The following is a 115343-nucleotide window of genomic DNA, read 5'->3' as shown; positions in this document are numbered from 1 at the left end:
TGCCCACCGACACGAGCGCCAGCCGTGGGGCCACGGCACGTATCAGGTCCGGGTCCTGGTAGGCGGAGCCGTGGTGGGCGACCTTGAGGACGTCCACGGCTGTCAGCCCGGCGGCAGCGGGTGATCTCAGCAGTGCCCGCTGTGCCGGAGGCTCGAGATCGCCCAGCATCAGCAAGGTCGTCCCGGCCGACCGTACGAGCATGGTCACGCTGGCGTCGTTCGGTCCCTCCGGCGCGGGTGCCGTCGGCCTGCCCGGTATGCGCGGGCCGTCCGGTGGCGGCCAGAGCACCCGCCAGGCCAGGTCGCCCGTGCGCCGCTCCTCACCCGCCGCGGCCCGCGTCACCGGGACACGACGGGCCGCCGCCAGCCGGCGGACGAACTCGGCCTGGTCCACAGGTTCCCCGAACCCTGTCGTCTCGATCGCGCCCACCGCACGTCCCCGCAGCACACCCGGCAGCCCCGCCACATGATCGGCATGGAAGTGGGTCAGGACGACCAAGGGGATCCGCGTGATGCCGAGGGCGCTCAGACAGCGGTCGACGAGCGCCGGATCGGGTCCGGCGTCCACGACCACGCCCGTCCCCTCGCCCGCCGCGAGCACCGTCGCGTCGCCCTGCCCGACATCGCACATCGCGAACCGCCAACCCGGCGGTGGCCAGCCGGTGATCACCCTGGTCAGAGGCGGCGGCTGCACCACGACGAGCAGGAACGCCACGCAACACACACCGCAGAGCCAGGGGTGCCGCACCGCCCACCGCCCGCCGGCGGCCAGGGCGACCGTCACCAGGACGAGGAGGAGCGCACCCGTCCAGCTTCCCGGCCAGTCCACTCCGGCACCCGGCAGCGCGGCCCCCGTCCGCGCGATGCCGGCGATCCAGCCCGCGGGCCAACTCGCGCACCACGCGAACGCCTCGGCGACGGGCATCGCCACCGGTGCGGCCGCCAGCGCCGCGAACCCCAGTACCGTGGCCGGCGCCACCGCGAACTCCGCCAGCAGATTGCACGGCACCGCCACCAGGCTCACCTGGGCCGACAGCACCGCGACGACCGGCGCGCACACCGCCTGAGCGGCGCCGGCCGCGGCCAGTGCCTCGGCCACGCGCGGCCGCACCCGGCGCCGTCGGAGTGCGGTGCTCCACCGCGGGGCGAGGGTGAGCAGGGCACCGGTCGCCAGCACCGAGAGCAGGAAGCCGTAACTGCGGGCCAGCCACGGGTCGTAGAGCACGAGCAGCAGAACCGCCGTGGCCAGCGCGGGGATCAGGGATCTGCGGCGCCCGGTCGCGATGGCCAGCAGCGCGACCGACCCGCACGCCGCGGCCCGGACCACGCTCGGATCCGGCCGGCACACGATCACGAAGGCGAGGATCATCCCGCCTCCGGCCAGCGCGGTCGCCCGCAGGGGAATGCCGAGCCAGGATGCGAGGCCACGACGCTCCGCCCGCTGGGCGAGTCCGGGAGGCCCGAGGAACAGCGCAAGCATGATCGTGAAGTTGGCTCCGCTGACGGCCATGAGATGGGTGAGGTCGGTCGCCTTGAACGCCTCGTCCAGTTCGGCCGGCACCCGCGAGGTGTCCCCCACGACGAGCCCCGGCAGCAAGGCCCGCGCGTCCGTTCCCAGCCCGTCCGTCGCCTCCCGCAGCCCGCTGCGCAAACGCCCCGCGAACCGCTGTGTCGCGGAGGGTTCGCCCATCACGTCCGGCGGCCCTTCGCCGCTCACCCGCAGCACCGCCGCGATCCGGTCCCCACCGGCCGACGCCGGCGCGACCCGCGCGAAGACGCGCACACGGGTGGAGGGCAGGAGGGACAACCAGGCCCGGCGCCCGTACGACGTCGCATCAGCGATCACCAGGACCGGCGTACGCGTCCCGAGGACCGTCCCGTCCGTTTTCCTCACACGCCGGACCTCCGCCTCGAGCAGGACGGCAGCCGGGGCCGCGTGGTCGCCCCTGATCCGAGGGCGGCTGAGCCGCGGGTCGGCGGTGAGCTCGACGTCGGCCGTCACATGTGCGTACTGGCGGGCGAGCCCGGGAACGGGACCGCGCCGCAGGTCAGCCCCGTGCAGCCCGGCGGAGGCTGCGGACGCTGCGACGCAGAGGAGGACGGCGGCGACGGAGACGCGCTGCCAGGCCTTCCGGCTGTGCCCGCTCCGCCCGCCGTGCCCGCTGTGCCCGCTGTGCCCGCTGTGCCCGCTGTGCCCACGCTCCTCGCTCTGTTCGCCCCGTTCCTTCTGCCTGCTCTTCTCCCTCTGCCCGCTCCGCCCGCCCTCCTCGCTCTCCCGGACCCGCCCTCGCCGGGCCGCCCGCAGCAGGACGCAGCCGATGACCAGGCAGACCGTCATCACACCCACGACCCACTCGGCCGAGGCGTCGAGCATCAGCGCCGCCGTACCCCAGGCGGCCAGCGCGGGTGGCACCAGACGCAGATCCGCAGGTCCCTCCTGCCGGGGATGCGCAGCGCCGAGCCGACTCCCGGCGGCGGCGTGCACGGGGGCCCGGTCAGCGGAGTTCACCGGCGCGCTCATGGCCGTACGAGATCGCGCAGATCGGCGAAGCGGCGGTCTCCGATGCCGTTGACCTCGCGGAGTTCGTCGACCGAGCGGAAGCCGCCGTGCTGGGCGCGGTAGTCGATGATGTGCTGGGCCAGCACTGGGCCGACGCCGGGGAGTGTGTCGAGTTGGTCGGCGGTGGCCGTGTTGAGGGAAACCGGAGCCGCAGGAGCAGCGCCTGCTGTGCCTCCTCCCGTACCGGCCGCAGATCCTCCCGTACCGGCCGCGAGGCCTCCCGTGCCCGTCATGGCACCCGCTGCGGGCCCGGGAGCTCCGACGACCACCTGCTCCCCGTCGACGAGCAGCCGGGCCCGGTTGAGCCCTTCGACGCTCACGCCCGGACGTACCCCGCCGGCCGCGCGCAGCGCGTCGGCGACGCGGGACCCCGCGGGCAGCCGCCGGACTCCGGGGCTGCGCACCTTCCCGCCGACGTCCACCACGATGGCGGGCAGCGCGGCGGGCGCCGACGGCCCGGCCGATGCACCGAAGGTCAAGGCGTCCGGGACGTCCCGCTCGCTGTGGACTGCCGGCCGCACGACCTCGGGTGCGTCGACCGGCTGTGTCCTGCCCGCCCAGAAGTGCTGCCCGGCGAGGACCGCCGCGCCGCCCAGGACCACGCCGAGCGCGACGACGCTTCTCCGTTCGAGACCGCACCGCGCCTGCAACCACATCGGCATCCGCTCCCGCAGCGCCGGCCCGATCCGCTCCCGCCAGGCGGTGCCGTGTCCCCCGCGCACCGGAAGGTCGTCCTCAGCCTCCTCGACGACCCCGGCACCCGTACTCGCCGTCGGCCCACTCGGCATCCCGGGACCCGCCGACGCCTCGGGCCAGGCCGACGCCCCGGTCCCTGTCGACGCCTCGGGCCCGGCGGACGCCCCGGACTCCCCCGGCGGTCCGTTCCCCGACTCCCGCCGCTCCCGGAGCCGTTCGGCGAACAGGGCTTCCGCACGCCTGCGGAGAAGCTCTGCCGATGCCTGCCGTCGCGCCGCTCGGCTCCGGGGACGGGCTGGGCGGGCCGGTCCCCGGGCGCGGCTGGGGTGATGGCGTACGCGGCCGTCGGAGTGCGGGGAACGGCCGGGGCCGCTCGTGGCGGACGCTGCCGGTGAACGGTGTGAACGTGATCGAAGTGCCATGCGGCGAGGATCGGGCACTCCCGCCCTCTTGCGATGATCTTGCTCGATTCCCGTGGATCACCTGCCGGTTGTGGACAACTCCATCACCCACAGCACCCACAGCACCCACAGCACCCACACGGGCATCTGCCGCACCTCGCCGAGACGACACCTCACCGTGGCGAGACCACAGCCCCCAGCAGTCCCGGCCCCGTGTGCGCCCCGATCACCGCGCCGACCTCGCTCACATGCAGCTCGGTCAGTCCGGGCACCCGCTCCCGCAGCCGGTCCGCGAGCGACTGGGCGCGCTCGGGCGCGGCCAGGTGATGGACGGCGATGTCCACGGGCCCGCTCCCGGCGCGAGCGGCGACGATCTCCTCCAGCCGGGCGATCGCCCGGGACGCCGTACGCACCTTCTCCAGCAGCTCGATGCGGCCGTCGTCGAGTTGCAGCAGCGGCTTGACGGCGAGCGCGGAGCCGAGCAGGGCCTGTGCGGCTCCGATCCGGCCACCCCGGCGCAGATAGTCGAGGGTGTCGACGTAGAAGTGGGCGGACGTGCCCGCCGCCCGTTTCTCCGCCGCGGTGACCGCCTCGTCGGCCGTGCCTCCCGCCTCCGCGGTCTCCGCCGCGGCCAGCGCGCAGAACCCGAGTGCCATGGCGACCATCCCGGTGTCGACCACGCGCACGGGCACGGGCGCCTCGCGGGCCGCCAGCACGGCCGCGTCGTACGTGCCCGAGAACTCGGCGGACAGATGCAGGGAGACGATGCTCGATGCGCCCGACTCGGCGATCTGACGGTAGGTCTTCGCGAACTGCTCGGGGCTGGGGCGGGACGTGGTGACGGGCTGCCGCTTCTGGAGGGCCTGTGCCAGCGAGCGCGCCGAGATCTCGGTGCCCTCCTCCAGCGCCCGGTCGCCGAGCACCACGGTCAACGGCACCGCGGTGATGCCGTGGCGCTGCATCGTCCGCTGCGGCAGATAGGCCGTTGAATCGGTGACGATCGCGACATGGCGGGACATGAGCTGGAGGTTACCTGCCGGGACGCATGGAAGGCAGCCCGGGCCCTCCCACCTGCGGTCGGACGGTCGGTATCAAGTCGTGTCCCCGATGGTCGGAATCAAGTCGCGCTCCCGACAGTCGAAATCAGTCGTGCTCCCGACGACCGGAAGCACATCGTGCCTCCGTCAGAGCGGGATCGAGTCATGCCCCCGACGGCCGGAATCACGTCGTGCTCTCGGGGCGGGGCTTCTTCTGCCAGGGGTAGGTGGTCCGGGGGCCCGGCGGGTTGATCGCGGGCCGCGTCGGCTCCTCCGCCGTACGGGCCTCGGGGGTCTCGGGCCAGGTCTGCCCACCGGAGGCGGCGGCCTCGGGCGCCGGGGCCTCGGGCCACGGAGGCGGATCCACCGGGGCGGCGCCCCGGGCGTCCGTCGGGGAGGCAGGACCGGACGTCCAGTGCCGCAGCGCACCCGTCTCGACGTCGATCTGCGCACTGAGCGTGTCCAGGTCGTCGTCCGCGAAGCGCCGGGCCCGGTCGTGCGCCGCCCAGCGCAGGTCGTCCGCCGACTTGGTGATCCGCTCGGTGCGCTCGCGCAGGACGGGCAGCCGCTCGGTGAGCTTGGCGCGATCCGGCCCGGACTCCAGGCGCCTCAACTCGGCGTCCAGTTCGTGCCCGTGGGCGCTGAGCCGGGCGAAAAGGGCCAGCGTCTCCTTCAGGGACTCGTCCTCCGCCGCCACGCCCGCTTCCAGCGCGTCCTGGGTGGCCCGCATCGTGGTGCGCAGCCTGAGCCGGAGCTCGGCCAGCTCGCCCACGGGTCCGGGCTGGGCGAGGCTCTTGGCGCGCAGTGTGGTGTCCTCGACCGTCCGACGGGCCTGCGAGATCGTCCGGTCGACGCCCCGCTTGGCGGCTCCGACGACCTTGACGGTGGCGTACGCGCCCAGCGCCAGGAACAGCACGAAGATCAGGGCCATGACGGCGATGACGGTCTCCACGAGGCTCCTCCTCCGACACCCGGCGCACGACACATCCTGCGGCTCCGGCGGTGCCGCTCTTCCACGGTAAACGCAACGGGCAGGTCCGGAGTTCCAACAGGAACCCGGACCTGCCCGCTGGAAATCCCCTAGGGGATCCCCGAATGCCCTACGCCGGCACTCCGGAACCTACGCCGGCACGATGTTCACCAGCTTCGGCGCCCGCACGATGACCTTGCGGATGCCGGCGCCGCCCAGCGCGGCGACGACCTTCTCGTCGGCCAGCGCCACCTTCTCCAGCTCCTCGTCGGAGATGGCCGGCGACACCTCCAGCCGGGCCTTGACCTTGCCCTTCACCTGCACCACGCACGTCACCGTCTCGTCCACGACGTACGCGGGGTCGGCGACCGGGAAGTCCTGGTGGACGACCGAGTCCGTGTGACCCAGCTTGCGCCACAGCTCCTCGGCGACGTGCGGGGCCAGCGGCGCGACCAGCAGCACCAGAGCCTCGGCGACCGACCGGGACACCGGGCCGCCGGCCTTCGTCAGGTGGTTGTTCAGCTCGGTGACCTTGGCGATGGCGGTGTTGAACCGCATGCCCTCCAGGTCCTGGCGCATCCCGTCGACGGCCTTGTGCAGCGCCCGCAGGGTGTCCTCGTCGGGCTCCGCGTCGGTCACGGTGACCTCGCCGGTCGCCTCGTCGACGACGTTGCGCCACAGCCGCTGCAGCAGCCGGAACTGGCCCACCACCGCGCGCGTGTCCCACGGCCGCGACACGTCCAGGGGACCCATCGCCATCTCGTACAGGCGCAGCGTGTCCGCCCCGTACTCGGCGCAGATCTCGTCCGGGGTGACGGCGTTCTTCAGGGACTTGCCCATCTTGCCCAGCAGGCGGGAGACCTTCTCGCCCTGGTACCAGTACGCGCCGTCGCGCTCCTCCACCTCGGCGGCGGGGACGGCGATGCCCCGGCTGTCGCGGTAGACGTACGCCTGGATCATGCCCTGGTTGTACAGCTTGTGGAACGGCTCGGCCGACGAGATGTGCCCCAGGTCGAACAGCACCTTGGACCAGAAGCGCGCGTACAGCAGGTGCAGCACGGCGTGCTCCTGCCCGCCGATGTACAGGTCGACGCCGCCGTGCGGCTGGCCCGCGCGCGGGCCCATCCAGTACTGCTCGATCTCCGGGTCGACCAGCTTCTCGCTGTTGTGCGGGTCCAGGTAGCGCAGTTCGTACCAGCAGGAACCGGCCCAGTTGGGCATGGTGTTGGTCTCGCGGCGGTACTTCTTCGGGCCGTCGCCCAGGTCCAGCGTGACGTTGACCCAGTCCTCGTTGCGGGACAGCGGCGTCTCGGGCTCGGTGTCGGCGTCGTCCGGGTCGAAGGTGCGCGGCGAGTAGTCCTCGACCTCGGGCAGCTCCAGCGGCAGCATCGACTCGGGCAGCGCGTGGGCGATGCCGTCCTCGTCGTAGACGATCGGGAAGGGCTCGCCCCAGTAGCGCTGGCGGCTGAACAGCCAGTCACGCAGCCGGTAGTTGACGGTGCCCTCGCCGATGCCCTGGCGCTCCAGCCACTCGGTGATGCGCGCCTTGGCGTCGACGACGCCCAGCCCGTCCAGGGTGATGTCGTCACCGGCGGAGTTCACGATCTTCGCGTCGTACGAGGCGAAGGCGTCGTCCCAGGTGGTCGTGTCGGTGCCGCGGCCGTCGCTCGGCTCGACGACGCAGCGCATCGGCAGCTCGAAGGCGCGCGCGAAGGCGAAGTCACGCGTGTCGTGCGCCGGGACGGCCATGATGGCGCCGGTGCCGTAGCCCATCAGTACGTAGTCGGCGATGAAGACGGGGATGCGCTCGCCGTTGACCGGGTTGGTCGCGAAGGCGCCCGTGAAGACACCGGTCTTGTCCTTGGCCTCGGCCTGCCGCTCGACGTCGGACTTGGACGCGGCCTGCGCGCGGTACGCGGCGACGGCCTCGGCCGGGGTGGCGTGCCCGCCGGTCCACGCCTCGCGGGTGTCCTCCGGCCAGGCGGCCGGGGTGAACTTCTCGACCAGCGGGTGCTCGGGCGCCAGCACCATGTAGGTGGCGCCGAACAGGGTGTCCTGGCGCGTGGTGAAGATCGTGATCGCTTCGCCGTCGATCGGGAAGTCGACGCGGGCGCCCTCGGAGCGGCCGATCCAGTTGCGCTGCTGCAGCTTGATGGCCTCGGGCCAGTCCAGCCCGTCCAGGTCCTCCAGCAGCCGGTCGGCGTAGGCGGTGATGCGCATGTTCCACTGGCGCAGCTTGGCCTTGAAGACGGGGAAGTTGCCGCGCTCGGAGCGCCCGTCGGCGGTGACCTCCTCGTTGGCCAGCACGGTGCCCAGGCCGGGGCACCAGTTGACGGGCGCGTCGGAGGCGTACGCCAGGCGGTACTGGCCCAGGACGTCGGCGCGCTCGGCGGCGGTCAGCGCACCCCAGGAACGGCCGCCGGGAACCGCGCGCTCACCGCTCTCGAACTGGGCCACCAGCTCCGAGATCGGCCGGGCCTTGCGGGCCTCCTCGTCGTACCAGGAGTTGAAGATCTGCAGGAAGATCCACTGGGTCCACTTGTAGTACTCCGGGTCGATCGTGGCGAACGACCGGCGCTTGTCGTGGCCCAGACCCAGCCGGCGCAGCTGGCTCCGCATGTTCTCCATGTTGGCCTCGGTGGACACGCGCGGGTGCGTGCCGGTCTGCACCGCGTACTGCTCGGCGGGCAGGCCGAAGGCGTCGAAACCCAGGGTGTGCAGGACGTTGTGGCCGGTCATCCGCTGGAACCGGGCGAAGACGTCGGTGGCGATGTAGCCCAGGGGGTGACCGACGTGCAGACCCGCACCGGAGGGGTACGGGAACATGTCCATGACGAACTTCTTGGGCTTGGCGGCCAGCTCGGGGTCGCCCGCCAGGTCACCGGTGGGGTTCGGAGCCTCGTACGTACCCTCGGCGTCCCAGAAGTCCTGCCAGCGTGCCTCGATCTCCGCGGCCATGGCGGCCGTGTAGCGGTGCGGCGCGGCCACCTCGGCGGCGGCAGCGGGGTTCGTCTCGCTCATGATCCTCAAAGCTCCATCGATCGTCATCTGCCAGCGGCTGCGATTCCAAGAAACGAAAAATCCCCTCGCACAGGAGGGGACGCCGCGCTGACTCCGGCCACTCGGTTCTCCCGTGGCCGGGACTTATCAGCGCGGCTCGCTAAGCAGAAGGCGTACGGCACGCATGGCGCCAGGGTACCGCAGCCCCTGCGAACACCGCGACGAGCGTCCACGGACGCCTTGCCGCCGGTCTCCGCACCGGTCCCCGCACTGGTTGTCACACGGGTCGCCGCACGGAAGAACCGGCCGGAGAACTTGACAAAGATTCAAATTTTACTTCGCGTAACACCCGCTAAGGGGCATCACAGCTACCGCATCACCACTTGATAACAACGCAATAACTGAAACTCCCTACCGGCCGGTTAGGCACCACTTAGAGTGCGGCGGCGGGACCGCTTTCCCGAACTGTTCGGAGTTCTCCCCCATGAACCCTCGTCGCAGTAACAGCTCGCTTCCCCGGCCCGGCCGATCCGTCTACGGGGCGGTGACGTCCGCCGCCCTGCTGCTGATCCCCGTGATCGTGCTGCTGGGAGGTGACGGAGTCCGGGACTTCCTCGACTTCGGCGCCGGCGTGCTCTCGCTGGTCTCCCTCTCCTGCTCGGTCGTCTGGGGCCTGGTCGCGAGCGACCGGCTGTTCCTCAACGCACGGCAGCGCATCGTGGCGCAGGCCGTGCACCGCACGACCGCCATCGCCTCGGTGGCCTTCCTGCTGCTGCACGTCACGGTGAAGCTGGCGCTGGACCACACGACGTTCCTCGCCGCGCTGATCCCCTTCAGCCTCGGGGTGACGGGCACCGCCGGGCTCATCGGCTTCGGTTCGCTGGCCGCCCTGCTGATGATCACGACCGCCGTCACCGGCGCGCTCCGCAGCGCCTTCGCCTCGCCGGCCCCGGTCGCGGCGCGCTGGCGGGCGTTCCACATGCTGGCCTATCCGGCCTGGTGCTTCGCGCTCGTCCACGGACTCTACGCGGGTCGAGAGGCGAAGCCGGTGTTCGTGACGCTGTACTGCCTGTGCCTGGCCGGCGTCGCGGGCGCCCTCGCCCTGCGGTCGGCCCCGCGCCCCTTCAAGCGCAAGGTCGCCGACCGGATCATGGCGGTGCTCGGCACGGGATCACGGCCGGGCCGCGAGGACCTGGACGCGAGCCGCGCGCGGGTGGCCGGGTCCGGCTCCGCTCCGGCGGACGCCCTGCCGGGAGCGGGCTCCCGCGCGCGGGCCGGCGGCGCACCGCTGCCCGGTTACGGCGCACGCGGCGATTCCTTCGTAGGGGACCTGGGGGACCCGGGAGTCCTGGGAGACCCGGCGATCCCCTCGCAGCGGACGCCGTCCCCGGGACGCCACGGATCCGGCCGACGCGCCGACGCCCCCGGCTTCGCCGCCGCCTACCGCGCCGTATCGGCCTCCCCGCGCGTGGGGGACCCGTCGGCATCCGGCCCGGTTCCGTCCGCGCAGTTCCCGGCGGACACGCAGCCCGCCCAGGCCATGCCGTACGCCGACGAAGCCTCCACAGGCACCCGCTGGCCCGTCCCCTCCCCGCCGCCGGTCGGTGAGGCACCCCCGTCGGCGTACGACCCGATGTACGACACCCCCTACGCGGGCGCCTCCTATCAGGGACTCGCCGAAACTCCCTACGAAACGGCTGAGACGAACGCCCCCTACGGCACGTACAACACGAACGACACGTACGACAGCGGTCCCCCAACCGAAACGCTGCCCGGCGTCTCCTACGAGGCGCCGAGCTCCGGCGAACCCTGGAACACGCCTTCCGGAGGCTATAAGTGAACGAGGCCCTTCCCGACGTCCCCGAAGTCCGCGTGGTGGGGCTCCCCCAGCTCACCTCGGGCTTCGACCTCGTCGAGAGGCTCGATCTCCCCATGCACCTGAAGGTGCACGGTCCGCTGGAACCGATGGGCGGCGAGCAGCTCGCCCAGCTCGCCGAGCGGATCAACCTCAAGGGCCGGGGCGGCGCGGGCTTCCCGTTCCACAGGAAACTGCGGTCGGTCGCCGAGTCGGCGATCAAGCGCGGCATCCGGCCCGTGGTCGTCGTCAACGGCAGCGAGGACGAACCGGCCTGCCGCAAGGACACGGTGCTGATCAACCGTGCCCCCCACCTCATCCTGGACGGTGCCCTGCTGGTCGCGGAGGCCCTGGGCGCCCGCCAGCTGGTCGTCGGCGTGACCCGTGAGTCCACCCAGCGCTCGATGGAGGCGGCCCTCGCCGAGCGCGGCCTCGGCAACCGGCGGGGCGCGGCGATCCGCGCGCGCGTGCAGCGCAACCCGGTACGGATGGTCACCGGGGCGGCCGCCTCGCTGATCCGCTCCATCGACGGCGGCCCGGCGATCCCGCCCGGCCGCAAGACCAGCGCGTCCCAGAGCGGCGTCGGGGGCGCACCCACCCTCCTGTCGAACGCCGAGACGTTCGCCCAGCTGGCCGTCGCCGCCCGCATCGGAGCCGAGCGCTACGGCAACACCGGCCTGTACGACGAGCCGGGCACCGTACTGCTCACGGTCTCCGGCGCGGTCTCCCGCCCCATGGTGATCGAGGCCCCCACGGGCGTCCCGCTGCGTTACGTGCTGCAACTGGCCGGCGCGCCGCCGGTGCCGCAGGGTGTGCTGACCGGCGGCTACCACGGCAAGTGGATCGACGCGGCGACGGTGGACGAGGCGATCGTCTCGCGCAACTCGCTGGACGCGGTGGGCGGTTCGCTCGGCGCGGGCGCGATCCTCCCGATCAGCCAGGAGACCTGTCCGCTGGGCGAGGCGCTGCAGGTGGCGAAGTGGCTGGCGGAGGAGAGCGCGGGCCAGTGCGGCCCCTGCTACCTGGGACTGCCGGCCGCCGCACGCGGCATGGAGGACATCCTGAACGGCGGTGGACCGGCGGCCCTGGAGGCGCTCAAGCAGGTCGCCAAGAACGTGAAGCGGCGCGGGGCGTGCTCGCACCCGGACGGCTCGGCGATGTTCCTGGAGTCGACGATCAAGGCGTTCACGGACGACCTGGCCGTCCATGTCCTGGGCAACGGCTGCGGCCGGCCGGTGGAGGGCGTGCTGCCCCTGTTCGAGGGCGGCAGGGCGCCGACGGGCATCCCGGGCGGCGGCGGTCAGGAGGAGACCGGTCCCAGCCGGCAGAAGATCCACGTCGACTGGACGCTGTGCCGCGGGCACGGCCTCTGCGCGGACCTCCTCCCGGAGGTCTTCGAGCTGGGCGCGGACGGTTTCCCGACGGTCGCCCAGGCACCGGTGCCGCGCTACGCGGAGGCGAAGGCCCTGCGGGCGGTGCGCCGCTGCCCGGCGCTGGCCCTGCGCGTCGAGGAGGACACCCGTTCCTCCGCTCCGTCCCGCAGCAACCTTCCGGTCCTCTCCCAGGTCCGTGGCCGTCGGGCCCTCGGCAGCGGCCGCTGAGCACCCCCGGCCCCGCGGAGCGGGGACCGATGGCACACAACAAAGATCCCGTCCGATCGTTGCGATCGGACGGGATCTCATCTGTGGAGCTAAGGAGAATTGAACTCCTGACCTCCTGCATGCCATGCAGGCGCTCTACCAACTGAGCTATAGCCCCTTGCGGTGTTCTGCGTTCCGCCCGGTTTCCCCGGCGGCGACGCCAACATTACACGGTCACCGGGGTGTACTACCAAATCGTTTCCGCTCTGTGCCGATTTGCCCGGAACGTCAGCACCGGGCGACCGGGTCAGGCCGTCACGAACGAGTAGAACCGCTTGAGCGTGCAGTGCTCCTCCAGGAGCCGGCCGTAGATCGGCTCGCCCTCCAGCTCACGGTACGTCTCGATCGGGTCGCCTTTTATGATCAGCGCCCGGGCGCATTCCTCGCACCAGTACTGGTAGTCCTGGTGCACGGGCTCCATGTCGCGGACGATCGGCGTACCGCTGCCGCACCAGTCGCACTTCCTCCTGTGTGCACCCATCGATCAGCTCCAGATGTGGCCGCACGTCGTGCACACGAAAGAGATTCCCCCGTTGTCCCCGAGAACTTGGGCGACCTGGAGGGACCCGCAGGAAGGGCAGTCGAGGAGGGTGGCCGTCCCCGGTGTCACCACCGGTGCGAGAAGACGCTGGGCCTCCTCGCGGATGCTCCCGGGCATCGCCTCTCCCTCCCGTCGGGCCGCGCCCCCTTCCGGCCGTTTGATTCTGCCACGGCCGGACCAATACGGTCAGCGACGCCTTCGTACCAGTCCGGACACGGCATACGGCGATACCGCTCCGACCTGCGCGCACATACACGAGAGAAGGACGCCCGCACAGGTATACGAACCACGGAGCCGAGCGACTCAACCAGGGCACACGAAAAATCCCGCTCCCCTGGGGGGAACGGGATCCTCGTCACCGATCTGTCGATCTGTGGAGCTAAGGAGAATTGAACTCCTGACCTCCTGCATGCCATGCAGGCGCTCTACCAACTGAGCTATAGCCCCTTGCGTTCTTCCCGCTCGGCGGGGCGAACAAGAAGAACTTTAGCCTGCGACCTGCCGGAAAGTGAAATCCGGGTCCCGGCGGGCGCCCGGAGGCGGACCTCCGGCCGTCCCCGCGGCCCGCCCGGTGTCAGTCGTCGTCGCCCAGCACCGGCTCCGGGAGGGTGCCGGCGTTGTGCTCCAGCAGGCGCCAGCCGCGGGCGCCCTCGCCGAGGACGGACCAGCAGCAGTTGGAGAGGCCACCGAGGCTCTCCCAGTGACGGGAGTCGAGGCCCAGGAGGCGCCCGATGGTCGTGCGGATGGTGCCGCCGTGACTGACCACGACGAGAGTGCCGTCCGAGGGCAGCTTCTCGGCGTGCCGCAGCACCACGGGGGCGGCCCGGTCGGCGACCTCGGTCTCCAGTTCGCCCCCGCCGCGGCGGACCGGCTCACCCCGCTTCCAGGCGGCGTACTCGTCGCCGTAGCGCGCGATGATCTCGTCGTGCGTCAGCCCCTGCCAGACGCCCGCGTAGGTCTCGCGCAGGCCCTCGTCGTGCGTGACCTCCAGGCCGGTGAGCGCGGCGAGCTCGGCGGCCGTGGCGGCGGCGCGCCGCAGGTCCGAGGCGACGATGACGTCCGGCTTCAGGGAGGCGAGCAGCCGGGCGGCGCGCCGGGCCTGGGCGACGCCGGTCTCGGTGAGGTCGATGTCCGTGGTGCCCTGGAAGCGGCGCTCCACGTTCCAGGCGGTCTGGCCGTGCCGCCAGAGAATGACACGCCGGCCGCGCGAGGCGCGGCCGGCCGTGTCTATGCCGGGGGCGGCGCTCACCGCGGCTCCCCGCCGAGCTCGGCCGCCTCCTCGGCGGCCTGCAGCCGGGCGTGCTCCTCGCCCTTGCCGCGGGTGGCCTGCGCGTCGGCGGGCAGATCCAGCTCGGGGCAGTCCTTCCACAGCCGCTCGAGGGCGTAGAAGACACGCTCCTCGCTGTGCTGGACGTGCACCACGATGTCGACGTAGTCGAGCAGGACCCAGCGGGCCTCGCGGTCGCCCTCGCGGCGCACGGGCTTGGCGCCGAGCTCCTTGTTCAGCCGCTCCTCGATCTCGTCGACGATGGACTTGACCTGGCGGTCGTTGGGCGCGGACGCGAGCAGGAAGGCGTCCGTGATGGACAGGACGTCGCTGACGTCGTACGCGATGATGTCGTGCGCGAGCTTGTCGGCGGCCGCCTGGGCGGCGGTGTGGATGAGCTCGAGAGAGCGGTCAGTGGCGGTCACTACGTGGCTTTCGGTCGGCGGTCGGTTACGCCCTCACGGGCTACCTCAAGGGTCTCACGGACCGCCGGGACCACCCCAGGGATCGGCTCCCGTCCAGGGGATCATGCCGTGGAACAGGGGCTGCACCCGTACGGGGCCGCCCCGGAGCGCCCGTACGGGAGCGCTCCGGGGGCCGCCGATCACCCGCGGAAACCGGTCTTCCTCGGCAACCGGCCGTCCTCAGGAACCGGTCACCTCGTAGTCCTGGCCGAGGACGACCGAGACGTCGGCGTTGGACGTGGTGCTGCCCTTGGTCACGCTGCTGGTCGGCAGGCCCAGGGTCTTGGCGACCTCGACGGCCTCCTCCTTGCTCGCGGCGTCGGCGTACGTGACCCGGGAGGCGGCCTCGGCGGCGGAGGCGGTGCCCGCGTCGAGGAAGGTGTAGCCGCCGTTGAGCAGGACCACGCGGGCCTGTTCGGTGGCGTTCTTCTCGCCGGTGGCGTTCCTGATGCCGACCCGGACGGCGTCGCCCGCCTCGGGGCTCTTCGCGGTACCGCCGAGCAGCTTCTCGACCACGCTGCCGGAGGCCTCGGCGTCGAGCGTGCCGTCCTCCTGGACCGGCAGCAGGGCGGTCTCGTAGTCGCCGCCCTTGGCCCGGTCGGCGAGCTTGGCCAGGAAGGTCCCGAGGTCGCTGTCGGTCAGCGGCGGGTCGAGGATCTGCGCCAGCGTCTGCACGGTGACCGTGGCGGCCTCCGCGTCCGAGGACAGCTTGCGCAGGACGCCCTGCATCACCTGGCCGAACCGCTCCAGCTGCGCGTTCTCCGACTCGCCGGACGCCCGGTAGGTGGCGTACGCGACGGCCATCTTGCCGCTGAGGGTCTGGCCCTTGCCCTTGTTGACCAGCGGTGTTGCGCCCTTGTCCTTGGCGTCCGGGTCGGGCACGTCCGTGTTCGTGTCGACGTCGATGTTGCCGACGAGTTCGACGAGGTTGTTCAGGTACGGCGTGTCGAGGCGCCAGGTGCCCTCGATGTCGGTGCCGAGGACGGTGTGCAGCGCGTCACGGGTGCCGGAGGCCCCGTCGTCGTCGACGGACTTGGCGAGGGTGGTGGTGCTGCCCTCGTCGTCCGTCAGGGCGAGGGAGTCGGGCAGCAGGACGGTGGCGCCCCGCTCAGTGGTGGTGTTGTTCACGAGCAGTGCGGTGGAGGTGCCGCCCCCGGCGGTGTCGTGCAGATGGACGACGAGCACGTCGCGCTTCTGGGCGGCCGCCGAGGTCGTGGTGCCGTCCTTCCCCTCCGTGCCCGAGCCGGGCAGCTTGCCCGCGAACCAGAGGTAGCCGACGCCTCCGACCGCGACCAGGGCGAGGACCACCGCGAGGGCGATGAGCCGGAAGCGGGCCCGGCGCTTGGCCTCCTCACGGCGCTCGGTGCGGTTCTCGGTGAACTTCAGCCAGTCGATGACGTCCTCGGACTCGCCGTCGGGCTCCTCGACGAAGGCGAACTGCTCGGTGTGGTAGTCGCCCTCGCCGCCGCCCCCGTCCGGTCCTCCGGGCCGGTCGCCGTCGCCAGGTCTGTGGCCGGGTCCCGGACCGTCCTCCTGCCCGGTGTCCGCGGGCCCCGCCTGGTGCGGGATGTACGCGGTCTGCCCGGCGGTGTGGGGCTGCGGGGCGGCGGTGTACGTCTGCTGTCCGGGGCCCTGCCCGTAGGGGTCGTACCCGTCGTATCCGGCCCCGGCCGGTCCGCCCGCGGCGCCTCCCTGGCCGGTCCCGTACGGGTCGTGGAAGGCGGCCTGCGACGACGGGGCCTGCGCCGTGTCGTAGGGGGGCACGGGCTGCTGCCGGCCCGTGTCGTACGGCGCGGCGGGCTGCTGTGCGGCGGTCGCGTACGGGTCGTAGCCGTAGCCCTGGGGCTGCTGCGGGGGCTGCGCGCCGTAGGGGTCGTACCCCTGGGGGGCGGGCCGGTCGGGCACCTGCCGGTACACAGGCTGCCCGAACTCGTCGTAGCCGACGAGCTCGTACGGGGCGTCCCCGTAGCCGGCGTCGTATCGGTCGTTCACTGGTGCCCCTCTCGGCTCACTCGCCGCGGTACAGCTCACGCTTGTCGATGTAGCGCACCACACCGTCCGGCACCAGATACCAGACGGGGTCGCCCTTCGCGACTCTCGCACGGCAGTCCGTGGACGAGATGGCCAGGGCCGGGACCTCGACCAGCGAGACGCCTCCGGCGGGCAGACCCGGGTCGGCCAGGGTGTGGCCGGGGCGGGTGACGCCGACGAAGTGCGCGAGCGAGAACAACTCGTCCGTGTCCCGCCAGGTGAGGATCTGGGACAGCGCGTCGGCGCCGGTGATGAAGAAGAGGTCCGTGTCGGGGTTGAGCGCACACAGCTCGCGCAGGGTGTCCGTGGTGTACGTGGGTCCGCCGCGGTCGATGTCGATGCGGCTGACGGAGAACTGCGGGTTCTCGGCGGTCGCGATGACCGTCATCAGATAGCGGTCCTCGGCCGGGGAGACATGGCGGTGCGACTTCTGCCACGGCTGGCCGGTCGGCACGAACACGACCTCGTCGAGGTTGAACTGGGTGGCGGCCTCCTGGGCCGCGACGAGGTGACCGTTGTGGATCGGGTCAAACGTTCCGCCCATGACACCGAGACGGCGCCGGCGGCCCGGGTTCGCGGGGCCGGTGCCGGAACCGTGTCCGGGGCGGTCCGCCCGGCCGCTCGCCGTGATGTGCCGCGGGCCGGTAGGCATTTCCTGCTCTCCCATGCGTGCAGACCCTACCGGCCCGGCCGAAGCGCCCCGGTCGAACGTCTATTTGCGAGGATTCAGCGGTCCCGGTTGAACCGGGTGGTGATGAACAGCAGCACCATCAGGACGGCGAAGGCGCCGATGCCGGTGAGGTAGGGGCTGAGGCTCTCGTGGTTGCCGCCGTGATGCTCCTCGCCCTCGGCGGCGAGGGTGACCAACTGGGCAGCGGTGGCGTGGAAGCTCATCGTCGGCTGAACCTATCCGGGTGTGGGATCGGGGACTCGGTGCCCATCGTAAGCGGGCGCCTGCGCAGCGCTCACGCCGACTCCACCCTTGTGGCGGACGCGCCCTCAGTCGTCGTCACCGCGGTAGCCCCGCAGCAGCAGCCAGGCACCCAGCACACAGCCGACCAGCATCACGATCAGCACGACACGGAACAGGTGGCTGCTCACACCCTGCTCTCCGGCGGCGGCCGCGGCCTGGGGAAGCCAGGTGGCGAGGGTGTGCTCCATGGGATCGCTCCTTACGTGTGCTGCCCTGCCACCGTAACTCCGCCTAGGCTGAGAACCGCTTCGGGGGGCACACCGGGCCATCAGACACATGGGGGAACCACATGTCCGACGACAGCCACGAGCACAACGGGCGGGGCCAGGTGCCCAGCCGGCACCGCAGGCGCTTCGAGGGCATCTCCTCGCGCGCGTACGAGCATCCCGCGGACCGCTCGGCCCTGGTGGCCCTGCGCAAGCTCAGCGGCTTCGACACGGTCTTCAAGGCGCTCAGCGGTCTGCTGCCCGAGCGCAGTCTGCGCCTGCTGTTCCTGTCCGACTCCGTACGGGTCTCGGACGCGCAGTTCGCGCACCTCAACGACATGCTGCGGGACGCCTGCTACATCCTGGACCTGCAGAAGGTCCCGCCGATGTACGTCACCCAGGACCCGCAGCCGAACGCGATGTGCATCGGCCTGGACGAGCCGATCATCGTCGTCACCACGGGTCTCGTCGAGCTGCTCGACGAGGAGGAGATGCGGGCCGTCGTCGGCCACGAGGTGGGCCACGCGCTGTCCGGCCACTCCGTCTACCGCACGGTCCTGCTCTTCCTGACCAGCCTGGCCGTCCGGGTGGCGTGGATCCCGCTGGGCAATCTCGCGATCATGGCGATCGTGACCGCGCTGCGCGAGTGGTTCCGCAAGTCGGAGCTGTCGGCCGACCGGGCGGGTCTGCTGGTCGGGCAGGACCTCCAGGCCTCGATGCGCGGCCTGATGAAGATCGCGGGCGGCAACCACCTGCACGAGATGAACGTGGACGCGTTCCTCGCGCAGGCCGAGGAGTACGAGGCCGGGGGCGATCTGCGCGACTCCGTGCTGAAGATCATGAACGTGCTGCCCCGCTCCCACCCCTTCACCGCCGTGCGCGCGGCCGAACTGAAGAAGTGGGCCTCCTCCCGCGACTTCCAGCGGATCATGGACGGCCACTACCCGCGGCGCAGCGAGGACAAGGACACCTCGGTGACCGACTCCTTCCGGCAGTCGGCGGCCAGCTACGCCAGCGACGTCAGGAACTCCAAGGATCCGCTGATGAAGCTGGTCAGCGATATCGCGGGCGGGGCGGGCGACCTCGGCGGCCGGGTGCGGCGCGGCTTCGGCGGCTTCACCGGCGGCGGCAACGGTGGCGGCGCGTCCAAGGACCGGCCGCAGGGCGAGCGCCCCGGCGAGGAGTGACGCTTCCGGCCGCCGGCGTCACACCTTCGGCTGCGCGCTCTGTGCCAGCGAGCCGCACACGGCCGTGACGCCGCCCGTCGCGTACGGGTCCGTGCCGGCCGGGCCGCCCGCCGTCGCCGTCTGTCCCGCGAGCAGCGGGCGCAGGTGGCCCGCCGAGTCCTCGGCGCACGCGAGCGGCCCGGCCTGGACGGCCGAGACGACGGTCTCGGCCTGGTGCCTGCGCAGATCGTCGCGGTCGAAGCGGAAGTGCAGCTCACGCCGGACGGTGAACAGCGAGGCCGCGGCCTCCTCGCCCGCGCCGGCCGGCCGCAGCGCGTAGACGTAGGTGTGGTCGGCGACGACCTCGAGGGTGTCGGCGTCGTGCTCGGCGGCCTGCAGGGTGCCGTGGACGCGGATCCTGGAGTCGGCGAGTTCGGCGCGGGAGGAGTCGAAGCGGACCAGCCAGCCGGTGGGCGCGTGCTGCCCGTCGGCGGCGGGGTGGTCGAAGCTCTGGTCGAACTGGTCCAGCAGGTCCGGGTCGAGCAGGATGCGCGCGGGCCGTACGGTCGCGCCGCTGAGCACCTCGGGATCGAGCGCGGAGGCGACGAGGTAGTCCTTCGCCGTCGCCAGGGCGGTGACGACCTGGCTGTCCGAGAAGTTCGCCGTACGCCGGGTGGCGGGCATGGTGATGCCCTCGGCGCCGATGCGGAAATGCGCGGCGGGACTCTGTTCGTACAGCTGCTCGACGTCCGTGGAGCCCGGCACCGCCGCCTGGGGGGCGAGCGGGACGACGCTCATCCGCAGGGGCTCGGTGGGGCCGGCGGCCGGCGTCTCGTACGGGTGCCGCAGCCCCATGTAGACCGCGGTGCCGAAGGCGAGGGCGATCAGCACCACGAGGACCAGCGCCTGCCGGGACAGCCCGCGGCGCAGCGGGGCGCGACGGCGCACCGCGGGGGCGTGGTCGCCCAGGCGTTCCCGGGCGGAGAACTCCTGGAGCCGGGCAGCGCGGATGAACGACTCGTCGAAGACGACCGACCTGTACTCGTCCTCACCACCGGGAGCGCCCTCGGGTGTCCCCTCAGGTGGGTCTCCTGGTCCGCCCATACTCTCAGAGTAGGTCTCGCGGGGCTCCGGTAAACGCCCTGTCACGACAACTTCTGACAGGCGCTCACCAGGTGCGCGAGCGGCCGTGTGCGTCTCTCAGGGCGTACGGGGCACCGCCGGCACCGGCGGCTGGGAGTAGTCGGCCGAGGCGGACGGGGCCGTGTCGACGCCTTGTTCGAGACCGGTGGAGGCAGGGGGCGGGACCTGGTCCTCGTGGCTGCCCGAGGACGCGCCCCGGTACACCGCGCTGAAGGCGAGGGCGACCATGCCGATGCCCATCACGAGGGCGAGCACCCAGGCCACGGGCCGGTGCCAGCGGGTCTGCCTGCCGTAGGTGCCCGGAGCTCCGTAGCGGCCCTCCAGGAGCTCTGTGTCGTCGAGGTCGTCCGGGTCCCTGTCCGGGCCGTAGCCCGTGTCGTCAGGCCGGAAACCGTCGTCGTACCGCTCGTCGTCACCGCGCGGGTGTCTCGTGTGCGTGCGGCGCGCCTCGGCCTCCTGGGCGTCGGCGCGGGCCTGGGCGGCGGCCAGGAGTCTTTCGACGGCGGTCGGTTCGTGCACCACCGCGGCCCGTACGAAGTCCTCGTCGAAGACCACGGAGGCGAACTCTTCGTCCATACCCCCGCGGTCGCGGTCGTCGTCGGGCTCCCAGCCGTCCGGGAACGGCGTGCCCCCCACGTCCTCCGGCACGGATCCAGAGTAGACCTGGGGGGTCAATTTGGGCAGACGGTAAGGAAATTCATCGACTGTGCGATTCAGATCACAGAAACGGGACCGCACCCCCCGGACACCCCCGTGCGCCGGGCGCGCACAACGGTGCCGCGTGCGCGCCCGGCGCACGCGGCGACCGGACCGCTAGCGCCGCACGTGACCGTCGCCGGTCACGATGAACTTGGTGCTCGTCAGCTCCGGCAGCCCCATCGGGCCCCGGGCGTGCAGCTTCTGCGTGGAGATGCCGATCTCGGCGCCGAAGCCGAACTGGCCGCCGTCCGTGAAGCGGGTGGAGGCGTTCACCGCGACCGTCGTGGAGTCCACCAGCTGGGTGAAGCGGCGGGCGGCCTGCTGGGAGGTCGTCACGATGGCCTCGGTGTGGCCGGAGCTCCACAGCCGGATGTGCTCCACGGCCTTGTCGAGCGAGTCGACGACGGCGGCGGCGATGTCGTACGAGAGGTACTCGGTCTCCCAGTCCTCGGGGGTCGCCTCGACGACGGTCGCCCGGGTGTCCTTGGCGTGGGCCAGCACCCGCTCGTCGGCGTGCACGGTCACCCCGGCGTCGGCCAGCGCGTCCAGGGCCCGCGGCAGGAACTCGGCGGCGATGTCCTGGTGGACCAGGAGCGTCTCGGCGGCGTTGCACACGCTCACCCGGTGGGCCTTGGAGTTGACCAGGATCTCGACCGCCATGTCGAGGTCGGCCTGGGCGTCCACGTAGACGTGGCAGTTGCCGGTGCCGGTCTCGATGACCGGGACGGTGGACTCCTGGACGACGGTACGGATCAGGGAGGCGCCGCCGCGCGGGATCAGCACGTCGACGAGGCCGCGGGCGCGCATCAGCTCCCGTACGGACTCCCGGCTCTCGCCCGGGACGAGCTGCACGGCGTCGGCGGGCAGCCCGGCCCCGCCGACGGCGTCGCGGATCACCCGGACCAGCGCGGTGTTCGACTCGTACGCGGACGACGAGCCGCGCAGCAGGACCGCGTTGCCGGACTTCAGGCAGAGGGCGGCGGCGTCCACGGTCACGTTCGGCCGGGCCTCGTAGATGATGCCGACGACGCCGAGCGGGACGCGGACCTGGCGCAGGTCGATGCCGTTGGGGAGGGTGGAGCCGCGGACGACCTCGCCGACCGGGTCCGGGAGCGCCACGACGTCCCGTACGTCGGCGGCGATGGCGCGCACCCGCTGCGGCGTCAGGGTGAGCCGGTCGATGATCGCCTCACTGGTGCCGGCCTCGCGGGCCCGCTCGATGTCCTTGGCGTTGGCCTCGACGATCTCACTCGTACGGACCTCCAGAGCGTCCGCGATCGCGAGCAGCGCGTCGTCCTTGACGGCCCGCGGCAGCGGCGCGATCTGCGCGGCTGCGGCCTTGGCCCGGTAGGCGGCCTGGGTGACCGGGGACATGGAGTCGTACGGCGAGAGCGTGGTCATGAGGGAAGGGTAGTGCGCCGGGAGGGACCGTCCATGAGGCATCCCACTGCGCGAGACACGGCGCGGAACACGGTGCGGGGAGCAGCCCGGGGCACGGCGCGAAGACGGTCACGCGGGCCGGTCAAAAGGGATGAACCCCTACCGGTGCCGCCGGGAGCGGTCCGCAGCCCTCCGCGACGCGCTGGTGGTAGGTCTCGCGGTCGATGACCTCCAGGCCGACGATCTCCCAGGGCGGGAGCTGGGCGCTCTGCCGGTGCTCGCCCCACAGGCGCAGGGCGACGGCGGCCGCGTCGTGCAGGTCGCGGGCCTCCTCCCAGTAGCGGATCTCCGCGTGGTCGTTGGCATAGCGGCTGGTCAGCAGAAAGGGGTGGTCGTGGGCGAGCTGTTCGAGGCCGCGCCGCACCTCCTTCAAGGGGGCCTCGCCGCCCGAGACGCTGAGCGTCACATGCCACAGCCGGGAGGCCTCTTCCGGCTTCTCCCGCCCGGGCCCGGCCGCGGAGCGTTCCTCGAACGCCGCTCCGGCCGCGACGCTGGTGAGGGCGCGCTCCTCGCCGGCCGTACAGGAACCGCCACCGTTGCGGGACACCGCCGCCCCATGGCGTACTCGTCTCACGACGGCCTCCCTTTCGCGATGGTCGTACGGAATCTCCTTGCCACAAAGTTGAGCAGGCCGCACGGCTTCGCGGGGCGGTTTTACGGAACGTCCACCGCCGGGGGCCCGGGAATCGTATGTTTGCGGGCCCGAACAGTCATGGATTGAGCAGAACCAGGTCGTCCCGGTGTACGACCTCTCGTTCGTAGGCGGGGCCGAGCTCGCGTGCCAGTTCCCGCGTCGAGCGGCCGATCAGCCGGGGGATCTCCGTGGCGTCGAAGTTCACGAGCCCCCGCGCCACCGCGCGGCCCTCTCCGTCGCGCAGTTCCACGGGGTCGCCCGCGGTGAAGGCGCCGTCGACCGACGCGATGCCCGCCGGCAGCAGCGACTTGCGGCCCTGGACGACCGCGCGCACGGCCCCGTCGTCGAGGGTGAGCGAGCCCTGCGGGGTGGAGGCGTGCTGGAGCCACAGCAGCCGGTCGGCGGAGCGCTTGCCCGTGGGGTGGAAGTACGTGCCGGTGTCGCCGCCGGTGAGGGCGTCCGCCGCGTGGACCGCGCTGGTCAGCACCACGGGGATGCCCGCGGCCGCGGCGATCCCGGCCGCCTCGACCTTGGTGACCATGCCACCGGTGCCGACGCCGGCCTTGCCCGCGCTGCCGATCTCGACGTGCGCGAGGTCCTCGGGGCCGCGCACCTCGGCGATGCGCGAGGTGCCGGGCCTGCTGGGGTCTCCGTCGTACACGCCGTCCACGTCGGACAGCAGGACCAGCAGGTCGGCGTGGACCAGGTGGGCGACGAGCGCGGCGAGCCGGTCGTTGTCGCCGAAGCGGATCTCGTCCGTGGCGACGGTGTCGTTCTCGTTGACGACCGGCAGGGCACCCATCGCGAGGAGCTTGTCGAGGGTGCGCGAGGCGTTGCGGTGGTGGGCGCGGCGGCTCATGTCGTCGGAGGTGAGGAGCACCTGGCCGACGCGGACGCCGTAGCGGGCGAGGGAGGCGGTGTAGCGGGCCACCAGGAGGCCCTGGCCGACGCTCGCGGCCGCCTGCTGCCGGGCGAGGTCCCGGGGGCGCTTGCGCAGGCCGAGCGGCGCGAGTCCGGCGGCGATGGCGCCGGAGGAGACGAGCACGATCTCCTTCGCCCCTCCGTCGCGGACCTTGGCGAGGACGTCCACGAGGGCGTCCACCCGGTCCGCGTCGAGCCCTCCGGAGGCCGTGGTCAGGGACGAGGAGCCGACCTTGACGACGATCCTGTTCGCTTCCGCAACAGCTTGCCTTGCCGCTGACACGCGTGTCCCCGCTTTTCCCGTTCCGACCTGTCCCCTGTGCAATCTACGTCAGCACGGGCACCCGGTGCCGTGGCATTTCGCTGGGTGGACGGCTGCGTCACCTGCCGTACGGTTCGTACGCGCGCGCGGTCGCGCATTCCGCCATCCCGGCCGGGCACCGCGGCATCGCGCTCGCGCGGCCGGGCATGACGCTCAGGTGCTCCGCCGTCACCACCGCGACCGGTGTTACGTCTGAGAAAATCCTTTATCTGCTGAATAAACCCGCAGAAGATTGCTCGACGAGCGCCGAAGGTCATACGGTCGGGGATCGGCCTTCCTTGTCCAGGTGCCCCGGGTTGGAAGGCGCCGGGGGCGCGCACACGGAGGCGGGCCGCCCCCACTGCCTTTGCTCCACTTCCCCCCATCCAACCCCTCCGCAGGAGCCCCGCCCGTGCCCTCCGCAGGCCTCCCATACCGCCGCGTCGCGCAGCTTTCCGTGCTGCTGGCGATGTTCGCGTTCTATACGGCTCAGATCATCTCCGCGCTGCTGCCCAACGTCCCCGTGTTCGTCGCCGCGAGCGCCGCGGGCCTCGTCCTGGACACGCTGCTGCAGTACCGGAGCCCCGGTCTCCTCGTCATCCTGAGCAAGGTCCGTTTCGACACGATGGTCCGCCAGCTGCTGCGCGACATGCTGGTCCTCGTGGGGCTGCTGCGGATCGACGGTGTCGACCCGCTGGGCGAGCAGGCACCGCTGCTGGTCGGCCTGTGCGCCCTCTACGCGCTGCACTTCCTCTGCCAGGGCGTGAGCGTACTGGTGCGCCGCACCCGCACGCTGCCGATCGTCACGCGGAACATCGACGCGTCGGCGCTGCGCCTGACCGCCGCCCCGCCGCGCCTGCTGTCCCGCCGCCAGGCCCACCGCCTGCTCACCTTCTCGCTGCCCGCCACGGCCGGCCTGCTGGCCACCGCGGCCACCGGGGACGTGCTCTGGGGTGCCCTCGGCCTCGGCCTGGCCCTGGCGCTGATGCTCGGCGGTACGGCGTACCTGGCCGACTGGCTGCGGGCGAAGAAGCGGCCGAAGAACGAGCAGCAGGTCATCGAGTGGCTGGACCAGTGGCTGGCCGAGTACAGGCCCACCGTCGCGATGTACTTCTCGGGCGGCACCACGTCGGCGTACCAGGCCAACATGTGGCTCTCCTCGCTCTCCCAGCTCGACGGCAGGCCACTGATCGTGCTGCGCGAGCGCTTCATGGTGCAGAAGATCGACGCCACCGACGTGCCGATCATCTGCTTCCCCAAGGTCGCCACGATGTTCTCGCTGGAGAACTCGACGCTGAAGATGATGCTGCACCCGGCGAACGCCGCGAAGACCTCCCAGGTGCTGCGCATCCCCACGATCAAGCACGCGTTCATCAACCACGGCGAGAGCGACAAGCTGTCCTCCTGCAACCCCTACGCGAAGGCGTACGACGAGGTGTGGGTCGCCGGACCCGCGGCGCGCGAGCGGTACGCGCTCGCCGAGGTCGGCGTCGAGGACAAGGACATCGTCGAGGTCGGCCGCCCGCAGCTGGCCCCGATCCGCCCCTGGTCCGGCGCGCCGACGGGCACGTACACGACCGTCCTGTACGCCCCCACGTGGGAGGGCTGGGACGGCAACCCGGGCAACACCTCGGTGGTCCTGGCCGGCGAGAACATCGTGCGCGGGCTGCTCGCGGACGACGGCGTACGGCTGCTGTACAAGCCGCACCCGATGACCGGTTCCGTCGACCCGCGCGCGGGTGCCGCCAACGAGCGGATCAAGGCGATGATCCGCGAGGCCAACACCCGGCGCTCGGGTGCCCGCCCGGGCCCGGAGGCCGCCGCCGAGCTGGCCCGCCGCACCGCCGAGCTGGACGAGCTCACCTCGACGTCCTTCCGCGCCAGCGCGGACGAGGTGGAGCGGATGATGCTGCAGGGCGCGCCGAGCGGGAACCGGGAGGCGGCCATCGCGGAGGCCACGGCCGCCTGGGAGAAGGCGTACTGGGCGTCCTTCCCGGAGTGGGAGCACCAGATCATCACGGACGCGCGGCCCACGATCTTCACCTGCTTCAACCAGGCCGACCTGCTGATCAGCGATGTCTCGTCGGTGGTGTCCGACTGGCTGTCCAGCGAGAAGCCGTACGCGGTGGCGAACACCTCGGGCATGGACGAGGAGGCGTTCCGGACGGGCTTCCCGACCGTGTCGGCGGGCTTCGTCCTCACCCCGTCGGCCGAGGGCGTGCCGGCTCTGCTGGAGTCGGTCCGCCACCCGGAGAAGGACCGGCTCGCCGCGGCCCGCGCGGAGCTGAAGGTGCACCTGCTGGGCCCGTCCGACCCGCCGTCGCCGGTCCGCTTCGACAACGCGGTGCGGGCGCTGTGCGCGAAGGCCGACGAGCGGCGCGTCCGGATGCGGTCCCGGATGGCCTCCGAGGTCCCGGTCCGGCTCGAGGACAAGCTCGAGGACATGGCGGAGCCCGAGGCGCGCGACGACGCGGCGGACACCGATCCGACCGCCTCGGACACGGTCACCACGGCGTAGCGCGCCCGTACGGCACACGCGACCGGCCCCGGAGGCATGTCCTCCGGGGCCGGTCGCGCGTTCACCCGGACACCGGGGTCCGAGATGGCGCGGGAACCCTACCGCGGGTGCCGCAGCCGCCAGCCGGACCAGGCCGACTCGATCATCTCGTCCACCCCGTACCGCGCGGACCAGCCCAGCTCCGCACGGATGCGGTCGGCCGCGGCCACCACCCGGGCCGGGTCGCCGGGGCGGCGCGGGAAGGTCCCGGGGCGTACGTCCTGATGGCCGGTGATCTTGCAGATGCGGTCGATCATCTCGCTGACCGACACGCCCTCCCCGCGTCCGATGTTGAGGGTCAGCGCGGTGCCCTCGGGGTCGTCCGCGAGCCTGCGGGCGGCGGCGAGGTGGGCCGAGGCGATGTCCTCGACGTGGATGAAGTCGCGGACGCAGGTGCCGTCGGGCGTCGGGTAGTCGTCGCCGAAGACGCGCGGCGCCTCACCGGCCTCCAGCCGCTCGAAGACCATCGGCACGAGGTTGAAGACACCGCGGTCGGCCAGCTCCGCGCTCGCGGCGCCGGCGACGTTGAAGTAGCGCAGCGAGACACTGCCGATGCCGTGCGCCCGGCCGGCCGCCCGGACCAGCCACTCCCCGACGAGCTTGGTCTCGCCGTACGGGTTCATCGGCGCGCAGGGCGTCTCCTCGGTGACGAGATCGACGTCCGGCATGCCGTAGACGGCCGCGGAGGAGGAGAAGACGAACCGCTTCACCCCGGCGTCGGCCATGGCCGCGAGCACGGTCTCGAGCCCGGTGACGTTCTCCCGGTAGTAGTGCAGCGGCTGCTCGACGGACTCGGCCACCTGCTTCTTGGCCGCGATGTGCACCACGCCCGTCACCGCGTGCTCCCGGATGGCGGCGTCCAGGGCCGCGCGGTCGAGCACCGTGCCGACGACCAGCGGCACACCCTCCGGCACGCTGTCGGCGTCACCGGTCGACAGGTCGTCGAAGACCACGACCCGCTCACCGGCGGCCGTCATGGCGCGGACGACATGTGCGCCGATGTACCCGGCGCCTCCTGTGATCAGCCAGCTCATTGCCTCATCCCTTTCACTCGGCCGTCAGCTTCCCTCGGCCGTCAGCCGAGACGGTCCACGGCCTCGAAGACACGCGCACAGTTGGCCATGTCCCGGCGGGCGAAGAACTCGTCCACGCGATCGCTGTACGGGCTCTCGACCCTGAACTTCCGGTCGATCGCCGCGATGATCTCGTCGACGGCGTCCTCCACGGTCCGGCACACGGGCCCGAACCCGTCGTCGGTCAGATCGAAGTAGCCCCGCCGGTAGTGGCGGCCGTAGAAATCGTCCTCGTCGAAGGGGACGTAGACGACCGGCTTGCCCATGTAGGCCACGTCGAAGAAGACGGAGGAGTAGTCGGTGACGAGGAGCGAGCACTCCTTCATCGCCTGCTGGACACCGCGCTTCTTCGGGTCCGCGACACTGATGGACGGGTGGTCGACCCTGAAGTGGGACAGGTACGGGCGGATCTCGTAGTGCGGGAAGAACTCCAGGCGCACGCCGGACCGGCTCAGCGCGTCCCTCAGCCGCTCGTTCTCCAGGAGCCGTGAGAAGAAGCGGAAGTACTCCGACGCGGCGAACTGCACCTTCGGCCGGCGGCTGCGGTTGTACGAGGGCACCACGATGTCCCGCCGCCAGGTGGGCATCAGCAGGACGGTCGGCTCCGCCTCGACCGGCTGCAGCTTGTCGAAGCGGGGGAAGCCCAGCGCCTGGACCTCGTCGCGGCTGTACCCCATCTCCGACGCGATGTAGTCGGCCTCGTGCTCGGAGACCGCGACGAACAGATCCACGCTGGTGGACTGCCGGTGCGCGGACTGCGAGACGTCGTTGTACGTGACGCCGTGCTGCAGGAAGACCCGGCGGTAGCGCAGCAGGTCCCCGAACCGGCGCAGGTAGTCGACCTTGCTGACACCGGGAGGCGCGAGGTAGGCCTCCAGGTCGTACGGGGAGATCAGCCGGGTGGCGTTGAGCAGGTACAGCTTGTGCTTCAGCGATCCCAGGTCGATGACGTTGCCGAGGCCCGCGATCTTCTCGCGGTCGGCGGAGTCCCGGGTGATGACGTAGTACGCGTTGCGCTTGGGGTGGTTCTCCCGCATGTAGCGGAAGAAGTGGTGCCCGTTGTCCTGCGCGGTGTCCTGCCGCTCGCCGACGATCCAGATGTCACGGCGGGACAGTACGGGGCGGGTGAGCCAGTAGAGCAGCCTCAGGCGCCAGCCCGGCCGGCGCTTCAGCACCGCGGCCGTCTCCCCGGCGAACCTCCGGGCGGCGGCGGCGAACCGGGCCTTCCCCTTGCCGGAGGTCACCCGCAGGCCGACCCTGCCGTCGTCGGACACCGTCGCCTGGTAGCGGAATCCGCTCACCCGGTCCGGGGCCTTGAAGCGGTGCAGCGCGGGCCTGGCCGTCACCGGGATGTCGATGTGGCCGCGTTCGCCGTGCACCCGCACCGCGAGGGCGCACTCGCCCGCGAGGACGCCGCCGAGGTCGTCGGCGTGGAGGTCGGCGCGCCAGCCGGAGTGCAGGTCCCGCTGCCTGCGCACGTGCCAGCGGTCACGGCGGTAGATCTGCCGGACCGCCACGGAGCGCTCCTGGCCGGAGGGGGAGGTGAGCACCAGCTCCAGCCGGTTCTCCAGCTCCCGGTCCAGGTCGACCCCGCCGAGGACCAGGAACCCCTCGACGCGGAGGGCCCCGTCCACGGGCCGCACCGACTCCGCCATGGCCGAACGGTTCTCGACGCGCAGCAGCGTGGAGACCTCGACGTCTCCCACCGCTCTCCGGTAGAGGAGCGGTCCGTCGACGACCAGTTCGGGGAGGTACTCCGGCGGTTCCGTGGAGGAGCGGAACAGCTCGGCGTTGCCGGCCTTCACCGCGTGGTGGAGCAGCAGCGGCTTGTCGGCGGGCGCGTGCTCCCGCACCACGTCGTCCGGTATCTCGCGGTACAGCTCCCTGACCCGCGGATAGAGGTCCGTGAGCTCGTCGCGCCCCAGGATCCTGGGCAGGTCGCGCAGATAGGCGTCGAAGCTGCCCGCGGCGAAGCCGCGGACCAGGGCCTTCTCCTCCTCGCCGGCGGACGCGAAGTCGCCGGCCAGGGCGAGGTCGAGCTCCAGCATGCGGCGCGTCGCCGACAGCCGGTCCCCCACCGCCGTGCCGTCCTCGCCGGCGCCGGGGACGCCGTGGACGACGGAGTCGGCGAGTGCGATCCGGCGCGCCCGTACGAGCGCGGTGACGACCTCCCGGATGCCCGTGTCCGGTCCGGGACGGACACCGAGGTCGCTCAGGAACTCGCGGCGGAACACCTTGCCGCCGGGGAAGGCCGCGAAGAGCAGGCCGGGGGCGGCGGCGACTCCGTCCAGGACCCTGTCCCCGGCTCCGAAGCACGTGCGCCAGCGCTCCTCCACCGCGGCGAGCGCTCCGGACGTCTGCCAGGTGTTGCCGACCGCCACATCGGCGTCGTTGTTCCTCGCGGCGTCCAGCAGCCGCCGGAGGGCTCCCTCGGCGAGGACCGCGGAGCCGTCGAGGAAGGCCACGTGGGGCGCGGAGAGCCGGACCTCCGCAGCGGTGCCGCCCTCGCGGTCTCCGGCGTCCGCACCGGTACGCAGGACGGTGACGTTCTTGTACTGCTCGGCGAACTCGCCGACGACCGCCGGGCTCCCGTCGGCGCTGTCATCGACGGCCAGGACGACCTCGGTCCTGGGGAACACGTCCTGGCACGCCAGGGAGTTCAGGGCCGAGCGCAGGGACGCTTCCCCGGCCGCGCCGGTCACGACCACGGACAGTTCGGGATCCGCCGGAGCGGGGAGGCTGTCCGGCCGGCTCCGGCCCTCCCACCAGGTCCAGTCGGCCGTCTCCACGGCTCCCGCGGCGGCGCCCGCGCCGGAACCGGCGGGCCGCAGCACGAGGTTCCCGCTGGACGACTCGGAGGCCTCCAGTCCCGAACCGTCCAGAGCCCGGTTCACCGGACCGAGATCGAGGCCCCGGACGCACAGCGCGGTGGTGTGCTTCCGGCCCTCCCACCGGACCTGCAGCGACACGTTCACCGTCTCCTGGTCCGCGTACGGGGCGACCAGCGAGCGCAGGTCGGCCGACACGGCGTAGGACACCTGCTCCTCGGTCACGCGCACGTCCGCGACCTTGACGGCCTCCCGTCCGGGCACTCCCTTGGCGCGCACCAGGAGGACCAGCTCCGTCCGGTCACCGGGCTTGACGCGCTGGAACTGGTTGCCGATCTCACCGGCGATGTGCAGAGCCGCGCCCTCGAGCCGGAGCGACGTCACCCGGTTGTACAGCCGCGCGTTGTCGAACGGCTCGTCGTACAGCCGCAGTTCGGTGACGTCCAGGACCTCGGCGGCCCCCGGCAGCGACAGATGGCGGCCGGACCAGTACGTCCGCCCGTCCCGCTGGGTCAGGTCGCTCGACACCACGCTGCGCCGCTGCTCGAAGTCCGAGACGGTGAGCGCCTCGTCGGCGAGCTGGTGCCGCAGGAAGAAGGCGCGCACACGATCGAGCGGGCCGCACAGGGTGTACGCCTCTTCGTCGATCTCGGCCAGATAGCCGGAGACGGTACGGAGAAAGGCCGACCGGAACTCCTCGTCGGCGGACCGCAGCTCCTTCATGTACAGACGCACGTCGTGGCTCAGGAACCTGACGTCCTTGTGCACCTTGAGTTCCCGGGCTCCCACGGAGGCCAGGAAGGCGTCCGCCCGCCGGTGGACCTCGATCCGGTCGCTGATGCTGCGGATCTCGTGCCGCCTGTTCGTGATCGACCCGACGCCGGCGCCCCGGTCCTCCCAGATCCACCGGTACACCGGCTCGGCGAGGACGGTGATGCCCTTCGCGTGCGCGTACGCCATGGCCGAGAAGAGCGTGTCCTCGTAGAACAGGCCTTCCGGGAAGAGGATGTCGTGCTCGACCAGGAAATCGCGGCGGTAGAGCTTGGCCGCCGCGATGGGGTCGTTGACGAGTTCCGGCCAGGCGCCGGCCCCCGCCACGTGCCTCTCGGTCCCGTAGAGCGCCGGCTGCCACAGTCGCGACGTGGCCCTCTCGTAGTTCACCCGGTACGCCCGGCCCGCGGTGATGTCGGCGCCGCTCTCCCGCGCCGACCGCAGCAGTACCTCGCACGTCTTGGCGTACAGCTCGTCGTCGGCGTCGAGGAACATCACGAACTCGCCGCGGGCGGCCCGGATTCCGTCGTTGCGCGGGGCACCGACGCCCCCGCTGTTGGTGTCACGGGATATGACGCGCAGCCCGGGCAGGCGTTCGGCATAGCGCTCGGCCACCGCTCTCGTGCCGTCCTCGGAGGCGTCGTCGACGACCAGGACCTCGATGTCCCGGAACGTCTGGACCGCCAGCGAGTCGAGGGCCCTGCCCACGATTCCTGCGGCGTTGTAGGCGGGCACAACCACAGTAATAACGGGTGCAGTGTCCATGGACGTGGACATTACGCCTCCATCGCCGAGGTGATCTCCTGGGAGCGCTACTCCTGAATACCGGGACCCCTGGCCGCGGAAGCAGCGACGGGAACTCCGACCGTAGAGCCGCACACGGCGACGGGAACGTGTCGCCGGGGAAACTTCGGGTGACACAGGGACGTAGCCAGTCTCATGAGCAGGTTAACTCAGCCCTTCCCGCCCCCTTGCGGCCTCCATCGCGACGAAACAGGCATACGGGACTGTGGCCTCTACCACATAGATGCCTGCACAACCTTTGGCCTGACTATGCGTCTAGATACTGGCGGGGGGCCGCTTACTCCGCCGCCCCCGGCCCGGCCCCGCCGGCAAGCCGCACGAGCACCTTGTTACAACCTCCTTCTCCGGCTGCGAGCCGCCGAGGGAGCAGCCTGGAAGGCCTCCGCATGGAAATACCACCTCTCGCCGAGGTCCGCCGTCTCACCGAGAAAAGAAGAGACGCATGGTGGACCGTTCTCCTGGTCGACCCCGTGGCCACTCCCCTGGTCCGGCTGACGGCCAGGTGGCGTTGGATCACGCCGAACGGGATCACCTGGGCTGCTCTGGTCATGGGCCTGGCCGCGGCGGCCTGCTTCGCCCAGGGCGACCGGCAGTGGCTGGTCATCGGCGCGATCGTGTACCACATCAGCTTCATCTTCGACTGCATGGACGGGAAGCTCGCCCGTCTCACCGGCCGGGGCTCGGAGTTCGGTGCGTGGCTGGACTACGTCTTCGACCGCGTCAGGGTGCTGATCTGCGCCGTGGCCCTCATGGGCGGTCAGTACAACAGGACCGATGACGTCGCCTACGTGTGGCTGGCCCTCGCGGTCGTCTTCCTGGACATGCTGCGGTACATCGACGCCCTGCAGATCTTCAAGGTCCGTCAGGGCATGCGGCAGAAGCTCAAGCAGCGCGCGGAGGCCGTGAACGGCACCGTGCCGGCGCACCTGGCCGACACGTCCGACGTCGTCGACGAGGCAGCGTCCGAGGCCGAGGACGCCACCCCGCAGGACGCCGCGCCCGCGCCCTCCCTCATCGTGACCCAGCAGTCCTTCATCCGCCGGTTCACCAAGTACAACCGCATCCGTGACTTCCTGATCGCGCACCGTATCCGTACGCATCTGATCAGCGGTATCGAATTCCAGATGGCTGTCTTCATCATCGCCCCGCTCATCGGGGCGATCATGTGGACGACCGTTGCCGCGGGCGCGCTGCTGCTCCTCTTCGAGTTCGCCATCATCTACAAGCTCCTGCTGTCCACGAAGGACTTCGAGCGGGTCATGGCGTCCTACGACGACAAGCCCGTGGCACAGGAGGCCGAGGTCCAGCAGGGATCTCCCGCCATGAGCCGCTGACCCCGCGTTCCGCCGGGTCCGGGACGATCCCGGACCGCTCCGGGACTCGAGCAGCCGAGGGGCCGGTTCCCGTCCGACGACGGGAACCGGCCCGTTCCGTATCCTGCCTCCGTACCCCGTCCGGCCTTCACCGGACGGCCTTCACCGGACCGGTACGGAAAAGGCGGAAAAGAACGACGCACAGACTATGAAAGGGCGCTTCCTGAACCCCGAGTACGACATCACACTCATCGTGCCGTGCTTCAACGTGGCTCCTTACCTTCCGGCCTGCCTGGAGTCGATAGAGAGCCAGCGGGATTTCGACAGAACACAGGTCCTGCTGGTCGACGACGGCTCGGCGGACGGCACCCCGGGACTGCTGTCGGAATTCGCCCGCCGGCACCCCAACGCACGCGTCCTCACGCAGCCCAACGCGGGGCCGGGCGCGGCACGCAACCGCGCGCTGGACGAGGCGGAAGCCCGCTATCTCGCCTTCGCCGACGGGGACGACGTCCTGCGCGAGGACGGCCTCCGGTCCATGCTCACCTGCGCCCTGGAGAGCGGGGCCGATATGGTGGTCGCGGACTTCGTCAACGTTCCAGAACGCCCCTACGGCCGCTGGAAGCGGCATTTCGGCAAGGGCGATCAGCTGATCTCGGACATCACCCGGTATCCGGAACTGATTTTCTCCGGAAGCGTATGGAACAAGCTCTACTCGGCACGCTTCGTCCGCGATCACGGATTTCGTTTCGCGGACGGCCGGCTGTTCGAGGACGCCTGGTTCAGCATTCCGGCGATGCTTTCCGCGGGAAGTATCTATCTCCTCGACAAGCCGGTGTACGACTACCGGAAGCGCGCCGAGGGGAACTCCATCATGGACTCCCTCCGGACCAACCCCGCGAACTACTTCGACCACCTGGCACTGAACCTGCATCTGCTGCGGCTCGGCGACCGGTACTCCGGCGACATCAAGCGCATGCTGCAGCGGTACGCCGCGTTCACCTACCGCGGGTTCCTCAGGGGGCTGCGCCGGGCACCGGACGGTATCGACCATTCGGCACTGCTGCCCCTGATCACCGAGCACTACCGCCTCATCCCCGACGACGTCCTCCAGGAGTTCGCGGAGCACCCGGGGGACGACGAACTCCAGCAGGCGGCCAAGGACGGCACGCTGAGCGGCCTGCTCGGGGCCCGGGCGAACTGACGGGAGACGGTGCACCGCGAGGGGGCACGGTTTCGCGCCCCCTCGCGGTGCGGGATCCTCGGTTCCCTCAGTCGAACGGGTCGAAGCCCTCGTACGCCTGCTCCGCCTCGTCGCGCTCCGCCTGGCGGTCGCGGCGGCGCTGGGCCGCCGGGCGCGGGGCCTCGAAGCGGTGGTCCTCGCCGCGCCGGCCGAGCATCTCCGCACCGGCCATGACCGAGGGCTCCCAGTCGAAGACGACGGCGTTCTCCTCGGGACCGATGGCGACGCCGTCGCCGCCGCGGGCGCCCGCCTTCATCAGCTCCTCCTCGACGCCGAGGCGGTTCAGCCGGTCGGCGAGGTAGCCGACGGCCTCGTCGTTGTTGAAGTCGGTCTGGCGCACCCAGCGCTCCGGCTTCTCACCGCGTACGCGGAACAGGCCGTCGTCCTCGCGGACCACGGTGAAGCCGGCGTCGTCGACCGCCTTCGGGCGGAGGACGATCCGGGTCGCCTCCTCCTTCGGCCGGGCCGCACGGGCCTGGGCCACCAGGTCGGCGAGGGCGAAGGACAGCTCCTTCAGACCGGTGTGCGCGACCGCCGACACCTCGAAGACCCGGTAGCCCCGTGCCTCCAGGTCCGGCCGCACCATCTCGGCGAGGTCCTTGCCGTCCGGCACGTCGATCTTGTTGAGGACGACGATGCGCGGACGGTCGTCGAGGCCGCCGTAACTCTTGAGCTCCTCCTCGATGATGTCGAGGTCGGAGAGGGGGTCGCGGTCGGACTCCAGCGTCGCGGTGTCCAGGACGTGCACGAGCACGCTGCAGCGCTCCACGTGGCGCAGGAACTCCAGGCCGAGGCCGCGGCCCTGGCTGGCGCCCGGGATGAGGCCCGGCACGTCGGCGACCGTGTAGACGGTGGAGCCCGCGGTCACCACGCCCAGGTTGGGCACGAGCGTCGTGAACGGGTAGTCCGCGATCTTCGGCTTGGCGGCGGAGAGCACCGAGATGAGGGACGACTTGCCGGCGCTCGGGTAGCCGACGAGCGCCACGTCGGCGACGGTCTTCAGCTCCAGCACGACGTCCTGGAGGTCGCCCGGCACGCCGAGCAGCGCGAAGCCGGGGGCCTTGCGCCGGGCGGAGGCCAGCGCCGCGTTCCCGAGGCCGCCGCGGCCGCCCTGCGCGGCCACGTACGAGGTGCCGTGGCCGACGAGGTCCGCGAGGACGTTGCCCGCCTTGTCGAGCACGACGGTCCCGTCCGGCACGGGGAGGACCAGGTCCTGCCCGTCCTTGCCGGAACGGTTGCCGCCCTCGCCGGGCTTGCCGTTGGTGGCCTTGCGGTGCGGGGAGTGGTGGTAGTCGAGCAGCGTCGTGACGGACTGGTCGACGACCAGGATCACATCGCCGCCCCGGCCGCCGTTGCCCCCGTCGGGGCCGCCCAGCGGCTTGAACTTCTCACGGTGGACGGAGGCACAGCCGTGGCCTCCGTTACCCGCGGCGACGTGCAGTTCGACGCGGTCCACGAAGGTGGTCATGGTTCGGTGCCTCCAAAGACGTGCAGAAGACGTACAGCTAGTACTTGGCCCAAGCAATAACAAGCGAAAGGCGGACCCACTTCCCGGCCGGGAAGTGAGGTCCGCCTCGCGAGGTGTCCGATCAGGCGACCGGAACGATGTTCACGACCTTGCGGCCACGAGCGGTGCCGAACTGCACCGAACCGGCCTGCAGCGCGAACAGCGTGTCGTCGCCGCCGCGGCCGACGCCCGCACCCGGGTGGAAGTGGGTGCCGCGCTGGCGGACGAGGATCTCACCGGCGCTGACGACCTGACCGCCGAAGCGCTTCACGCCGAGCCGCTGAGCATTGGAGTCGCGACCGTTCCGGGTGGACGATGCGCCCTTCTTGTGTGCCATCTGTTCTCAGTCCCTTACTTCGCAGCCGAGGGGATCTCGGTGACCTTGATCGCCGTGTACTGCTGGCGGTGGCCCTGACGACGGCGGTAGCCGGTCTTGTTCTTGTAGCGCAGAATGTCGATCTTCTGGCCCTTGTGGTGGTCCACGACCTCGGCCTGGACCTTGATCCCGGCCAGCACCCACGGGTCGCTGGTCACGGAGTCGCCGTCGACAACGAGCAGGGTCGAGAGCTCGACCGTGTCGCCAACCTTGGCGGTGGAAATCTTGTCAACCTCAACGATGTCACCGACAGCAACCTTGTGCTGGCGGCCACCGCTGCGCACGATGGCGTACACGCGGATCTCACTCTCTCGCTCGGGAACGGCACCCCCGCAGTCCAGCCACCCGGCACGCGGGCGGCCTCTCCCGTGGCGCCCGGCGCCCGGGAGGAAGAGGTTTACGGGGATGTGGCATGTCAGTGGACACGCCGACGGTCAAGAGTACGGGGCCTGCGCCGAAAGGGTCAAACCGAGCCGGCCCGCTCCCGCCACAGCGGGCACGTCCCGTGAGCGAGCCCACCGGCGTACCGGCCGCCCCCGACGTGGGGGGCCGGTACGCCGGTGCCCCGGCCCGGCGGACGATCCGCCGGACCGGGGCACCGGTCACCAGCTCACAGACGCGGCCGCGAGGGTCAGCCCTCGTCGGTCGACGCCGGCTCCGACGCGGACGCCGTGACCGTGGGCGTCGTCTGCTGCGCCGCCGCGGTCTTCTTCGACGTCGCCTTCTTGGCGGTCGTCTTCTTCGTCGCCGCCTTCTTCGTCGTGGTCTTCTTCGCGGTCGTCGCCTTCTTGGCCGTCGTCGTCTTCTTGGCGGCGGCCTTCTTGGTCGTCGCCTTCTTCGCGGCGGTCTTCTTGGCGGCGGTCTTCCGCACGGTCTTCTTCACCGGCTCGACGTCCTCCGCCGGAGTGTCCGCCGACGCGTCCGCCGCTGCTCCTTCAGGAGCCTCGGCCGATGCGTCCGCCGGAGCCTCGGCGGATGCCGACGGCACCACCACGACGGCTGCCTCCTCCGGCGCGGTCGGCGCGGTCGCCTTGCGCACCGCACGCCGCCGGGGCCTGGCGGGAGCCGCGCTCTCCGCGGCCTCCGGCACGGCGACGGGTTCCGGCGCCGTCTCCGGCTCGGGGGCCGTCTCCGGCTCCGCGGGAGCCACCGACTCCACCACGGTCACCACGGCGTCCTCCGCCGCGGGCGCCCCGGCGGGTGCCGTCGCCTTGCGGGTCGCCCTGCGACGCGTACGGCCCTTCGGCGCGGCCTCGGCCCGGTCCTCGGCGGGGGCGGCCTCGGCGGGGGCGGCCTCGTCGCCCACCACGGACGGCGGCGTCTCCACCACGGGGTCCTCGACCGCGACGGGCTCCGCCTCGGCGGCCTCGCGCGACTTCGGCGCCCGCTCGTCGGTCCCCGCGGTCTCCGCGGTCTCCGCCGTGCGCGCCTCCGGCCTGCCCGGCCTGCCCTTGGCCCGGTCGGCCTTGGGCGCGCCCGCGGGCGCCGACACGCGTCGGCCGGACCGGCGCCGCGCACGGCCGCGCGTGGCCGCGGCCTCCGCCTCGGCGACGCTGCTGTACAGCTCCTCGTCCGGCGCGAAGGCGTCCATGAGCGGCTGCGTGGCGGGTGCCTCGGGAACACCGGCCGGCTCGGCGGCCGTCCCGGCCCCGCCGTCCTCGGCCTCCACGGCACCCGAAGGCTCCGTGGTCGCGGTCTCCGCCGCTGCGTCGTGCTCGTGCGTGTGGTCCGGCGTGTGCTCGTGCGTCTGCTCGGCACCTCCGCGCCCGCGCTTGCGGCGCTTGCCGCCACCGCCCGCGGAGGACGCCTGCTCCATGTGCACGATCACGCCGCGCCCGTTGCAGTGGACACAGGTCTCGGAGAAGGACTCCAGCAGGCCCTGGCCCACCCGCTTGCGGGTCATCTGCACGAGGCCCAGCGAGGTGACCTCGGCCACCTGGTGCTTCGTACGGTCACGGCCCAGGCACTCCAGCAGGCGCCGCAGCACCAGGTCCCGGTTGGACTCCAGCACCATGTCGATGAAGTCGATGACGATGATGCCGCCGAGGTCGCGCAGCCGCAGCTGGCGCACGATCTCCTCGGCCGCCTCCAGGTTGTTCCTGGTGACGGTCTCCTCGAGGTTGCCGCCCTGACCGGTGAACTTGCCGGTGTTGACGTCGACGACGACCATCGCCTCGGTCCGGTCGATCACCAGCGAGCCGCCGCTGGGCAGCCAGACCTTGCGGTCCAGCGCCTTGGCGAGCTGCTCGTCGATCCGGTACGTGGCGAAGACGTCGACCTCGCTCGTCCACTTGGACAGGCGGTCGGCCAGGTCGGGCGCCACGTGCGAGACGTACCCGTGGATGGTCTGCCACGCCTCGTCACCGCTGACGACGACCTTGGAGAAGTCCTCGTTGAAGATGTCGCGGACGACCCGGACGGTCATGTCCGGCTCGCCGTACAGCAGGGTCGGGGCGTTGCCGCTCTTCGCCTTCTTCTGGATGTCCTCCCACTGCGCCTGGAGCCGCTCGACGTCGCGGCGCAGCTCGTCCTCGCTCGCGCCCTCGGCGGCGGTGCGCACGATGACGCCCGCGTCCTCGGGGACGATCTTCTTGAGGATGGTCTTCAGCCGGGCGCGCTCGGTGTCGGGCAGCTTGCGGCTGATACCGGTCATCGAGCCCTCGGGGACGTACACGAGGTAGCGGCCCGGGAGGGAGACCTGGCTGGTCAGACGGGCGCCCTTGTGGCCGATGGGGTCCTTCGTCACCTGGACGAGGACGGACTGACCGGACTTCAGCGCGGACTCGATGCGCCGCGGGCCGTTGGCCATGCCCAGCGCCTCGAAGTTGACCTCACCGGCGTAGAGCACGGCGTTACGGCCCTTGCCGATGTCGATGAAGGCGGCCTCCATCGACGGCAGGACGTTCTGCACCTTGCCGAGGTACACGTTGCCGACGTACGAGGTCGACTGCTCCTTGTTGACGTAGTGCTCCACGAGCACGTTGTCCTCGAGGACGCCGATCTGCGTGCGGTCGCCGTTCTGGCGGACGACCATGACGCGCTCGACGGCCTCACGGCGGGCCAGGAACTCGGCCTCGGTGATGATCGGCACCCGGCGGCGGCCCTGCTCTCGGCCCTCGCGGCGGCGCTGCTTCTTGGCCTCCAGGCGGGTCGAGCCCTTGATGGACTGCACCTCGTCGGAGCTCGACGTGTGCTCGTCCTTCTTGCGCGGCTCGCGCACCTTGACGACCGTGCGCTCCGGGTCGCCCTCGCCGGGCTCGCTGTCGGCGCCCGTGTCACCCGCGCGACGGCGGCGGCGACGGCGGCGACGGCTGCTGCTGGAGCCGGCGGCGTGGTCGTCGGCGTGCTGGTCCTCGTCCGCCTCCTCGGCGTCCTCCTCGACCTGCTCGGCGGTGTCCTCGGCGTCCTGAGCGGCCTGCTCACCGGCGAGTTCCCCGGCGTCGCCGGACTCGCCCTCCGCCTCGGCGGACTCGCCCCGGCGACGGCGGCGGCCACCGCGACGGCGGCGCCGGCGGGAGCCGGTCTCCTCGGTGTCGTCGGTGTCGTCGGACTCGGCGTCGGCCTCTGAGGCGGCGTCCTCGGCCGTCTCCTCGGCGTCCTCCGCCTCCGCGGTCTCCTCCGCCTCGTCGGCGGTCACGGCCACGGCTTCCTCGGCGGCGCGCCGACGGCGGCGGCGGCGCGAGCCGGTGCTCTCCTCCTCCGGGACGTGCACGGCCTCGGCCTCGACCTCGGCCTTGACCTCGGGAGCCTCCTCGGCGGCCTCGGCGGCCTCGGCGGCAGCCGCGGCGGCGGCCCGCTCCGGCGTCTGGAACATAGGCTCGGCGAACACGGGCGCCTGGAACACGGCGACCGCCGGACGCGCCGGGCGGGGCGAGGTCTCGCCGTCCTCGGCGGCACGCCGTGTCGCGGGCTCCGAGAACCCACCGGCGGCCTTGCGCACGACTCGGCGGCGGCCCCGGCGCGGAGCGGCGTCCTCGGTGTCGGCGGCGGGAGCGGGCTTCTGCTCCGCGGCCGGAGCCGGGGCAGGGGTCTCGGCGGGCTTCTCTGCGGGCTTCTCTTCTGCCGTGGACGGCGTCTCGGCGGCTTCCGCCGTCGCCGACGCACCGGCGGGCGCGGACACGCGCCGCGTCGCCCGACGCCGCGTACGGGCCGGCGGGGCGGTCTCCTCGACGGCAGCCTCGGCCTCAGCGGCCGGAGCCTCGGCGGGCGCGGCCTCAGCCACCGGCTCGGCAGCAGCGGTCTCGGTCTCCGTCGTCTCGGCCGCGGCCGGCGCACCGGCAGGCGCCGACGCACGACGCGTGGCCCGGCGCCGCGTACGAGCCGGCGCAGCCGCCTCCTCCACAGCAGCCTCGGCCTCAGCGGCCGGAGCCTCGGCAGCGACCGGCTCGACAGCAGCGGTCTCAGAGGTCTCAGCCGCCGCCGCCGGCGCACCAGCAGGCGCCGACGCACGACGCGTCGCCCGACGCCGCGTACGAGCCGGCGCAGCCGCCTCCTCCACAGCAGCCTCGGCCTCAGCGGCCGGAGCCTCGGCAGCGACCGGCTCGACAGCAGCGGTCTCGGTCTCCGTCGTCTCAGCCACCGGCGCACCGGCAGGCGCCGACGCACGACGCGTCGCCCGACGCCGCGTACGAGCCGGCGCAGCCGCCTCCTCGACAGCGGCGACGGGCTCGGCGGCGGCCGACTCTGCGGTCTCGGCGGGGGTGTCCGCCGTCGTCGCGGGCACCACGGTCTCCGCAGACGCGGGCGCCCCGGTGGGCGCCGACGCACGGCGCGTCGCCCGGCGCCGCGTACGGGCGGGCGGAGCGGCCTCCTCGGCGGCAGGGGCCTCGGCGGCGGCCTCGGCCACCGCCTCCTCCTCGTTCACCAGGTCCTGGTCCTGCGTCTCGGCAGGCGGTACGGCCGGTGCGACGGTCTCCGCGGGCGTCTCCGTGCCGGCCGCGGGCGGGCCCGCGGGGCGGGACGCGGCACGGCGGCGCCGACGCGGCGGCAGGGTGTCGCTGGGGGTGTTGTGTTCGGAACCCTCGTTGGATTCGGTCGGCTCGAGCATGCGGGCGGTTCTCCCGTCAGGCTCCCGGGCGCCGCGCCTGGTCCGGCGGTGCCGGTGACGTCCGCGGCTCGCGCGGTGCGCGGTGCCGCCGTCCGGGGCGCGGGCGCCGCACGGGAGCTCTTCGTGTCCTGTCTCGCCGGTTCCGTACGCCTCTACGCACGGCCTGGCGAAAGTCTTCTGGTCGGTGCGCTGCCCGACCCAGGTGGCTCCCGAGTCCGAGGGCGGCGCTACGACGTCCGTCCCTACGCGGGACCTTCCACCGCCGGCACCGTCGCGGCGGCAGCGGCCGTTGTGAGGGCCGGCGCTGCCTCGCGGTCGGGCGCGAGCGGGTCGGTCACCGTGCCGGTCTCTTCATCGAACAGCCCCTGCGCCAGCCTGGTCACCGCTGCGGGGACCGGCGGCGCCAGGTCGGCCACGGCGCGGAGACCGGACAGGACGTCGTCGGGTCGTACGGCAGGCGTCACGTGCCGAACAACCAGCCGCAGTATCGCACAGGGCTGGTCGGTCGGCCTATCAGCCTCGGGGCTGTGCGCCTCCGGGCTCACGTCGAGGCTCACGACGGCGGGGCGGGCGTCGAAGGCCCGCATGCCCTTCTTGGTCTGGCGCTCGACCTCCACGGTCTCGGCCGCCTCGAAGGCCGCCACCGCGCGCCCGGCCTCCTCGGGGGTCACGCCGTCGAGGCGCAGCTCCCAGACGGAGGCGGTGAGCCGGTCGGCGAGGCCCGGGGTGCGGGCCTCCACCGCGTCGACGATGTCGAGCCCGGCGGGCAGCGACTCGTCGAGCAGCTCGCGCAGCGTGTCGGGATCGCGCGCCTCGGTGAGCGCGATCTCCAGGTACTCCGCCTCACTGCCCGTGCCGGTGGGTGCGGCATTGGCGTACGACACCTTCGGGTGCGGCGTGAACCCCGCCGAGTACGCCATCGGCACCTCGGCGCGGCGCAGCGCACGCTCGAAGGCGCGCTGGAAGTCGCGGTGGCTGGTGAACCGGAGGCGGCCGCGCTTGGTGTAGCGCAGTCGGATGCGCTGCACCGCGGGTGCGGGCGGCGGGCCTTCGGGCTGTCGCTTGCCCAGTGTCGCTCAGTCCTTCGTGAGTGCGGTCGTACTGCTACCTAGCGTACGTGTCTCTTGGTGTACGGGTTCCCCCCGGTCCACCCGCCGACGCGTCTCCGGCTGCTTCGGGGCGCCGAAGAGCATGCGGCGGACGTCGGCACGCGCCTGCCGGACGGAGGCGCGGGCGGAGGCCAGCATCTGCCGGGTGGCCCGGCCCACGGCGCGGGCGGCACCGGCCACGGGGCGCCAGACCACATCGCGCACCACGTGCCCGATCGGGGTGAGCACGGTCCGGTACGTCCAGCGCAGCGGCTCCACGAGGATCCACCGGAAGAGGGTGCCGAGGAACCGCCCGACGGCCCGCGACACGTACCCGGCGATCCGCCAGGCGTGCTTCAGCGCGTCCCACACCTCCCGCCCGATGACGGCGAGCACGCGTCCGACGGGTGCCAGCACCCACCGCCAGACGGCGAGCGCGGGGAGGACGAACAGGATGCGCGCCGTCCAGTACAGCGTGAACCCGACACCGGTGGCGATCATGCGGGCGAGCCAGGCGATGCCGCGCCCGACGGGTGCCAGGAGGTACCGGTACAGCCACTGGCAGGGCACGACGACGAGCAGGCGCCCCAGCCACGCCAGCGCGCTTCCCACGCCCCGGGCCAGCCACGCGATGCCCCGCCCCAGGGGCGTCAGCACATACCGGTACACCCATACGAACGGCACGACGACCAGGACGTGCCCGAGCCACCCGAGCGCCTTGCCCACGGGTACGACGACGTACCGCCACAGGGCCACGAACGGCCACACGAACAGGGCCTTGCAGAGCCACAGCAGTGCCCTGCCGACCGGCCGCAGCACGGTGTCCCGGAGTACCCGCCCGATCCAGACCAGTGCGTCCCAGAGCATCCGGACGGGCACGACGACCACGAGCGCGATGATCCGTACGGGCAGCCTGATCGCCGTGACCAGGCAGCCCTCGGCCGGAGCGGCCTGCCGCACGGCGGTCTCCCGCCGCACGGCGGTCTCCTGCCGTGCGGCCGGTTCTTTCTCGAGTTCCATGTCTGCCCGGACGCTCCGGGCTCCCCCCTTTGTTGCAACCTGTGGCGCCGAAGCCGTGCGCCGCGCCGGGTCAGCCGGTCGTCGCCGGCTTCTTCACCGTCAGCGGCAGCAGCTTCTTGCCCGTCGGGCCGATCTGGATGTTCGTGTCCATCGCGGGACACACACCGCAGTCGAAGCACGGCGTCCACCGGCAGTCCTCGACCTCGGTCTCGTCGAGGGCGTCCTGCCAGTCCTCCCAGAGCCAGTCCTTGTCGAGGCCGGAGTCCAGGTGGTCCCAGGGCAGGACCTCCTCGTAGGAGCGCTCGCGGGTGGTGTACCAGTCGACGTCCACGCCGAACGGGGCGAGGGCCTTGTCGGCGCAGTTCATCCAGCGGTCGTAGCTGAAGTGCTCGCGCCAGCCGTCGAAGCGGCCGCCGTCCTCGTACACCGCGCGGATGACGGCGCCGATACGGCGGTCGCCGCGGGAGAGCAGGCCCTCGACGATGCCCGGCTTGCCGTCGTGGTAGCGGAAGCCGATGGAGCGGCCGTACTTCTTGTCGCCGCGGATCTTGTCGCGGAGCTTCTCCAGGCGGGCGTCCGTCTCCTCGGCGGAGAGCTGCGGGGCCCACTGAAAGGGTGTGTGGGGCTTGGGGACGAAGCCGCCGATGGAGACCGTGCAGCGGATGTCGTTGGAGCCGGAGACCTCGCGGCCCTTGGCGATGACGCGGGTCGCCATGTCGGCGATCTGGAGGACGTCCTCGTCGGTCTCCGTGGGCAGGCCGCACATGAAGTACAGCTTCACCTGGCGCCAGCCGTTGCCGTAGGCGGTGGCGACCGTGCGGATCAGGTCGTCCTCCGAGACCATCTTGTTGATGACCTTGCGCATGCGCTCGGAGCCGCCCTCGGGGGCGAAGGTGAGGCCGGAGCGGCGGCCGTTGCGGGTGAGCTCGTTGGCCAGGTCGACGTTGAAGGCGTCGACGCGGGTGGACGGCAGCGAGAGGCCGATCTTGTCTTCCTCGTAGCGGTCCGCCAGGCCCTTGGCGATGTCGCCGATCTCGGAGTGGTCCGCCGAGGACAGCGAGAGCAGGCCGACCTCCTCGAAGCCCGTCGCCTTCAGGCCCTTCTCGACCATCTCGCCGATGCCCGTGATGGAGCGCTCGCGCACCGGGCGGGTGATCATGCCGGCCTGGCAGAAGCGGCAGCCGCGGGTGCAGCCGCGGAAGATCTCCACGGACATGCGCTCGTGGACCGTCTCGGCGAGCGGGACCAGGGGCTGCTTGGGGTACGGCCACTCGTCGAGGTCCATGACGGTGTGCTTGGACACGCGCCACGGCACGCCCGACTTGTTGGGGACCACGCGGCCGATCCGGCCGTCGGGGAGGTACTCGACGTCGTAGAACGCCGGGATGTACACGTTGCCCGTCTTCGCGAGGCGGAAGAGGACCTCCTCGCGGCCGCCCGGCCGGCCCTCCGCCTTCCACTCGCGGATGATCCGCGTCATGTCCAGCACGGCCTGCTCGCCGTCGCCGATGACCGCCGCGTCGATGAAGTCGGCGATCGGCTCGGGGTTGAAGGCCGCGTGGCCGCCGGCCAGGACGATCGGGTCGTCGAGCGTGCGGTCCTTGGACTCCAGCGGGATGCCCGCGAGGTCCAGCGCCGTCAGCATGTTCGTGTAGCCGAGCTCCGTGGAGAAGCTGAGGCCGAACACGTCGAAGGCCTTCACCGGGCGGTGGCTGTCCACGGTGAACTGCGGGACGCCGTGCTCCCGCATCAGCGCCTCCAGGTCCGGCCACACGCTGTAGGTGCGCTCGGCGAGGACGCCCTCCTGCTCGTTGAGGACCTCGTAGAGGATCATGACGCCCTGGTTGGGGAGGCCGACCTCGTAGGCGTCGGGGTACATGAGCGCCCAGCGGACGTCAGAGGAGTCCCACGGCTTGACGGTGGAGTTCAGCTCTCCGCCGACGTACTGGATCGGCTTCTGCACATGCGGGAGCAGAGCTTCGAGCTGCGGGAACACCGACGCAGCGACTTCGGCAGACATCTCGCGGACCTTCGTGAGGACGACAGAACTGACAGGGGTGACCATCAAGCCTAACGCGGCGCGCAGTACCGCTCGTACGCCTGTGGCAGCGCCGCCTCGGTCTCGGCGGCCCGCCGCTCCTCCCGGCCGTACAGCACGCCGTAGGTGAAGGAGCTCTCCCCCGCGGCGTGGGCCTGGGCCGCCACCTCGTGCAGGGACTGCCGGGCCATGACGCTGTCCTGGTGCTCGCCGAGGAGGGTCTGGAGGGCCTTCATGTCCCGGACCCGGTCCGCGAAGGCGCCCTTCGCCCCGTCCGGCCCGACGGCCGTCTCCGCCGCGTACCGGGCGCGCTTGGCCTTCTTGCGGGCCTCGTGCAGGGCCAGGTCGCGTTCGGTGCCCGGCGGGACGTCCAGGGCCGTGCGGACGAGCCGGGACACGCGCCCCACCTCCCGTTCCACGGTCCTGGTGAGCACCTTCTCCGGGGCGGCACCGGCGGCCTTGCGCAGCGGCGGGTCCGCGATCAGGGAGTCGAGCGCGCCGAGCAGGGCCAGATAGCGCTCGCCGTCCAGTACGGCGGTCACCCGGCGGCGGGATCCGGAGCGGCGGCTGTGGGACCAGGTGCGCAGCCGGGTGCGGACCGGGCCGGCGAGGAGGGGCCGCGGCAGCTCGTCCAGGGCGGCCGTGAGGCGTTCGCTCAGCACCTCCTGGTCGCGGCCCGCGCCCAGCTCCTCGGCCAGCCATTTGAGCTCGGCGCCGACGGGATCGGTGACGGCTCGGTCGAGCACCTTGGCGTACGAGCGGAAGGTGCTGCGCAGGCGGCGGGTGGCGACGCGCATGCCGTGCACGGAGTCGGGCAGGTCGCGGCGTACGGCGGGGTCGAGGGCGACGATCGCGTCGCGCTGGGCGCGCAGGTAGGCGATGACGTGGTCGGCGGTGGTGACGGGCCGCCCGGGGCGCTCGGGGGGCGGCCCGGAGGCCTCGCCTCCTGATGCCGTCTCCCGCAGGGCCCTCGCCAGCTTGGAAGGCGCCGCGGAGGGCTGTACGCCGGCTTTGCGCAGTTTCTTCTCCACCTTGTCGAGGAAGGCCGGATCCCCGCCGTCGGCCAGTTCGACCTCGATCTCGGACCACTGGGCGTCACGCCCGCCGCCGGTGAGCCGCTCGGCCCGTACGGAGTCGACGCTGACCTCGGCGAGCAGAGCGCCGTCCGCGTCGAGCAGGTCACGGACGTCGCGCGAGGAGCGGAGGCGGACGAGGGGGACCAGTTCGGCGTCGCGGACCCGGGAGCGCACGAGGCGGGCGAGGGAGCGCGGCAGGGTGCCGGAGAGCGGGGCGTGGATCTCGTCCCGTACGCCGGCGGAGACGGGGAACTTCAGGTGCCAGCCCGCGTCGTCGCCCCCGGTGCGGCGGCGCAGGGTGATCGCGGACGCGGCGAGGCGTTCGTCGGGGGTGTCGTAGTAGACGGCGTCCAGTTCGGCGACACCCTTGTCGACGACGGTGGCGACTCCGGCGACGCCCGTCAGGTCGGGCAGACCGCTCTCGTCGGACTCGTATTTCCGCTCGATCTCGCGCTTCGTGTCCGCCATGGACCGAATGTAGTGGCGCATCCGGCGGTTGGGCAGCCCATGTCCGGCCCGGGAAGGGAACGCGCGCGGTGCGGCCGGAAAGGGCGTGGGACCGTGTCCGGGGTTCCGCGCCCCGCCGGAGCCCCTACGCCGACATGGGCCGCTGCACCCGGATCGACTGCAGCAGCCCGACCGCCACCCAGACCGCGAACATCGACGATCCGCCGTACGAGACGAAGGGCAGCGGCAGACCGGCCACCGGCATGATGCCGAGCGTCATACCGATGTTCTCGAACGACTGGAACGCGAACCAGGCGATGATGCCGGCGGCGACGATCGTGCCGTACAGCTCGGTCGTCTCGCGCGCGATGCGGCACGCGCGCCACAGGACGATGCCGAGCAGCACGATGATCAGCGCCCCGCCGACGAAGCCGAGCTCCTCGCCCGCGACCGTGAAGACGAAGTCCGTCTGCTGCTCGGGCACGAACTGGCCGGTGGTCTGCGAGCCCTGGCCGAGCCCGGTGCCGAACAGTCCGCCGGAGCCGATCGCGATGCGGGCCTGGTTGGTGTTGTAGCCGACGCCGGCGGGGTCGAGCGAGGGGTTGGCGAAGGCGGCGAACCGGTTGATCTGGTACTCGTCGAGGATCTTCAGCTGCCAGACGGCGATCGCGCCGGCCACGCCCGTGCCGATCAGCCCGAAGATCCAGCGGTTGGACGCGCCGGAGGCGAGCAGCACGCCGAGCACCAGGACGACCATGACCATGACCGAGCCGAGGTCGGGCATGAGCAGCGTGATCGCTATCGGCACGGCGGCGAGGCCGAGGGACTGCAGGACGGTGCGGTGGTCGGGGTGCGGCCGGTCGCCCGCGTCGACCCGTGCCGCCAGCAGCATCGCCATGCCCAGGATGATCGTGACCTTCACGAACTCGGAGGGCTGGAGCGAGAAGCCGCCGGGGAGGCGGATCCACGCGTGCGCGCCGTTGATGGTCGCGCCGAGCGGGGTGAGCACCAGCAGCACCAGGAAGACCGAGACGCCGTACAGGACCGGCACGGCCGTGCGCAGGGTGCGGTGGCCGAGCCAGACCGTGCCGATCATCAGGGCGATGCCGATGCCGGTGTTGAGGAGGTGCCGGGTCAGGAAGTAGTACGGGTCGCCCTGGTTGAGCTCGGTGCGGTTGCGGGTGGCCGAGTAGACGAGGGCCGTGCCGATGAGCGACAGCGCGAGGGCGCTCAGCAGTATCGGCCAGTCGAGCCGGCGCGCGAGCGAGTCGCGGGCGAACAGCCGGGCAAAGCCGGACCGCTTGGGCCCGTAGGAGGAGACGGAGAAACTGTTCGCGCCGGTCATGGGGTGCTCCTGCGCCTGTTCCGGGCGCGGCCGCGGCGGGCCGAGCGCCTGCGGGCGTCGCGGTTGCCGCCCGCCGCCGGGGTGTTCACGGTGGCGGCCAGGCCGCCGGGCGCCGGATCATCGGGCGCCGGGTCGCCGAACACCACCGGCTGCGGGCTGGGCGAGGCCTTCTCCTTGTCCTTCGGCGAGGGGTACTTGTCGACCTTCGGCGCCTCGATCGAGCCGTCGGATCCGACCTTCGGCAGGCTCTTCTGCGGGGTGTACAGCAGCGCCTTCTTCTTGTCGATCTTTCCTTCCTCGGAGACGCCGTACAGCGCGTTGTAGAGCTTGCGCACGGCCGGGGCGGAGGCGCCGGAGCCCGTACCGCCCTGGGAGATCGTCATGACGATGGAGTAGTCCTCGGTGTACGTGGCGAACCACGAGGTGGTCTGCTTGCCGTAGACCTCCGCCGTACCCGTCTTGGCGTGCATCGGGATCTCGTCCTGCGGCCAGCCCTGGAACCGCCAGGCGGCGGTACCGCGGGTCGCGACGCCTTCGAGGGCTCCGTCTATGGCGTTGAGGGTCTTCTTGGTCATCGGCAGCTTGCCGTGCGCCGTGGGCTCGATCTCCTGCACGCTCTTGCCGTCGGCGCTGATGATCGCCTTGCCGACCGTGGGGTCGTAGAGCGTGCCGCCGTTGGCGATCGCCGCGTAGATGGTGGCCATCTGTATCGGCGTGACGAGGGTGTCGCCCTGTCCGATGGAGTAGTTGACGGAGTCACCGGCGCGCATCCGGTTGCCTTCGAGGCAGTTCTCGTAGGCGATCTTCTCGGCGTAGTCGCCGTCCTTCTTGCCGGTCTTGCACCAGGCGTCCTTGTTGGCCTTCCAGTAGTCGAGCTTCCACTGGCGGTCGGGGACCCGGCCGGTGACCTCGTTGGGCAGGTCGATGCCGGTCTCCTCGCCGAGGCCGAACTGGTGGGCGGTCTTGTAGAACCAGTCGTTGGCGTTCTTCTTCGGCTTGGTGCCGCCGTCCTTCTTCCACTCCTCGTGGGAGAGCCGGTAGAAGACGGTGTCGCAGGAGACCTCCAGGGCGCGGCCGAGGCTGATCGGGCCGTACCCCCGGGACTCGAAGTTCTTGAAGACCTGGCCGCCGATCGAGTAGGAGCTCGAGCATTGGTACGGGCCGTCGAAGGAGTAACCGGCCTGTATGGCGGCGGCCGTGGGGACGACCTTGAAGATGGAGCCGGGGGCCGACTGGCCCTGGATGGCCCGGTTCAGCAGCGGGTAGTTGGAGTCCTTGCCGGTGAGCTCCGTGTAGTCCTTGGCGGAGATGCCGCCGACCCAGGCGTTCGGGTCGTACGTCGGGTTGGACGCCATGGCGACCACGCGGCCGGTCTTCGCCTCCATCACGACGATGGCGCCGGAGTCGGCCTTGTAGTTGGTGCCGGTGTTCCTGTCGTGCTGCTTGCGGGCTTCCTTCATCGCCTCGTTGAGCTCGTACTCGGCGATGCGCTGGACGCGGGCGTCGATGCTGGTGACGAGGTTGTCACCGGGCTGCGTCGGGTCGTTCTCGGCCTCTCCTATGACCCGCCCGAGGTTGTCGACCTCGTAGCGGGTGACACCGGCCTTGCCGCGCAGCGCCTTGTCGTACTGGCGCTCCAGGCCGGAGCGGCCGACCTGGTCGGAGCGCAGATACGGCGAGTCGGTGTCCTGGGCCTGCTGGATCTCCTCGTCCGTGACGGGCGAGAGATAGCCGAGCACCTGGGCGGTGTTGGCGCCGCCGGGTGCCGGGTAGCGGCGCATGGCCTGCGGTTCGGCGGTGATGCCGGGGAAGTCCTCGGAGCGCTCGCGGATCTGCAGGGCCTGCTTGGGGGTGGCCTCGTCGGTGATGGGGATCGGCTGGTACGGGGAGCCGTTCCAGCACGGTTGCGGGGTCTCGGCGTCGCACAGCCGGACCTTGTCCATGACCTCCTTGGGGGTCATGCCGAGGACGCCGGCGAGCTTGGTGAGGACCGCCTCGCCGTCGTCCTTCATCTTCATCAGGTCGGTGCGGGAGGCGGAGACCACGAGGCGGGTCTCGTTGTCGGCGATGGGCACACCGCGGGCGTCCAGGATCGAACCGCGTACGGCGGGCTGGACGACCTGCTGCACATGGTTGCCGGAGGCTTCCTTGGCGTAGGTGTCGCCCTCGCGGATCTGGAGGTACCACAGGCGCCCGCCGAGGGTGGCGAGCAGGGACAGGACGAGGATCTGGATGACGACGAGCCGGATCTGGACCCGTGGGGTCCGTCCGGTCTCCGGGATGTTGGTCATGCGGTTCCCTCCCCTCGTGTCGCGCCGCCCGCCGTACTCGGCTGCCGTCCGTCCGCCGTACTCGACTGCCGTGCCGTCACAGCCGCTTGACCCCCTTGATGCGTCCGGCGCGGGCCGTGCGCGCCCTGGCCGTCTTGATGCGCCCGCCGCGCTGCTGGCCGATGCTCAGGCCGGTGCCGGAGGCGAGCCAGCCGGTGGAGACGTCAGCCGCCTTGGCGGAGTTCGCCTCGTCGAGCGGGTCGTTGTCGGCGCGCCGGGCCAGCGCCATGATCCCGGGGACGACGAAGGGGGCGAGCACCAGGTCGTACACCGTGGCCGTGAGCACCAGGCTCGGCAGGCCCACATGGCGGGCGGCGGTGTCGCCGACGAGGGCGCCGACGCCCGCGTACAGCAGGGTCGTGCCGATCGCGGCGGCGGCCACGACGGCCAGCGGGCCGGTCACGGACTTCAGCCGGCCGTTCTCCGGCTTCACCAGCCCGGCGAGGTAGCCGATGACGCACAGCACGAGCGCGTAGCGGCCGGCGGCGTGGTCGGCGGGCGGAGCGAGGTCGGAGAGCAGTCCCGCGCCGAAGCCGACGAGGGCGCCGCCGACGTGCCCGTACACGAGGGCCAGGCCGAGGACGGTGAGGAGCACCAGGTCCGGCACGGCGCCGGGGAGTTGGAGGCGGGCGAGGACGCTCACCTGGAGCACCAGGGCGACGATCACCAGGGTGGCGGAGAGCAGCATCCGGTTCAGGCGCATGGGGGTCAGCTCCTACTGCTCTTGCGGGTCTTGCGACTGGCCGTCGGTGGGCACCTCGGCGCCCGGGGACGGCGTGACCGTCACCGTCACGGTCGGCCGGGGCGTGGGCTTCGGCTTGGGCGGCAGGACGGTGTCCCGCGGGTCCTTGCGGGGCACCTCGACGACGACTCCGACGAGGTCGAGCTTGGTGAGTCCCGCGAACGGCTCGACGTACACCGTCCGGGTCAGGTCACCGCCGGAGGGGTCGACGCGCGAGACGACGCCGACGGGCACACCGGGTACGAACGGACGGTCCGCCTGGGAGCCGAAGGTGACCAGCCGGTCGCCCTTCTTCACCTTGGCCTTGCCGTTGAGGAGTTCCACGCGCAGCGGCCGGTCGCCCTGTCCGGAGGCGAAGCCCAGTTCGTCGGTGGACTCCATGCGGGTGCCGACCGTGAAGTCGGGGTCGTTGGCGAGGAGCACGGTGGAGGTGTTCGGCCCGACGGTGGTGACCCGGCCGACCAGGCCGTCCCCGTTCAGGACGGTCATGTCGCGCCTGATGCCGTCGTTCGACCCGATGTCGATGGTCACGGTCCAGGAGAAGCCCTGGGCGGCGCCTATGGCGATGACCTCGGCGCCCTTGATGCCGTACTGGCCGTTGGCGGCCGTCTTCAGCATCCTGTCGAGCTGTTTCACCCGGCTGCGGTAGCGGTCGTCGCTGCCGAGCTCCGCCTTCAGCTCCGCGTTCTCCTTCTCCAGCGCGGCGAGACGGTCGTGGCGGGTGCCGGAGTCGCGGACTGCGGAGATCGCGTTGCCGATCGGGTCGACCGCGGTGGCGATGCCGTCCTCCACGGGTCCGAAGACCGTGGCCGCGGCCTGGCGGGCACCGTCGACCGGTGAGTCCTCTCCGCCGCGGATGTCCACCGTGATCAGCGCGAACGCGATGGCGACCAGCAGCACCAGGAGCAGCCGGCTCTCTCGTGTGTCCCTCACGTGCGGCGGCCGTGCCTTCCTCGTCGAGATGGGTAACTCGGGTGACTCAGCTAACTGGGAACGGTTGACAGGGGCGCACCCCGGACGGGCGGGCTCGCGGTCGGTGCCGCGGGGAGCTCTCGGGGTGTCGGGGTGTCAGGGGTGTGTCAAGGGTGTCGAGCGGAAGCTTATGCCTCAATATCAACGATCCGCCGCACGAGAAGGGATCGTCTCGTACGGCGGAATCGAAGCGTTACGTCATCTGCGGGGCTGGGCGTCCAGCACCTGCTGGAGCGCCTCGAACTCCTCGACGCACTTGCCGGAGCCGAGCGCCACGCTGTCCAGCGGGTCCTCGGCGATGTGGATCGGCATGCCCGTCTCACGGCGCAGCCGCTCGTCCAGGCCGCGCAGCAGGGCGCCGCCGCCGGTGAGGACGATGCCGCGGTCCATGATGTCGCCGGAGAGCTCGGGCGGGCACTTGTCGAGGGTCGTCTTGACCGCGTCGACGATGGCGTTGACGGGCTCCTCGATGGCCTTGCGGACCTCGGCCGCGGAGATCACCACGGTCTTGGGCAGTCCGGAGACCAGGTCCCGGCCCCGGATCTCGGTGTGCTCGTCAGTGTCCAGGTCGTACGCCGAACCGATCGTGATCTTGATCTGCTCGGCCGTCCGCTCACCGAGGAGGAGCGAGTACTCCTTCTTGATGTGCTGGATGATCGCGTTGTCCAGCTCGTCACCCGCGACGCGGATGGACTGGGCGGTGACGATGCCGCCGAGCGAGATGACCGCGACCTCCGTGGTGCCGCCGCCGATGTCGACCACCATGTTGCCCGTGGCCTCGTGGACCGGCAGTCCGGAGCCGATGGCCGCGGCCATGGGCTCCTCGATGATGTGCACCTGGCGGGCGCCGGCCTGGGACGACGCCTCGATGACGGCGCGGCGCTCGACGCCGGTGATGCCGGACGGCACGCAGACGACGACGCGCGGCCGGGCGAGATACCTCCGCTTGTGGATCTTCAGGATGAAGTAGCGGAGCATCCGCTCGGTGATCTCGAAGTCGGCGATGACACCGTCCTTCAGAGGACGCACGGCGACGATGTTGCCGGGCGTCCGACCGATCATCTTCTTGGCTTCAGCGCCGACCGCAAGAATTCCACCGGTGTTCGTGTTGATCGCGACGACGGACGGCTCGTTGAGTACGATCCCGCGACCCCTGACGTACACCAGCGTGTTGGCGGTCCCGAGGTCGACAGCCATGTCACGGCCGATGAACGACATTGAGTTCCCCATCAGGATTCGTCTGGCCTTCCCGTATTGGAGCACTGACGGCTTTTCGGGACGGCGAAGTGGGTGCTGTGACGTGAAGGCTTACATCGTAGTCTCGCCCGCACGGACACTGCGCGAGGGTCTTCGCCATTGTCAGCAGATGACGTGTCGCCTCGCTTGTGGAGACGAGCGTTCGGGGGGTTGCGTTCCCCCGCACGCCACGCATATGCCAGAGAGATGGGGGGATTCGGAGGGGATGCGCTCACACAGGCGTGCGCCGGTCCCTCCGACGGCCCGTCAGCGCCGGGGCCGACCGCCCGTCGGGTGCTCTGCGGACGGCGACATGGCCGGTTCCTGACGGTGCCCTGCGGGTGGCCGCGCCGGGCAGGCCCCGGCCCCGTGGCACGGCCCTTCGACGCGGTCTCGGGTGGCGTGAAGTGACGGGGATCCGAACCCCGCGCGTCGACCGGGCCGGCACTACGCCCACCGGGCCGGAACCCGCCCTGTGCGCCGGCCGGCCGAGACCCCGGCCACGCTCGGCGGTGGCGGCCGGGTCACGCACGTCGGACGGGCCGGAGCCCCGCACGCACACCGGGTGGATCCCGGCCCGGTGGAGCGGGCCCCGGACCGGCACCGGTCAGGCGGGACCACCCGGCCCCGGTGAGGCGGGGTACCCGGGCCCGGCCTCAGGGAGGCGGAGGCCCCAGACCCGGCACCGCAGCGGAGCGCCTACGCGCGGCCGGGGAAGAAGATCTTCACCTCGCGCTCGGCGGACTCCTCCGAGTCGGACGCGTGGATGAGGTTCTCGCGGACGATGACACCGAAGTCACCGCGGATCGAGCCGGGGACGGCCGCGATCGGGTCGGTCGGTCCGGCGAGCGCGCGGACGCCCTCGACGACCCGCTCACCCTCCACGATCATCGCGACCACCGGGCCGGAGGACATGAACGCGACCAGCGGCTCGTAGAACGGCTTGCCCTTGTGCTCCCCGTAGTGCTGCTCCAGCGTCTCCTGGTCCAGCGTGCGCAGCTCCAGCGCGGTGATCTGCCATCCGGCCTTGCGCTCGATACGGCCGATGATCTCGCCGGTCAGCCCACGACGGACGGCGTCGGGCTTGAGGAGGACAAGGGTGCGCTGGCTCACGACGGTGGCTCCTTCATCTGACATCTGACAAAAGTCGATGCACGCTTGTGCGGAGCTCAGAGGCTACAGGGCGTGGCCAGGCGCCCGTCACGCAGCGTCAGCGCCGACGTCAGGAAGCCCCGCCCGCCGCCTCCTGCTGCTGCGCCTGCGCCGCGAAGCGGGCCTTCGCCTCGTCGATCTTGCGTCCGTAGTGGATCGACGCCCACCACAGGGCGGCGAACACCGCGCCCATGAAGAACATGACGGGGACGAAGAAGCCGGAGGCGACGAGGACGATCTGCAGCGCCCAGCCGAGCTGCACCCCGCCCGGCCGCGTGATCATTCCGCACAGCAGGACGGACAGCACCATCGCGACCCCGCAGACCGTCCACACCGTCGTCATGGACAGGTCCGGGTCCTTCATGGCGACCAGACCGGCGAAGCCGATGACGAAGAACTCGCCGATCAGCGTCGAAGCACAGAGGGTACGCACGGGTACGTCAGCCCCTTCCCAGCAGCAGTCGGGCCTCGCCGACGGTGATCACGGAACCGGTGACGAGGACCCCGCCGCCCGCGAACTCGCCCTCCTCCTCGGCGAGCGTGATCGCCTCCTCCAGTGCGTCGGGCAGCCGCGGCTCCACCTGGACCCGGTCCTCGCCGAACACCTCGACCGCGATCGCCGCCAGTTCGTCGGCGTCCATCGCGCGGTGGCTGGAATTCTGGGTGATCACGACCTCGGCGAAGATCGGCTCGAAGGCCTCGAGGAGTCCCCGTACGTTCTTGTCGCCGCTCGCGCCGACCACACCGATCAGCCGGCTGAAGTCGAACGCCTCGCTCACCGCCTCCGCCGTGGCCCGCGCCCCCGCGGGGTTGTGCGCGGCGTCCAGGACCACGGTGGGCGAGCGCCGTACGACCTCGAGACGGCCCGGCGAGGCCACCGACGCGAACGCCTTGCGGACGGTGTCGATGTCGAGCCGCTCGGGCCGCTGGGAGCCGACGCCGAAGAACGCCTCGACGGCGGCGAGCGCCACCGCCGCGTTGTGCGCCTGGTAGGGGCCGTGCAGCGGCAGGAAGACGTCCTCGTACTCCCCGCCGAGGCCGCGCAGCGTCACCATCTGCCCGCCGACGGCGAGCTGCCGCGAGACGACCCCGAACTCCAGGCCCTCGCGGGCCACGGTCGCGTCGACCTCGACGGCCTTCTTCAGCAGCACCTGCGCCGCGTCCACCGGCTGCTGCGCCAGGATCACGGTCGCGTCCTGCTTGACGATGCCCGCCTTCTCGCCGGCGATCTCGCCCGGGGTGTTGCCGAGGCGGTCGGTGTGGTCGAGGTCGATGGGCGTCACGACGGCCACGTCGGCGTCGATCACATTGGTGGCGTCCCAGCTGCCGCCCATACCCACCTCGACGACGGCCACGTCGACCGGCGCGTCCGCGAAGGCCGCGTACGCCATGCCGGTGAGCACCTCGAAGAAGGACAGCCGGTACTCCTGGGAGGCGTCCACCATCTCGACGTACGGCTTGATGTCCCGGTACGTCTCGATGAACCGCTCGGCGTCCATCGGCGCGCCGTCGAGGCTGATCCGCTCGGTGATCGACTGGACGTGCGGCGAGGTGTACCGGCCGGTGCGCAGGTCGAAGGCGCCGAGCAGCGCCTCGATCATGCGGGCGGTGGAGGTCTTGCCGTTGGTGCCGGTGATGTGGATCGAGGGGTACGACCGCTGCGGCTCCCCCAGCACGTCCATCAGCGCGGCGATCCGGCTGACCGACGGCTCCAGCTTGGTCTCGCCCCAGCGGGTGGCGAGCTCCGCCTCCACCTCGCGCAGCGCCTGGTCGACCTCGGGGTCGGCCGGGCGTGCGGGTACGTCGGCGCGCGGCGGTCCGCTCTGCGCCCGCAGGGTACGGCTGCCCGCCTCGATCACCGCCAGATCGGGGTCGCGGTTGGTCTCGGCCTCGATCATCTCGTCGAAGCTGTCGAGCGGGTCGGGCAGCGCGCTGTTGTCGTCCGGGGGGAGCTCACTCACGGGGCCAGTCTACGGAGGGGCGCTGACAAAGGCGTGAGGCGGCTCGCGCCCTACACGAGGGCCCCGGAACCGAACGGCTCCGGGGCCCTCATTCACGTCGACCGCCAGCCCCGCAGCGGCGGGGACAACCGGGCCTTGTCCTTGTCAGCAGCGGCCAGGTCCGGATCACCTCCGCGATAGCGGAGACAACTGGAAATCAGCCTACCGGCAGCTTCGCCAGCTGGTTCTCGATCCGAGTGATGTCCTCATCAGCCTTCGCCAGCCTGGTGCGGATCTTCTCCACGACGTGGTCGGGCGCCTTGGCCAGGAACGCCTCGTTACCCAGTTTGGCCTCAGCCTGCTGACGCTCCTTCTGCGCGGCGGCCAGGTCCTTGGCGAGGCGCTTGCGCTCCGCGGCGACGTCGATCGTGCCGGACAGGTCCAGCGCGACCTCGGCGCCCGCGACCGGCAGCGTGGCCGTGGCCGTGAAGCCCTCGCCCTCCGGCTGCAGGCGCAGGAGCTGGCGGATGGCGGCCTCGTGGGGCGCCAGCGCCGTGCCGTCGAGGGTCAGGCGGGCCGGGACGCGCTGGCCGGGCTGGAGGCCCTGGTCGGCGCGGAAGCGGCGGACCTCGGTGATGACCTGCTGAAGGGTCTCGATCTCCCGCTCGGCGTCGGCGTCACGGAAGCCGCTGTCCTTGGGCCAGTCGGCGATGACGACCGACTCGCCGCCCGTGAGCGTGGTCCAGAGGGTCTCGGTCACGAAGGGGACGATCGGGTGGAGCAGGCGGAGCGTGACGTCCAGGACCTCGCCCAGGACCCGGCCCGACACCTTCGCGGCCTCGCCGCCGCCCATGAACGTCGTCTTGGACAGCTCGACGTACCAGTCGAAGACCTCGTCCCAGGCGAAGTGGAACAGGGCGTCCGACAGCTTGGCGAACTGGTAGTCGTCGTAGAAGGCGTCGACCTCGGCGACCGTGGCGTTCAGCCGGGACAGGATCCAGCGGTCGGTCGCCGACATCTCGGACGGGTCCGGCAGCGGGCCCTCGACCGTCGCGCCGTTCATCAGCGCGAAGCGCGTGGCGTTCCAGATCTTGTTGGCGAAGTTGCGGGAGCCCTGGACCCAGTCCTCGCCGATCGGGACGTCGACGCCGGGGTTGGCACCGCGGGCGAGCGTGAACCGCAGCGCGTCCGAGCCGTACTTGTCCATCCAGTCCAGCGGGTTCACCGCGTTGCCGAAGGACTTCGACATCTTCTTGCCGAACTGGTCGCGGACCATGCCGTGCAGGGCGATGGTGTGGAACGGCGGGGTGCCGTCCATCGCGTACAGGCCGAACATCATCATCCGGGCGACCCAGAAGAAGAGGATGTCGTAGCCGGTGACCAGGACGGAGTTCGGGTAGAACTTCGCGAGGCTCTCGGTCTGCTCCGGCCAGCCGAGCGTGGAGAACGGCCACAGGCCGGACGAGAACCAGGTGTCGAGGACGTCGGTGTCCTGGTGCCAGCCCTCGCCGATCGGGGCCTCGTCGTCCGGGCCGACGCAGACGACCTCGCCGTTCGGGCCGTACCAGACGGGGATGCGGTGGCCCCACCAGAGCTGGCGCGAGATGCACCAGTCGTGGAGGTTGTCGACCCAGTCGAAGTACCGCTTCTCCATCTCCTGCGGGTGGATCTTGACCTTGCCGTCGCGGACCGCGTCACCGGCGGCCTTCGCGAGCGGGCCGACCTTGACCCACCACTGCATCGACAGCCGCGGCTCGATGGTGGTCTTGCAGCGCGAGCAGTGGCCGACCGAGTGGACGTACGGCCGCTTCTCGGCGACGATCCGGCCCTCGGCGCGCAGCGCGGCGACGATGGCGGAGCGGGCCTCGAGGCGGTCCAGGCCCTGGAAGGGGCCGGGGACCGTGATGACCGCGTGCTCGTCCATCACGGCGATGTTGGGCAGGTCGTGCCGCTGGCCGATCTCGAAGTCGTTCGGGTCGTGGGCCGGGGTGACCTTGACGGCACCCGTGCCGAACTCCGGGTCGACGTGGGCGTCGGCGACGACCGGGATGGAGCGGTCGGTGAGCGGCAGGCGGATCAGCTTGCCGACCAGGTGCTTGTACCGCTCGTCGTCGGGGTGGACGGCGACGGCCGTGTCCCCGAGCATCGTCTCGGCACGGGTGGTGGCGACGACGATCGTGTCGTCCCCCTCCCCGTACTTCATGGAGACCAGCTCGCCGTCGTCGTCCTGGTACTCGACCTCGATGTCCGAGATGGCGGTGAGACAGCGCGGGCACCAGTTGATGATGCGCTCGGCGCGGTAGATCAGCTCGTCGTCGTACAGCTTCTTGAAGATGGTCTGGACGGCCTGGGACAGGCCCTCGTCCATGGTGAAGCGCTCGCGCGACCAGGCGACGCCGTCGCCGAGGCGGCGCATCTGCCCGGAGATCTGCCCGCCGGACTCCGCCTTCCACTGCCAGACGCGCTCGACGAACGCCTCCCGGCCGAGGTCGTGGCGGGACTTGCCCTCCTTGCCCAGCTCCCGCTCGACGACGTTCTGCGTGGCGATGCCGGCGTGGTCCATGCCGGGCTGCCACAGCGTCTCGTAGCCCTGCATGCGCTTGCGGCGGGTCAGGGCGTCGATGATGGTGTGCTCGAAGGCGTGCCCGAGGTGCAGGCTGCCCGTGACGTTCGGCGGCGGGATGACGACGGTGTACGGCGGCTTGTCGCTCTTCGCGTCGGCCTCGAAGTAACCCCGCTCTACCCAGCGCTCGTACAGCTCCCCCTCTACGTCGGCCGGCGAGTACTGGGTCGGCAGGTCGGTGGTGGGCGCTGCGGGCTGCTGCTGAGGCTTCTCGGTCACGGGGCTCAGTTTAGAGGTGTCACGGGTCCGTCCCGAAACCAGAATCTTTGGTAACGGTGCGACCCCCGGTGCTCCCAGTGCGTGGCCCCTGCGTCAGGATGTCGGGAACGCATAAGGCATTGAGGGGGAACCCACAAATGAGTCAGAACCAGCCGGGCCCGTACGGCGGCCAGCCCCAGCAGCCCGGGCCGTACGGCCAGCCGGGCCCCTACGGCCAGCCGCCGCAGGCTCCCCCGCCCGGCGCCCCGCAGCCCCCTCAGCCCGGCTACGGTTACCCGCCCCAGGCTCCGGCCCCGCAGCCCGGCTACGGGTACCCCCAGCAGCCTCCGCAGGACGGTTCCCCGCAGCAGCCGGGACCGTACGGCCAGCCTCCGCAGCCCGGCCCGTACGGCCAGCCCCAGCAGCCCGGACCGTACGGTCAGCCCCCGCAGGGCCAGCCCCCGTACGGTCAGCAGCCCTACGGCCAGCAGCCGTACGGTTTCCCGGAGCCGCCCGCGCCGGGCGGCGGCAAGAAGAAGACGGGCCTGATCATCGGCGCGGTGGCCGTCGTGGCCGCGATCGCCGTGGGTGCGTACGTCGTCCTGGCCGGGGGCGGCGGCAGCGGCTCGGACATCCCGGACGACGGGGCGCACAAGCTGACGACGCCGGCGTCGGTGCTCGGCGGCGAGTACAAGAAGGCCGCGAGCGCCGCCACCGGCGGCTTCAGCGCGTCCGACCTCGAGGACGCCGAGAAGCACGGCGTGAAGAACGCCAAGAGCGTCAGCGGCGCCTACCAGTCCCAGGACGAGAGCAATCCGCTCGCCGGCGCCATGATCCAGTTCGTGGGCGTCCAGGGCGAGATCGACGACCCGGAGAACGTCGTCGACGAGATGTTCGCCGAGCTGGCGAAGAACGCCGGTGAGGACTCGGAGACCGGCGAACTGGTCGGCGACCCCAAGGCGTTCACGCCGAGCGCGCTCGACGGCGCGGTCCTCAAGTGCCAGGAGACCAAGATCAAGGGCGCCGGTCTGGGCAGTGGCTCCTCGTCCGACTCCTCGTCGATGAGCATGCCGGTCTGCATCTGGGGCGACCACAGCACGGTGGGTGTCTTCATCCACGTCGACATGGCGGACGCCCTGTCGGGCAAGGCCGCCGACCTGGGCGCCACGGCGGACCTGGCCGCCGACTTCCGCACGGAGGTCCGCGTCAAGGAGTGATCCGCCGCGCGGCGACGAGGAAGGGCCCCGGTCACTCGACCGGGGCCCTTCCTCGTACAGGTGGATGAGACGGATCAGGTGGATCGTCGTACGGCTACGCCGTCTTCTGCTCCCCCGAACCCCGCCCGCGGGCGTCCCGCGGGATGAGCGTCGGGTTCACGTTCGACAGGACGACGTCCGCCGTGATGACCACGCGGGCCACGTCCTTGCGGGACGGGACCTCGTACATCACCGCCTGGAGGACCTCCTCCATGATGGCGCGCAGCCCGCGGGCGCCGGTCTGGCGGAGGATGGCCTGGTCGGCGATGGCCTCCAGGGCCTCGCGCTCGAAGTCCAGCTCCACGCCGTCGAGTTCGAAGAGGCGCTGGTACTGCTTCACCAGCGCGTTGCGCGGCTCGACCAGGATCTGGAGCAGGGCCTTGCGGTCGAGGTTGTGGACCGAGGTGATGACCGGCAGACGGCCGATGAACTCGGGGATCATCCCGAACTTGACCAGGTCCTCGGGCATGACGTCCTCGAACTGGTCCTTGTTCTCCAGCTCGCGCTTGGAGCGGATCGTGGCGCCGAAGCCGATGCCCTTGGCGCCGGCCCGGGACTCGATGATCTTCTCCAGGCCCGCGAAGGCGCCGCCCACGATGAACAGGACGTTCGTCGTGTCGATCTGAATGAACTCCTGGTGGGGGTGCTTGCGCCCGCCCTGCGGCGGCACGGACGCGGTGGTGCCCTCCAGGATCTTCAGCAGCGCCTGCTGCACGCCCTCGCCGCTCACGTCACGCGTGATGGAGGGGTTCTCGCTCTTCCGGGCCACCTTGTCGATCTCGTCGATGTAGATGATCCCGGTCTCGGCCTTCTTGACGTCGTAGTCGGCCGCCTGGATGAGCTTGAGCAGGATGTTCTCGACGTCCTCGCCGACGTAGCCCGCCTCCGTCAGCGCGGTCGCGTCCGCGATGGCGAAGGGGACGTTCAGCATGCGCGCGAGCGTCTGCGCGAGCAGCGTCTTGCCGGAGCCCGTGGGGCCCAGCAGGAGGATGTTGGACTTCGCCAACTCGATGGCGTCGTCCCGTCCTTGGGCGCCGCCGTTCTCACCGGCCTGGACCCGCTTGTAGTGGTTGTACACCGCGACGGAGAGCGCCTTCTTCGCGGCCTCCTGGCCGACGACGTAGCCCTCGAGGAACTCGTAGATCTCGCGGGGCTTCGGGAGTTCCTCCCAGCGCACCTCGCTCGTCTCCGCGAGCTCCTCCTCGATGATCTCGTTGCAGAGATCGATGCACTCGTCGCAGATGTACACACCGGGGCCTGCGATGAGCTTCTTGACCTGCTTCTGGCTCTTGCCGCAGAACGAGCACTTGAGCAGATCGCCGCCGTCACCGATGCGTGCCACGGTGTGCTTCCCCTTCGCCTGGGAGACGCCTACGTCCAGCGGCTCCTGGTGCTGCCTTATGTCCGACGGTACCTTGCCGGGCCCCCCGTTCGGGCCCCCCTTGGCGCGGTTCACTTTGACGTGCACCGTGTCAAACCGTGCCAAGGGGCGGCAGACGATACAGCTTCCCCCTCGCTCCCGGCCAGGCGTGAGCTGGGGGGATCCCCTCCGTCAGCGGACGTCGGCGTTGTTCATCTTCCGGGTGGAGATGATCTGGTCGATCAGGCCGTACGACAGCGCGTCCTCGGCCGTCAGGATCTTGTCACGCTCGATGTCCTCGCGGATCCGCTCGATCGGCGTGGTGGAGTGCTTGGCCAGCATCTCCTCCAGCTGCGAGCGCATCCGGAGGATCTCGTTGGCGGCGATCTCCAGGTCGGAGACCTGACCGCGGCCGGTCTCGCTGTACGGCTGGTGGATCAGCACGCGCGCGTTCGGCAGCGCCATGCGCTTGCCGGGCGTGCCGGCGGCCAGCAGGATCGCGGCCGCGGAGGCGGCCTGGCCCATGCAGACCGTCTGGATGTCCGGCTTGACGAACTGCATCGTGTCGTAGATGGCCGTCAGCGCGGTGAAGGAGCCGCCGGGGCTGTTGATGTAGACCGAGATGTCACGGTCGGGGTCCATCGACTCCAGGCACAGCAGCTGCGCCATGACGTCGTTGGCGGAGGCGTCGTCGATCTGCACGCCGAGGAAGATCACGCGCTCCTCGAAGAGCTTCGCGTACGGGTCGTACTCGCGCACGCCCTGGGAGGTGCGCTCCACGAAGCGGGGGATGACATAGCGGGACTCGGCCTGCGGGCCGGTGTACTCGGCGCGCATACGGTCGTAGAGGCCGCTGCCGGGGAAGTCGTTCACTGTGGGTCTCCTGGGAGCCTTGAGAGGGGCTGAGGCGGTCGGCTGGGGCTGCAGGGGGCTTGCGGGGTCGGCGCCGGTCGTGTCGTACCGGCTGTGCGCCGGCGTACGGGGGCCGTACGCCGGATCGAACCCCGCCGCTGCCGTACGGCCGGACGGGACGGCGGTACCGGTCCCGGCCTGTCGTACGGCGTCACGCGCCGGAGCACGGCGCTCCGACTCGCGCCGGTGTGCGCCGGTTACGCCGCCCCGGTGCCGCCGCCGCCCGGCATGCTGGCGGCAGAGGTGATCACGTCGTCGATGAGGCCGTACTCCTTGGCCTCGTAGGCGTCGAACCACCGGTCGCGGTCGGAGTCGCGGGTGATCTGCTCGACCGTCTGGCCGGTGTGGTGGGCCGTGAGCTCGGCCATGCGCTTCTTGGTGTGCAGCAGCCGCTCCGCGTGGATCTTGATGTCGGAGGCCGAGCCGGCCAGGCCGGCGGAGGGCTGGTGGATCAGGATCTCGGCGTTCGGCAGCGCGAAGCGCTTGCCCGGCGTGCCCGCGCTCAGCAGGAACTGGCCCATCGAGGCGGCGAGGCCCATGGCGATGGTCACCACGTCGTTCTTGATGAACTGCATGGTGTCGTAGATCGCCATACCGGCCGTGATGGAGCCGCCGGGGCTGTTGATGTACAGGTTGATGTCCTTGTCCGGGTCGGCGGCAAGGAGCAGCAGCTGCGCGGTGATCTTGTTCGCGATGTCGTCGTCCACCGGCTGGCCGAGGAAGATGATCCGCTCGCCGAGCAGCCGGTTGTAGACCTGGTCGCCGAGGCCACCACCGATGGAGGGCTCGCCGGCGGCGGAGGGCATCAGATTCGTCACGTATCCACCTGCTCGTCTTACGACGGCGCCGGGCCGTCTCACGTGTTCTGCTGGGGCCTGGGACCCAGGGCGCGCCCCGTCCGGGCGGCTCCGGGGACTCCCCTGCCCTCGTATCAATGGACCCTAACGCGCAGGCAGGCGGGTGCCATCCCGGTTTCCCGGACTGTTCGCTGTCAGCGCATGCCGCTCCACCGGGAGGAGTCGGTAAACGGCCGTCACCCGGGCGGGCCAAGGGCGACGGGGTGGCACACGCCCGGCCGCTCGGTCCTCCGGGCTTCCCCGGGGCACATCGGCGTTCCCTGGGGTTCCTGCCGCCCCCCGGGGGCGCTGATGGCTCTTGCGGATTTCTGCGTTCCCGGCGTGCCGAGGCGCAGACGCCCCGGACCGGCGCGCTGCCGGGCGGGCCGACGGCGCCGGGCGGATCGGCGGCGCCGGCGGCGCCGGTGTCCTGGGAAGCCGGTGCTGCCGGGGACGCCGACGGCCCCGGGGGTTCCGCCCCGGGGCCGTCGTACTGCGTCAGAGATGTCGCGAGGATCAGCCCTCGGTCTTCTCCGCGGCCTTCTCCTCGGCCGGAGCCTCGGCGGCGGCCTCTGCCGTCTCCTCGGTCTCGCCCTCGGCCTCGTCCTCGTCGTCGCTCAGGTCGACGACCTCACCGTTGGTGTCCTTGACCGTGGCGGCCTCGACGACCACCGCGAGGGCCTTGCCGCGGGCGACCTCGCCGACGAGCAGCGGCACCTGGCCGCCCTCGACGACGGCCTGGGCGAACTGGTCGGGGGACATGCCGGAGGAGGCCGCACGCCGCATGAGGTGCTCGGTGAGCTCCTCCTGGTTGACGTTCAGCTTCTCCTGCTTGACGAGCTCGTCGAGGACGAACTGGGTCTTGATGCCCTTGACCGCCGCCTCGCGGGTCTCCTCGTCGAACTCCTCGGCCGTCTTGCCCTGGATCTCCAGGTACTTGTCGAGGGTCAGACCCATCTGGCCGAGCTGGTGGTGCTCCAGGTTGTGCTTGCGGGTGTTGATCTCGTCCTCGAGCAGCTTCTCGGGGACGGGCACCTCGACGAGCTCCAGCAGCTTCTCCAGGACGCGCTCCTGGGCCTGCGTGGCCTGGTCGTACTCCTTCATGTTCTCCAGGCGCTTGCGGCTGTCCGCCTTCAGCTCCTCGAGGGTGTCGAACTCGGAGGCGAGCTGGGCGAACTCGTCGTCCAGCTCCGGCAGCTCACGGGCGGCGACCTGGGTGACCTTGACGGTGACCTCGGCCTCCTTGCCCGCCGCCGAGCCGCCCTTCAGCTCGGAGGTGAAGGTGCCCTCGCCGCCGGCCTCCAGGCCCTTCACGGCGTCGTCGATGCCGTCCAGCAGCTCACCGGAGCCGATGGTGTAGGAGACGCCGCTGGCGATGCCGTCCTCCAGCACCTCGCCCTCGACCTTGGCCTCCAGGTCGATCGTCACGACGTCGCCGTCCTCGGCGGCACGCTCGACCGGGGTGGTGGAGGCGAAGCGCTCACGCAGCTGCTCCACCGACTTCTCGACGTCCTCGTCGGTGACCTCGACGGCGTCGACCTCGACCTCGATGCCGGAGTAGTCCGGGATCTCGATGGCCGGGCGGACGTCGACCTCGGCGGTGAAGGACAGCAGCTCGTTGTCCTTCAGCTCCGTGATGTCGACCTCGGGCTGGCCCAGGACGTTGAGCTCGGCCTCGTTGACCGCCTCGGTGTAGAACTTCGGAAGCGCGTCGTTGACCGCCTCCTCCAGGACCGCACCGCGGCCGAACCGCTGGTCGATGACGCGGGCCGGGATCTTGCCCTTGCGGAAGCCCTTCACCGTGACCTGCTGGTTGATCTTCTTGTACGCCGCGTCGAGGCTGTCCTTGAGCTCCTCGAAGGGCACCTCAACAGTGAGCCGAACCCGGGTCGGGTTCAGGGTCTCGACGGCGCTCTTCACGGTTCGGTCTCCTTGTGGCTGACTTCTTGGGGTTCTGCTGCGCGCCGCTGCCGGGTCTGGCGACCGGGCAGGGCCTCAGCGGATTCGCGGACCCTGAGAGACCTGACAGTGCAGACACACGGGCGCGCAGCTTGCATAGTAACCGGAGGCACTACACGCCCCAAAAGAAGATCTTGGAAATCCGGGGCGGCGGCGGAACCGTCTCGCCCGGTTCCGGCTGGTGGTCGGGGTGGCGGGATTTGAACCCACGGCCTTCCGCTCCCAAAGCGGACGCGCTACCAAGCTGCGCCACACCCCGTCGGTGCGACACGTAGGGTACATGCCCGCAGGCAGTGGGGCCGCCGCATTTCACGAGCGCCGGTGGTGCCGACCCCCGACCGCGCGGCCGTCCGTCCACGCGGCCCGCGAAGGGGGTGTGCGACGAGGGCGCACGACCCGCTACGATGCCTCCAGTGCCGCGTTCGCCGATCAGTTGCGAAACGCGGCGCGGCGTGTGCGGGCGTAGCTCAATGGTAGAGCCCTAGTCTTCCAAACTAGCTACGCGGGTTCGATTCCCGTCGCCCGCTCCATACGGCTCAGGGCCGGACGGAAGAGTCATCTCTCCCGCCCGGCCCTCGGTCTTTTCCGGTTGTGTCCCGCCGAGGTCCCCCAGCTGCCCCGCGGCTTTGACCGGCACTCCATGGGCACCGCCGGCCACCCTCTCAGCACTCCGCCCCGCCGGTCGCCGACGCCGTCGCCCCGGCACTCCGGCCCGGACGGCTCCGGCTAGAACTGGATGGAGTTGATGGTGTCGGCTATGGAGTTCAGGAACCGCTGTATGTCGTCGGCCACTCCGGTCGAGGCGAGGAAGAAGCCGAAGAGGATGGCGACGATCGCCGGCCCCGCCTTGAGCGACCCCTGGCGCAGCAAGATCACCAAGATGATGGCCAACAGCAGCACCACTGACAGCGAAATCGCCACAACTCATCACACCCTCGGTCGGTCCGCTCCCGGCCCGGGGATGCCGACCCCGCACACCCCCGCCAGAACCATCGTGCCACCAACGGGGCCTGCATATGCGGCCCGTGACGCAACGTCGGCCATCCCACACCCGGGACCTGCACGTCCACATCTGGGACATCCACGCCCCGTACGGCAATTCGACTGGCCACCCGACCCGGAATTAACAATGATCATTTCCGTGCGCACACATGGTGTTCGCAGGTAATTCGAATTGCCGCCACAGGCCCACCGGGAGCGGCTGAGAGTGACCGGAAACAGTCCAGCAAAATCTGACGCAACGGACATTTCTCCAGAGTCGCCCCCGACCGTTATGCACCGTTGAGTCAGGATAAATGAGGACAGATGCGGATCATTTGCAAGCCAATCCGAGTACGGAGTGTGAAGCCCTGGTGAATGCTCACATCCCCAAATCCCGGGTACCCGTAGCGCGGTAATACGCCTTTCAGGTCGAGGGTTTTACGGAATCCCACAGACAACGCTAGGGTGCCTCAGATGTTCACCGCTGCCCCGTCCCCCACACGCGCAGCGAGTGCGCGGACCGAATCGCCGACTTCCCGGTGAAGGAGGGTCTGTGACGAACTCGCTGCGACCGCACGGCCACCCCAGGGTGCCGCTCCCGCAGGCCGAACAGCCGACCGAACAACTGACCGAGCAGCCGACCGACGGCGTGCCCGCGCCCCGTTCCCCCCACATCCCGCCCCAGGACTCGCACTCCGCCACCGGAGCCACCGCGCCGGAGGCCGGACCGGTCAAACAGCGCGACGCATTCTTCGACAACGCCAAGTACCTGGCCATCGTGTTCGTCGCCATGGGCCACGTCTGGCAGCCGCTGACGGCCCACAGCCGCGCCGCCGAGGCGCTCTACATGGTCGTCTACACCTTCCACATGCCGGCCTTCATCCTCATCTCCGGCTACTTCTCACGCAGCTTCGACATGCGCCCGGACCGGCTCAGGCGGCTGATCACCGGCGTCGCCGTGCCGTATGTCGTCTTCGAGGTCACCTATTCCCTGTTCAGACGGTGGGCCGGTGACGACTCGACCCTTCCGATCAGCCTGCTCGACCCCTGGTACCTCACGTGGTTCCTGGCCGCCCTGTTCGTGTGGCGGATGACGACCCCGTTGTGGAAGGCCGTGCGCTGGCCGGTCCCCCTCGCACTGGGCATCGCCGTGCTCGCCTCCGTCTCCCCCGACATCGGCGACGACCTGGACCTGCAGCGCGTACTGCAGTTCCTGCCGTTCTTCGTCATCGGCCTGTTCATGAAGCCGGAGCACTTCCGCCGTATGCGGCACCGCGACGTGCGCATCCTGTCGGTACCGGCCTTCGCGGCCGCCCTGGCGGTGGCGTACTGGGCGGTACCGCGCATGAACTCGGCGTGGTTCTACCACCGCGACAGCGCACAGGAACTGGGCGCGCCCTGGTGGGCCGGCATCGTCATGACGCTCGCGCTCCTCGGCTGCTCCCTGGTGCTGACGGTCTGTTTCCTCGCCTGGGTGCCGGGCCGCAGGACGTGGTTCACGGTGCTGGGCGCGGGGACACTGTACGGCTATCTGCTGCACGGCTTCCTGATCCAGGGCTCCCGCTTCTGGGGCTGGTACGACGCCCACCCATGGGTGTACGAGCCCCTCGGCCAGGTCTTCCTCACCCTGCTCGCGGCGGCCGTCGTCACCGCGCTGTGCACACCGCCGGTGCAGCGGATGTTCCGGTTCGTGATGGAGCCGAAGATGGAGTGGGCGTTCCGGCGGGACACCGCCGAGCCGGCGCGCGAGCGCGGCGGCAGGGCCGACGCCAGGACCTGATCGGCCTGGTCCCCTCACACGGCCGCGGGGCCGGACGGAGAGAAGCGCCTCTCCGTCCGGCCCTTCGCTCTACCCTCGGCCGGCGCCGTCAGGCCGAGCAGGGCGCGCATATGCGCGTACTTCCGCTCCAGCCGGGCGCGGGTCGCGTCGTCGAGGACCGCCAGCCGGGCCGGGTCCGCGTTGTGCGCCAGGTCGGACTCCTTGACCAGGCGGGCGCCCGGGGTGGCGAGGATGCGCGCGGCGTACGCCTCCGGGGACTCGCCCGGCCGCTTGGTGAGCGCCCCGACGATCGCCTTCGTACGGTCCGTCAGCGCGGCCTCGCGCAGCCACTCCGCGGACAGCGCGTCGTCCTCCACCGCGTCGTGCAGCCAGGCCGCCGCGATCTGCTCCTGGTCGCCGCCCCGCGCGCGTACGCCCTCGGCCACGGCCTGCAGGTGCTCGGCATAGGGCCGCCCGGCCTTGTCGGTCTGGGCCGCGTGGGCCGCGCGGGCGAGGGTCTCGACTTCGGTGAGCGTGAGCGTCGGGTGGGTCACGGGACCAGTGTCCACGGACCCGCCGCCTCACGAACGCAATGCTTTGGTAAAGTAACTATTGACGCATCCTTGACGCTTCATTGACGCATCCTTTGCGTCCTCACGTCCGTGCGTCGTCGCAGCGGTACCCCTGACTCCGCGTTCTCGCGCACTCACGTACCCGTGCCCTCGTCGCACAAGCCGAACTGGAGGTAGGCCCATCGGACACGCAGACACCCTCATCGCCATGGGCGGGGCGTTCCTCGCCGCCGCCGTCCTCGCGCGCGTCGGCTCGCGCATCGGACTGCCCACCATTCCCCTGTTCATCCTGGCCGGCATCCTGCTCGGCCCCCACACGCCCGGTGTCGTGCTCCTGTCGGACCCGCACGACATGGAGATGCTCTCCGCGCTCGGCCTGGTGCTGCTGCTCTTCTACCTGGGGCTCGAGTTCCACCTCGACGACCTCAAGGCGGGCGGCCGCCGGATGGCGATCGCCGGAGGCGCGTATCTCGCGCTGAACGTCGGCGCGGGCCTGGGCTTCGGCTTCGCCCTGGGCTGGGGCACCTCCGAGGCCCTGGTCCTCGCCGGGGTGCTCGGCATCTCGTCGTCCGCCATCGTGACCAAGGTGCTCGTCGACACGGGCCGGCTGGGCAACCCGGAGACCAAGCCGATCCTCGGCATCATCGTGGTCGAGGACATCTTCCTCGCCCTGTACCTGGCGGCGCTCCAGCCGATCCTGTCCGGGGCGGACTCGCTGTCCTCGGCGGTGCTGGACGCGGGCAAGGCGTTCGGGTTCCTGCTGCTCCTGGCGCTGGCGGCACGGTTCGGGACACGGATCGTGGGCCGGCTCTTCGCCACCCGGGACGACGAGCTGCTCGTCATCTCCTTCCTCGGGGCGGCGGTGTTCGTCGCCGGCGTGTCGGAGTGGTTCGGCGTGGCGGACGCCATCGGTGCGTTCATGGTGGGTCTGATGCTGGGCAGCACCGCGTCCGGTGAGCGCATCCGCACGCTCGTGCACCCGCTGCGGGACGCCTTCGGCGCGATCTTCTTCTTCGCCTTCGGGCTCTCCATCGACCCGGGTGACCTGCCGATGGTGCTGTGGCCGGTACTGGCCGCCGTGGCACTGACCCTGGCGATGAACGTGCTGGCCGGGCTGGCGGCGGCGCGCGTGTACTCCTTCGGGCCGCAGCCGGCCGCGAACATCTCGACGACGCTGCTGGCGCGCGGTGAGTTCGCGCTGATCCTGGCCACGATGGCCGCGGCGGCCGGGCTGGACGAGAGGCTGTCGCCGTTCATCGCCGGATACGTCCTGCTGCTGGCGGTGCTCGGCCCGCTGGCCGCGAGCCGCTCCCCCTGGCTGGCCCGCGTCCTGCCGGGCCGTCTGCTGCCGGAGCGGCAGGAGACGAAGACCCCTGAGTTGGTGGGGTGACGTCTGCCTCAGGGGCCCCTGGAGCACGGTGAGCCGGGCTCACCGTGCCGTGGGGCCCTCGCGGCAGATCAGCAGCAGCGCCCGGTCGTCGTTGACGTCCTTGGCGACCGCCTCGATGAGGTGCCAGGCCGCGCCCCGGAAACCGCCGGCGACATAGCGGTCGGCCTCGCCCGTCAGCCGGTCGATGCCCTCGACGATGTCCCGGTCGGACGTCTCCACCAGGCCGTCCGTGAACAGCATCAGCACGTCACCGGGGCGCAGCGAGCCCTTGACCGGGTCGAACTGGGCGCCGTCGTACACGCCGAGCAGCGGGCCCTCCGCCGCCTTCTCCTCCCAGCGGCCGCTTCCGGCACTGAGCTGGAGGCCCGGCGGGTGGCCCGCGGAGAACAGTTCGTAGTCGCCCGAGTCCAGGTCCAGCACGAGGTGGATCGAGGTGGCGAAGCCCTCGTCCCAGTCCTGCCGCAGCAGATAGCCGTTGGCCGCGGGCAGGAAGGCGTGCGGCGGCAGCGAGCCGAGCAGGCCGCCGAACGCCCCGGACAGCAGCAGGGCCCGTGAGCCCGCGTCCATGCCCTTGCCGGAGACGTCCGTCAGGACGACCTCCAGCGTGCGGCCCCCGTTGGTGCGGGCCGCGACCACGAAGTCGCCGGAGAAGGACTGGCCGCCCGCCGGCCGCAGCGCCATCTCGCGGTGCCAGCCCACCGGCAGCTGCGGCAGCTTGCTCTGCACCCGGATGCGTTCCCGCAGGTCGAACAGCATCGTGCCGCCCCGCCGCCAGGGCACACCCACCCGGCTGCGGAACTGCGCGATCAGCAGACCGAAGAAGCCGCAGGCGGCGACGACGAGCACGACGCCCGGCGTGACCCGCGACGGGCCCTCCGTATAGGGGCCGAGCCGCACGGACTCGACGATGAGCGCGGTCGCGGCGGCCGCGTACAGCGCGAGCAGGCTGGCGGGGCGCAGCAGCAGTCCGCCCGCGACGATCGGCAGGACCAGCGCGGCCGGGGACACCCACACCGAGTTGACCATCGTGCAGGCGGCGATCACGGGGACCGTCAGCATCAGACCGGCGAGCGCGATCCAGTCGGAGCCGTCCCCGCGGAAGTAGTCCACGGCGGATTTGCGCAGGCCGGTGCGGACCCGGTGGATGCGCTTCTTCAACCGGGCCGTGAGCGTATCGGCCGCCGCGCGCCGCTCTCGTCCTTGTGCCATTGATTCGGGACCTTATCCAGCGGACCTGTTCTTGTGCACGGGAGGTCCCACTTGTCCCCCTTCCGAGGCCCCGTTCACGACGAATCTCACACACATCCCACACGACGGCGCACCGCGGAGCCCAGGGCCTGGTGGGAAAATCCCTCGCCCGCCCCGGACCGCCCTGGTAGGCATGGCACATGAAGACTGACGTGCGCGTGCTGCGGAAGGCCGACTGGAGCATCTGGTACGGCACGCTCGCCCGCGCCTTCGGCGGCGCGTTGGAGTCGTCCGTGGAGCGCGACCTGTGGGAAGCGCTCACGGAGCATGACCGGTCCCTCGGCCTCTGGGACGGCGACGAGTGCGTGGGCACGGCGGGCGCGTTCACCTTCCGGGTCACCGTGCCCGGCGGCGCCTCGGTGCCCGCCGCGGGCATCACCATGGTGAGCGTCGCCGCCACGCACCGGCGGCGCGGGCTCCTGCGGACCATGATGCGGCGGCAGCTGGACGACATCCGCGCCTGGGGCGAACCGCTCGCCGTACTGACCGCCTCCGAACCCGACATATACGGGCGGTTCGGCTACGGCATAGCCACCCAGGCGCTCAGCGCCGAGGTGGACACCAGCCGGGTCCGGCTGTCCGTGCCGCCCGGCACCGACGGCGTACGGCTGCGCTACGCCGCGCCCGGGGAGGTGCTCGACGCGTGCGAGGCCGTGTACGCGCAGCGGGTGCCCGAGCGGCCGGGCATGCTGGCGCGGCGGCCCGGCTGGGAGCGGCTCGGGCTGCTGGACCCGGAGAGCGAGCGGGGCGGGCAGTCGCCGCTGCAGTGTGTGGTGGCCGAACGGGGTGCGGACGTCGTGGGGTACGCCCGGTACCGGATCAAGCCCGACTGGGACCACCGGGGCTCCGACAGCGCCGTGCACCTGAGCGAACTGGAGGCCCTCGACCCGGCCGCGCACGCTGCGCTGTGGCGGTTCCTCTTCGACATCGACCTGACGACGATGATCGTGGCGCCCGGGCGGCCCGTCGACGAACCCTGGCTGCACATGGTCTCCGACATCCGCCGGTGCTCCGTGCGGCTGCGGGACGCGCTGCACGTCCGGCTGGTGGACGTGGGCGCGGCGCTGGAGGCGCGGACGTACCAGACGCCGGTGGACGTGGTGTTCGAGGTCGAGGACGCCTTCTGCCCCTGGAACGCGGGGCGTTGGCGGCTCACGGGGGACTCCAAGGGCGCGAGCTGCAAGCGCACCGACGAGGCCGCCGATCTCGCCCTGTCCGTACGGGAGTTGGGGGCGGCCTATCTGGGCGGGGTGAGCCTCGCGTCGCTGGCGGGCGCCGGACGGGTGCGCGAGCTGCGGCAGGGGGCGCTCACGGAGGCGTCGGTGGCCTTCGCGTCGGCCGTGGCGCCCTGGCTGCCGCACGGGTTCTAGGCCGGTCAGGTCCGCCTGCGAGGCGGGGTCAGGTCCGCTGGCAGGCCGGGCACCAGAAGAGGTTGCGGGCGGCGAGATCGGCGGTGCGGATCTCGCCGCCACAGATGTGGCAGGGGAGGTTCGCCCTGCGGTACACGTACACCTCGCCGCCGTGGTCGTCGACGCGGGGCGGGCGCCCCATGGCCTCCGGGGTGTGCTCGGGGCGGACGGTGTCGATGCGGTTGTTGCGCACGCCCTCGCGCATCAGCTCCACGAGGTCGGCCCAGATCGCGTCCCACTCGGCGGGGGTGATGTCCCGGCCCGCACGGTACGGGTCGATGCCGTGCCGGAAGAGGACCTCGGCGCGGTAGACGTTGCCGACGCCCGCGATGACCTTCTGGTCCATGAGCAGGGCGGCGACGGTCGTACGGCTGCGGGAGACGCGGCGGTACGCCTGGGCCGGGTCGGCGTCCGGGCGGAGGGGGTCCGGGCCGAGGCGGGCGTGTATCGCGTCCTTCTCGTCCTCGGTGATCAGCGCGCAGGCGGTGGGGCCGCGGAGGTCCACGTAGGACGTGTCGTTCGCGAGCCGGAGGCGCACCGTGTCGGTGGGCGCGGGGGCGGGCGCCGGGCCGAAGCCGACCTTGCCGAAGAGCCCGAGGTGGATGTGGACCCAGCTCTCGGCGTCCGCGGTGCCCTCGGCGCCGAAGCGGAGGAACAGGTGCTTGCCGTGGGCCTCCGCCGTACTGAGGGCCGTGCCGTCGAGCAGGGCCGCGGCGTCCGCGAACTTGCCCTGGGGGCTGGTGACACGGGCCGTCCGGCCGCCGAACGCCGCGAGGTAGTCCTGGGCCAGGCGGTGGATGGTGTGCCCTTCGGGCACGGGGGCCTCCGGTGGATGTGCGTGGGGGGGGCGGGTGCTGGCCAACGACTGTGGGCCAACGACTGTGGGCCAACAGCTGCAGGCCAACGACTGTAGGCCCACATGTGTGGGCCTACAGGGATCTGCCTGCTGTTGCCTGCCGCGAGGGGGCGTCCTACTCCTGCGGCGCCTGCGGGTGGTGGGCCGGGATGGGCGGGAGCGTGCCCGACGTCTCGTACTCGGCGAGCATCTCGATACGGCGGACGTGGCGCTCGTCGCCCGAGAACGGCGTGTTCAGGAAGGTCTCGACGAACTTCGTCGCCTCCTCCTGGGTGTGCATGCGGGCACCGACCGCGATGACGTTCGCGTTGTTGTGCTCGCGGCCCAGTGATGCGGTCTCCACGCTCCAGGCCAGGGCGGCTCGGACACCGGCGACCTTGTTGGCGGCGATCTGCTCGCCGTTGCCGGAGCCGCCGATCACGATGCCGAGGGAGCCGGGGTCGGCGGCCGTCCTCTCGGCGGCACGGAGGCAGAACGGCGGGTAGTCGTCCTGGGCGTCGTAGATGAGGGGCCCGCAGTCGACGGGCTCGTGGCCGGCGGCCCTGACCCACTCGACGAGGTGATTCTTCAGTTCGTAGCCGGCGTGATCCGAGCCGAGGTAGACGCGCATGCTCCGAGTGTGACACGCCTGTTTCGGCGTGGCCTGTCGGGGTGGCGGCCCCGAAAACCGTGCGTAACGCTGTAGAACCTCAGGGCAACGGCTGGTAACGATACGGAATCAGAGGTTCAGGAAATCCTTTGCCTCGGATTCACTGGACCGACTTGTTACCAGCCCAGGCACCACACGTGCCCGTGCGTCCAGTACAGCTGCACGAAGGGACCCCCCCCATGACCTCGCAGCCGACCCTGAAGGAACCCACCGGCGGCCCTGGCGATCCCAGTGGCTCCGGCGGCTCCGGTGGCCTCCAGGCCGGACTCAAGAGCCGTCACCTCTCCATGATCGCCATCGGTGGCGTCATCGGTGCCGGACTCTTCGTCGGGTCCAGCTCCGGCATCGCCACCGCCGGACCCGGCATCCTCCTGTCGTACACCCTAGTCGGCACGCTCGTGGTGCTGGTGATGCGGATGCTCGGGGAGATGTCGGCGGCGAACCCGACGTCGGGCTCGTTCTCCGCGCACGCGGACCGGGCGCTCGGACGCTGGGCCGGGTTCTCGATCGGCTGGCTGTACTGGTTCTTCTGGGTCGTGGTGCTGGCGGTGGAGGCCACCGCGGGCGCCGTGATCCTGGAGGGCTGGATCCCGGCCGTGCCGCAGTGGGGCTGGGCGCTGATCGTGATGGTCGTGCTGACCGCGACCAACCTGGTCTCCGTGGGCTCCTACGGCGAGTTCGAGTTCTGGTTCGCCGGGATCAAGGTCGTGGCGATCGCGGCGTTCATCGTCGTCGGCCTGCTCGCGATCTTCGGCGTGCTGCCGGGTGTCGACGCAGAGCAGGCGGGCCTCGCCAACCTCACCGACCACGGCGGCTTCCTGCCGAACGGGCCCGGCGCCATCCTGGTCGGCGTGCTGCTCGTCGTCTTCTCCTTCATGGGCAGCGAGATCGCGACGCTCGCGGCCGGCGAGACCGGCGACCCGGCCAAGGCCGTCACCAAGGCCACCAACAGCATCATCTGGCGCATCGCCGTCTTCTACCTCGGCTCGATCTTCGTGGTGGTGACGCTGCTGCCGTGGGACGCGAAGTCGATCGAGGAGGACGGCAGCTACGTCGCCGCGCTGGACTCCCTGGGCATCCCGCACGCGGGCCAGATCATGAACTTCATCGTGCTGACGTCCGTGCTGTCCTGCCTCAACTCGGGCCTCTACACGGCCTCCCGGATGGCGTTCTCGCTCGGCCGGCGCGGTGACGCGCCCAAGGCGTTCGCGCGGACCAACGCGCGCGGTGTGCCGATGCCGGCGATCCTGTCCTCGGTGGTCTTCGGGTTCGTGGCGGTCTTCCTCAACTACGCCTTCCCCGACTCGATCTTCCTCTTCCTGGTCAACTCCTCGGGTGCCGTCGCCCTGTTCGTGTGGCTGGTGATCTGCTTCTCGCAGCTGCGGCTGCGCAAGGTGATCGAGCGGGAGTCGCCGGAGAAGCTCGTCGTGCGGATGTGGCTGTACCCGTATCTGACCTGGGCGACGATCGGGCTGATCCTGTTCGTGCTGGGCTACATGCTCACCGACACCGAGCACGGCAACCGCGAGATCCTGCTGCTGTCGCTGCTGGTGGCGGCGGTCGTGGTCGGCCTCTCGCTGGTCAGGCAGAAGTTCGCAAAGGCGTGAATGTGTCCTTGACCCCTTCGTAGACGGGCAGCGCCCGCTCCTCGATGCCGGGGTGGTACCAGGTGTCGATCTCGTACGAGATGCCGCCGCTGCGGAAGCCGAGCAGGCGCACGTGCCAGGGCCGTTCGTCGGCCGTGACGGTGTACTCCCACACCACCGCGGGCGCGCCCCGGAACGTGGTCTCCTCCAGCCGGATCCTCCGGTAGTCCCTGCCCTTGCCGGTGGACCGCCGCTCGGTGTCCAGCCACTGGTCCAGCAGGTCGCCCCGGGCCGGAGCGGCATTGGCGATGATCTCCTGTGCGCGGTCGGGCGAGCTGTAGGAGATCTTGGCGTCGCTGCGCACGACCCGTTGCCAGCCCTCCGGCGGGACCCACGCGTACAGCCCGGCCTCGCGCCGCGCGCCCGCCGGGAGCTCCGGGGACTTCGACGCGGAGGGTGGGCGCGAGGTGCCGCCGACGGTGGGGGGTGGCGAGGAGGGTGTGCCGGCCGGGGCGGACGTGGTCGCCGACGGTGACGGGGAGGCCTCGTCACCGTCCGGTGAGCCGCCCAGCGCCGGGACGACGAGCCCGGCGACGGCTCCGGCGAGGGCCGCCCCCGCGACGGCCATGCCGATACGGCGCCTGGTGCGGTGCGGGTGTGGGTGGTGCGCTCCCTGGGAGGGGAGCTCGGGGGTGCCTTCGGACGGTGCCTCGGAGGAGGCGTTCTCGGCGTGGGCGTGACCTTCGGGGGCTTCGACATCGGGGGCGTGAGCTTCAGGGGCGTGAGCATCGGGGGCGTGAGCTTCAGGGGCATGAGCATCGGGGGCATGAGCATCGGGGGCGTGAGCATCGGGGGCCGGGAGCTCCTCCTCCGTCTCCGGTCCGGGCCCGGGCTCCATGAGAACCGTGACGATGCCCGCCGTCGTCAGCGGTTCGAGGACGGTGGCCACCGCCTCCAGGCCGGGCCGTACCGACGGCTCCTTCTCCAGCAGGGCGGTCAGGATGCCCCGTAACCCACCCGCCGCGGCGGGGATCTCCGGCTCCTCGTACAGCACCGCGTGCAGCGTCGCGAGGGTCGTGGAGCGGTAGAAGGGGGACCGGCCGCCGAGGGCCGCGCACAGGGTCGCCCCCAGGGACCACAGGTCCGAGGGCGGGCCCTGGGGCCGGCCGGAGACGCGCTCGGGGGCCATGTAGTCGGGCGAGCCGACGAGCATCCCGGCCATCGTGAGCGCCTCGGCGTCCTGGATCGCGGCGATGCCGAAGTCGGTGAGCACCACGCGGTGGCCGCCGCCGCGCTCGACGAGGACGTTGGCCGGCTTGATGTCCCGGTGCAGCACTCCCCCGGCGTGCACCTGCTCCAGGGCCGCCGCCAGCTGGAGGCCGATGCGGGCCGCCTCCCGCACGTCCAGCGGGCCGTCCTCGCGCAGGATGTCCTCCAGGGAGCGGCCGTCGACCAGTTCCATGACGATCCACAGCCGCTCGCCCTCGTCCACGACGTCGTACACCCGCACCACGTTGGGATGGTCGATGCGTGCCGTGGCGCGGGCCTCGCGCAGGGTGCGCTGCCGGCGGACCCGGCTGTCCTCCGGGTCGAGGCCGTCGATGCGCATTTCCTTGACGGCCACCTGCCGGTCGAGTATTTCGTCGGCGGCTCGCCACACCCGCCCCATTCCCCCTTGCCCAATACTTTCGACCAGCCGGTAACGGCTCGACACCAGTGTTCCCGGAACACCGCCGCTTGTTGTTTCCGGCACCCCCATGCCCCCTTCAACACCCATCCCAGAAGAACCGCAAAGTAGCGTATTGGTCACAACTTCATGCGACACCAGCATAGTCCGCAGAAATCTTGTGGTACCTCTTCAAGGACTGCGAATTCAGGGCGTTGTCAAGGGGGACGCAAGGGGGATGAACATGATTTCTCGTCGAACGACGGCCATCACGGGATCGCTGCTCACCGCATCTTGTTCGGCGGTCATGATCTTTGCCTTCACCGCAGTCGCGGATGACGAGGGAGGCATGAGCGGCAAGGGAGGAAAGGCGGTCGACGAGGCGCCGGCGGGTGTCGAGCTGACGACCATGCTCTCCGAGAGGATATCGGTCGACAACAGCTCGAAGGAAACGAAGATTACCGCCGCCGTGAAGAATGACGGAAGCAAGGAAAGCGGAGAAATACGACTGCTTGTGGTCGGTTTCGACGGCCTTTCGGTCAAGGACGTGGAAGGCTGCGCGAAAATCCCCAGGAATGACCTTCCCGACGGCTCGAACAGTGGCTTCAGCTGCACCCTCGGCGAACTCGCGGCCGGTGCGTCCACGTCGTACGCCGTGACCGCGACCTACGACATGTCGAAGCAGGGGAAGATCTGCCTGCCCGTCCAGGCCGCCGACGGCACGAAGACGTACTGGCAGCAGGGCCCGGTCCCGTTCGGCACGAACAACCCGTCGCCGAACGCCCCGGCCACCCCGCTGCTGCTCGGCACCGACAACCGTCCGGTCACCCCGGACGGCGACGAACTGCCCAGGACCGGCCCTGCCGAACAGGTCGTCGCCCTCGGCGCGGCCGGCGCGGCGCTGATCTCCGCGGGCGCGACCGGCGTGTGGTGGTCGCAGCGCCGGCCGGCGCGCAAGGCTGGGTGAGAGGCCGGGGCACCGTAGAAACCGTAAAAAGGGAAGGGGCCCCGCGGCATGATGCCGCGGGGCCCCTTCCGGTTACGGACTATCCATCACGGACTACTTGCGGGCGGCGAGCTTCCACGCCGTCGGGAGCACGCCCATCGCCAGCGCCGCCTTCAGCGCGTCGCCGATCAGGAACGGGGTCAGACCGGCCGCCACGGCCGCGGTCAGCGACATGCCGGTGGCGAAGGCCAGGTACGGCACACCGATCGCGTAGATGATCGCCTCGCCGAGCAGCATCGTGCCCGCCATGCGCGCCATCGAGCGGTCGCCGCCCCGGCGGGCCAGCGCGCCCACGACGGTGGCGGCCAGCATCATGCCGAGGACATAGCCGAAGGACGGGGCGGCCATGCCCGAGCCGCCCTCGGCGAACCAGGGCACGCCGGCCATGCCGACCAGCGCGTACAGGGCGAGGGAGAGGAACCCGCGGCCCGCGCCGAGGGCGGTGCCCACCAGCAGCGCGGCGAAGGTCTGCCCGGTCACCGGCACCGGGGAGCCCGGCACGGGCACCGCGATCTGGGCGGCGAGCCCGGTGAGCACGGCACCGCCGGCCACCAGCGCGATGTCACGGACGCGGGCGGAGGCACCGCCCCGCGCGAGCGAGGCCGAGAGCCTGGGGGACGGCAGCAGGTCGGCGAGGACCTCGCCCGGGCGGGCGGATGTGGCGGCGGTGCTCATGTTCGGCTCACTCCGGCGGTGGAGACGGTCGGGGACACCGTGACGCTATCCCAGGGCCGGTGAGCCGATCACCGTCATCGCCCGACAAAGGGCGAAGACACGGGTTGGTGGGCTCCGCACAAAGAACACCGCTTACACACGGCGGGGCGTGATACCGGTCACGGAGGCCGGGGCGTTCGCGGGGGCGCGGGTGGGGTGGGACCGGACTGTGGAGTCCCGCCAAAGACCGCCGCACCACCGCTGCACCACCGCTGCACCATCGCCGCACCACCGCCGCACCACAGCCCCGCCCGCAGGAACACCGGGTAGGCGGATGTGAACATTCCGTTACGTGGGCGTCCGGATGGTGGTCGGTTTCACCTTCCGGCCGGGAAGGCCCACCACACTGGTCGCGTTTTTGCCCTAGTACAAGCACCCGCAACGTAATGGACGCCCCACCCATGTCCTCGCGCACCACCCCCGAGGCCCCGCCGGAGACGCCGGCCGCGGACGCCTCCCTCTCGCACGGCCTGAAGCAGCGCCATCTGTCGATGATCGCCCTGGGCGGGGTGATCGGCGCGGGCCTGTTCGTGGGCTCCGGTGCGGGCATCGCCGCCGCCGGTCCGTCGATCGTCGTCGCGTACGCGCTGTCCGGCCTGCTCGTCATGCTGGTGATGCGGATGCTCGGCGAGATGTCGGCCGCGTACCCGTCGTCCGGCTCCTTCTCGGACCACGCGGAGCGGGCGATCGGACCGTGGGCCGGCTTCACCGTGGGCTGGGCCTTCTGGGTGCTGCTGTGCACCGCGGTCGGCCTGGAGGGCATCGGCGCCGCCCAGATCGTGACCGGCTGGCTGCCGGGGACGCCCGAGTGGATGTGGGTGGCGCTGTTCATGGTGGTGTTCGTCGGCACGAACCTGGCCGCCGTGAGGAACTTCGGCGAGTTCGAGTTCTGGTTCGCGGCACTGAAGGTCGGCGCGATCGTCCTGTTCCTCGTGCTCGGCGTGCTCGCGGTCACCGGTGTGCTGCCCGGCACGGACTCGCCCGGCCTGAGCAACCTCACCGGCCAGGGCGGCTTCCTGCCGAACGGCAGCGAGGGCCTGATCGTCGGCCTGCTCGCCTCGGTGTTCGCGTACGGCGGCCTGGAGACCGTGACGATCGCGGCGGCGGAGTCCGAGGACCCGGTGCGGGGCGTCGCGAGCGCGGTCCGTACGGCGATGTGGCGCATCGCGCTCTTCTACATCGGCTCGATGGCGGTCGTCGTCACGCTCGTCCCGTGGGACTCGAAGGCGGTCGTCGAGCAGGGCCCGTACGTCGCCGCCCTCGAACAGCTCGGCATTCCCGGCGCCGGCCAGCTGATGAACGTGGTCGTGCTGGTGGCACTGCTGTCGGCGATGAACGCCAACATTTACGGCTCCTCGCGCATCGCGTACTCGCTGGTGCAGCGCGGCCAGGGTCCGAAGGCGCTGGCCCGGGTCTCGGGCGGGGTGCCGCGCGTGGCCGTGGTCGTCTCCAGCGTGTTCGGGTTCGTCTGCGTCCTGCTGAGCTACTGGCGGCCGGACGACGTCTTCCCCTGGCTGCTGAACATGATCGGCGCGGTGATCCTCGTCGTGTGGATCTTCATCGCGGTCTCGCAGCTGCTGCTGCGCCGCCGGACGGAGCGCGAGGCACCGGAGAGGCTCGTCGTGCGGATGTGGGCGTTCCCGGTGCTCACCTGGGTGGCGCTGGCGGCGATGGTGGCGATGTTCGTACTGATGGCGCGGGAGCCGGACACGCGGGTGCAGCTGTACTCGACAGGCGGGATGACGCTGTTCCTGGCGGCCGTCGGATACGCGTGGCAGCGGGCGCGCGCCAGAAGCTGATCCACGGTTCCCCGCCTCCCGAAAGGGCCCTCGCACGCGACCGTGCGGGGGCCCTTTCGCGTGCACGGACGCGGATCTTCGCGCGCCCGGCCGCCCGGTTCCCCCTTCTTGCTGTTAGCGTGCAGTTGCACATAAGTTGCAACAAGAGGTCGGAGGGGACCTGGCATGGCCGTCTACACACTTCCTGAGCTGCCGTACGACTACTCCGCGCTCGCCCCCGTGATCAGCCCCGAGATCATCGAGCTGCACCACGACAAGCACCACGCGGCGTATGTGAAGGGCGCCAACGACACGCTGGAGCAGCTCGCGGAGGCGCGGGACAAGGAGACCTGGGGCTCGATCAACGGCCTGGAGAAGAACCTGGCCTTCCACCTCTCCGGCCACATCCTGCACTCCATCTACTGGCACAACATGACCGGCGACGGCGGCGGTGAGCCGCTGGCGGCCGACGGCGTGGGCGAGCTGGCCGACGCGATCGCCGAGTCCTTCGGTTCCTTCGCCGCTTTCAAGGCCCAGCTGTCCAAGGCGGCCGCCACCACCCAGGGCTCCGGCTGGGGCGTCCTGGCGTACGAGCCGCTGAGCGGGCGCCTCATCGTCGAGCAGGTCTACGACCACCAGGGCAACGTCGGCCAGGGATCGACGCCGATCCTCGTCTTCGACGCCTGGGAGCACGCTTTCTACCTGCAGTACAAGAACCAGAAGGTCGACTTCATCGAGGCCATGTGGCAGGTCGTCAACTGGCAGGACGTGGCACGGCGCTTCGAGGTGGCCAGGTCCCGCACGAACGCCCTGCTGCTGACTCCCTGAGGGAGCCCCGGGTCCGCCCTGCTCGTGATCGTCTTCTCACCGCTCACCGGGCAGGCGGAAAGAGGGAGAGCCCCGCGAGGTCGTGACTCGCGGGGCTCTCCCGTTCCCGTGATGCGGCAGGGGCACGGTTTCCCTCACGCGCCGATGCACGGTACTTCCGGTGGGCGCGGCTCCGGGGCACGGTCCTGACATGACCGGTCCGAGGAAGCTGTCCTGCCAGACGTGCGGCACCACGGAGACGCACGTTCCTCTCAGCGACGCTCAGAAGGCCTGGCTCCGCCAGGAGATCGGCGAGCCGTACGTGGAGGAGTACTTCCTGTGCGTCAGGACCCGTGCCGACGGCACCGGCTGCCGCAACCTCCGCACCTCCTGGGCCAAGAAGCGCTTCAGGCAGCCCAAGCGCATGCCGGACGACATCGAGTGACGCGTACCGCTCTCACCTCGTCGCCCAGAGGTCCCGTGCCTCAGAGGTCCCGTCCCTCAGAGGTTGCTGAAGTCCGGCCCCTTGGTGCGCGTGCGCTTGATCTCGTAGAAGCCGGGGATCGAGGCGACCATCAGGGTGCCGTCCCACAGCCTGGCGGCCTCCTCGCCCTTGGGCGCCGGGGTGACGACCGGGCCGAAGAAGGCGATCTGCTCGCCGTCGGCGCCGGGCACCGCGATGACCGGCGTGCCCACCTCCTGGCCGACCTTGTCGATGCCCTCCTTGTGGGAGGCGCGCAGTTCCTTCTCGTACGGGGTGGAGTCCCAGTGGTCCATCAGGGACGCGGGCAGACCGACGTCCTCCAGGGCCCGGGCGACGACCTCCTTCTCGATGCCCTCGCCCTGATTGTGCACGCGGGTGCCGAGCGCGGTGTAGAGGTCGCCGAGCACCTCGGGGCCGTGCTCCTGCTGGGCGGCGATGACGACCCGGACCGGTCCCCACGCCTTCTTCTCGAGCAGCTCCCGGTACTCCTGGGGGAGGTCGTCGAGCTTGTCCTCGTTCAGGACGGCGAGGCTCATCAGGTGCCAGCGGACCTCGATGTCGCGGACCTTCTCCACCTCCAGGACCCAGCGCGAGGTCATCCAGGCCCAGGGGCACAGGGGGTCGAACCAGAAGTCGACGGGGGTCTTGCCGGAGGTCGTCGTGGCGGTCGTCGCGGAGGACTGCTCGGACATGGCTCTCCTAGGAAGGCGGTCTTTTCCCGGGCAACACCGTCGCACGCCCCTGTCATTCCCGTACCGTTCCCCCGCCGCGGGCACACGTCGCGCGCACGCCCCCGCCCGCTGTCCGGCGTCAGGAGCGCATGGCAGGATCGGACCTGTCCATATGCTGAACACCAGCCGAGGGAGTGGCGCCGTGCCCGGTGAGAATCTGTCCCGCGACGAGGCCCGGGAGCGGGCCGCGCTGCTGTCCGTCGAGGGGTACGAGGTGTCGCTCGACCTGCGGTCCGCCGTGGGCGAGTCCGGATGGGGGTCCTCCCCGCTCGAGCGAAGCCGAGAGCTTGGCGGAGAGCCGCGCACCTTCCGCTCGGTGACCACCATCCGCTTCCGGTGCGCCGACCCGGGCGCCACCAGCTTCGCCGATCTGATCGCGCCGAGCGTCACCGCGGTCTCCCTCAACGGCAAGGACCTCGACCCGAGCGAGGTCTTCGACGGCGCGCGGATCCTGCTGGAGGACCTGGCCGCCGACAACGAGCTGGTCGTCGACGCCCAGTGCGCGTACTCCCGTACGGGCGAGGGCATGCACCGCTTCGTCGACCCCGAGGACGGCGAGGTCTACCTCTACACGCAGTACGAGCCGGCCGACTCCCGCCGGGTGTTCGCCAACTTCGAGCAGCCGGACCTGAAGGCTCCTTTCCGCTTCGAGGTGCGCGCCCCCGAGGGCTGGACGGTCTGGAGCAACGGCGTCGGCGAGCGGCACGACGGGGTGTGGCGGTTCGCGGAGACGAAGCCGATCTCCACGTACATCACGGCGGTCGTGGCGGGCCCGTACCACTACGTGACGGACACCTACGAGCGGGAGTTCGCGGACGGTACGCGGCTGGAGATCCCGCTCGGCGCGATGTGCCGCAAGGGCCTCGCACCGCACTTCGACGCCGACGACGTCTTCCTCGTCACCAAGCAGGGCCTGGACTTCTTCCACGACCACTTCGACTTCCCGTACCCGTTCGGGAAGTACGACCAGGCCTTCGTGCCCGAGTACAACCTCGGCGCCATGGAGAACCCCGGGATGGTCACCTTCCGCGAGGAGTTCGTCTTCCGCGGGAAGGTCACGAGCGCCTCGTACGAGCGCCGCGCGAACGTAATTCTGCACGAGATGGCGCACATGTGGTTCGGCGACCTGGTGACCATGGTGTGGTGGGACGACCTGTGGCTCAAGGAGTCCTTCGCCGATTTCATGGGCGTCTTCTCGATGGTCGGGGCGACCCGCTTCGAGAACGGCTGGATCACCTTCGCCAACAACCGCAAGGCCTGGGCGTACCGCGCCGACCAGCTGCCCTCCACACACCCGGTCACGGCCGACATCCGTGACCTGGAGGACGCCAAGCTCAACTTCGACGGCATCACCTACGCCAAGGGCGCCTCCGTGCTGAAGCAGCTGGTGGCGTACGTCGGCCGGGACGCCTTCCTGGAGGGCGCGCGGCGCTACTTCAAGCGGCACGCGTACGGCAACACGCGTCTCGGTGACCTGCTGTCGGTGCTGGAGGAGACCTCCGGGCGCGACATGTCGGCCTGGTCGCGGTCCTGGCTCCAGACGGCCGGCGTCAACTCCCTCACCCCGCAGGTGCTCCTCACCGCCGAGGGCCGGATCGACGAGCTGGCGGTCGTCCAGGAGGCCCCCGAGTCGCACCCCGAGCTGCGGCCCCACCGGGTCGCCGTGGGCCTGTACCGGCGGACGGCGAGCGGCTCCGTGGAGCGGTACGCGCGCGCGGAGGTCGACGTGCACGGGCCGCGCACGGTCGTGGGCGAGCTGGCGGGCGCCGAGGCCCCCGAGCTGGTGCTGGTCAACGACGACGACCTCACCTACTGCAAGATCCGCTTCGACGAGGCGTCGCTGGCGACGCTGCGCGAGCACCTCGGGGACATCACCGACCCCCTCGCGCGGGCGCTGTGCTGGTCGGCGCTGTGGAACCTGACGCGGGACGGGCTGCTGCCCGCGCGGGACTTCGCCGGCCTGGTGCTGCGGTTCGCCGGGCGCGAGTCCGACATCGGTGTGCTCCAGATGCTGCACGCCTGGACACGGTCGGCGCTGACGCACTACGCGACGCCGGAGTGGCGCGCGGAGGGCGGCCGGCTGCTGGCACAGGGCGCGCTGCGCGAGCTGCGCGCGGCGGCGCCCGGCAGCCAGCACCAGCTCACCTGGGCGCGCTTCTTCGCGTCGGTCGCGTCGGGCCCGGAGGACTTCCGGCTGCTGAAGGGCCTGCTGGAGGGCGCCGAGAAGATCGACGGACTGGACGTGGACCAGGAGCTGCGGTGGGCGTTCCTGGAGCCGCTGGCCGCGCACGGCGAGGCCGACGAGAAGGCCCTCGCCGCCGAGCTGGCCCGCGACGACACCGCCTCCGGCAAGCGGCACCAGGTGCGCTGCCTGGCCGCCCGGCCGTCGGCCGAGGTCAAGGCGCAGGCGTGGGCGCAGGTCGTGGAGTCGGACGCCCTGTCCAACGCCCTCGTCGAGGCGACGATCTCGGGCTTCGTGCAGCCGTCGCAGCGGGAGCTGATCGCACCGTACGCGGAGCGGTACTTCGCGGCGATCGAGCGGGTGTGGCGGGAACGGTCCATCCAGATCGGCATGGACGTGGTGCGGGGCCTGTTCCCGGCGCTCGCGGACTCCGGGGACACCCTCGCCGCCACGGACGCCTGGCTGTCGGCGCACGAGGACGCCCCGCCGGCCCTGCGCAGGCTGGTCCTGGAGGCCCGGGACGACCTGGCACGCACGCTCCAGGGGCAGGCGTGCGACGCGGCGGCGGCCCGGTAGCCACGCGTCCGGCCGCCGGGGAGGGACACCGGAAGTTGACCCGGTGCCCCTCCCCGGTGGTTACGAAATCCGGGTGTCCGGAGCCGTAACCTCCCCCCGCTCCGGCCCGGACCAGCGTCTCCCGCTCCCCGAACGCCCGTGCATGCGGGCGTCGTTGTCCGGATTCGACGACGAGCGTGTAACAGCGGTCAGGAAGTGGATCAGGCTCGGGAAACTCCGGGGTCATGAACCACGACGCCCCGCTCTCCTCCCGCTCCCCGCACCGGCTGACCGGCCTCCGCCGCCGGGTGCTGACCACCGCCCAGCTGCGCGCCCACGGCGTCACGCCCGCCGACACCAACGCGCGGTGCCGTCCCGGCGGCCCCTGGCAGCAGCTCCTGCCGGGCGTGTACCTGCTCCACCCGGGCCCGCCCACCCCGGAGGAGCGGCTGCACGCGGTGCTGCTGTACGCGGGACGCTGCCGGGACACCGGCGGGGTGCCGGCCCAGCCCCACGCCGATGAGCCGCGCCCTCCGGTCCGCTACACGGACGCCGTGGTGACGGGCCTGGCCGCCCTCGCCCTGCACGGGTTCACCTCCGCTCCCCCGCTGCTGTCCCTGGAGCGGATCGACGTCCTGGTGCCCCGGCTGCGCCGGCTCCGCTCCACTCGCTGCGCCCACGTCCTGCGCGAAGCCGCACTTCCCGCCCCCGTGCAGATCGGCGGCTTCCCCGTCGCCCCGGTCCCGCGCGCCCTGGCCGACGCGGTGGCCGAGCTCGACGACGCGCCCGCCGTCCGCCGCCTGCTGACGGAGGCGGTCCGCGCGGGCCACTGCGAGGCGGCCGCGGTGGTGCGGGAGCTGAACCGGGCCCGGCTGCTCACCCGCCCCCACGTGGTGGACGCGGTCGACTCGCTCCTCGCCGAGGGGCGGGCCCTCGCGGAGGACCGCCTCTACCGGATGGTCGACGAGCACGGCCTGCCGGACCCGGTGTGGAACGTGGACCTGAGGCTGCCGGGCGGCCCGGACCTGGGCGGTGTCGACGCCTACTGGCCGGAGCACGCGGTGGCCGTCGAGCTCGACACCCGGGCGCCGCGCCAGGACGACGACGACACCGAGTGGTCGGAGTACGCCCGCAAGCGCGAGCACCTGGAGCGCCTCGGCATCACCGTCGTCCACACCACCCCGAGGAAGCTCCGCGACTCCCTGGACCAGCAGGCCACGGTCGTCCGCACGGCCCTGATGGCCTCGACGGAGCGGGAGCCGGCGATGTACGTGGTGGTGCTCCCCAGGTAGCCGGGCGCGGGGTGGGGTGGGCCGCCGGGTTCCGGCGGCCCCGCGGTCGGCTGCTCGCCCCACGGTCGGCTACTTGCCGCAGAACTCCGCTTCGATCACCGCCTCGCTGTCGCCCGACCAGTCACCGTTGAAGTTGAAGGCGAGCGAGTGGCGGCCGTCCTCCGTCGTCACGGCCTCCGAGGACGAGCCGTGGATGCCGCCGCCGTGGCCCCAGACGGTGACGCCGCAGCTGAGTTCCCGCTCGATGAGGCCCAGCCCGTAGGCCGCGTTCGGCGCGATGTCGACCTCGACCGTCTTCTTCATCTCGGAGAGCTGCTCCGCCGGCAGCAGCCTGCCCTTCAGCAGGGCCGAGTAGAAGCGGTTGAGATCACCCGAGTCGGAGATCATCTCACCCGCCGCGTAAGCCAGCGAGGGGTTGAGCTCCGTGACGTCGTACGTCGGACCGGTGTCCGTCTCGGCCAGCTTGCCGTAGGCACGGCTGCTGGGGCGGGGCATCTTCGGGGAGGTGCCGGGGACGAGTGTGGCGCGCAGGTGCAGGGGCTCGATGATGCGGCGACGGATCTCGTCGCCGTACGGGTTGCCGGTGGCCTTCTCGATGACCAGGCCGGCCAGGACGTAGTTGGTGTTGGAGTAGTTCCAGGACGTGCCGGGGGCGAAGTCCGGCTTGTGCCGCATGGCGGTCCGTACGAGCTGCTGGGGGCTCAGCGTGTCGTAGCGGTGCTCGAGGAAGCCGTCCTCCAGGAAGTACGTGCGGCCGAAGGTGTCGTCGGCCGTGTAGTCATAGATGCCGCTCGTGTGGTTGAGGAGCTGCCGGAGGGTGATGGCGCGGCCGTCGTGGCCGTGGCCGCGGACCAGGCCCGGGAGCCACTTGTCCACCGTGTCGTCGAGGGACAGCCTGCCCTCCGCCTCCAGCTGGAGCAGGACCGTCGCGACGAACGTCTTGGTGATGCTGCCGACGCGGTAGCGGTCATCGGCCGAACGCGGGGCGTCCGTCTTGAGGTCGCCGACGCCCGAAGTGGCCTTCCAGGTGCCGCGCCGGTCCTTCGCCTGGGCCGCCACACCGGGTACGCCGTCCTTCACCGCCGCGTCCATGGCCGCCTGCGTGGCCGGGTGACCGGCTCTGGCCGGGGCCGGGGCGGGTGCCGCCACGGCGGGTGCGGCCAGGGCCGCCGTCACCGCCACCGCCACCGCCACCGCGACCGCCGCCACCCATCCTGTACGTGCTGACATGTCGTCCCCTTCGTCCGAGGAGCAGAGTCGTGAAGGGGGACCTCCGCCGCCTTGGCGAAGGTTGCCGGACTGTATGGCAGTTGAGCCGGTTTCGGCCTTTTCGCGGAACTGTCCGCTCGGTGCTTCTTATCAGCCTTTCCTGAGGACCAGCTCGGTGTTCCGGTCCTCCGGGCCGCCCGCCAGGGTCGTCCGGGCGCCCGGCGCGTTGAAGGCCAGCTCGCGGTAGAGGGCCGCCAGGCCCGTCTGGCTGAGGTCGGTGAAGTCCGTGGCGTACGGGGCCGCCGACTCGATCGCGGTGGTGAACAGGGAGACCGTGCCGTCCTCGTTGTCCACCAGCTCGATGACGCGGGCCAGCTGGGGGAAGTCGATGTGGGAGGCCGTGGAGATCTCCCAGAAGGAGCCGCCGGTCGGATACGGGTGCGGGGTGATCCGGTTGCGGTGGCTGTGGCCGTTGACCCAGGCGAGGACGTTGCGGTGGCGGCCGAGGACGGAGAGGACCTCCTCGCCGCCGTGCCGGCTCTCCTGCGGGCGGGCGGGGTCCGTGCGCAGGTTGCGCATGGTCCGGCTGGTGTGGTGGCTGAAGACGACCGCGTACGCGCCCTCGTTCTCCCCGAGCGTGCGGTCGAGCCACTTCAGCTGCGCCGTGCCGAGCGAGCCCTCGTAGTGGCCGCCCGGATCCGTCGAGTCGAGGCTGATGCCGATCACGTCGTCGGCGATCCGGAAGGCGTAGTACTGGGTGCCCTCGTCCACATTGGCCCGGGTGTAGCCGTGACCGGCCGGGCCGGGTCCGGTGTGGGCCGGGTCCAGGTGGGCCTCCAGGTACTCGCGCGGGGTGAAGGGTGCCCGGCGCTCGTCCGGGGTGACCGACCGCATGCTGCGCGCCTGGGACTTCAGCATCGCGCGGAAGTCGACGCCCCGGGGGTCGCCGCCCTGCTGGACGTTGTCCCAGATCGCCTCGCCCACCGCCTCGTCCAGGGTCATCAGCTTGCGCCCGCCGACCGCGAACTCCGCGAAGAGCGAGTCGCCGGGCGCATAGCAGCCGCCGGGCAGGGCGTCGTGGTTGCCGACGGTCGAGTACCAGGGGAGGTTCAGGCCGGGGCTGTTGACCTCGCGTATCGCCGCGTCCAGGAAGCCCTCGATGCGCGGGAAGCCGAGCTGCTTGTCGGCGTCGCGCAGCGCCGCGTCCGGCTGCCAGTAGAGCTTCAGCCCGCTGTCCTGGACGCCCTCGTAGTGGCGCGGGTCACCGGAGTTGGGCGTGACGCGGCCGCCGCTCATCACCGTCAGGAACCAGTCCAGTTCCGTGCGGGAGTTGTTGTCGGTGTTGTCGCCGGTGGTCATGACGAAGTGGAGCGGGGTTCCGGTGACGGGGGCGCCCCGCAGCGCGTTGACCCGCTCGACGAGCGAGACCGCGGCCGCCACCGACAGGGCCTCCTGGGGCCGCCAGGCGCTGACCGTCCGGGAGCGCAGATACTCGTACCGCAGCGGGTGCTGGACGTCCACCAGGTGCAGGTCGGTGAACTGCACGAACGACGCGAGCGCCGTCCGGCGGTCCGCCCGGCCCGCCCGCGGGGCCGCCAGGTCGCCGCGGACGACGCGCTGCCAGGCGGGCCCGTCGCCCAGCCGCCGGTAGCCCGTCCCGCCGCGGGGCGCCGCCACGGAGCCGAGCGTGGTGCCGCGCGTGTACGGGGCGAGGGGGGCGGCCGGCGCCCGCCGGGACGACAGGGCGACCGTCCGCTCCTCCGCGGCGGCGGCCGCCGGGGCGTCGGAGCCGGACCGCAGGGCGAGGCCGATGCCCGCCGACAGGGTGACCGCGCCGGCGGCGGCGAGGAAGGCGCGGCGGTCGGGGGCGGTGGCTGCGGAGACGGCAGAGCGTATGCGCGACATGGCGCCTTCCCTCCGGGTGCGGACACGGCGGCGGTGACCACGGACGGCCCGGTGCGCGAGAAGCCGCGCGAGAAGCGGCACGGGATGCCGCACGGCAGGTGTGCACGGGATGTCCGCTCGTTCTGGAGCGTTGGCATCCGGAATGTCCCCTGCGTGAACGGGGTGGCAACGGCCGGCACCGATCACCGTACGTGGATCTTGCGCCACCCTCAGCGTTCGCGGGCGACCGCGGACGGCTCCCCGGACCGCGGGGAGGCGGTCACGCCCCGTTCGTCCCCCGGGGCGGGGGCCGGGTCAGCGCCGTTCCGCCGTACGGCCGGTGGGCGGGCGGGTCCGCCACAGTGCGAGTGCCGCGTCCACCAGATCCACCCGGTCCAGGGCGGGCACGGCGTCGAGGGGGTGCCAGGCGGCCATGTCGGTGGTGCCGTCCGTCTCGTGGCGGAGCTCGCCGCCGGTGACGCGGGCCTCGTAGACGATCCGCAGGCCGTGGAAGTCGGCGACGGCACCGAAGCGGCGCGGGTAGTGGCGCGTCATGGAGTCGATGCCGAGGAGGGCGGTCGGCTCGGCCGTGTACCCGGTCTCCTCGGCGATCTCGCGGACGACCGTGTCGTACGGGTCCTCGCCGTGGTCCATGCCGCCGCCGGGCAGCGTCCACCGCCTGCTGCCGTCCCGGCCCACCAGTCGCGCCAGCAGCACCTGCCCGTCGCGTACGCAGATCGCGTACGCCGCCACCCTCAACTCCTCACGCATGCGCGCAGACCTTACACAGACGGCACGGGAGAGGGGGCGATCGATCAGCCGACATGTCCCTTGATCGACCGCTATGGACTGTCTGACGTATGGCGGGAACACGTCACCACTTTGTTAACGTCGCGATCACCCCCTCCCCAAACAACCGTTCCATGCGTAAGGCTGAGCGGTCGTCCGGTCCCGCATACCGGACCGCATGACGATCCGTCCCGTCGCTCGGATCGCCCACGATCGTTCCTTCACGCACAAGGGATGCCGATGACCCAGATCCCCCAGCGCACCCCCATACCGGGTGCCAGACGCGTGGCCCGTATCGCCGTGGCCGCGGGTCTGGTGGCCGCGCTGTCCGCCGCCGGGCCGATACCCCTGGCCCTCGCCGCGGACGACCCGGCCACCGTCGCTCCGTCCGAGGGCGAGCCCAAGTCGGCGCACGGAAAGCTCGGTTCGGCCGACGCCGAACTGCTCGCCGAGGCCAAGGCGGACGGCGAGAAGAACATCACCATGATGATCGCCACCGCTCCGGGCAGCACCGAGCAGGTCGCCGATCAGCTGGACGCGGTGGGCGGCGGCTCCGTGGGCCGCACCTACGACGAGCTCGGCTACGTCCGGGCCACCGTCCCCACCAAGAAGGCCGACGCGGCCATCGCGGCCGCCGCGAAGCTGTCCTCCGTGCAGGGCATCGACCTGCGGCAGGAGATCCGGATCGACGACCCGACGCCGAGCGCGGACACGGCCAAGGGTGCCAAGTCGTCGGCGACCGGGACGTATCCGGCTCCCAGCGGCAAGACCCCCGCGAAGAACCCGTACAACCCGTCCTTCGAGACGGGCGCCGTCGACTTCGTGAAGAAGAACCCGAAGGCGGACGGCCGGGGCGTCACCATCGGCGTCCTCGACACCGGTGTCGACCTCGCCCACCCGGCGCTGCAGAAGACCACCACCGGCGAGCGCAAGATCATCGACTGGGTGACGGCGACCGACCCGATCGTGGACGGCGACGGGACCTGGCGCCGGATGGACCAGGCGGTCTCCGGGCCGGAGTTCACCTGGGGCGGCGCCACCTGGAAGGCGCCCGCGGGCGACTACCGGATCCAGCGCTTCGCCGAGTCCGTCACGGCCGGCGGCGACGCGAACGGCGACGTCAACCGTGACGGCGACACCACCGACACCTGGGGCGTCCTCTACGACGCCGCGGCCGGCACGGTCCGCGTCGACCTGAACAACAACAACGACTTCACCGACGACACCCCGATGAAGCCGTACAAGGACGGCTACCAGATCGGGTACTTCGGCACGGACGACCCGTCGACCGAGATCGCCGAGCGCCAGCCGTTCGTCGTCGAGATCCGCAAGGACGTGCCGACCGACCCGTACGGCGGCAGCTGGGTCGGCAAGAAGGCCGACTTCGTCAGCATCGGCATCATCGAGTCCGAGCACGGCACGCACGTCGCGGGCATCACCGCCGCCAACTCCCTGTTCGGCGGCAAGATGAACGGCGCCGCCCCGGGCGCCGAAGTCGTCTCCTCCCGCGCCTGCATCTTCGGCGCCGGCTGCACCAACGTGGCGCTCACCGAGGGCATGATCGACCTCGTCGTGAACCGCGGCGTGGACATCGTCAACATGTCCATCGGCGGCCTGCCCACCATCAACGACGGCAGCAGCGCCCGCGCCCAGCTCTACAACCGGCTCATCGACACCTACGGCGTCCAGCTGGTGATCTCCGCGGGCAACTCCGGTCCCGGCGCCAACACCATCGGCGACCCGGGCCTCGCCGACAAGGTGATCTCGGTCGGCGCGTCCGTCTCCCGGGAGACGTGGGCCGCCAACTACGGGTCGCTGGTCGAGAAGAAGTACGACATGATGCCGTTCTCCTCGCGCGGTCCGCGTGAGGACGGCGGGTTCACGCCGACCCTGGCCGCGCCCGGCGCCGCGATCAACACGATCCAGACCTGGATGCCCGGCGCCCCGGTCGCCGAGGCCGGCTACGCGCTGCCCGCCGGGTACGGCATGCTCCAGGGCACCTCGATGGCGTCCCCGCAGGCGGCGGGCGCGATGGCGCTGCTGCTGTCGGCCGCCGAGCAGAAGCGCATCGACCTCACCCCGGCGAAGCTGCGCACCGCGGTCACCTCGACCGCCGACCACATCAGCGGCGTGCAGGCGTATGTGGAGGGCGCGGGCCTGCTCGACGTCGTCGACGCGTGGAAGGCGATCCGCGACGGCGCCACCGCCCACGAGTTCACGGTGAAGGCCCCGGTCGACACCGCGCTCGACCAGTCCCTCAAGACCCCGGGCTTCGGCACGGGCGTGTACGACCGCGAGGGCGGCCTGGAGGCCGGCAAGAGCCGGACGTACGACATCACCATCACCCGTACCACCGGTCCCGACCGCGCGGTCCGCCACGAGCTGGACCTGAAGAACAACAGCGGCGGCACGTTCCGCATCCTCGGCAGCGGCCACGTCTCGCTGCCGCTGAACGAGCCGGTCACCGTGAAGATCGCCGCCAAGCCGCGGTCGGCCGGGATCCAGAGCGCGATCCTGGAGGTCGACGACCCGCGCACCGAGGGCGTCGACAAGCAGATCATGAACACCGTGGTCGTCGCCGCGTCGCTGGAGGAGACCTTCAAGGCGTCGGGCTCGGTCCAGCGCAACGGCACCACGTCGTACTTCGTGACCGTCCCCGAGGGCGCGAAGACGCTGGAGGTCGCGATCGGCGGGCTGAAGGACGGCAGCCAGACCCGCTTCATCTCCCTGCACCCGTACGGCGTCCCGGTCGACAACACCTCGACGCCGTACTGCTACAACAACTACCTCGACGGCAACGGCTGCCGCCCCGACGTGCGCGCGTACGCGAACCCGCAGCCGGGCGTGTGGGAGGTCGAGGTCGAGTCGCGCCGTACGTCGCCGCTGCTCGACAACCCCTACCGGCTGGAGGTGTCCGTCCTCGGCGCGACCCTCGACCCGGAGGTCCTGACCATCCCCGAGGCGAAGGCCGGCGAGCCGGCCGCCGCCTCCTGGACGGCGACGAACGACTCCGGCCCGTTCGAGGCCAGGCTGGTGGGCGGCGCGCTGGGCTCCGCCCATGACGACCGGCCGACCATCGCCCAGGGCGCGCAGCAGGTTTCCACGGTCGAGGTCCCCGAGGGCGCGAAGTCGCTGGACGTGTCCATCGGCAACGTCTCCGACGCCGCCGCCGACCTGGACCTGTACGTGCTGGACGCCGCGGGCGCCGAGGTCGGCAAGTCCGCCGACGGCGACTCCGAGGAGTCCGTGTCCGTCGCCGCGCCCAAGGCCGGTACGTACCGCATCGTCGTCCTCGCCTACTCGGTCCCGGCGGGCACGACGGCGTACGACCACCACGACGTGTACTTCGCCCCCTCGCTGGGCGAGATCACGGTGGACAGCGCGCCGGTACAGCTCGGCACGGGTGACTCGGCGACGTTCTCCGGCTCGGTCGTCGCGGCGGCCGCGCCGCCGGAGGGCCGGGCGTTCATCGGCCGGGTCGAGCTGGTGAACCCGCGCGGCACGGCCGCGGGCGTCGGCAACGTGGTGATCGAGAAGGTCACTCCGTAGCGTGTCACGGTGAGTCCTCGGAGGCGGGCGTCCGGTCACCGGGCGCCCGCCCTTCGTCTCCCGCCCCTCTCACTCGCACCCGAGCGACTCCGACTCGGGCAGCGCGTCCAGGATCCGGGCGCGCTCGTCGGCGATGTCCTTCTCTCCGACGGTCCAGGTGTCGGGCGTGGCCTCGTCGCCCGAGATGCCGACCAGGACGTGGTCGCCCTCGCGGAGGCGCGGGTCGGCGTTCTCGTCCATGGGGAAGACGACCTCGTCCTCGCCCTCCTCCGGCTTGTAGTGCCGTTCGACGTCCAGGGTGATCCGGTCCTGCCCGGTCCCGGGCACCGGCTCGACGCGTACGACGGTGCCCTCGGCGATGAGCCGGGCGCAGGCGACGTACCCGGCGGCGGTCTGCGATCCGTCCCCGCCCTCCGTCTTCGCGCCCTGGTCGGCACTGCTCGTCCCGCTCCCCGAGTCCTCTCCGGCCCCGCCCTGGGCGATCAGCCAGCCGCCCATGCCGACCACCACGGTGGCGGCCGCGGCGGCGGCGAGGGTGCGCAGGGCGAGCGCGAACGGGCGCCGACGGCGGTTCGTGGTGGTGGCGGTACGGACGGGAAGGGGCCGCACCTCCGCCTCGGTGCGCGCCGGCGCGTCGGCGAGCGTCCCCCCGATCAGCCTCAGCTGCTCCCGCAGCAGCGCCACGTCGGCCAGCGCGGCCCGGTGCTCCGCCGCGACGTACGGATCGTCGAGGGCGCCCTCGGGCAGCGGCTCGTCCGTGATCGCGGCCATCAGCGCGTCCACGCCTTCGTACCGGTCGTCGTTCCGGGAGGCCACGTCACACCACCTCGTCCTCGTGCAGGCGGGACCGCAGGGCGCGGACCGCCGAGTGGAGCCTGCTCTTGACCGTGCCCTCGGGGATGCCCAGCTCCTCGGCGATCCCGCGCACGGGCAGATCGGCGTAGAACCGCAGCACGACGACCTGCCGCTGGGCGTCGGGCAGCTCGTCCAGGCCCCGGGCGACGGCCAGCGAGAGCACGCTGGACTCCTCGCCCGAGGGGTGCACCGGCTGCCGCAGCGCGGCGAGCCGCTCGCCGATCCGCTCCTGGCGGCGCTTGGCGCGGTGCCAGTCCATCGCCAGGTTCGAGGCGACGACCGCCGCCCACGCGGACACGTCGCGCGGAGCCTCGCGTCCGCTCGCGGCCCGCTCCAGGAGCCGCAGCCGGACCTGCTGCACCCCGTCCGGCAGGTCCGCCTGCGGCACCCCGCCGAGCGCGAGCACCGCCCGCACCCGTCGCTCCTGGGCCGCGTCCAGGGGGTCGTCCGCCTCCTGGACGCCCCCTCGGGCGGTCCCTCCGGCGGCCCCGTGGTCGCGCCGGGCCTTTCTGCGCAGCACAGACACCCCTCCCCTCGCCGCGTTTCCTCTACGACGCCGGAGGCACGGAGAACGTTCGGCCGGACCGGACCGCCACGTTGTGACGAAGGACACGCGTGACCTGACAGACGGCGGGCAGGGGCGCCGTACGGCTTCCCGTCCACCGCGTTCCGAGGGCGGAATTCTGCGGATCGGGGCCCTCGATCACGGCGAGCCTCCGGCCGGCGGGGCCCGGCACCGCAGCGTTCCGCCCCTGCCCGGAACGTCCCGGTCCCCGGACCTCCGGGGAAAGGATTGGACACGTGGGCCGGGGAGCCAAGCATGATGGAAAGGCCAGGCCCATGCCTTACGCACGTCAAGACGCAGGTCGAAGAGCCGTACGCACGCTAAAGGAGTCGCCGTGAGGGTCGGAATCGTCGGAGCCACCGGTCAGGTCGGCACGGTCATGCGCAGGATCCTCGCCGAGCGGGAGTTCCCGGTCACCGAGCTGCGCCTGTTCGCCTCGGCCCGCTCCGCCGGGACGGTGCTGGACGGTGTGACGGTGGAGGACGCGGCGACGGCCGACTACACCGGCCTCGACATCGTGCTGTTCTCCGCGGGCGGCTCGACCTCCAAGGCGCTGGCCGAGAAGGTGGCCTCCCAGGGCGCCGTCGTGATCGACAACTCCTCGGCCTGGCGCCGTGACCCCGAGGTGCCCCTGGTCGTCGCCGAGGTGAACCCGCACGCCGTGGCCGTACGCCCCAAGGGCATCATCGCCAACCCGAACTGCACCACGATGGCCGCCATGCCGGTGCTGCGCCCGCTGCACGCGGAGGCGGGCCTGGAGGCGCTGGTCGTCGCCACCTACCAGGCGGTGTCCGGGTCCGGGCTCGCGGGCGTCGCGGAGCTGCACGGGCAGGCCCAGAAGGTGATCGCGGACGCGGACAAGCTGACGCACGACGGCGCGGCGGTCGACTTCCCCGAGCCGCGCGTCTACAAGCGCCCCATCGCCTTCAACGTCGTCCCGCTGGCCGGCTCGATCGTCGACGACGGCCTGAACGAGACCGACGAGGAGCAGAAGCTCCGCCACGAGTCCCGCAAGATCCTGGAGATCGAGGACCTGAAGGTCTCCGGCACCTGCGTGCGCGTCCCGGTCTTCTCCGGCCACTCCCTCCAGGTGAACGCCCGCTTCGCCCGCCCGATCAGCGTCGAGCGCGCCACGGAGCTGCTCGGCGGCGCTCCCGGCGTGGCCCTCACCGACATCCCGACCCCGCTCCAGGCCGCGGGCCAGGACCCCTCCTACGTCGGCCGCATCCGCGTCGACGAGACGGTGGAGAACGGCCTCGCCCTGTTCATCTCCAACGACAACCTCCGCAAGGGCGCGGCCCTGAACGCGGTGCAGATCGCGGAGCTGGTGGCGGCTGAGCTGAAGGGCTGACACCGGCCGGTCATGTGAGTGAGGGCGCCCGCCGATTTGGGCGGGCGCCCTCACTACTCTCCGTGGCAGGATGGCGCAACCCACACATACCGAGGAGATGACCGCGTGCCTGGCACAAACCTGACCCGTGAAGAGGCGCAGCAGCGGGCGAAGCTGCTCACCGTTGACTCGTACGAGATCGATCTCGACCTCTCCGGCGCGCAGGAGGGGGGCACCTTCCGGTCCGTGACCACGGTGCGCTTCGAGGCCGCGGAGACGGGCGCGGAGTCCTTCATCGACCTGGTGGCCCCGACCGTCCACGAGGTCACCCTCAACGGCGACGCCCTCGACCCCGCCGAGGTCTTCGCGGACTCCCGCATCGCCCTGCCGGGGCTGCTGGAGGGGCGGAACATCCTCCGTGTCGTCGCCGACTGCGCGTACACCAACACCGGCGAGGGCCTGCACCGGTTCGTCGACCCGGTCGACGACCAGGCGTATCTGTACACGCAGTTCGAGGTCCCGGACGCCCGCCGGGTGTTCGCGAGCTTCGAGCAGCCCGACCTGAAGGCCACCTTCCAGTTCACCGTGAAGGCGCCGGAGGGCTGGACCGTCGTGTCCAACTCGCCGACCCCGGAGCCCAAGGACCACGTCTGGCACTTCGAGCCGACGCCGCGGATCTCCACGTACATCACCGCGCTGATCGCGGGCCCGTACCACTCGGTGCACAGTGTGTACGAGAAGGACGGGCAGAGCGTGCCGCTGGGCATCTACTGCCGTCCCTCGCTCGCCGAGTTCCTGGACGCGGACGCGATCTTCGAGGTCACCCGGCAGGGCTTCGACTGGTTCCAGGAGAAGTTCGACTACCCGTACCCGTTCGCCAAGTACGACCAGCTCTTCGTGCCGGAGTTCAACGCGGGCGCGATGGAGAACGCGGGCGCGGTCACCTTCCGCGACCAGTACGTGTTCCGGTCGAAGGTGACGGACGCGTCGTACGAGGCGCGCGCCGCGACGATCCTGCACGAGCTGGCCCACATGTGGTTCGGCGACCTGGTCACCATGGAGTGGTGGAACGACCTGTGGCTGAACGAGTCGTTCGCCACCTTCGCCGAGGTCGCCTGCCAGGCGTACGCGCCGGGCTCGAAGTGGCCGCACTCCTGGACCACCTTCGCCAACCAGATGAAGACGTGGGCCTACCGGCAGGACCAGCTCCCGTCGACGCACCCGATCATGGCGGAGATCAACGACCTGGACGACGTCCTCGTCAACTTCGACGGCATCACGTACGCCAAGGGCGCGTCCGTGCTGAAGCAGCTCGTCGCGTACGTCGGCATGGACGAGTTCTTCCGGGGCGTGCAGGCGTACTTCAAGCGCCACGCGTACGGCAACACGCGCCTGTCCGACCTGCTGGGCGCCCTGGAGGAGACCTCCGGGCGCGACCTGAAGACCTGGTCGAAGAAGTGGCTGGAGACGGCCGGCATCAACATCCTGCGCCCGGAGATCGAGACCGACGCGGAGGGTGTCATCACCTCCTTCGGCATCCGCCAGGAGGCCCCCGCCCTGCCCGCCGGCGCCAAGGGCGAGCCCACCCTGCGCCCGCACCGCATCGCGGTCGGCTTCTACGACCTCGACGAGGCGAGCGGCAAGCTGGTGCGCGGTGAGCGTGTCGAGCTGGACGTGGACGGTGAGCTGACCGCCGTACCGCAGCTGGTGGGGAAGGCCCGCCCGGCCGTGGTCCTGCTCAACGACGACGACCTGTCGTACGCCAAGGTCCGCCTCGACGAGGACTCCCTCGCCTTCGTCACCGAGCACCTCGGCGACTTCGAGTCGTCCCTCCCGCGCGCGCTGTGCTGGGCGTCTGCCTGGGACATGACCCGGGACGGCGAGCTCGCCACCCGCGACTACCTGTCCCTGGTGCTGTCCGGCATCGGCAAGGAGTCCGACATCGGTGTCGTGCAGTCGCTGCACCGGCAGGTCAAGCTGGCGGTCGACCTGTACGCCGACCCGGCGGCGCGCGAGGCGCTGCTGACCCGCTGGACGGACGCCACGCTGGCCCACCTGCGGGCGGCCGAGGCCGGCTCGGACCACCAGCTGGCCTGGGCGCGCGCCTTCGCGGCGACCGCGCGGACGCCGGAGCAGCTGGACCTGCTGGAGGCCCTGCTGGACGGTTCGGAGACCGTCGAGGGCCTGGCCGTCGACACCGAGCTGCGCTGGGCGTTCGTGCAGCGGCTCGCGGCCGTGGGCCGCTTCGACGAGGCGGAGATCGCGGGCGAGTACGAGCGGGACCGGACGGCGGCGGGCGAGCGGCACGCGGCCACGGCCCGCGCCGCGCGCCCGACCGAGGAGGCGAAGGCGGAGGCCTGGGCGTCGGTCGTGGCGTCCGACAAGCTCCCGAACGCCGTGCAGGAGGCCGTCATCGCGGGCTTCGTCCAGACCGACCAGCGTGAGCTGCTCGCCCCGTACGCGGAGAAGTACTTCGAGGCCGCCAAGGGCGTCTGGGACTCCCGTTCCCACGAGATGGCCCAGCAGATCGTCATCGGTCTGTACCCGTCGGTCCAGGTCTCGCCGGAGACCCTCGACCGCACGGACGCCTGGCTGGCCTCCGTCGACCCGACCCCGGCCCTGCGCCGGCTCGTCTCCGAGTCCCGCGCGGGCGTGGAGCGGGCGCTGAAGGCACAGGCGGCGGACGCGGCGGCGAAGTAGCGGGAGCGCCTTCACACGGCGGCGAAGCAGCAGGAGCGCCTCCACGCGGCGACGGGCGCCCGGTGGTTCACCGGGCGCCCTCTCTCGTGCCCGGGCCCAGGAGCAGGCCGGCGAGGCGCAGCATGGCGTGGGCGTGCAGCGCGGTCTGCCGGCGGACGGGCAGCCAGCGGGCCCCGAAGGAGGTCTCCAGCTCCCGGCACCACCGGCGCACCAGGTCGTCGAGCGCGCTCGCGGCCGCCGGGTCGGCGGGCGGGTCGCCGAGGGCCTGCCGCAGCATCGCCGCCGCGCGCAGGGGGATGCGCCGGGCCGCGATGTCGAGGGAGACGGAGTTGCCGACGGTGGTGGCGAGTCCGACCCCGCCGAGGCCGTCCGCGAGGTAGCTCTTCCAGGTGTGCACGATGGCGGGTCCGACGCCCAGCAGTTCGCGGCCGGCGGCGTCGTACGGGAGGAGCCCGTCGGGGACCCGGGGCCGGGGGGCGGTACCGAGGGCCGCCTCCACCTGTTCGCCGCGTTGCAGCAGGGTCCGGCTCACCCGGGCGATGTGCTCCTCGGGGGCGGCCGTGCGCCGGGGGTCGCCCACGGCGTCCGCCGCCCACATCGGGGCCTCGATCACGGCCGTCACGGTGCCGTGCCGCATGGCGTATGTCCAGGTCACCTCGGAGAGGAAGCCGGACGCGTCGCGCTCGTCGGAGGGTTCGGTGCCGGCTTCGGTGCCGGACAGCACGAGGACGCCGGGTCCCTCGACGAACCAGTCCACGCCGTCGAAGGGCCGGTGCTCCACCGGTATCCGCAGGTTCCCCGCCAGTTCGCGGAACGTCCGGGCGGCGCCGGAGACCTCGCGGGTCAACTGCAGGAAGGTTCCACCCACTTCGATGCCGTGCAGGGAGAACTGGACGGCGGGCCGCAGTTCGTCGAGGAGTCCCACGAGCACGTCGGACTCGGGCAGGGGTGCCCGCGCGCGGGTTCCGGTGGGCCGGAACTCCGGCTGGCAGGTGAACTCCTGCCGGTAGAAGTGCCGGTAGTACCGCTCGACGCGCCACCCCCGGAACGCCCGGCCGTGGCGCTCGGCCAGGCTCATGCCGTCGGGGTCCAGGCACAGCAGGAAGTGCCAGGTGCAGTCGAGGGCGTCGAGCTGCGCGGGATCGAGGGCGAACCGCTCGGCGAGCCGGATCGCGGAGGCGCCGCCGACGGGTTCGTTGGAATGCGCTCCGGCGACCGTGAGGACGTGGCGCCGCCCGTGCCCCGCGGACAGCAGCCACAAGGGGCGGCCCGCGCGCGAGGTGCCGACGGTGCTCAGCCGCAGCAGGCCGGGACGCGCCGCGGTCAAGGCCTCGGCATAACGGACCAGTTCGCCTGTCGTGGGGTAGATCCCCGCGGCCGTGAGGTGAGGGAGGGGAACGCCCGGCCCCGGTGCGGGGGTGGGAGCAGGGCTGGGAGCGGTGGGTTCACGTAAGGCGGTCGCGGGCGCGGGACCGGTAGCAGCCACGCCAACTCCTTCGCCGGAAACGGATGGTGGGGGAGTTCCGGTGTCGTCGTCCTGCGCTCAAGGTGGTCGCGCGCACGGAAGGCGTGCGCACGGGGGGCGGGCGCACACGGCGGACGTACGTCGTACGGTCGGCGCGCCGGTCAAGAGCGGGTTCTGCCCAAGGCTCGGCTGGCCGGTCGGGGAGTGTCAAGGCCATGTACGCGCGAATCCGGCCGATGACGGGTGCGGAGGCGGAGGCCGGCGCGGAGGCGGAGACGGGTGCGGGTTCCTGTGCGCGTGCGGGTACGGGGCTGGAGCTGCCCGAGGACCGTCGCCCCGAACGCCAGCGCCATCCCCGCCAGCTGGACCGGCGTCAGCGCCTCGCCGAGCGCGGCCCATCCGACGGCGGCCGCGGTGAGCGGGGAGAGCGGTCCGAGGAAGGTGACCTGGGTGGCGGTGAGCCGCCCGATGCCGCGGAACCACAGCCAGTACGCGACCGCCGTGTTCGCCAGCGCGAGGTAGAGGTACCCGCCGGCCGCCCGGCCGTCCAGCGCGGGCGGGGCGCCCTCGACCAGGAGGGCGAGGGGTGCGATGACCAGTCCTCCCGCGGTCAGCTGCCAGCCGGTGAGCGCGAGCGGGCCGATGCCCTCCGGTCGGCCCCAGCGCTTGGTGAGCACCGTGCCCGTCGACATGCAGGCGGTGGAGGCGAGCGCCGCGAGGACACCGACGGCGTCGAGCGCGTCCGCCGCCCTGAGCACGACGAGGCTCACCCCGAGCGCCGCGGCGACACCGGTGAGCAGCGTGCGCGCGGTCGGGCGTTCAGCCAGCAGTACGGCGGCCAGCCCGGCGACGAACAGCGGCCCCAACGAGCCGACGACCGCGGCCGTCCCGCCCGGCAGCCGGTACGCCGAGAGGAACAGCAGCGGAAAGAAGGCACCGATGTTCAGCGCGCCCAGGACCACCGACTTCCACCACCAGGCTCCCCGGGGCAGCACCCGCGCGAGGGCGAGCAGCAGCAGCCCGGCGGGCAGGGCCCGCATCAGCGCCGTGAACAGGGGGCGGTCCGCCGGGAGGAACTCGGTGGTGACGGCGTAGGTGGTGCCCCAGGAGACGGGGGCGAGGGCGGTGACGGCGATGAGTCCTGCGGGGGTGGGGCGGCGGTTCGCGGTCATGGGTGCGCCCTTCGCGAGGTCACGGCGGCATGGGGCCGCCAGTTGGCTTGCTCGCGATTAGCTTAGCGCTAAGCAACTTGCCTGCAAGTGACTTTCTTGCGGCAGAGCGGCGAACCGACGGATACTCCCCCCATGAACCACTCCGCCGGCACCGGCAAGGACCCCGTCGACGCGATCGTCGACCAGTGGGCGGCGGCCCGGCCCGACCTGGACACCACCGCCATGGAGGTCTTCGGCCGGGTCTCCCGGCTCTCACGGACGGTGGGCGACCGCATGGAGAAGGCGTACGCGCGATTCGGCATCTCGCGCGGGGAGTTCGACGTCCTGGCCACCCTGCGCCGCTCGGGCCCCCCGTACACCCTCTCCCCCAGGCAGCTGTCGGCGACGCTGATGCTCACCACGGGCGGCATGACCGGCCGCCTCGACAAACTGGAACGCGCGGACCTGCTCCGCCGCTCCCCCGACCCGCACGACCGGCGGGGACTCCAGGTGACCCTCACGGACGAGGGACTGCGGCTGGCCGACGAGGCGGTCGTCGCCGGACTGGCCGTCCAGACCGAGGCGCTCTCCCACCTGAACGAGGAACAGGCCGGCCAGCTGGCCGGCCTGCTGCGCGTACTGGTGCGGGGCACGGGCGCCTGATGCTCGCCACGGTGCCACTCCGTAAGCGGTCCCCCTGGGCCATGCATGGCGCTGGTACGAGAACCGGCGGAACAGGGCCCTGACGCTGCTGCGATGGTCAGAGCCTGCCGTTCCCCCTCCGTCACGGCGCTGCCATCGCGGATGAGTTCGACACCGTCTACACGGCCGTGACCGCTGGGCCGGCGGCCTCGTCAGCGCCCCAGGGCCGCAGCCAGGGCCGTCTTCACGGCCCGCGCGTCGGCCGCCCCCTCGTCGGCCGCCCAGGCCACGTACCCGTCGGGCCGCACCAGCACGGTCGTACGCCGGTCGCTCGCCCAGCTCTCCACCGCGAGACGGTCCTCGGCGGCGAGCTCCTTCGCCGGGTCCGACCCGGGCGACTGTCGCGGCGACTGCGGCGTGATGAGCACGAACCGGCCGCCGCGCAGGGCCTCGTACAGGCGGCCGCCCTTCAGGGCGACGTCCGGGGCCCGCAGGCCGACGAACCGGTGGGCGCCGCGCGGTGCCGCGTACTTGTAGCCGATGCCGCTGATCTGGCCGAGCACCCGGGCGCGGGCCGGGCCGACACGGCCGAGGAACGCGGTGAGCGCGGCCCGGAACGCCAGCGTCCACGGATACTTCGCCATCGCCATCCGTACGATCCCGCCGCTGCTGCGGAGCACGGACCGGCCGACGGGGTGGCGCTCGGCCTCGTAGGTGTCGAGCAGGGACGGGTCCGCGTGGCCGCCGAGGACCGCGGCCAGCTTCCAGCCGAGGTTGGCCGCGTCCTGGAGCCCGGTGTTCATGCCCTGGCCGCCGGCCGGGCTGTGGACGTGCGCGGCGTCCCCGGCGAGGAAGACGCGGCCCACCCGGTAGCTGGGGGCCTGGCGTTCGTCGCTGTGGAAGCGGGACATCCAGCGGGCGTCGCGCATGCCGTAGTCGCGGCCGAGGGCGCGCCGGACGACCTCCCTGACCTCGTCCAGCCCGACCGGCTCGCTGTCGGGGACGTCGCGGCGGCGGTCCCAGGCGACGATCCGGTGGTAACCGTCGCCGAAGGGCGCGATGAAGGCGAAGGCGTCACCGACGGCGTGCGCGGTCAGCAGGTCCTCGGGCGCCTCGTCCAGCCGTACGTCCGCGAGGAGGACGGACCGGATGACTGACTTGCCCGGGAAGGGCAGGCCGACCGCGTCCCGCACGGCGCTGCGGTGCCCGTCGGCCCCGACGACGTACGCGGCGGTCAGTGTCTCCGGCTCGCCGGCCGGCCCCTTGACGTCCACGGTCACGGTGTCGGCGCTCTGCCGCAGACCGGTGACCTCGGTCTCGTACCGGAACCGCACCCCGGCCTCGGCCGCCCGCCGCTCCAGCACCTTCTCCACCTCGTACTGCGGGATCACGAGCACGTGCCGGAAGCGTGAGGGCAGGGCGTCGAACCGGATGGTGAGCTGCCCGAAGAGCCGGGCCCGGTCCGCCGGCCGGCCCTTCGCCTCCAGCTCGTCGGCGAGCCCGCGGGCGTCGAGCTGCTCCAGGCTGCGGGCGTGCACGGCGAACGCGCGGGACAGATTGCTGATCTTGTGCGGGCGCTTCTCGACGAGCGTGACCCGGAGCCCGGCGGCGGCCAGGTCACCGGCCAGCAGCAGCCCGGTGGGGCCGGCTCCGACGACGATGACGTCGGACAGGGAGTCGGGCAGGGAGTCGGGCAGGGAGCGGGTGGTGGTGCTGTTCACGGCGACCTCCTGAGCGGGACGGACGGCCGTTGGTCAACGCTTGTTGGCCAACACCTGTTTGCCAACATACGGCGGCCCGACAGGAGCGTCAACACTTGTTGGCCTACATGTGTTGGCCTACGTTTGTGGGCATGACCGACACAGGCACACCGGCACCGCCGCGGCGCTCCGACGCCACGCGCACCGCGATCCTCACCGCGGCGCGGGAGCGGTTCGCCGCCGACGGCTACGAGCGGGCCACCATCCGCGCCATCGCGAGGGACGCGGGCATCGACCCGTCGATGGTGATGCGGTACTACGGCTCGAAGGAGGGCCTGTTCGCCGCGGTCCTCGATGTGAACCTGCAGCTGCCCGCACCGGAGGGACTCGACCCGCGGCGGATGGGCGAGATCCTCGTCGGCCACTTCCTCGACCTGTGGGAGGAGAACGAGGTCCTCACCGTGATGCTGCGCGTCGGAGTGACCAACCCCGCGGGCGGCGAGCGCCTGCGGGGCGTCTTCCGGGACCAGCTGGTGTCCCTGGCCCGCCATGTGTGCCCCGATCCGGAGCAGGCGCCGGCCCGGGCCGCGCTCGTCGCCTCACAGATACTGGGGATGGCGCTCACCCGCTACATCCTGCGCCTGCCGCCCACCGTCGCCCTGAGCCGCGAGGAGATCGTGGCGTGGCTGGGCCCGACAGTGCAGCGTTATCTCACGGCGCCGTATCCGGCGCCGTACCCCCGATGACGCAGGCCGTGCGGCGTACGCAGGCAAGACGTCGAGGGCACCCACCGCGCACACACGGTGCGGTGGATGCCCTCGACGTGAAGTTGTACGCGGCGTGCGGCCGCGGACCGCGGCGCGGCGGCCGTCAGGCCTTCGCCGCGGCCTTGCCCTTGGCCTTCGGCTCGCGGTCCGTCGACCGGTCCAGGACCATGACCAGGCCCGCGATCACCGCGAACAGGACGATCGGCGCCACGACGAACAGACCCAGCGTCTCGATCACGCTCAGGCCGGACCCCGGGTCGTCACCGTCGTCGCGCGTCAGCGCGAGCGCGGGGGACGACATGAGCAGCATCATCAGCGTCGTACCGGCAGCCAGGGCGCCGGCGCGCAGGGCGTTCTTCTTGTCCACGGTGCAAAACTAGCGAACGCCCGCGCGAACCGCGCGCCCGGGGGTGCCGTACGAAGCACCCCGGGCGCCGCGGGTCACGCCACCGCACGCCCTCACCGCCCCCGCAGCACGTCCACCAGCGCGTGCAGCCGGGGCGATCCCGCCAGGTCCTCCAGGGCGACCGGGCGGCCGGCGGCGTCGGCGATCGGGAGGCGCCAGTTGGGGTACTGGTCCCAGGTGCCCGGCAGGTTCTGCGGGCGCCGGTCGCCGACCGCGTCCGGCAGCCAGAGGCCGACCAGGCGGGCCGGGGTGCGCAGCAGGAAGCGGTGGACCGCCTGGATCTCGGCCTCCTCCGACGCGGAGCAGATGCCTCCGCTCGCCCCTCGCAGCAGCCCCAGCCGGGAGAGCACGGTCAGCCACTCCCGCGTGTCGGCGGCGGCGGCTGCGCGTTCCTCCTCCAGCGGGCGGGTGAGCAGGCCGAGGCGGTCGCGGAGTTCGACGTGGTCGCCCGTCAGCCGGGAGGCGGTGGACGGCAGATCGTGGGTGGTGGCCGTGGCCAGGCAGTTGGCCCGCCAGTGCTCGGGCGGCAGCGGCAGCCCGTCGCCCTCCCAGTCGCGTTCGAACCACAGCACCGACGTACCCAGGACGCCCCGGGCGTCGAGGGCCTCGCGCACGCCCGGCTCGACCGTCCCCAGGTCCTCGCCGATCACCAGGGTCCCGGTCCGGGACGCCTCCAGGACGAGTATCGCCAGCATGGCCTCGGCGTCGTAACGGACGTACGTGCCCTCGGTCGGCGCCTGGCCCTGGGGCACCCACCACAGCCGGAACAGTCCCATCACATGGTCGATGCGCAGGGCGCCCGCGCGCCGCAGCAGGGCCCGCAGCAGCCGGCGGTACGGGACGTAGCCGGAGGCGGCCAGGCGGTCGGGGCGCCAGGGCGGCAGGCCCCAGTCCTGGCCGCGGGCGTTGAAGGCGTCCGGGGGCGCGCCGACCGACATGCCGGCGGCGAAGTGGTCCTGCTGAGCCCAGGCGTCGGCCCCGTTCGGGTGGACGCCGACGGCCAGGTCGTGCACGAGCCCCACCGGCATCCCCGCGTCGCGCGCGGAGCGCTGCGCGGCGGCGAGCTGTTCGTCGGTGAGCCAGGCCAGCCGGCAGTGGAAGTCGACGCGGTCCATCAGCCCGGCCCGCGCGCGGGCGGTCTCGGGCGAGCGGGGGTCGCGCAGCCCGGCGGGCCAGCGCCGCCAGTCGGAACCGTGCACCTCGGCGAGCGCGCACCACGTGGCGTGGTCCTCCAGCGCCTCGCCCTCCTCGGCGAGGAAGTCGGCATAGGCGGCCCGCCGTCCGGGTCCGAGCGGTACGCCGTACACGAGTTCCAGGGCCTCGCGCTTGAGCTCCCACACGGCGTCGCGGTCGATCAGCCCGCCCCCGGGCTCTCCCTCGCCCGGCGCACCCGCGCCCGGCACACCAGCGCCAGGCCGTCCCTTGCCGAGCACGGAGTCGCGCAGCCGCGCGGCCCGGTCGAGCAGCGCCCGCACCCGTCCGCGGTCCTCGACGTACGCGTACTCGGGGACGTCCTCGACCCGCAGATGCACCGGGTCCGGGTAGCGGCGCGAGGACGGCCGGTACGGGGAGGGGTCGGTCGGGGCGCCGGGGACGGCCGCGTGCAGCGGGTTCACCTGTACGAACCCGGCGCCGAGCGCACGCCCGGCCCAGGCGGCCAGCTCGGCGAGGTCACCGAGGTCGCCCATGCCCCAACTGCGCCGGGAGAGCAGGGAGTAGAGCTGGACGAGGAGTCCGTACGCGCGTCCTGGCGGCGCGGGCAGCCTCGGCGGGGCGACGACGAGGTGGGCGTCGGCGGTGCGGCCGTCGGGGGCGGTGGCGTGCAGGGCGTGGACGCCGGGAGGCAGGTTCCCGGCGGCGGAGCGCAGTTCGCCCTGCTCGGTCTCGATACGCAGGCGGGTGCCGTCGGGGAGGCCGTCCAGGGCGGCGGGCGCCCGGCCGGCCCAGCACACCACCGTGGGCGGTAACAGCCGCTCGCGCAGCTCCTGTTCGCGTGCGGCGAGGGCGTCGCGCAATGCCTGCGGGGTGCGCGCGTCGACGTCCAGTGCGGCGAGGGCCGCGACGACGGCGCTGTCCGAGGCGGGGACCGTACGGCCCGGGGACGGGCTGTAGGAGGTGGCGACACCGTGCAGACGGGCGAGCCGGGCCAGCGGGGTCTCGTCCCCCATACCTTCCATCTACACCCCCGAGGGAGCGAAGTCCCAGTCGGCACCCGCGGGTGTCGGTTCGCTGGTCAGGGGCGCGGCGTCGGTGAGCGGCGGCTCGCTGGTGAGGGGTTCGGCGTCGGGCAGGGGAGGCTCGCTCGTCAGTGGGGTCTCCGTGCAGGCACCCTCCGCGCTGAAGACGCACACGTGGTGCCCGGGGTCGGCGGACGGCTCCGCCGCGGGTGCGGGGGGCGAGGGCTCCGCCACAGGTTTGGAGCGAGTCGGGAGCGGAACTTGTGCGGCCACGGGGGCCTCCTTGTCGTCGTACGGCTGTGGCGGGTAACCGCAGCCCTACCCCGTGGGCGCCGCCGCAGACGTGCGCGACCGGACAACGTGGCGCCGGTCACACACCCTCCGTCACACCACCGTCACCGGGTGTATCAAGTTGGGCAATTCTGGCACATCGGCCACACCCGTTGACACTCCGACCGCACGGATGGTGGGCTCGACGCCGCCCTGACGCGAGACGTGGACGTTCGGGCACACGCAGCGAGAAACGGGGGAGACAGCCGTGCGGCTTCGGTACGGAAAGAGAGCGACGGCTGTCGCGATCGCCGTCGTCGCCGGTGCGCTGGGAGCGGCGTCCGCCCTGACGGGCGGCCCGGGTCCGGCCGCACCGACGGCCGCCCCGGCCCGTGCGGACCGGCCCGCGCCGACGACGCCCCACGGCTCCCCGCACCCCACGCCCTCCCCCGAGCAGACCGCACCTTCCCTCGACCGGACCGCTCCCGCCGCCCGGAACACGTCCGCGCGGCAGGGCGCCCTCCCGTCGGTCTGGCCGCGTCCGCAGTCCCTGCACGCGCGCGGGTCCGGGGTCGCGGTCACGGACGAGGTGGCCCTGGCCGCGGACGCGGCGGCCGATCCGTACGCCCTCGACGCACTGCGCAAGCTGCTCCGGGAGGCCGGGGCGCGCACGGTCACGACGGTCCCCGAAGGGGACGCGCTGCCGTCCGGCGCCCTGGTGGTGCGCGCGGGCGAGGGGACGGTGGAGACGGCGGGCACGGCGGGCACGGCAGAGACGGTGGGCACGGCGCCGGACGCGCCCGGCGCCGCCCTGGAGAAGGCCCTCACCGCCCTGGGCGCCGCCCCCCGCGCCGATCTCCCCTCCGGCGGCTACCGCCTGGCCGTCGGCCGGGCCGCGGGCCGGGACACCGTCGCGCTGGAGGGCGTGGGGGAGGACGGCCTGTTCCACGCCGTACAGACGCTGCGGCAGCTGCTCACCGGGCGCACCGCGGAGCGCATCGCGGGCGTCGTCGTCCGCGACTGGCCCGGCACCTCCGTCCGCGGCACCTCCGAGGGCTTCTACGGCACCCCGTGGACCCACGAACAGCGCCTGTCGCAGCTGGACTTCATGGGCCGCACCAAGCAGAACCGTTACGTCTACGCCCCCGGGGACGACCTCCACCGCCAGGCACGCTGGCGGGAGCCGTACCCGGAGCGGCAGCGCACCGCGTTCCGGGAACTGGCGGAACGGGCGAGCCGCAACCACGTCACCCTGACCTGGGCGGTGGCGCCGGGACAGGCGATGTGCTTCTCGTCGGAGGACGACGTACGGGCGCTGACCCGGAAGCTGGACGCCATGTGGGAGCTGGGCTTCCGGGCGTTCCAGCTCCAGTTCCAGGACGTGAGCTACACCGAGTGGCACTGCCGGGCGGACGCGGAGACGTTCGGCTCGGGACCGGAGGCCGCGGCCCGCGCCCAGGCTCAGGTGGCCGACGCGGTCGCCCGGCACCTCGCCGAGCGGCACCCGGACGCGCCCGCGCCGACCGTGATGCCGACCGAGTACTACCAGGACGGCCCGACCGCCTACCGGCGCGCCCTGGCGTCCGCGCTGGACGACGGGATCGCGGTGGCGTGGACGGGCGTGGGCGTCGTCCCGCGGACCATCACCGGGGCCGAACTCGCCCGCACCCGCACGGCGTTCGCCGGGCATCCCCTGGTCACGGTCGACAACTACCCGGTCAACGACTACGCCCAGGACCGTCTCTTCCTGGGCCCCTACACCGGCCGCCAGCCCGCCGTCGCGAGCGGTTCGGCGGCGCTGCTGGCCACCGCGATGGAGCAGGCGGAGGCGTCCCGCATCCCGCTGTTCACGGTCGCGGACTACGCGTGGAACCCGCGCGCGTACCGCTCCGACGAGTCCTGGAGGGCCGCGATCGCCGACCTGGCGGGAGGCGACCCGGACCGTACGGAGGCCCTCACGGCGCTGGCGGGCAACGCCGCCTCGTCGGTGCTCGGCGGCGACGAGTCGGCGTATCTGCGTCCGCTCATCGAGGAGCTGTGGCGGGCGCGTACGGCGACGGAGACGGACCGCGCCGCGTGGGAGCGGGCGGCACGGCGGCTGCGTGCGGCGTTCACGGTGATGCGCGAGACCCCGGACCGCCTGGCCGGCTCCTCGCTCGCCGCCGAAGCGGCCCCCTGGACCGAACGGCTGGCGCGCTACGGCGAGGCGGGCGAGACGGCCGTCGCGATGCTGGACGCGCAGGCGCGCGGCGACGCCACGGCGGCCTGGACGGCGTACCGGACACTGGACCGCCTGCGCGCCGGGCTCGGCGAGAGCGGGGCGACGGTCGGCGAGGGCGTGCTGGACCCCTTCCTCACGCGGGCCCACACGGCGTACGGCTCATGGGCCGGGCTGGGCCGGCGGACGTCGTCCCCGGACGGCGGCCGCTTCGACCGGGTCCGCACGCTGGCCGGGGTGACGGTGCTCGCCGACCCCGATGAGGAAGGTGCGGCGGAAGGAACGGTCGAGGCGCACATACCGCACGAGGGCTGGCGGCCACTCGGCACGCTCGCGCGCGGGGGCGCCACGGAGCTCCGCCTCCGGGACGCCGTACGGGCGGACGCCCTGCGCGTGACCGGCGGCGCCACCGTGCGCCACCTCGTGCCCTGGTACGCGGACACCCCGGCCGCCTCCCTGGAGCTGTCGCGCCCGGAGACGGACGTGGAGATCGGCGGCGGGCCCGGCACGGTCACGGCCCGCCTGACCCCCCTGCGGCCGGCCGGCGTCCGCGGGCGGCTCACCGTACGGGCACCTGAGGGCATCGAGGTGAAGGCGCCGGCCCGGCCGGTCCTGCCGCGCGGCACGGAGGTGGCCGTACCGATCGAGGTGACGGTGCCCGCCGGGACTCCCTCGGGGACGTACGAGGTCTCGCTGTCCTTCGGCGACGGCGACAGCGCCCGCGCGGAACGCACGCTGACGGTGCGGGCCTTCCCGCGCACGGCGGGCCGCGACCTCGCGCGCGGGGCGACGGCGACGTCCTCGGCGGACGAGACGGCGGACTTCCCCGCGGCGGCGGCCACCGACGGCGATCCGGACACCCGTTGGTCGTCCCCGGCCGAGGACGGCGCCTGGTGGCAGACGGAGCTGCCCCGTCCGGTACGGCTCGGCCAGGTGGTGCTGCACTGGCAGGACGCGTACGCGGCGGAGTACCGCGTGCAGGTCTCGGCCGACGGCCGCACCTGGCGCACGGCGGCGACCGTACGGCACGGCGAGGGCGGCCGTGAGGCGGTCCGCATGGACGAGCGGGACGTGCGGTTCGTGCGGGTGCAGGGGGTCGAGCGGGCCACGCGGTACGGGTACTCGCTGTGGTCGGTGGAGGCGTACGCGGTGGCGGGAGGGGCTTCGGAGGACCGCTGACACTCCGGTGACACTCCCGCCCCGTTCCGCAAGGGCCGCACGGGTCGGCAGGTCGGGCGGGCCGGGCGGGCCGGACAGAACTTTTTCACCGCCAGCTATTCACTCAGTACATATACCGAGTACATACTGGTCGACATGAGCACCCGTCACATCCTGCTGGGGCTGCTCGCCGGAGGGCCGAGCCACGGCTACGACCTCAAGCGGCGGCATGACGAACGCTTCCCGCAGGCCCGCCCCCTGGCCTACGGGCAGGTCTACACGACCTTGCAACGGCTGGTCCGCGACGGGCTGGCCGAGGTCGAGGGCACGGACTCCGACGGGGGCCCGGAGCGCACGATGTACCGCGCGACGGACGAGGGAGGGCGTGAACTGGCCGGGTGGGCCGGGGAGATCGCCCCGCCCGCGCCGTTCGTGACGAACGAGATCTTCGCCAAGGTCGTCGTCTCGATCCTGGCCGGCGGCGACCCGGCCGCCTACCTCCAGGCGCAGCGCACCGCGCACATGGAGCGGATGCGGGAGCTCACTGCGGTGAAGACCGCCCGGAGCTCCGATCTCGCGACGGTGCTCTCGGCGGACTACGCCCTCAACCACCTCGACGCCGATCTCCGCTGGATGACCACCACCGCGGCCCGGCTGACGACACTGACCGCGGAGGTCGACGCCTCATGAACCATCAGACGGAGGTCCCGGTGCCGCTGCTGGCGGCCCGCGACCTGGCGAAGTCCCACGGCCGCACCCCGGCGCTGCGCGGCGCCTCGGTGGAGCTGCGGGAGGGCGAGATCCTCGCCGTCACCGGCCCGAGCGGCAGCGGCAAGTCGACACTGCTGCACTGCCTGGCGGGCATCGTCCGGCCGGACGGCGGCTCCGTGGCCTACAGCGGCGAGCGGCTGGACCGGCTGCCCGAGAAGCGGCTGAGCGAGCTGCGCCGTACGGAGTTCGGGGTGGTGTTCCAGTTCGGGCAGCTGATCCCCGAGCTGACGGCACTGGACAACGTGGCGCTGCCGCTGTTGCTGACGGGCACCCCGCGCGCGGAGGCGCGGGCGCGGGCGGGTGAGTGGCTGGAGCGGTTCGGTGTGCGCGGGCAGGAGGAGCTGCGACCGGGTGAGATGAGCGGCGGTCAGGCCCAGCGGGTGTCCCTGGCGCGGGCACTGGTGACAGGGCCGCGGGTCGTCTTCGCGGACGAGCCGACGGGCGCGCTGGACTCGCTGGCCGGTGAGCAGGTGATGTCGGCGCTCGTCCACACGGCCCGTGAGGCCGGTACGTCGGTGCTGCTGATCACGCACGACGCGCGGGTGGCGGCGTACGCGGACCGCGAGGTGCAGCTGCTGGACGGTGCGGTGGTTCCGCAGGGGGTGACGGTATGAGCGGCTCCCCGCAGAGACCCCCGCGCGGCTCCCTGCGCTCCGATCTGCGGCTGGCCTGGCTGCTGACCCGGGGCTCCGACCGGCGGGAGTGGTGGCGGGTGACGCTGACGGCGGTGGGGGCGGGGCTGGCGACGGGTTTCGCGCTCGCCGCGGCGGCCCTGGCCTCGCTGTCGGGGTACCACGCCGTCCCGTACGCCGACGGGCTGCTGGACGAGCCGGGCACCCGCGACGGTGTGGTGTTCGCCCTGCTCCTGCTGCTCGTACCGGTGCTCGGCTTCCTCGGCCAGTGCGCCCGGATCGGCGCGGTGCACCGTGACCGGCGACTGGCGGCGCTGCGGCTCGCGGGCGCCGCACCGTGGCAGGTGCGACGGATCGCCGCGCTGGAGTCGGGGCTGGCCTGTCTGCTGGGGTCGGCCGTGAGCACGGTCTTCTCCGTGCTGTTCCTGCTGCGGCTCGGGCGGGTCCCGGCCGTGGCATGGCTCGGGATCGCGCTGGTCGCGGTGGCCGTACCGGTACTCGGGGCCGCCGTGAGCGCCGTCTCGCTGCGGCGGGTGGTCGCGTCCCCGCTGGGCTGGGTGCGGCGGGTGCGTCCGGAGACGGACAAGGGGATGCGGGCGCTGCTTCTGGCCTCCGTGCTGCTGACCGGCGTCGCGGCCCTGCTGGTCGCGGTCGGTACGCGCGGCAGGTTCGCCGGACTCCCGCTCGTCGTCTTCGCGCTGGTGGTCCTCACCGGCATGGGAGCGGTCTGGGCGGCCGGTGCCTCCGCCCGGCTCACCGGACGGCTGCTGGCCGCCCGGACCCGGAGCGCGGCGGTGCTGATCGCCGCGGAACGGCTGCGGGACGACCCGTGGGCCGCGGCCCGCTCCCATGCCGCCGCGCTGCTGGTGGCGATCGTCGGTACCGGTTTCGTGGGCGTCCGGGAGGTACTGCTCGACGCCCTGGCCGCGAACGGCCACTACTCCCCCGACGGTCTCGCCTTCTACACCACGGGCATCGACCTCACGGCCGCGGCGATCCTCGTGGCCCTCGCCATCACCCTGGGCGGCCTCGCCGTCGGCGCCGCCGAGTCCCTGGCCACCCGCCGCCGGGGCCTGGCCGCGCAGGCCGCGGCGGGCGTGCCGCGCGAGGTACTCGGCAAGGCCCTGCTGCTGGAGACGGCGCTCCCGCTGGCCCCGGCCATGGTGATCGCGGGCATCGGCGGCATGGCCGTGTCGACCTGGTACGCCGTGCTGGCGGGCGGGGGCCGGTCGATCCCCCTGCTGCCGCTGCTGACGCCGTTCGCGATCTATGCCGCGTGCCTGCTGACGGCCGCCACCTCGCTCCCCCTGCTGCGCCGCACGGTGCGCCCGGCGGAGCTGCGGTACGTCTGACGGAGCTGCGGTACGCCTGACGGCCCCACGCGCACGGCGTTCCGGGAGGCACCGGGGGACCTCCCGGAATGCCGTCGCACGACAGAGAGGCGGG

85 protein-coding genes and 4 tRNA genes (1 of these 89 running past the window's edge) are annotated in these 115343 nt (G+C 71.7%); 27 read left to right on the top strand and 62 right to left on the bottom strand.

Going from position 1 to position 115343, the window contains the following annotated elements; genetic code table 11:
* The 5 genes from IE242_RS21280 to leuS form a co-directional block, all read right to left on the bottom strand.
* A protein-coding gene (locus IE242_RS21280) for a ComEC/Rec2 family competence protein (RefSeq protein WP_373299555.1) crosses the window boundary here: on the bottom strand, positions 1-2485 show its 5' portion. The gene continues 140 nt to the left of window position 1, outside the view; only the first 2485 of its 2625 coding nucleotides appear in the window; it begins with the start codon at positions 2483-2485; its stop codon lies beyond the left edge, outside the window.
* Between the two features lie 32 nt (positions 2486-2517).
* On the bottom strand, positions 2518-3348 hold the full coding sequence (locus IE242_RS21275) for a ComEA family DNA-binding protein (protein ID WP_373299550.1): 831 nt from the start codon (positions 3346-3348) through the stop codon (positions 2518-2520).
* A gap of 482 nt (positions 3349-3830) precedes the next feature.
* Positions 3831-4676, bottom strand: coding sequence for a DegV family protein (locus IE242_RS21270; protein WP_189861623.1), 846 nt, complete (start codon positions 4674-4676; stop codon positions 3831-3833).
* Positions 4677-4878: 202 nt separating this feature from the next.
* Positions 4879-5646, bottom strand: a complete 768-nt coding sequence (locus IE242_RS21265; RefSeq protein WP_189861621.1) for a hypothetical protein — start codon at positions 5644-5646, stop codon at positions 4879-4881.
* A 168-nt stretch (positions 5647-5814) separates the two neighbouring features.
* Positions 5815-8685: a leucine--tRNA ligase gene (leuS, locus tag IE242_RS21260; protein WP_189861619.1), complete on the bottom strand. Its 2871-nt coding sequence runs from the start codon at positions 8683-8685 to the stop codon at positions 5815-5817.
* A 463-nt stretch (positions 8686-9148) separates the two neighbouring features.
* Here leuS and IE242_RS21255 point away from each other — a divergent pair, with 463 nt between their 5' ends.
* Both IE242_RS21255 and IE242_RS21250 read left to right on the top strand, forming a co-directional pair.
* Entirely contained in the window at positions 9149-10504 is a 1356-nt protein-coding gene (locus IE242_RS21255) for a ferric reductase-like transmembrane domain-containing protein (protein WP_189861617.1), read from the top strand.
* Positions 10501-12120 (top strand): NADH-quinone oxidoreductase subunit NuoF family protein, encoded by a 1620-nt coding sequence (locus tag IE242_RS21250; protein WP_189861615.1) that lies wholly within the window; start codon positions 10501-10503, stop codon positions 12118-12120. The genes IE242_RS21255 and IE242_RS21250 overlap by 4 nt, the downstream gene beginning before the upstream one ends.
* A gap of 84 nt (positions 12121-12204) precedes the next feature.
* Here IE242_RS21250 and IE242_RS21245 read toward each other — a convergent pair.
* The 9 genes from IE242_RS21245 to IE242_RS21205 all read right to left on the bottom strand — a co-directional run bounded on the left by IE242_RS21245 (position 12205) and on the right by IE242_RS21205 (position 17623).
* A tRNA-Ala gene (locus IE242_RS21245) sits at positions 12205-12277 on the bottom strand.
* A gap of 129 nt (positions 12278-12406) precedes the next feature.
* Entirely contained in the window at positions 12407-12640 is a 234-nt protein-coding gene (locus tag IE242_RS21240) for a hypothetical protein (RefSeq protein ID WP_189861613.1), read from the bottom strand.
* A 434-nt stretch (positions 12641-13074) separates the two neighbouring features.
* A tRNA-Ala gene (locus tag IE242_RS21235) sits at positions 13075-13147 on the bottom strand.
* 127 nt (positions 13148-13274) lie between these two features.
* Positions 13275-13949: a histidine phosphatase family protein gene (locus IE242_RS21230; protein WP_229859211.1), complete on the bottom strand. Its 675-nt coding sequence runs from the start codon at positions 13947-13949 to the stop codon at positions 13275-13277.
* Positions 13946-14392 carry a ribosome silencing factor gene (gene rsfS, locus IE242_RS21225; protein ID WP_189861611.1) on the bottom strand — a complete coding sequence of 149 codons (447 nt, stop codon included), beginning with the start codon at positions 14390-14392 and terminating at the stop codon, positions 13946-13948. Before rsfS ends, IE242_RS21230 begins: the two co-directional genes overlap by 4 nt.
* Before the next feature lie 219 nt (positions 14393-14611).
* On the bottom strand, positions 14612-16423 hold the full coding sequence (locus IE242_RS21220; RefSeq protein ID WP_189861609.1) for an LCP family protein: 1812 nt from the start codon (positions 16421-16423) through the stop codon (positions 14612-14614).
* Between the two features lie 16 nt (positions 16424-16439).
* Positions 16440-17129, bottom strand: coding sequence for a nicotinate-nucleotide adenylyltransferase (nadD, locus tag IE242_RS21215; RefSeq protein ID WP_189861607.1), 690 nt, complete (start codon positions 17127-17129; stop codon positions 16440-16442).
* A 59-nt stretch (positions 17130-17188) separates the two neighbouring features.
* Positions 17189-17356, bottom strand: coding sequence for a hypothetical protein (locus tag IE242_RS21210; protein WP_189861605.1), 168 nt, complete (start codon positions 17354-17356; stop codon positions 17189-17191).
* A gap of 105 nt (positions 17357-17461) precedes the next feature.
* Entirely contained in the window at positions 17462-17623 is a 162-nt protein-coding gene (locus tag IE242_RS21205; RefSeq protein WP_189861603.1) for a hypothetical protein, read from the bottom strand.
* Between the two features lie 101 nt (positions 17624-17724).
* On the opposite strand from IE242_RS21205, the gene IE242_RS21200 reads away from it, so the two are divergent.
* Entirely contained in the window at positions 17725-18828 is a 1104-nt protein-coding gene (locus IE242_RS21200; RefSeq protein ID WP_189861601.1) for a M48 family metallopeptidase, read from the top strand.
* 18 nt (positions 18829-18846) lie between these two features.
* On the opposite strand, the gene IE242_RS21195 is transcribed toward IE242_RS21200, so the two are convergent.
* The 5 genes from IE242_RS21195 to proB all read right to left on the bottom strand — a co-directional run bounded on the left by IE242_RS21195 (position 18847) and on the right by proB (position 23927).
* Positions 18847-19911 (bottom strand): SCO2583 family membrane protein, encoded by a 1065-nt coding sequence (locus tag IE242_RS21195; RefSeq protein WP_189861599.1) that lies wholly within the window; start codon positions 19909-19911, stop codon positions 18847-18849.
* Positions 19912-20007: 96 nt separating this feature from the next.
* A complete protein-coding gene (locus IE242_RS21190) occupies positions 20008-20598 on the bottom strand; it encodes an SCO2584 family spore wall biosynthesis protein (protein ID WP_189861597.1) in 591 nt (196 codons plus the stop codon).
* A gap of 165 nt (positions 20599-20763) precedes the next feature.
* Positions 20764-22050, bottom strand: coding sequence for a glutamate-5-semialdehyde dehydrogenase (locus IE242_RS21185; protein ID WP_189861595.1), 1287 nt, complete (start codon positions 22048-22050; stop codon positions 20764-20766).
* Between the two features lie 121 nt (positions 22051-22171).
* Positions 22172-22663 carry a DUF8830 family protein gene (locus IE242_RS21180; RefSeq protein ID WP_189861593.1) on the bottom strand — a complete coding sequence of 164 codons (492 nt, stop codon included), beginning with the start codon at positions 22661-22663 and terminating at the stop codon, positions 22172-22174.
* 136 nt (positions 22664-22799) lie between these two features.
* Positions 22800-23927, bottom strand: coding sequence for a glutamate 5-kinase (gene proB / locus IE242_RS21175; protein ID WP_189861591.1), 1128 nt, complete (start codon positions 23925-23927; stop codon positions 22800-22802).
* Positions 23928-24357: 430 nt separating this feature from the next.
* Here proB and IE242_RS21170 point away from each other — a divergent pair, with 430 nt between their 5' ends.
* Positions 24358-26463: a hypothetical protein gene (locus tag IE242_RS21170; RefSeq protein WP_189861588.1), complete on the top strand. Its 2106-nt coding sequence runs from the start codon at positions 24358-24360 to the stop codon at positions 26461-26463.
* 98 nt (positions 26464-26561) lie between these two features.
* Here IE242_RS21170 and galE read toward each other — a convergent pair whose 3' ends face one another.
* Positions 26562-27536, bottom strand: a complete 975-nt coding sequence (gene galE / locus IE242_RS21165) for a UDP-glucose 4-epimerase GalE (protein ID WP_189861586.1) — start codon at positions 27534-27536, stop codon at positions 26562-26564.
* A gap of 41 nt (positions 27537-27577) precedes the next feature.
* On the bottom strand, positions 27578-31939 hold the full coding sequence (locus IE242_RS21160; RefSeq protein ID WP_189861584.1) for a bifunctional glycosyltransferase/CDP-glycerol:glycerophosphate glycerophosphotransferase: 4362 nt from the start codon (positions 31937-31939) through the stop codon (positions 27578-27580).
* 425 nt (positions 31940-32364) lie between these two features.
* Between IE242_RS21160 and IE242_RS21155 the strand changes: the two genes are divergently transcribed.
* Together IE242_RS21155 and IE242_RS21150 are read left to right on the top strand one after the other, a co-directional pair.
* Positions 32365-33312, top strand: a complete 948-nt coding sequence (locus IE242_RS21155) for a CDP-alcohol phosphatidyltransferase family protein (protein WP_189861582.1) — start codon at positions 32365-32367, stop codon at positions 33310-33312.
* Positions 33313-33499: 187 nt separating this feature from the next.
* A complete protein-coding gene (locus tag IE242_RS21150) occupies positions 33500-34495 on the top strand; it encodes a glycosyltransferase family 2 protein (protein ID WP_189861580.1) in 996 nt (331 codons plus the stop codon).
* A gap of 67 nt (positions 34496-34562) precedes the next feature.
* On the opposite strand, the gene obgE is transcribed toward IE242_RS21150, so the two are convergent.
* From obgE to IE242_RS21065, 17 genes are all read right to left on the bottom strand, one after another.
* Complete coding sequence (gene obgE / locus IE242_RS21145) at positions 34563-36002, bottom strand: GTPase ObgE (protein WP_189861578.1); 1440 nt, start codon at positions 36000-36002, stop codon at positions 34563-34565.
* Between the two features lie 121 nt (positions 36003-36123).
* Complete coding sequence (rpmA, locus tag IE242_RS21140; RefSeq protein WP_030569980.1) at positions 36124-36378, bottom strand: 50S ribosomal protein L27; 255 nt, start codon at positions 36376-36378, stop codon at positions 36124-36126.
* Positions 36379-36392: 14 nt separating this feature from the next.
* Complete coding sequence (gene rplU, locus IE242_RS21135) at positions 36393-36713, bottom strand: 50S ribosomal protein L21 (RefSeq protein ID WP_073946703.1); 321 nt, start codon at positions 36711-36713, stop codon at positions 36393-36395.
* Positions 36714-37048: 335 nt separating this feature from the next.
* A complete protein-coding gene (locus IE242_RS21130) occupies positions 37049-41464 on the bottom strand; it encodes a ribonuclease E/G (protein WP_189861576.1) in 4416 nt (1471 codons plus the stop codon).
* Positions 41465-41706: 242 nt separating this feature from the next.
* The gene (locus tag IE242_RS21125) at positions 41707-42492 is read right to left on the bottom strand and encodes a TIGR03936 family radical SAM-associated protein (protein ID WP_189861574.1); all 786 of its coding nucleotides are present in this window, start codon (positions 42490-42492) and stop codon (positions 41707-41709) included.
* Positions 42493-42540: 48 nt separating this feature from the next.
* Entirely contained in the window at positions 42541-43572 is a 1032-nt protein-coding gene (locus IE242_RS21120; protein WP_189861572.1) for a hypothetical protein, read from the bottom strand.
* Positions 43573-43642: 70 nt separating this feature from the next.
* Positions 43643-45592: a TIGR03960 family B12-binding radical SAM protein gene (locus tag IE242_RS21115; RefSeq protein WP_189861570.1), complete on the bottom strand. Its 1950-nt coding sequence runs from the start codon at positions 45590-45592 to the stop codon at positions 43643-43645.
* A 50-nt stretch (positions 45593-45642) separates the two neighbouring features.
* Positions 45643-47154, bottom strand: a complete 1512-nt coding sequence (locus tag IE242_RS21110) for a CYTH and CHAD domain-containing protein (protein ID WP_189861568.1) — start codon at positions 47152-47154, stop codon at positions 45643-45645.
* Between the two features lie 124 nt (positions 47155-47278).
* Positions 47279-48478: a rod shape-determining protein RodA gene (gene rodA / locus IE242_RS21105; protein ID WP_189861566.1), complete on the bottom strand. Its 1200-nt coding sequence runs from the start codon at positions 48476-48478 to the stop codon at positions 47279-47281.
* Positions 48475-50769: a penicillin-binding protein 2 gene (gene mrdA / locus IE242_RS21100; RefSeq protein WP_189861564.1), complete on the bottom strand. Its 2295-nt coding sequence runs from the start codon at positions 50767-50769 to the stop codon at positions 48475-48477. The genes rodA and mrdA overlap by 4 nt, the downstream gene beginning before the upstream one ends.
* A 76-nt stretch (positions 50770-50845) precedes the next feature.
* Complete coding sequence (mreD, locus tag IE242_RS21095; protein ID WP_189861562.1) at positions 50846-51511, bottom strand: rod shape-determining protein MreD; 666 nt, start codon at positions 51509-51511, stop codon at positions 50846-50848.
* Between the two features lie 12 nt (positions 51512-51523).
* Entirely contained in the window at positions 51524-52483 is a 960-nt protein-coding gene (gene mreC / locus IE242_RS21090; protein ID WP_189861560.1) for a rod shape-determining protein MreC, read from the bottom strand.
* Positions 52484-52720: 237 nt separating this feature from the next.
* A complete protein-coding gene (locus IE242_RS21085; RefSeq protein ID WP_006133575.1) occupies positions 52721-53740 on the bottom strand; it encodes a rod shape-determining protein in 1020 nt (339 codons plus the stop codon).
* 717 nt (positions 53741-54457) lie between these two features.
* Positions 54458-54871, bottom strand: coding sequence for a nucleoside-diphosphate kinase (ndk, locus tag IE242_RS21080; protein WP_189861558.1), 414 nt, complete (start codon positions 54869-54871; stop codon positions 54458-54460).
* A gap of 109 nt (positions 54872-54980) precedes the next feature.
* Positions 54981-55343 (bottom strand): DUF4233 domain-containing protein, encoded by a 363-nt coding sequence (locus IE242_RS21075; protein ID WP_189861556.1) that lies wholly within the window; start codon positions 55341-55343, stop codon positions 54981-54983.
* Positions 55344-55350: 7 nt separating this feature from the next.
* A complete protein-coding gene (gene folC / locus IE242_RS21070) occupies positions 55351-56808 on the bottom strand; it encodes a bifunctional tetrahydrofolate synthase/dihydrofolate synthase (RefSeq protein ID WP_373299554.1) in 1458 nt (485 codons plus the stop codon).
* 259 nt (positions 56809-57067) lie between these two features.
* Positions 57068-59692, bottom strand: coding sequence for a valine--tRNA ligase (locus IE242_RS21065; protein ID WP_189861554.1), 2625 nt, complete (start codon positions 59690-59692; stop codon positions 57068-57070).
* 137 nt (positions 59693-59829) lie between these two features.
* Between IE242_RS21065 and IE242_RS21060 the strand changes: the two genes are divergently transcribed.
* Positions 59830-60888: a hypothetical protein gene (locus IE242_RS21060; RefSeq protein WP_189861550.1), complete on the top strand. Its 1059-nt coding sequence runs from the start codon at positions 59830-59832 to the stop codon at positions 60886-60888.
* A 94-nt stretch (positions 60889-60982) separates the two neighbouring features.
* On the opposite strand, the gene clpX is transcribed toward IE242_RS21060, so the two are convergent.
* From clpX to IE242_RS21035, 5 genes are all read right to left on the bottom strand, one after another.
* On the bottom strand, positions 60983-62269 hold the full coding sequence (clpX, locus tag IE242_RS21055) for an ATP-dependent Clp protease ATP-binding subunit ClpX (RefSeq protein ID WP_030569920.1): 1287 nt from the start codon (positions 62267-62269) through the stop codon (positions 60983-60985).
* 210 nt (positions 62270-62479) lie between these two features.
* On the bottom strand, positions 62480-63160 hold the full coding sequence (locus IE242_RS21050; protein WP_271208712.1) for an ATP-dependent Clp protease proteolytic subunit: 681 nt from the start codon (positions 63158-63160) through the stop codon (positions 62480-62482).
* A gap of 236 nt (positions 63161-63396) precedes the next feature.
* Entirely contained in the window at positions 63397-64017 is a 621-nt protein-coding gene (locus tag IE242_RS21045) for an ATP-dependent Clp protease proteolytic subunit (protein ID WP_037767891.1), read from the bottom strand.
* Positions 64018-64551: 534 nt separating this feature from the next.
* Complete coding sequence (tig, locus tag IE242_RS21040) at positions 64552-65955, bottom strand: trigger factor (protein ID WP_189861548.1); 1404 nt, start codon at positions 65953-65955, stop codon at positions 64552-64554.
* A gap of 221 nt (positions 65956-66176) precedes the next feature.
* A tRNA-Pro gene (locus IE242_RS21035) sits at positions 66177-66253 on the bottom strand.
* Between the two features lie 197 nt (positions 66254-66450).
* Between IE242_RS21035 and IE242_RS21030 the strand changes: the two genes are divergently transcribed.
* Positions 66451-66524 (top strand) — tRNA-Gly (locus tag IE242_RS21030).
* A gap of 196 nt (positions 66525-66720) precedes the next feature.
* Here IE242_RS21030 and IE242_RS21025 read toward each other — a convergent pair.
* Positions 66721-66915: a hypothetical protein gene (locus IE242_RS21025; protein ID WP_189861546.1), complete on the bottom strand. Its 195-nt coding sequence runs from the start codon at positions 66913-66915 to the stop codon at positions 66721-66723.
* 613 nt (positions 66916-67528) lie between these two features.
* On the opposite strand from IE242_RS21025, the gene IE242_RS21020 reads away from it, so the two are divergent.
* Positions 67529-68755 carry an acyltransferase family protein gene (locus IE242_RS21020; RefSeq protein WP_189861544.1) on the top strand — a complete coding sequence of 409 codons (1227 nt, stop codon included), beginning with the start codon at positions 67529-67531 and terminating at the stop codon, positions 68753-68755.
* 14 nt (positions 68756-68769) lie between these two features.
* Here IE242_RS21020 and IE242_RS21015 read toward each other — a convergent pair whose 3' ends face one another.
* Entirely contained in the window at positions 68770-69288 is a 519-nt protein-coding gene (locus IE242_RS21015; protein WP_189861542.1) for an HD domain-containing protein, read from the bottom strand.
* Positions 69289-69514: 226 nt separating this feature from the next.
* On the opposite strand from IE242_RS21015, the gene IE242_RS21010 reads away from it, so the two are divergent.
* Positions 69515-70696, top strand: a complete 1182-nt coding sequence (locus tag IE242_RS21010; protein WP_189861540.1) for a cation:proton antiporter — start codon at positions 69515-69517, stop codon at positions 70694-70696.
* Between the two features lie 39 nt (positions 70697-70735).
* On the opposite strand, the gene IE242_RS21005 is transcribed toward IE242_RS21010, so the two are convergent.
* Positions 70736-71905: a PP2C family protein-serine/threonine phosphatase gene (locus tag IE242_RS21005; protein ID WP_189861538.1), complete on the bottom strand. Its 1170-nt coding sequence runs from the start codon at positions 71903-71905 to the stop codon at positions 70736-70738.
* Positions 71906-72084: 179 nt separating this feature from the next.
* Here IE242_RS21005 and IE242_RS21000 point away from each other — a divergent pair, with 179 nt between their 5' ends.
* Positions 72085-73314: a GNAT family N-acetyltransferase gene (locus tag IE242_RS21000; RefSeq protein WP_189861537.1), complete on the top strand. Its 1230-nt coding sequence runs from the start codon at positions 72085-72087 to the stop codon at positions 73312-73314.
* A gap of 28 nt (positions 73315-73342) precedes the next feature.
* Here IE242_RS21000 and IE242_RS20995 read toward each other — a convergent pair whose 3' ends face one another.
* Together IE242_RS20995 and IE242_RS20990 are read right to left on the bottom strand one after the other, a co-directional pair.
* A complete protein-coding gene (locus IE242_RS20995) occupies positions 73343-74170 on the bottom strand; it encodes an Fpg/Nei family DNA glycosylase (protein WP_189861536.1) in 828 nt (275 codons plus the stop codon).
* Between the two features lie 154 nt (positions 74171-74324).
* A complete protein-coding gene (locus tag IE242_RS20990; protein ID WP_189861535.1) occupies positions 74325-74819 on the bottom strand; it encodes a ribose-5-phosphate isomerase in 495 nt (164 codons plus the stop codon).
* A gap of 218 nt (positions 74820-75037) precedes the next feature.
* Here IE242_RS20990 and IE242_RS20985 point away from each other — a divergent pair, with 218 nt between their 5' ends.
* Positions 75038-76465 (top strand): amino acid permease, encoded by a 1428-nt coding sequence (locus tag IE242_RS20985; RefSeq protein WP_189861534.1) that lies wholly within the window; start codon positions 75038-75040, stop codon positions 76463-76465.
* Here IE242_RS20985 and IE242_RS20980 read toward each other — a convergent pair.
* Positions 76440-78203, bottom strand: a complete 1764-nt coding sequence (locus IE242_RS20980; protein ID WP_268249473.1) for a serine/threonine-protein kinase — start codon at positions 78201-78203, stop codon at positions 76440-76442. The two genes, IE242_RS20985 and IE242_RS20980, sit on opposite strands and share 26 nt — an antisense overlap.
* Positions 78204-78354: 151 nt before the next feature.
* Here IE242_RS20980 and IE242_RS20975 point away from each other — a divergent pair, with 151 nt between their 5' ends.
* The gene (locus IE242_RS20975; RefSeq protein ID WP_189861814.1) at positions 78355-79077 is read left to right on the top strand and encodes a hypothetical protein; all 723 of its coding nucleotides are present in this window, start codon (positions 78355-78357) and stop codon (positions 79075-79077) included.
* A gap of 93 nt (positions 79078-79170) precedes the next feature.
* On the opposite strand, the gene IE242_RS20970 is transcribed toward IE242_RS20975, so the two are convergent.
* Positions 79171-79791, bottom strand: coding sequence for a biotin transporter BioY (locus IE242_RS20970; RefSeq protein ID WP_189861532.1), 621 nt, complete (start codon positions 79789-79791; stop codon positions 79171-79173).
* 440 nt (positions 79792-80231) lie between these two features.
* Here IE242_RS20970 and IE242_RS20965 point away from each other — a divergent pair, with 440 nt between their 5' ends.
* The 3 genes from IE242_RS20965 to IE242_RS20955 all read left to right on the top strand — a co-directional run bounded on the left by IE242_RS20965 (position 80232) and on the right by IE242_RS20955 (position 82860).
* A complete protein-coding gene (locus tag IE242_RS20965; RefSeq protein ID WP_189861531.1) occupies positions 80232-81629 on the top strand; it encodes an amino acid permease in 1398 nt (465 codons plus the stop codon).
* A 165-nt stretch (positions 81630-81794) separates the two neighbouring features.
* Positions 81795-82436, top strand: a complete 642-nt coding sequence (locus IE242_RS20960; protein WP_189861530.1) for a superoxide dismutase — start codon at positions 81795-81797, stop codon at positions 82434-82436.
* Positions 82437-82626: 190 nt separating this feature from the next.
* Positions 82627-82860, top strand: coding sequence for a hypothetical protein (locus IE242_RS20955; protein WP_189861529.1), 234 nt, complete (start codon positions 82627-82629; stop codon positions 82858-82860).
* Between the two features lie 56 nt (positions 82861-82916).
* Here the strand turns inward: IE242_RS20955 and IE242_RS20950 are convergent, their stop codons facing one another.
* On the bottom strand, positions 82917-83591 hold the full coding sequence (locus IE242_RS20950) for a mycothiol-dependent nitroreductase Rv2466c family protein (protein ID WP_189861528.1): 675 nt from the start codon (positions 83589-83591) through the stop codon (positions 82917-82919).
* Positions 83592-83772: 181 nt separating this feature from the next.
* On the opposite strand from IE242_RS20950, the gene pepN (IE242_RS20945) reads away from it, so the two are divergent.
* On the top strand, positions 83773-86388 hold the full coding sequence (gene pepN, locus IE242_RS20945) for an aminopeptidase N (RefSeq protein ID WP_189861527.1): 2616 nt from the start codon (positions 83773-83775) through the stop codon (positions 86386-86388).
* A 224-nt stretch (positions 86389-86612) separates the two neighbouring features.
* A complete protein-coding gene (locus IE242_RS20940) occupies positions 86613-87659 on the top strand; it encodes a hypothetical protein (RefSeq protein WP_189861526.1) in 1047 nt (348 codons plus the stop codon).
* A gap of 69 nt (positions 87660-87728) precedes the next feature.
* On the opposite strand, the gene IE242_RS20935 is transcribed toward IE242_RS20940, so the two are convergent.
* The 3 genes from IE242_RS20935 to IE242_RS20925 all read right to left on the bottom strand — a co-directional run bounded on the left by IE242_RS20935 (position 87729) and on the right by IE242_RS20925 (position 91523).
* Complete coding sequence (locus tag IE242_RS20935; protein ID WP_189861525.1) at positions 87729-88889, bottom strand: serine hydrolase domain-containing protein; 1161 nt, start codon at positions 88887-88889, stop codon at positions 87729-87731.
* A gap of 129 nt (positions 88890-89018) precedes the next feature.
* The gene (locus tag IE242_RS20930) at positions 89019-90773 is read right to left on the bottom strand and encodes a TIGR03767 family metallophosphoesterase (RefSeq protein WP_189861522.1); all 1755 of its coding nucleotides are present in this window, start codon (positions 90771-90773) and stop codon (positions 89019-89021) included.
* 294 nt (positions 90774-91067) lie between these two features.
* A complete protein-coding gene (locus IE242_RS20925; protein ID WP_189861520.1) occupies positions 91068-91523 on the bottom strand; it encodes an NUDIX hydrolase in 456 nt (151 codons plus the stop codon).
* A gap of 258 nt (positions 91524-91781) precedes the next feature.
* On the opposite strand from IE242_RS20925, the gene IE242_RS20920 reads away from it, so the two are divergent.
* On the top strand, positions 91782-95090 hold the full coding sequence (locus tag IE242_RS20920; protein WP_189861518.1) for a S8 family serine peptidase: 3309 nt from the start codon (positions 91782-91784) through the stop codon (positions 95088-95090).
* 69 nt (positions 95091-95159) lie between these two features.
* Here IE242_RS20920 and IE242_RS20915 read toward each other — a convergent pair whose 3' ends face one another.
* Positions 95160-95906 carry a hypothetical protein gene (locus IE242_RS20915; protein WP_229859202.1) on the bottom strand — a complete coding sequence of 249 codons (747 nt, stop codon included), beginning with the start codon at positions 95904-95906 and terminating at the stop codon, positions 95160-95162.
* Between the two features lies 1 nt (position 95907).
* Positions 95908-96465, bottom strand: a complete 558-nt coding sequence (locus IE242_RS20910) for a sigma-70 family RNA polymerase sigma factor (RefSeq protein ID WP_189861516.1) — start codon at positions 96463-96465, stop codon at positions 95908-95910.
* Positions 96466-96844: 379 nt separating this feature from the next.
* Between IE242_RS20910 and IE242_RS20905 the strand changes: the two genes are divergently transcribed.
* Positions 96845-97861, top strand: coding sequence for an aspartate-semialdehyde dehydrogenase (locus tag IE242_RS20905; protein WP_189861514.1), 1017 nt, complete (start codon positions 96845-96847; stop codon positions 97859-97861).
* A gap of 105 nt (positions 97862-97966) precedes the next feature.
* Positions 97967-100540: an aminopeptidase N gene (gene pepN / locus IE242_RS20900; protein WP_189861506.1), complete on the top strand. Its 2574-nt coding sequence runs from the start codon at positions 97967-97969 to the stop codon at positions 100538-100540.
* 67 nt (positions 100541-100607) lie between these two features.
* Here the strand turns inward: pepN (IE242_RS20900) and IE242_RS20895 are convergent, their stop codons facing one another.
* Both IE242_RS20895 and IE242_RS20890 read right to left on the bottom strand, forming a co-directional pair.
* A complete protein-coding gene (locus IE242_RS20895) occupies positions 100608-102026 on the bottom strand; it encodes a M14 family zinc carboxypeptidase (RefSeq protein WP_444545835.1) in 1419 nt (472 codons plus the stop codon).
* Between the two features lie 140 nt (positions 102027-102166).
* A complete protein-coding gene (locus IE242_RS20890; protein ID WP_189861502.1) occupies positions 102167-103177 on the bottom strand; it encodes an EamA family transporter in 1011 nt (336 codons plus the stop codon).
* Positions 103178-103309: 132 nt separating this feature from the next.
* On the opposite strand from IE242_RS20890, the gene IE242_RS20885 reads away from it, so the two are divergent.
* A complete protein-coding gene (locus IE242_RS20885) occupies positions 103310-103819 on the top strand; it encodes a MarR family winged helix-turn-helix transcriptional regulator (RefSeq protein ID WP_189861501.1) in 510 nt (169 codons plus the stop codon).
* Positions 103820-104010: 191 nt separating this feature from the next.
* Here the strand turns inward: IE242_RS20885 and IE242_RS20880 are convergent, their stop codons facing one another.
* Positions 104011-105519, bottom strand: a complete 1509-nt coding sequence (locus IE242_RS20880) for an FAD-dependent monooxygenase (protein WP_229859200.1) — start codon at positions 105517-105519, stop codon at positions 104011-104013.
* 131 nt (positions 105520-105650) lie between these two features.
* Here IE242_RS20880 and IE242_RS20875 point away from each other — a divergent pair, with 131 nt between their 5' ends.
* The gene (locus IE242_RS20875) at positions 105651-106244 is read left to right on the top strand and encodes a TetR/AcrR family transcriptional regulator (protein WP_189861499.1); all 594 of its coding nucleotides are present in this window, start codon (positions 105651-105653) and stop codon (positions 106242-106244) included.
* A gap of 124 nt (positions 106245-106368) precedes the next feature.
* Here IE242_RS20875 and IE242_RS20870 read toward each other — a convergent pair whose 3' ends face one another.
* The 3 genes from IE242_RS20870 to IE242_RS20860 form a co-directional block, all read right to left on the bottom strand.
* On the bottom strand, positions 106369-106632 hold the full coding sequence (locus tag IE242_RS20870) for a hypothetical protein (RefSeq protein ID WP_189861497.1): 264 nt from the start codon (positions 106630-106632) through the stop codon (positions 106369-106371).
* Between the two features lie 92 nt (positions 106633-106724).
* Positions 106725-108839 carry a 4-alpha-glucanotransferase gene (gene malQ, locus IE242_RS20865; RefSeq protein WP_229859199.1) on the bottom strand — a complete coding sequence of 705 codons (2115 nt, stop codon included), beginning with the start codon at positions 108837-108839 and terminating at the stop codon, positions 106725-106727.
* Positions 108840-108848: 9 nt separating this feature from the next.
* Entirely contained in the window at positions 108849-109121 is a 273-nt protein-coding gene (locus tag IE242_RS20860) for a hypothetical protein (RefSeq protein ID WP_189861493.1), read from the bottom strand.
* Positions 109122-109386: 265 nt separating this feature from the next.
* Between IE242_RS20860 and IE242_RS20855 the strand changes: the two genes are divergently transcribed.
* From IE242_RS20855 to IE242_RS20840, 4 genes are all read left to right on the top strand, one after another.
* Entirely contained in the window at positions 109387-112515 is a 3129-nt protein-coding gene (locus tag IE242_RS20855) for a glycoside hydrolase family 84 protein (RefSeq protein WP_189861491.1), read from the top strand.
* Between the two features lie 135 nt (positions 112516-112650).
* Positions 112651-113184, top strand: a complete 534-nt coding sequence (locus IE242_RS20850; RefSeq protein WP_189861489.1) for a PadR family transcriptional regulator — start codon at positions 112651-112653, stop codon at positions 113182-113184.
* Entirely contained in the window at positions 113181-113879 is a 699-nt protein-coding gene (locus IE242_RS20845; protein WP_189861487.1) for an ABC transporter ATP-binding protein, read from the top strand. The genes IE242_RS20850 and IE242_RS20845 overlap by 4 nt, the downstream gene beginning before the upstream one ends.
* On the top strand, positions 113876-115249 hold the full coding sequence (locus IE242_RS20840) for an FtsX-like permease family protein (RefSeq protein ID WP_189861485.1): 1374 nt from the start codon (positions 113876-113878) through the stop codon (positions 115247-115249). Before IE242_RS20845 ends, IE242_RS20840 begins: the two co-directional genes overlap by 4 nt.
* The last annotated feature ends 94 nt before the right edge of the window (positions 115250-115343 follow it).

The organism is Streptomyces poonensis (assembly GCF_014650915.1).
Taxonomy (GTDB): domain Bacteria; phylum Actinomycetota; class Actinomycetes; order Streptomycetales; family Streptomycetaceae; genus Streptomyces; species Streptomyces poonensis.
The sequence above is the reverse complement of the archived record's forward strand: the minus strand, read 5'-3'. Positions and strand labels throughout refer to the sequence as shown.

Coding starts and splice junctions, on each gene's coding strand:
- IE242_RS21005 (WP_189861538.1), bottom strand. CDS start 71,905: ATGGCACAAGGACGAGAGCGGCGCGCGGCGGCCGATACGCTCACGGCC.
- IE242_RS21275 (WP_373299550.1), bottom strand. CDS start 3,348: ATGCCGAGTGGGCCGACGGCGAGTACGGGTGCCGGGGTCGTCGAGGAG.
- IE242_RS20925 (WP_189861520.1), bottom strand. CDS start 91,523: ATGCGTGAGGAGTTGAGGGTGGCGGCGTACGCGATCTGCGTACGCGAC.
- IE242_RS20955 (WP_189861529.1), top strand. CDS start 82,627: ATGACCGGTCCGAGGAAGCTGTCCTGCCAGACGTGCGGCACCACGGAG.
- IE242_RS20990 (WP_189861535.1), bottom strand. CDS start 74,819: ATGCGCGTCTACCTCGGCTCGGATCACGCCGGCTACGAACTGAAGAAT.
- IE242_RS20940 (WP_189861526.1), top strand. CDS start 86,613: ATGAACCACGACGCCCCGCTCTCCTCCCGCTCCCCGCACCGGCTGACC.
- IE242_RS21240 (WP_189861613.1), bottom strand. CDS start 12,640: ATGGGTGCACACAGGAGGAAGTGCGACTGGTGCGGCAGCGGTACGCCG.
- mreD (WP_189861562.1), bottom strand. CDS start 51,511: ATGCGCCTGAACCGGATGCTGCTCTCCGCCACCCTGGTGATCGTCGCC.
- IE242_RS21150 (WP_189861580.1), top strand. CDS start 33,500: ATGAAAGGGCGCTTCCTGAACCCCGAGTACGACATCACACTCATCGTG.
- nadD (WP_189861607.1), bottom strand. CDS start 17,129: ATGGGAGAGCAGGAAATGCCTACCGGCCCGCGGCACATCACGGCGAGC.
- IE242_RS20840 (WP_189861485.1), top strand. CDS start 113,876: ATGAGCGGCTCCCCGCAGAGACCCCCGCGCGGCTCCCTGCGCTCCGAT.
- IE242_RS20985 (WP_189861534.1), top strand. CDS start 75,038: ATGACCTCGCAGCCGACCCTGAAGGAACCCACCGGCGGCCCTGGCGAT.
- IE242_RS21115 (WP_189861570.1), bottom strand. CDS start 45,592: ATGTCTGCCGAAGTCGCTGCGTCGGTGTTCCCGCAGCTCGAAGCTCTG.
- IE242_RS20950 (WP_189861528.1), bottom strand. CDS start 83,591: ATGTCCGAGCAGTCCTCCGCGACGACCGCCACGACGACCTCCGGCAAG.
- IE242_RS20930 (WP_189861522.1), bottom strand. CDS start 90,773: ATGTCGCGCATACGCTCTGCCGTCTCCGCAGCCACCGCCCCCGACCGC.
- IE242_RS21160 (WP_189861584.1), bottom strand. CDS start 31,939: ATGGACACTGCACCCGTTATTACTGTGGTTGTGCCCGCCTACAACGCC.
- IE242_RS20935 (WP_189861525.1), bottom strand. CDS start 88,889: ATGTCAGCACGTACAGGATGGGTGGCGGCGGTCGCGGTGGCGGTGGCG.
- mrdA (WP_189861564.1), bottom strand. CDS start 50,769: ATGACCAACATCCCGGAGACCGGACGGACCCCACGGGTCCAGATCCGG.
- malQ (WP_229859199.1), bottom strand. CDS start 108,839: ATGGGGGACGAGACCCCGCTGGCCCGGCTCGCCCGTCTGCACGGTGTC.
- IE242_RS20920 (WP_189861518.1), top strand. CDS start 91,782: ATGACCCAGATCCCCCAGCGCACCCCCATACCGGGTGCCAGACGCGTG.
- IE242_RS21255 (WP_189861617.1), top strand. CDS start 9,149: ATGAACCCTCGTCGCAGTAACAGCTCGCTTCCCCGGCCCGGCCGATCC.
- IE242_RS21270 (WP_189861623.1), bottom strand. CDS start 4,676: ATGTCCCGCCATGTCGCGATCGTCACCGATTCAACGGCCTATCTGCCG.
- IE242_RS20890 (WP_189861502.1), bottom strand. CDS start 103,177: ATGACCGCGAACCGCCGCCCCACCCCCGCAGGACTCATCGCCGTCACC.
- rodA (WP_189861566.1), bottom strand. CDS start 48,478: ATGACCGGCGCGAACAGTTTCTCCGTCTCCTCCTACGGGCCCAAGCGG.
- IE242_RS20850 (WP_189861489.1), top strand. CDS start 112,651: ATGAGCACCCGTCACATCCTGCTGGGGCTGCTCGCCGGAGGGCCGAGC.
- IE242_RS21155 (WP_189861582.1), top strand. CDS start 32,365: ATGGAAATACCACCTCTCGCCGAGGTCCGCCGTCTCACCGAGAAAAGA.
- IE242_RS21120 (WP_189861572.1), bottom strand. CDS start 43,572: ATGGAACTCGAGAAAGAACCGGCCGCACGGCAGGAGACCGCCGTGCGG.
- IE242_RS21010 (WP_189861540.1), top strand. CDS start 69,515: ATGGGCGGGGCGTTCCTCGCCGCCGCCGTCCTCGCGCGCGTCGGCTCG.
- obgE (WP_189861578.1), bottom strand. CDS start 36,002: ATGACCACCTTCGTGGACCGCGTCGAACTGCACGTCGCCGCGGGTAAC.
- IE242_RS20970 (WP_189861532.1), bottom strand. CDS start 79,791: ATGAGCACCGCCGCCACATCCGCCCGCCCGGGCGAGGTCCTCGCCGAC.
- IE242_RS21210 (WP_189861605.1), bottom strand. CDS start 17,356: ATGAGCTTCCACGCCACCGCTGCCCAGTTGGTCACCCTCGCCGCCGAG.
- IE242_RS21110 (WP_189861568.1), bottom strand. CDS start 47,154: ATGGCGGACACGAAGCGCGAGATCGAGCGGAAATACGAGTCCGACGAG.
- rpmA (WP_030569980.1), bottom strand. CDS start 36,378: ATGGCACACAAGAAGGGCGCATCGTCCACCCGGAACGGTCGCGACTCC.
- IE242_RS20965 (WP_189861531.1), top strand. CDS start 80,232: ATGTCCTCGCGCACCACCCCCGAGGCCCCGCCGGAGACGCCGGCCGCG.
- IE242_RS20875 (WP_189861499.1), top strand. CDS start 105,651: ATGACCGACACAGGCACACCGGCACCGCCGCGGCGCTCCGACGCCACG.
- IE242_RS20960 (WP_189861530.1), top strand. CDS start 81,795: ATGGCCGTCTACACACTTCCTGAGCTGCCGTACGACTACTCCGCGCTC.
- IE242_RS21060 (WP_189861550.1), top strand. CDS start 59,830: ATGAGTCAGAACCAGCCGGGCCCGTACGGCGGCCAGCCCCAGCAGCCC.
- leuS (WP_189861619.1), bottom strand. CDS start 8,685: ATGAGCGAGACGAACCCCGCTGCCGCCGCCGAGGTGGCCGCGCCGCAC.
- IE242_RS20980 (WP_268249473.1), bottom strand. CDS start 78,203: ATGGGGGTGCCGGAAACAACAAGCGGCGGTGTTCCGGGAACACTGGTG.
- IE242_RS21195 (WP_189861599.1), bottom strand. CDS start 19,911: ATGGGCGGACCAGGAGACCCACCTGAGGGGACACCCGAGGGCGCTCCC.
- IE242_RS21200 (WP_189861601.1), top strand. CDS start 17,725: ATGTCCGACGACAGCCACGAGCACAACGGGCGGGGCCAGGTGCCCAGC.
- IE242_RS20975 (WP_189861814.1), top strand. CDS start 78,355: ATGATTTCTCGTCGAACGACGGCCATCACGGGATCGCTGCTCACCGCA.
- IE242_RS21205 (WP_189861603.1), bottom strand. CDS start 17,623: ATGGAGCACACCCTCGCCACCTGGCTTCCCCAGGCCGCGGCCGCCGCC.
- IE242_RS20885 (WP_189861501.1), top strand. CDS start 103,310: ATGAACCACTCCGCCGGCACCGGCAAGGACCCCGTCGACGCGATCGTC.
- IE242_RS21000 (WP_189861537.1), top strand. CDS start 72,085: ATGAAGACTGACGTGCGCGTGCTGCGGAAGGCCGACTGGAGCATCTGG.
- IE242_RS21085 (WP_006133575.1), bottom strand. CDS start 53,740: ATGTCGTTCATCGGCCGTGACATGGCTGTCGACCTCGGGACCGCCAAC.
- folC (WP_373299554.1), bottom strand. CDS start 56,808: ATGATCGAGGCCGAGACCAACCGCGACCCCGATCTGGCGGTGATCGAG.
- galE (WP_189861586.1), bottom strand. CDS start 27,536: ATGAGCTGGCTGATCACAGGAGGCGCCGGGTACATCGGCGCACATGTC.
- IE242_RS20845 (WP_189861487.1), top strand. CDS start 113,181: ATGAACCATCAGACGGAGGTCCCGGTGCCGCTGCTGGCGGCCCGCGAC.
- IE242_RS21130 (WP_189861576.1), bottom strand. CDS start 41,464: ATGCTCGAGCCGACCGAATCCAACGAGGGTTCCGAACACAACACCCCC.
- IE242_RS21185 (WP_189861595.1), bottom strand. CDS start 22,050: ATGACCACGCTCTCGCCGTACGACTCCATGTCCCCGGTCACCCAGGCC.